The organism is Verrucosispora sp. TAA-831 (genome assembly GCF_050780145.1).
Taxonomy (GTDB): domain Bacteria; phylum Actinomycetota; class Actinomycetes; order Mycobacteriales; family Micromonosporaceae; genus Micromonospora.
Genome location: NZ_CP192240.1, coordinates 227,876 through 342,740, shown reverse-complemented (window position 1 = coordinate 342,740; position 114,865 = coordinate 227,876). Strand labels below are relative to the sequence as shown.

The window sequence follows — 114,865 nt, the reverse complement described above, 5'->3', positions numbered from 1 at the left end:
GGCCCGATGGTTCAGGATGGGTGCCATGCCGCTGTCCTCCCGCCCCGAGAGGTCCCTCCTCGGGCGGACCGTCGGCACCGGAATCCGGGCCGTCCGGCTGCTGCTGCGCGGTTCGCTGAGCAGCGGACGCTGGGTGACGCGCAGTGCCGCCCGGGCCCGGACCCGGAGCGCCGGTGGCGAGACCGGCATGGTCCGCATGTTCGACCTGCACGCCGTCTCCTGTGCCGGCGATACGCTGATCGCCATCGGCCTGGCCGGGACGATCTTCTTCAACGTGCCGCTCGGCGAGGCGCGCAGCAAGGTCGCGCTCTACCTGCTGGTGACCATGGTGCCGTTCGCCATGCTCGCCCCGGTGGTCGGCCCGCTGCTCGACCACTTCCGGCACGGCCGACGGTACGCACTGGCCACGACCATGCTGGGTCGGGCGTTCCTGGCCTGGCTGATCTCCGACTACATCCACGGGTTCGGGCTCTACCCGGCCGCGTTCGGTGTCCTCGCGCTCTCCCGGGCGTACGGCGTGGCCCGGTCCGCCGCCGTGCCCAGACTCCTGCCCGAAGGGCTCGGGCTGTCCCAGGTCGGCGCACGCGCCAGCGTCTACGGCACGGTGGCCGGTGCCCTGGTCGCCCCGATCGGCCTGGCCGCGTTCTGGTTCGGGCCGCAGTGGCCGCTCCGGGTCGCCTCGGTCATCTTCCTGGTCGGCATGGTGGTGGCGCTCCGGCTACCGCCCAAGGCCGACTCGGAGCCACCGGAGCGGGTTCCCCGCCCGCTGCGCGCGCTGCTCCGCCGCGACGGCGACCGACCACTCGGCCGGGGCCGGCCCGCCGGTCGGCTGGTGATCTCCACCCTGGTCGGCGCGGCCACGTTACGCGCGATCTACGGCTTCCTGCTGCTCTTCCTCGCCTTCACCATCAAGGCGGGCGACCTGACCACCGTGGTGTTCGGCCGCGACCTTGGCGACGAGGGAGCACTCGGCCTGGTCGGCGGTGCCCTGGCCATCGGCACGTTCCTGGCCACCGCCATCGGTACCCGACTACGCATCCACCGGCCGGCCGCCCTCCAGTCCAGCGGCATGATCATCGTGGCCGGGGTGGGCGTACTCACCGTCCTGAACTTCTCCCTGCCGATGGTGGCCCTACTCTGCGTGGTCGCGGCCATGATGAGCGGCATCGCCAAGCTGGCCGTGGACGCCTCGATCCAGGAACGCATCCCGGAACGGCTGCGGGCGAGTTCCTTCGCGCACTCCGAGACCGCGCTGATGCTCGCCTTCGTGGCCGGTGGCGGGCTGGGACTCGTACCCTTCGAGGGCCGGATCGGCATCGCGGTCGCCGCCATCGTCGGCACGCTCGCCGCCATACGCGGCATGGTGATGGCCCGCCGGCTGCGGGCCGAGCGGCTGCGCGGCCGACCGCTCACCGACGACGAGTTGGCCAGCGAGGAACGGGCCGCCGACGAACAGGCCGCCACCGAGCAGGCCGCCCGGGACAGGAAGGCCGCCGAGCAGGCCGAAGCCGCCGAGCAGGCGAAGGCCGCCGACGCCGCCCCCACCTCACCGGCGCCTTACCAGGGCGGTACGACCGACGAGCGCGATCTCGCCCCGCCCGGCTTCCACATCTACCGCCCGTCGTCGGCGGTCACCGGCGGCAGCGACGACGAGACCCGACGCAGCTCGCCCGGGCCGGTCCCGTGACCGGCCTGCTCGTGGTCACCGCGGTACCCGCCGAGGCGGAGGCGATCCAGGCCGGTCTCTCCGACCCCACCGTGGCGGTGGTGCCGGTGGGCGTGGGTCCGGCCGTCGCCGGGGCCGCGACCGCCCGTCTCCTCGCCCTCGCCGAGGGTGCCGGTCGGCCGTACCGAGGCGTGGTCAGCGCGGGCGTGGCCGGTGGCTTCTCCGGGCGCGTACCGGTCGGCGGCACCGTGCTCGGCACCCGGGCCGTCGCCGCCGACCTGGGTGCCGAGTCCCCCGACGGCTTCATCCCCCTCGACGCCCTCGGCATGCCGGCGGAACTGCTCGGTGGCGGCACCTCCGTCCCCGTCGACCCCGCCCTGCTGGCCGACCTGCGCGACGCGCTGCCGGACGCCACCGTCGGGCCGGTGCTGACCGTCAGCACCGTGACCGGCACCGCCGCCAGCACGGAGGAGTTGAGCCGACGTCACCCGGACGCCGTGGCCGAGGCCATGGAGGGGTACGGCGTGGCGGTCGCCGCCACCCACGCCGGCGTGCCCTTCGCGGAGCTGCGTACCGTCTCCAACCCGATCGGTCCCCGCGATCGCGGTGCCTGGCGGATGCGCGAGGCGCTCATGGCCCTCACCGCCGCCGCCACCGCCCTGCGCTAGCCGCCGCCCCCGCCCTGCGCGCCAGCCACCGCCCGCGCCCCTGCGCCAGCCGTCACCGTTCTGCGCGAGTCCGCTGTGCCCGCCGGTCCTCCTGTCCCCGGTGTTCCCGCCAGTCCCGCTGTTCCCGCTGATGTTCGAGGCGCAGCGACAGGGGTCTGCTCGACTCGATCCGGAAGCCGCAGGCCGACAGGAAGCGCACTCCACCGAACTCCGCAGTGGCGCAGACCGCGTCCAGGCCCATCCCGCGTGTCTCCTCGACGAGCCGGTCCACCAGTCGCCGGCCGATGCCCAGTCTCCGCAACTCGGGAGCGACCAGCACTCCGTCGAGCACCACCTCGCGCCGGTCGCCCGAGTCCTCGCCGTACAGCAGGTCGAGGCTGCGCTCATGGGCGCGCAACTCGCCGACCAGATCACCGTCGGACAGTTCGGCGACCAGGCGCCAGCACGTCTCAGGCACGCCGGCGGTGACGCGACGGATCCGCACCTCGGCCAGCAACCGCTCACGCTCACGCCGCTCGTCCCGGTACCGCCGGTTCAGGTCGAAGGTCACCTCGGGCACCCGTAACGGCCACCGCTCGGGCGGCAACGAATACCAGCTCGCCCACCAGGCCCCCGGCCAGTCCTTGAGCGTGCGGACCCGGCGCGCGTCGAGATGGGCCGGATAGCGACGCCCCGCCGCGTCCCGCCAGGTGTCGCCGAAATCCGCATCGCTCGCCACCGAACCCCGGTCGTCCCCGCCGGCACGACCGTTCCCCCCGGCACCCTGAACGACGCAGGCGGCCGAAACAGCGCGTCCCCCGCCACCGGCGCAGGCATCCCCGGCAGCGCCAAATTCTCCGACGGCGCAAGCGGCCCGTGCTGCACGGGCTCCCTTGATGTCGCAGGCAGCCCCCGCCGCGCGGGCTCCCCCATTGGCGCAAGCGGCCTCAGCCGCGCGGGCTCGCCCGCTGGCGTGGGCGTCGCCCGCGAGGAGGCCCAGCGTGCCACCCGCCGCGCTGACGAGCCGCTGCACGGTCCGGAATCGCGGGTCGGTGCCCCGCCCCGACTCGATCCGCGCCACCGTCGACTGCGGCACACCGGACCGCGCAGCCAGTTCCCGCTGGCTCAGGTCGGCCCGTCGACGCAACGTCCGCAACATCGCTCCCACGTCGACCAGCCGCTCGCTAGAGGCGGCACCAACGCTGTCCCCGATGGCGTCGTCCCCCGTAGCGCTGTCCCCCATGGCGTCGTCCCCCATGGCGCTGTCCCCCGTGCCGCTGTCCCCCATGGCGTCGTCTCCCGTGCCGTCACTGCCCCGCACCATCGATGCTGACCTAACCCGACGGCCCTCTCAACCCGCCCGGCGAACCTGTGGACAACGCCTGTGGATAACTTCGTGGGCAGGATCCCGTACCTGGTGGCAACGGGTGCCCTGGCCTCGACAGGTCGGGCCGTCCCCTACTCCACCTGGCCGCCTGTCGAGCTGAACCGTCGGTGCTATCGCTCGGCGACTCCGCACCGGTTCGGGCTCGCCGCGAGGTCCGATCCGTTGATGCAGTCAGCTCGACAGGCGGCTCGGTGGACATGGTGCCGGCACCCGAGCGACGTCCGGCGGGGTCGAGGTCCACGAAACGCTGTGCCGCCGGGTGCGTAGCCCACAGAACTCCCTCGGCGCTGCCGGAGTGCGGCCGGGGCCAGAGCCGAGGCGGGGCCGAGGCGGGGCCGAGGCGGGGCCGAGGCGGGGCCGAGGCGGGGCCGAGGCGGGGCCGAGGCGGGGCCGAGGCGGGGCCGAGGCGGGGCCGAGGCGGGGCCGAGGCGGGGCCGAGGCGGGGCCGAGGCGGGGCCGAGGCGGGGCCGAGGCGGGACCGGGGCCAGGACCGAGGCGGGACCGGGGCCAGGACCGAGGCGGGACCGGGGCCAGGACCGAGGCGGGACCGGGGCCAGGACCGAGGCGGGACCGGGGCCAGGACCGAGGCGGGGCCGAGGCCAGGACCGAGGCGGGACCGGGGCCAGGACCGAGGTAATGGGGGACTGGGGTGAGGTGGGGGCTGGGGGAAGGCGGGTGTGGGCTGGGTGACGGTGGTGGCACCGGCGGGTGGCAGGGTGCGGAGGCGGGGTTACGGTGGGGTCGTGGCGCTCTCGCTGGCGATCTCGCCCTGCCCCAACGACACGTTCGTCTTCCATGCGCTGGTGCACGGGCAGGTGCCCGGCGCACCGCCGGTCGAGGTGACGTACGCCGACGTCGACGTCACCAACACGGCCGCCGAGCGCGGCGCGTTCGACCTGGTGAAGGTCAGCTACGCGGCGTTGCCCTGGCTGCTGGGGGACTACCACCTGCTGCCCTGCGGGGGTGCGCTGGGGCGCGGCTGCGGGCCGCTGGTGCTCACCCGGGCGGACCCCGACGGCGGGCCGGAGCGTACCGACCTGAGTGAGGCGACGGTGGCGGTGCCGGGGGACCGGACCACCGCGTACCTGCTGTTCCGGCTCTGGGCCACCGGACGGACGCCGCGCCGCATCGAGGTGGTGCCGTTCCACGAGATCATGCCCGGGGTGGCCGCCGGACGGTACGACGCCGGGTTGGTGATCCACGAGGCGCGTTTCACCTACCCGCGTCACGGGCTGACCGCCCTGGTCGACCTCGGGGAGTGGTGGGAGGCCGACACCGGGCTGCCGATCCCGCTCGGCGCGATCCTGGCCCGGCGCGGCGTGGTCGACCCGCAGCGGGCCGCCGGATGGGTCCGGGACTCCGTCCAGCGGGCCTGGGCCGACCCGGCGGCAAGTCGGGAGTACGTGCTGGCGCACGCGCAGGAGATGGAGCCCGACGTGGTGGACCGGCACATCGACCTCTACGTCAACGAGTTCACCGCCGACCTGGGGGACGCGGGGTTCGCTGCCGTGGAGGCGCTGCTCGGCCGGGCCGCCGACGCCGGGCTCGTGCCTCAGACCTCCAGCTCGCGGGCGACCGCGTGGACCAACTGAGCGACCTTCTGGGCGGTCTTGCGATCCGGGAAGCGGCCCCGGCGCAGGTCCGGCTGGACCTTCGCCTCCAGCACCTTGATCATGTCTTCGACCAGGCCGTGCAGCTCCTCGGCGGGCCGACGCCGCAGCTCCGCCACGGAGGGCGGGGCGTCGAGCAGCTTCACTCCCATCGCCTGCGCGCCACGTCGGCTGTCCACCACGCTGAAGTCGACCCGCTGGCCGCCCTTGAGGTCGGTGACACCCGCCGGTAGCGCGCCCTTCGGCAGGAACACGTCGCCACCCTCGTCACTGGTGACGAACCCGTATCCCTTGGCCGCGTCGTACCACTTCACTCGACCCGTAGGCACCTGAGAACCCCTGCTTCGCTTGAACCGTCTACTGCCTCAAGGCTAGCCGGATCATGTCGTCGAGCGCCGCCGGGAATCCGCTGAGATCCGCCAGCACGGCCGCCGCACCGGCGGCCCTCAGTTCGTCGGCCGAACAGGGGCCCGTCGCCACCGCGATCCCGGGCACCTCAGCCGCCTGTGCCGCCACCATGTCGGCCACGTGATCGCCGACGTAGTGGGTCGCGCCGTGCTCCCGCAACGCCGTCGCCTTGCCCTCGGCGAACAGGTCACCGGCCACCTCGTCGACCGTCAGACCCAGATGTTCCAGGTGCAGTCGGGCCAGCCGGCCCAGCTTCGAGGTGACCACCAGCACCCGCCCGCCCCGCTGCCGTACCGCGTCGAGTGCGGCCACCGCGCCGGGCAGCGGCACGGTCGGCGTGATCGCGTACGCGGGGTAGAGCTCGCGGAAGGCGTGCACCGCCTCCTCGACCCGGTCCGGCGGGAACCAGTGCGCGATCTCGGTCCGCAGCGGTGGGCCCAACCGCGACACGGCGACCTCGGCGTCGACGGGTACGCCGGTCCGTTCGGTCAACGCCCGGTAGGTGGCGGCGATGCCGGGACGCGAGTCGACCAGGGTCATGTCGAGGTCGAAACCGACCGTCAGTTGGCGCATGCTGCGAAGCTACCCGGCCACCCAGACCAGCCGGGACGTCCGATGGGCGCGGGCGGCCCCGGCCGGGCTAGCGTGGAACGACGATGAGCACCTCACTCGCCGACCACCTGCGGGCGCTGCCCGACGAGTCGCTCGCCGCGCTGCTCCAGGCGCGGCCCGACCTCGTCGTGCCGGTGCCCGCCGACGTCGCCGCCCTCGCCATCCGGGCACAGTCCCGGGTCTCGGTGTCGCGGGCGCTGGACGCGCTGGACCAGTTCACCCTGCTGATCATGGATGCCGCCCGGTTGAACCGTGACCCGGTCGACGGCACCACCTCGGTCGACGGGGTCCTCGCGATGGCCACCACCGGCCCGCATCCGCCCGCACCGGCCGCCGTACGCGCCGCCGTCGACCGGTTGCGCGCCCTGTTCCTGCTGTACGGCCCCGACCACGCGTTGCGCCTGGTCGGTGGCGTCGACGAGATCTCCCCGTACCCGGCGGGACTCGGCCGACCCGCCACCGAGCTGGACCCGCGCACGGCGGCACTCTGCGCGGACCCGGCGAAGCTGCGACGCACGCTGCTCTCCGCGCCGCCGTCGGCGCGGGCGATCCTGGACCGGCTGGCGGCCGGACCGCCGGTCGGCAGCGTGCCGGCCGGCGCGCTGCGGGCCCCGGCCGTCGGCGCCGACGACGACCTGCCACCGGACGACACCAACGGCGGCGCGGCGACCGGCTCACCGGTCCGCTGGCTGGTCGACCATCGGCTGCTGGTGCGGGTCGCCGGTGGCAAGGGCGGCACCGCCGGCATGGTGGAGTTGCCCCGGGAGGTCGGGCTGTTGCTGCGGCGCGACACCGGGCCGCTCGGGCCGTTGCGCACCACCCCACCGCCGGTCACCAGCACCCCGCGCGAGCCGAAGGCCGCCGACTCCGCCGGGGCCGGGCAGACCATGGAGGTGGTACGTCACACCGAGGCGCTGCTGGAACAGTTGGCCGCCGAACCCGCGCCGGTGCTCCGCTCGGGTGGCCTGGGCGTACGCGACCTGCGTCGGCTGGCCCGCGCCACCGGCCTGGACGAGCCGACGGCGGCGCTGCTGCTGGAGGTGGCGTACGCGGCCGGGCTGACCGGTGAGGTGGAGCTGCCCGGTTCCGCCGGCCGGTACGGCGCCGACCAGCAGGTGATGCCGACCGCCGGGTACGAGATGTGGCGGGCCGGTTCGCTCGCCCAGCGCTGGGAGCAGGTGGCCCGTGCCTGGCTGACCATGACCCGGCAGGTCGGGCTGGTCGGGCAGCGGGACGACCGGGACCGTCCGATCACCGTGCTCTCCGCCGAGGCGGAACGTGCCGGGGCGCCCGCCGCCCGCCGAGCGGTGCTCGGCGTACTCGCCGACCTGGAGCCGGGCAGCGCGCCCACCGCCGACGAGGTGTTGACGCTGCTCGACTGGCGGGCACCACGCCGCAGCCGGGGGCGGGAGGCGGCGCACCGGGAGGTGCTGACCGAGGCGGCCACGCTGGGCGTGACGGGGCTGGGGGCGCTCAGCTCGTACGGGCGGCTCCTGCTGGCCGAGGCGACCGCGAGCGAGGACCGCGACGCGGACGACCCGCTCGGGCTCCGGTCCGACGCCGAGGACGGTACAGGCACCGCCGTGCGGGCACTGGACGCGCTGCTGCCCGCCCCGGTGGACCACTTCCTGGTGCAGGCCGACCTGACCGTGGTGGTGCCGGGTCCGCCCGAGCCGGCGCTCGCCGCCGAACTGGAGGTGGTCGCCGAACCGGAGTCCGCTGGTGGAGCGAGCGTGCACCGGATCACCACCGGCAGCGTCCGGCGTGCCCTCGACGCCGGGTACTCCGCCGACGACCTGCACGACCTGTTCCGGCGCCGGTCCCGTACGTCGGTGCCGCAGGGCCTGACGTACCTGGTGGACGACGTGGCCCGCAAGCACGGCGGGCTGCGGGTCGGCTCCGCCGGGGCGTACCTGCGCAGCGACGACGAGGCGCTGCTGGCCGAGGTGCTCGCGGACCGGCGGGTGGAGGCGTTGGCGCTACGTCGACTCGCGCCCACCGTGCTGGTGACCCCCTACCAGGCGGGGCGGATGCTCGCCCTGCTCCGGGAGGCGGGCTACGTCCCGGTGGCCGAGGACGCCACCGGCTCGGCGGTGCTGACCCGGCCGAAGGTCCGGCGGGCACCCGCCCGGGTCTCGGTCGCCACCCGCGCCCTCGACCCGCTGGCCACCCCGAGGCTGCCGCTGCCGCGCCTGCTGGGCGTGGTGGACCAGATTCGCCGAGGTGACGCGGCGGCCCGCGCCGCCCGGCGGGCACCGGCAGCAGTTCGCGGCGGTACGCCGGACGGACCCACCCCGGCGACCGGCCACAGCGAGGCCCTGGCCGTGCTGCAACAGGCGGTACGCGACAAGGCGCTGGTCTGGGTGGGCTACGTCGACGCGCACGGGGCGACGGCGTCCCGGCTGGTCCGACCCGTCTCGCTGGGCGCCGGCTACCTGCGCGCCGAGGACGAGCGCACGGAGATGCTGCACACCTTCGCGCTGCACCGGATCACCGCCGCCGTGCTGGAGAGGTGAGGCGGCGCTGGCTGAGCTGACCCGGCGCTGCCGAGGTGACGCGGTGCTCGGGCGGTGGGCGGTCAGCGCAGGCTGCGCCGGACCGATCCGACGATCGCCACCACCAGCAGCAGTGCGAAGCCGGTGCCGAGCGCCTCGCCGACCGAGTCCACGAAGCCCTGCTGAAGCACGAGCCAGCCGAAGAGGAACCAGCCGAACAGGGCCACCCCGAGGATCGAATACGCGATCACCGTGGCGGTGGAGACCGGCTCTGCGGACTGCGCCTGCTCGCGGTCGAGGATCATTTCCTGGTCAACGGTCATGCGCCCTCCCCCGTACGGTCCGGCTCTGCCGTCCAGGGTGACACCCCGGAGCGCAACCGACCAGCACCATCACGTGACGATCCGGCGGGTTCATACCCCGGAGCAGGCGACCGGGAAACGGGCGACGGGGTCGCCGGTGCGGCTCGGACACGCGCTCGCCCCCGCTGGCCGTCCGCCACGACGGGACCCGGCCCCCGCTCGCTGGCCCCACTCGTCGCGGCGCGAACGCGCGCCGACGCCGACCGGCGTGACGGTCGGCGTGGCACCTGGCGGCCCTCGCCGACTCGTCTCCCCCAGAGCAAGACGCACCGAGGTACCCGCTCGGTTGCTGCTGGTCGACGGTTTTCTTGCCACCCGCCCGCGCGTGCAACACTGGATGGTCGCCCGCCCGCAGGTCAGCCACCTGCCGGAGCGGGCCGATCAGCCGTACCGAGGAGGGGGTTCCGCGTGAGCGGTGGACCACTGATCGTGCAGTCCGACAAGACACTGCTGCTGGAGATCGACCACCCCGACGCCCAGTCCTGCCGAATGGCCATCGCGCCCTTCGCGGAGCTGGAGCGCTCCCCCGAGCACGTGCACACGTACCGGTTGACCCCGCTCGGGCTCTGGAACGCCCGGGCCGCCGGCCACGACGCCGAGGGCGTGGTGGACGCCCTGATCAAGTACTCCCGCTACCCGGTGCCGCACGCCCTGCTGGTGGACGTGGCCGAGACCATGGACCGGTACGGCCGGCTCCAACTCGCCAACGACCCGGCGCACGGCCTGGTCCTGCGCGCCCTCGACCGGATGGTGCTGGTCGAGGTGGCCAAGAGCAAGAAGCTCGCCGGGATGCTCGGCAACAAGCTCGACGACGACACCATCGCGGTGCACCCGTCCGAGCGCGGCCGACTCAAGCAGGCCCTGCTCAAGCTCGGCTGGCCAGCGGAGGACCTCGCCGGGTACGTCGACGGCGAGGCCCACCCGATCGAGCTGGCCCAGAGCGGCGAGGACGGTGGCAGGCCGTGGACGCTGCGGTCGTACCAGCGGGAGGCCGTCGAGGCGTTCTGGGCGGGCGGCTCGGGCGTGGTGGTGCTGCCCTGCGGGGCCGGCAAGACGCTGGTCGGCGCGGCGGCGATGGCCGAGGCGAAGGCGACCACGCTGATCCTGGTCACCAACACGGTCGCCGGTCGGCAGTGGAAGCGGGAACTGATCGCCCGCACCTCGCTGACCGAGGAGGAGATCGGCGAGTACTCGGGCGAGCGCAAGGAGATCCGGCCGGTCACCATCGCCACGTACCAGGTGCTCACCTCGCGGCGCGGCGGCGCCTTCACCCACCTCGACCTGTTCGGGGCCCGCGACTGGGGTCTGGTCGTCTACGACGAGGTGCACCTGCTGCCCGCGCCGATCTTCCGGTTCACCGCCGACCTCCAGGCCCGCCGCCGCCTCGGGCTGACCGCCACCCTGGTCCGCGAGGACGGCCGGGAGGGCGACGTGTTCAGCCTGATCGGGCCGAAGCGGTACGACGCGCCGTGGAAGGACATCGAGTCGCAGGGCTGGATCGCCCCGGCGCACTGCACCGAGGTCAGGGTCACCCTGACCGACGCCGAACGGATGTCGTACGCGACGGCGGAGGCCGAGGAGCGCTACCGGATGGCGGCCACCGCCCGGACCAAGCTGCCGGTGGTGCGCGCCCTGGTCGAGCGGCACGCGGCGGAGCAGACGCTGGTGATCGGCGCGTACATCGACCAGTTGCACCAGCTCGGCGAATACCTGGACGCCCCGATCGTGCAGGGCTCGACCACCAACAAGGAACGTGAGCGGCTGTTCGACGCGTTCCGCTCCGGTGAGATCCGCACGCTGGTGATCTCGAAGGTCGGCAACTTCTCGATCGACCTGCCCGAGGCGGCGGTGGCGATCCAGGTGTCCGGCACCTTCGGCTCCCGCCAGGAGGAGGCACAGCGGTTGGGCCGGGTGCTACGCCCGAAGGCCGACGGTCGGCAGGCGCACTTCTACACCGTCGTGTCCCGGGACACCATCGACACCGAGTACGCCGCCCATCGGCAGCGCTTCCTCGCCGAACAGGGGTACGCGTACACCATCGTCGACGCCGACGACGTCCTCGGCCCCCCTCTGCCGACCGTCGACTGAGGTGTAAGGAAGGGCCCCCTACTACCGTCTCCGGTATAGCAGGGGTCCCTTCCTAACATCTCGCCGGCGACGGTCAGAGGACTCGGGTGATCTGCTCGGCGGCGACGACCGCGTCCCGGTTCGCCGGGTCGAGGTCGGCGCAGAGCACCACGGAGGCACCGGCGGAGAGCGGCGCGAGCAGCCACGTCAACGGCTGGTCGTGCTCGGTGACGTCGACCAGCAGCCGGTCACCGACCCGCAGGTCGAGCTGCTCGGCGACCACCTTCGCGACCGCGCCCCACTCGGCGAAACTGGTGCCGTCCGGGGTGGCCGCGTCACCGGCGTGCAACACGGGACGATCGGTCGGGGCCGCACCGTGCCGCAGCACCTCCACGGACCAGTCGAGCCAACCGGCCGGCACCTCGGCCAGCGGCTCCGACCCGGTGCCGACGAGGTAGCGGTGCAGCCCCTCCGGTACGTCCTCCAGCCAGTCGTCGAGCCGTTCCGGGGTGACCAGCACCGCGTCGTACGGCCGGTCGCCGCCGGGCTCCAGCACCGGCAACCCGGCGGTGGCCCACGGCCGGAACGACACCGCCATCCCCACCGACCAGGCCCCGAGCAACACCGCAGCGGTACGCCAGTGCGGCGGCAGCAGCACCGCCACCCGGCTGCCCGGCGTCAGTCCGCACCCGTCCCGCAGCAGGCCGGCCGCGCGCGCCGACCAGTCGCCCAGTTCGGCGGCGGTCAGGTCGTGCCGGGCACCGGTCCGGTGGTCGAGGCAGGTGATCAACGGCCGGTCCCGTTCGGCGAGGCCGGTGACGGAGCGTACGGGAAGAGCAGTCTCCATCCGTCGATGATCCCTTGCCGACGCACGGTGACGAAATAAGGATCGCGGGACTTACGCCGAAGGCAGCGCACGGCCGGGTTCGAGCAGCGGAGCGAGCAGGTCGCCGTACTCCTCGACCCGCTCCAGCACCTCCGCGGCCGTGTACGGCTTCGACGACGGTCGCCTGCCCGCCGCGCCAGCCTCCACCTCGTCCCAGGTCAACGGCGTCGACACCGCCGGCACCGGCTGTGCCCGCAGCGAGTACGGGGCCACCGTCGTCTTCGCCGCGCTGTTCTGACTCCAGTCGATGAACACCTTGCCGGGCCGGAGGTTCTTCGCCATCTTCGACACGATCAGCTTCGGGTGCTCGCGTTCCAACTCCTGGGCGATCCGTCGGGCGTACCCGGACACGTCGTCGGCGGACTGCGTACCGGCGATCGGGCAGCAGAGCTGCATGCCCTTCTTGCCGGAGGTCTTCGGATAGCTGTCCACCCCGTCGGCGGCCAGCCGTTCACGCAGCAGCAGCGCCACCCGGCAACACTGCCGCAGGGTCGCCGGTGGCCCGGGGTCCAGGTCGACCACCATCAGGTCCGGGTGTCCGCCGACCTTCCACTGCGGGGTGTGCAGTTCCAGGGCGGCGAGGTTGGCCAACCAGACCAGGGTGGGCAGGTCGTCGGCGACCACGTAGTCGATGGTCTCCCGGCCTTTGGTCGAGCCGGGCGCGGGCAGTGTCTCGACGTGCACCCAGGAGGGTGTGGCGGCCGGGGCGTTCTTCTCGAAGAAGGAGTTGCCCTCCACCCCGTTCGGGTAGCGGATCCGGGTCAGCGCCCGGTCGTGCAGGTGCGGCAGCAGCACCGGCGAGATCCGGGTGTAGTAGTCGATCACCTCGCCCTTGGTGAAGCCGGCCTTCGGGTAGAGGACCTTGTCCAGGTTCGACACCTCCAGGGTGCGTCCGGCGACGTCGACCCGGAGCCGCTCACCCGCCATCCGTCACCTCCTGCGCCGACTTGTCCGGCCGCAGCCGCAGGAGCCGGGGGAACCGCAGTCGCCCGTCCGGTGTGCGCTGGCCGTACTTGACCTCCACCACCACCTGCGGGGTCACCCAGATCGCGCCCCGGGCATCCTCCCGGGGCACGTCGCCGCCGAACGGCGAGGCGGTGGTGCGCAACGGCTCCAACTCCCGCAGCAGTTCGCGTTCCAGGGCCGCCCCGATCCCGCCGCCGACCCGCCCCCGATAGACCAGCCGACCGTCGGCTGCGGGCACCCCGACCAGCAGGCCGCCGATCCGGCGGGCACCGGGCCGCCAGCCGCCGATCACGAAGTCCCCGGTCACCTCCAGCTTGACCTTCACCCACTCCGGTGACCGCACGCCGGGCCGGTAGGTCGAGTCCGCCCGCTTGGCCATCACCCCTTCCAGGCCGTGCTCACCGGCGGCGTCGTAGGTGGCCGGGCCGTCCGGGAAGACCGGCGGGACCGTCCAACGCGCCGCGCCCAGTCCCAGCCCGTCGAGGGCCTGCCGACGCCGGGTGTACGACCAGCCGGTGAGGTCCGTGCCGCGCAACCGCAACAAGTCGAAGATCATGTACGTGACGGGGCCGCTCGCCGCCAGCCGGGCCGCCTTCGCCGGATCCCGCACGTGCATCCGCTCGGCCAGGGCGGTGAACGACGGTCGACCGGCCCGGTCGAAGCGGACCACCTCGCCGTCGAGCAGCGCGTCGTCGACCTGCTCGCCGAGCGGGATCAGCTCCGGGTAGGCGGTGGTGATCTCCACCCCGGAGCGCGCGTACAGGCGCTGCCGCCCGGCGACGATGTCGGCCAGGGCGCGTACGCCGTCCCACTTGAACTCGTACGCCCACCCGGCGCCGGCAGGCAGTTGCCCGGTCACCGCGAGCATCGGCTTCAGTGGCGCGCCGGGCACGAACCGACTGTAGTAGCAGGCCGAACACCTCGCGCCCGGTTCCGTCTGATGCGAGCATGGTCGATATCGGGGAAGGAAGGTGCAGGATGCGGGCCATCTGGAAGGGGGCCGTGTCGTTCGGCCTTGTCTCGATCGCGGTGAAGCTGTACTCCGCGACCGAGGAGAAGGACATCCGGTTCCACCAGGTGCACCGGTCCGACGGCGGGCGGATCCGGTACAAGCGCACCTGTCAGGTCTGCGGCGAGGAGGTCGGCTACGACGACATCGCCAAGGGGTACGACATCGGTGGCGGGGAGATGGTGATCCTCACCGACGAGGATTTCGCCGAACTGCCGTTGAGCACCTCCCACGCGATCGACGTGCTGGAGTTCGTACCGGCCGAGCAGGTCGACCCGATCCTCTACAACAAGGCGTACTTCCTGGAACCGGAGGGCACGGCGACCAAGCCGTACCTGCTGTTGCGGGACGCCCTGACCGACTCCGAGCGGGTGGCGATCGTCAAGGTGGCGCTGCGCCAGCGGGAGCAGTTGGCCACCCTGCGGGTACGCGAGGGCGTCCTGCTGTTGAACACCATGCTCTGGCCCGACGAGATCCGTAAGCCGGCTTTCGCCTTCCTGGACGAGGATCTCAAGGTCCGGCCGCCGGAGCTGGCGATGGCCACCTCGCTCGTCGACTCGATGGCCGGTGACTTCCATCCGGACGAGTTCACCGACGACTACCGGGCAGCACTCCAGGAGGTCATCGACGCGAAGGTGGAGGGCCGCGAGGTCGTACAGCCGGAGGAGGTCGAGGAGGCGCCGCCCGCCGCCGTCGACCTGATGGCCGCGCTGAAGGCCTCGGTGGAGCGGGCCCGCGCGGCCCGGGGTGAGGGGGGCGGCACGGCCTCCGGCGGTGGTGCCGGTGCACCCACCCCGATCACCTCCGCCCGCTCGGCGCAGCAGAAGACCGCCACGAAGAAGGCCCCGGCCAAGAAGACCGCCGAGAAGAAGGCCACCGGTACGAAAGCCGGCGGCACGGCGACCGGCGGCGCGAAGAAGGCCCCGGCGAAGAAGGCCGAGCCGGCCAGGAAGACCGCCGAGAAGAAGACCGCCAAGGCCGCGAAGGCCCCGGCGAAGAAGACGACTCCCCGCAAGTCCGCCTGACCGCCGAGGTTCCCGGCCCTGTCGCACCCGTGCCCCGACGTCCCAGTCGTCGCACAATTCCCACTGGTCACGATCGACGGTCGGAACTGCGTCAGCCACCAGGTACCGTGTGTCGGCGACGGCGTCTGTAGCCGGACGCACCCACACCTCTCAGCAGGGGAGTCGAGGACGTGAGCGAGCAGGAGACCAAGGCACGACGGCGACTGGCCGAACAGTTGGCGGCCCAGAAGGCGGCCGAGGCCAAGCGGCGGCGGCAGGCATGGGCCGGTGGTTTCGCCGGGATCGCCGTGGTCGCGGTGCTGGTCACCGTCTTCGTGATCGTCGGCCAGCGCGGCGGAGACGACGCTCCCGAGCAGGCCGCCGGCTCGCCGTCGGCTCCCGCGGACGCACCGGCCGAGCCGGGCGCGCCGGGTGCCCCGCCCGCCCCGCAACTGCCCGAGGGCGCGGACCCGGCGCTCGGTACCAAGCCGACCGTGAGCGCCGGCGAGGGCGAGTTGACCAAGCTCACCGTCACTCCGCTGATCGAGGGCACCGGACCGGCCGTCACCGCCGGGCAGTCGATCACCACGAACTACGTGGGTGTGCTCTTCGCCAACGGCGAGCAGTTCGACTCCTCCTGGGAGCGGGGCCAGCCGGCCACCTTCCCGATCGGCGTCGGACAGGTCATCGAGGGCTGGGACAAGGGCCTGGTCGGGGTGAAGGTCGGCAGCCGGGTGCAGCTCGACATCCCGGCCGAGCAGGCGTACGGCAACGACGCCGCGGGCGGCCGTCCGGCCGGTCCGCTGCGTTTCGTGGTGGACATCCTCGCCGCCCAGTAGGAGACGACGGTGGCGACGGCGGACGAGCCCGGGCGGACGGCCCGGTCGATGTGGACGTACTACGAGCCGGTGCACGCCGTCACCTACTTCCATCCGCGCGCCCGCGCCGCCTACGAGGCGGCCGGGCTGCGCGGGTACTGGCGGGGGTACTTCGCGGGCCGCGCCGCGCCGCTCGGACCGACCGGTCCCGCCCCGGTGATCGCGGCCTTCTTCACCTTCGCCCCGCACATGGTGGCGCGTGCCCTGCCGGCGGTGTGGCAGTTGGCCGACCCCGAGGAGGCGCTGCGCTCCCGGCTGACCGGGGCGGTGCAGGCCCTCGCCGAGTTGGTCTACGAACTGCCCGAGCAGCACCTGGCCGAGGCCGCAGAGTTGCTGTCGGCCGCCGCCGACGAGGCCGGGACCGCCGGTCGGGTGCTCGGTGCGGCCAACGCCGCGCTGCCGCGCGGTGAGTACCCGCTGGCCCGGCTCTGGCAGGCCGCCACCACGCTGCGCGAACATCGTGGTGACGGACACGTGGCGGCCCTGGTCTCCGCCGATCTCGATCCGGTGGAGACGCTGGCCTGGCGGGTCGCGGTCGACATGCCGCCCGCCAACCTGCTCGGCCGGGGCTGGTCGGAGCAGGAGTGGGCACAGGCGCGGGAGCGGCTGGCCGCCCGGGGTTGGCTGACGTCGGACGGCCAGCCCACCGAGCGTGGTCGGGCCGGTTTCCGGGCCGTCGAGGAGGCCACCGACTCCGCCGCCGCCCGCCCCTGGCAGGCGCTGGGCCCGACGCTCACGGAACGGCTGAGCGAGTTGCTCGACCCGATCGCCGTGGCCGCCCACCGGGTCATCCCGCCGGACAGCCCGATCGGCCTGCCCGCCCGGTAGGCCGCAGCGCCCCGACCGACCCACGCCGCCTGGGTGCCCTGCGGCTTGGATGTAAGGAAGGGTCCCTTCCTATACACGAGGCGTTAGCAGGGGTCCCTTCCTTACATGCATCCCCGTGTGAGGCAGGATGGTTCGTGTGGTGGATGCGGTGGTCTTCGACCTGGACGGCGTGATCGTGGACTCCGAGCCGGTCTGGGAGGAGGTCCGCCGGGCGTACGTGGCGACGCACGGCGGGACCTGGCAGCCGGACACCCAACGTCGGCTGATGGGGATGAGCACCGGCGAGTGGGCCGACTACCTCAGCGGTGAACTGGGCGTACGGCGGACCGCCGCGCAGGTCGCCACCGAGGTGGTCGAGGAGATGAGCCGGCGGTACGCGTCGCGCGTACCGCTGATCGACGGAGCGGACGACGTGGTGCGCCGGGTGGCCGCGCGGTGGCCGTTGGGACTGGCGAGTTCGTCGCCGACCCGGCTGATCGCGGCGGCGCTGACGGCCACCGGCCTGACCGACGAGTTCGGCAGCACGTTGTCCACCGAGGAGACGGACCGCGGTAAACCGGCGCCGGACGTGTACCTGACCGTGGCGGAACGCCTCGGTGTTGATCCGAGCCGGTGCGTCGCGGTGGAGGACTCCTCCAACGGCATCCGGTCGGCCGCCGCCGCCGGAATGATCGTGGTGGCGGTGCCGCACGGGTCGTACCCGCTGGATCCGGACGCGCAGCGGATGGCGGCGGCGGTGCTCGACTCCATCGGCGAGCTGACCCCGGAGTTCGTCGACCGGCTCGGCTGAACCGCCACCGACCGGCCGCCGGCCCGCCTACGGTCGGTGACATGAGGGCTGTGGTGTACCAGGGAGCGCACGACGTCGCGGTGACCGAGGTCCCGGACCCGACGATCGAGGCGCCGACGGACGTCATCGTGCAGATCACGACCACCGCGATCTGCGGTTCCGACCTGCACATGTACGAGGGCCGCACGGACGCCGAGCCGGGCATCGTGCTCGGGCACGAGAACATGGGCACGATCGTGGAGACCGGGCCGGGCGTGGTGAGCCTGCGTACGGGTGACCGGGTGTCCATGCCGTTCAACGTCGCCTGCGGTTTCTGCCGCAACTGCCGTGAGGGCAGGACCGGCTTCTGCCTGACCGTCAATCCCGGCTTCGCCGGTGGCGCGTACGGCTACGTGTCGATGGGGCCGTACCGGGGTGGGCAGGCGGAGTACCTCCGGGTGCCGTTCGCCGACTTCAACTGCTTGAAACTGCCGCCGGGCACGGAGCACGAGAACGACTTCGCGATGCTCGCCGACATCTTCCCCACCGGCTACCACGGGGTGGCCATGAGCGAGCTGCGGCCCGGCGAGACGATCACCGTGATGGGCGGCGGGCCGGTGGGTCTGATGGCCGCGTACTCGGCGATGTTGCGGGGCGCGGCGGAGGTCTTCGTGGTCGACCGGGTGCCGGACCGGTTGCGGCTGGCCGAGTCGATCGGCGCCACCCCGATCGACTTCTCGGCCGGTGACCCGGTGGAGCAGATCCGGGACCGCACCGGCGGCACCGGCACCGACCGGGGCGTGGACGCGGTCGGCTACCAGGCGTCCGGCAAGGGCGGCGAGGAGCATCCGGCGTCGGTGCTGAACAGCCTGGTCGAGGTGGTCCGGGCGACCGGTGTGATCGGCGTGGTCGGGCTCTATCTGGCGCACGACCCGGGTGCCCCGGACGCGCACTCCGGCCGTGGTGAGCTGCTGTTCAAGATGGGCAAGTTCTTCGAGAAGGGCCTGCGGATGGGGACCGGCCAGGCCAACGTGAAGGCGTACAACGAGTACCTGCGCAACCTGATCGTCGCGGGCCGGGCGAAGCCGAGCTTCGTGGTGAGCAAGGAGCTGCCGCTGGACGCGGCGCCGGAGGCGTACCAGCGCTTCGACCGGCGCGAGGAGGGCTACTCGAAGGTGGTGCTCAAGCCGGCCGCCTGACCTGCGTCGGCATGGGTGCGCCCGGGCCGGGTAACGCCAACGGCGCCCATGCCGAGTCGAGGAGGGCGCGATGAGGACCGTCGTGTACGAGCGCACCGGCGACCCCACGGTGCTCCAGGTGGTGGACCGGCCGGTGCCGGAGCCGGGACGGGGCGAGGTGCTGGTGCGGGTCGCCTGCTCCGGGGTGAACCCGACCGACTGGAAGGCCCGCCGTCAGGCTCTGCCGGCGACGGGGTGGCAGACGCCCGGTCAGGACGGTGCCGGGGTGGTCGAGGCGGTCGGCGAGGGTGTCGACCGGGAGCTGGTCGGCGAGCGGGTGTGGGTCTGGGAGGCCGCGTGGCAGCGGCCGTACGGCACCGCCGCCGAGTACACGGTGGTGCCGGTGCGGCAGGCGGTACGCCTCGGCGACGCCTCCTTCGAGCTGGGCGCCTGCCTGGGCATCCCGTTCCTGACCGCGCACCGCTGCCTGACCTCCGGCGAGTACCTGCCGGACAGCCTGGGACCGGGCGCGTTGAGCGACCTCACGGTGCTGGTGCAGGGCGGTGCGGGTGCGGTCGGCAACGCGGCGATCCAGCTCGCGTCCTGGGCGGATGCCTGCGTGATCGCCACGGTGAGCAGCCCGGAGAAGGCGCAGCTCGCGGCAGCCGCCGGCGCCTCGATAGTGATCGACTATCGGGAGCAGGACGTGGTGGAGGAGGTCCGCAAGGTCGCGCCCGACGGGGTGCACGGCATCGTCGAGGTCTCCCCGGCCCGCAACGCCGCCACCGACGTACGTCTGCTGCGGCCCGGCGGGGTGGTCTGCGTGTACGCCGACGACGGCGGGGCGGAGGTGACCCTGCCGGTCGGTCCGCTGCTGGTGCCGAACGCCCGGTGGCAGTTCGTGTTGGTCTACACCGTGCCGAAGGCGGCGAAGGCGCAGGCGGTGGTGGACGTGGCGGCGGCTGCCGCGCAGGGTGGGATCCGGGTGGGTGAGGAGGCCGGGCTGCCGCTGCACCGGTTTCCCCTGTCGGCGACCGCCGACGCGCATCGCGCGGTGGAGGACTCGGTCGTCGGGAAGGTCCTGGTCGACACCAGCGAATAGCGTCTGAGCTGGGAATATTTCCCCATCACCGGGACAGATGCGAACAAGTTTCGCAATACTGACTGTGCGGGTCGCCCCGCAAGGAACGGGTGGCCCCGGCGCGGTGCGAACGCCGGGGCCACCCACCGGGAGTGAGGTCTTCGAGAGCCGCCCACTCCTAACGGCGATGATGCGCCGAGAAACGTTACGGCGTGGCCGGTTCCGGCACATCCGTCGCGACAACCCCCGTACTTTGTCCGGGTGAGCATCTCCTGGGCTGATTCGTACGTCGGGCAGCTCCGCGCCCTGGCCGGCGACCGGACACTGATGTTCGTCGGCGCGCGGGCCGTGGTCCGCGACAGCGCCGCACGGATCCTGCTGATCCGCCGCTCCGACAACGGGCAGTGGGCCATGCCGGCCGGCGCGATGGAGCTGGGCGAGTCCATCGCCGACTGCGCCGTGCGGGAGGTACGCGAGGAAACCGGACTGCGCGCCCTGCGGGTCAGCGCGTTCGCCCTCTACACCGGACCCGACCGCACCCACACCAACATGTACGGCCACACGTACCAGATCTTCACCACCGCGTTTCGGGTCGAGGAGTGGGACGGGCGGCTGGCCCGGGTCACCGAGGAGACCACCGACGCCGGCTTCTTCCACCGCGAGGCGCTGCCGCAGCCGCTCTCCACGAGCGTGCTGGAGACCCTCGCCGACCTGGACGTCTTCGAGCAGACCAACCGCCTGATCCTCAAGTGACCGGCCGGAAGACCTTCCATCGTGGCGGTGTGGCTGTTCGCGCGTCAGCGTGTCGAACAGCCACACCACCACGATCAGGAGCCACGTCAGAGCATCGTCTGGGACTTGGCTTCCATGTCGGCGGCGGCCTCGGGCTTCGAGGAGCGGTCCAGCGGCTTGCCACCGGGAGCCGGTCCCTCGCCACCCAGGCCGTCGGTGCCGCCGGTGGCACCCTCCGGCCCGGCGCCGCGCAGCCGCTCGTTCGGCAGGGCCAGGGTGAGCAGCACCGCCACGATCGCGATCAGCCCGGTGGTCAGGAAGACCAGGTGCAGAGACTCGACGAAGGCCACCTGGACGACCTCGCGTACCGGGGCGGGCAGGGCCAGGATCGTCGCCGGGTCCTCGACCGACACTCCGGCCCCACCGGAGGGGCCCACCGCGGCCTGCTGCTCGGGGGAGAGTCGGGCGACCGCTGCGGGCAGCCGGTCGGACATCTCGGCGGCCAGCCGGGCGGAGAGCACCGCGCCGAGGATGGCCACCCCGAAGGACCCGCCCAGCGAGCGGAAGAACGTCGCCGACGAGGTGCCGGCACCCAGGTCCCGCAGTGAGACGGAGTTCTGTACGGCCAGGACGAGCGACTGCATGCACAGGCCCAGCCCCACACCGATCACCGCCATGAACCCGAACGCCACCCACAGCGAGGTGCCCACCTGCAATCGGGTGAACAGCAGCATCCCGGCCAGCAGCACCACCGAGCCGGTCACCGGGAACCACTTGTACCGGCCGATCCGGCTCATCGCCCGGCCGGTCAGCACCGAGGTCACGATGATGCCGGCCATCATCGGCAGCATCAGCAGACCACTGCGGGTCGGCGAGGCGCCCTTGACGATCTGGAGGTAGAGCGGGATGAAGATGATCGACCCGAACATCACCAGACCGAGCACGAACCCGGCGCCGTTGGCCAGGGCGAAGGTGGCGCTGCGGAACAGTCGCAGCGGCAGGATCGGCTCGGCCACCCGGCGCTCCTGGAGCACGAATCCGACGGCCAGCACGGCACCGGCGGCGAAGAGGCCGATGATCGCGGCGGAGCCCCACGGATAGGTGTTGCCGCCCCAGCTCAGTGCCAGCAGCAGGCTGCTCACCCCGGCGACCAGCAGCAACGCGCCGAGCCAGTCGATCGAGTGCTTCCGGCGGGTGAAGGGCACCAGCCGGATCACCCGCGAGCAGACCACGATGGCGAGGATCGCCAGCGGCACGTTCAGATAGAAGATCCAGCGCCAGTTGGTCTCCGCGAAGTAGCCGCCGACCAGCGGCCCGGCCACCGACGCGATGCCGAACACCGCGCCGAAGACGCCCTGGTAACGGCCACGCTCCCGAGGCGAGACCACGTCCGAGATGATGGTGAAGGCGAGCGTGATCAGGCCGCCCGCCCCCAGACCCTGCACGCCCCGGGTGACGATCAGTTGGGTCATGTCCTGGGAGAGCCCGGCCAGCAGCGAGCCGAGCAGGAACGTACCGATCGAGAACAGGAACACCGGGCGACGCCCGTACAGGTCCGCCATCTTGCCGTACAGCGGGGTCGAGGCGGTGGAGGCGAGCAGGTACGCGGTCACCACCCAGGAGTAGTGACTGATCCCGCCCAGCTCGCCGACGATGGTCGGCAGGGCGGTTCCGACGATGGTCTGGTCGAGTGCGGCCAGCAGCATGCCGGTCATCAGGCCGAACATCAGCAGCCGGAGCTGCCCCTTGCTCAGCACCGGCTCCGGGTGGCTCTCCGTGGTCATTGCGCCCGTTTTCCCGTACCACCGGAAACATGCCCGGTCCGTCCGAAACCCCGGCGGGGGCGTCGGACGGACCGGCCACGGGTGGAGCCGGTGGTCGGGTCAGTGCCGACCCTCGCCTCGATCAGGGTCCACGGGCCGTGGCAGATCACCCCGACCGGCTTACCGGCGTCGAAGACGACCGCACGAACCGCACCGCGACCGGATCGGCCCGCAGGAAGTCCGGGATGGCCACCCCACCGGGCAGCACCAACGCGTCGTACCGGTCGGGGTCCGCGGCGGAGACGTCGACGTCGTACGTCCTGGACGCCGAACCCTTCCCGACCCCGAACGCCCGAAACGCCCCGAGGTGCGTGACCCGGCCGGCGGCCGGGCAGGTTTGACCCGGAGCGGCAAGGGGATCCGCCGGCATGGCACGAGCAGCAGCGGAACAGCTCCGGCTCGCCGACGTCGTGCAGAGCTGGCTCGGGCGCCCGGTCCTGGTGATCGGCGACGCCATGCTCGACGAGTGGCGGTTCGCCGACTCCGACCGACTGTGTCGGGAAGCCCCGGCCCCGGTCCTCACCCTGCGGCGTCGTATCTCGGCGGCGGGCGGCGCGGCCAACACCGCGGTCAACGTCGCCGCCCTGGGCGGACGCTCGGTGCTGGTGGCACCGGTCGGTGCCGACGTGGCCGGCGACGAGCTGCACGACTGTCTGGACCGGGCGGGAGTCTGGGACCGTACCGTCAGCCAGCCGGGCCGTCCCACCCCGGTCAAGCGCCGCATGCTGGCCGGCGATCAGATCCTGCTCCGCGAGGACTCCGGCGACCCGGACGACCCGCTCACCGACGTCGGCGTGGACTGCCTGCTCACCGCCCTCGACTGTGCGACCGAGGAGCTGCGGGCCGCCGCCGGGGGCGCGGCTCCCACGCTGGTGATCTGCGACTACGGTCTGGGCGCGCTGCCGGCACCGGTACGCGCCTGGTTGGTCGCCCACCGCAGCCGGTACGCCACCGTCGCGCTGGACGCGCACGACCTCGCCGACTGGCGTGGCCTCGCGCCGACCGTGGTGACACCGAGCTTCGCCGAGGCGAGCCGACTGCTCGCCCGCGCCGGCACCGCCGGGCTGACCGGTGCCGACACCCCGACCGACCTGCACCTGGAACACCCCGAGGTGGACGCGGGCGACGGGCCGTCGGAGCTGACCGTGGGCACCGCGCCGGGCGCGTTGCGGCGTACCGATGGGCCGACCGGTGAGCCCACCCCCGGTGAGGGTCGGGTCGCGATGACCCGCGACGGGCTCAGCGTGACCGGCACCGGAGTGACCGTGAACGCCGACGCCGGAGCCGGTGTCGACCGGGCGGTCCTGGCCGAGTCCCGGCTCGCCGAACTGCGCGCGCACACCGGCGCGGACGTGGTCGCGGTGACCCTGGACACCGACGGGGCGGTGGTGGGCGGTGCCGAGGGACGGCCCGCCCGCAGCCACAGCACACCCGTACCGGCCAGCCACGCGGTGGGCGCCGGTGACGCGTACCTGGCGACCATGACGCTCGCGTTGGCCGCCGGTGCGCCGCTGCCGACCGCCGCGCAGCTCGCCCAGCTCGCCGCGACCAGCACCGTCGCCGGTACCGGCACCTGCGTGTGCCGCCGCGACGACCTGCTGGCCGCGCTGGGCCGCCCGGCCCTCGGCGGCTCGGCGCTGGTCGGCGCCGAGGGCCTGACCGGGATCATCGCCGAGCATCGGCGGAACGGGCGCTCGATCGTGTTCACCAACGGCTGCTTCGACGTGCTGCACCGGGGCCACGTGCGGTACCTGGAACAGGCGAGCGCCCTCGGCGACCTGCTGGTGGTGGCGGTCAACTCGGACGACAGCGTCCGCCGACTCAAGGGCGCCGACCGGCCGGTCAACCCGGTCGAGGACCGGACCGCCCTGCTCGCCGCACTCTCCTGCGTCGACCACGTGGTCGTCTTCGAGGAGGACTCGCCGGCCGGACTGATCGAGGCGATCCGCCCCGACGTCTACGTCAAGGGCGGCGACTACCCGCCCGACCTGGTGCCCGAGGCGCCGCTGGTGCAGCGGCTGGGCGGGCAGGTCCGCACGCTCGGGTACGTGCCGGACCGCTCCACCTCCGCGATCATCGACCGGATCCGGGCCCACGGCCAGAGCGGGACGGTCGACTCGACCGGCGTCGTCGGCTCGACGGACTCGACGGACTCGGTCGGCTTCGTCGGCTCGACGGGCTCGGCCGGTTCGGTCGGCTCGGTCGACGGGGTGGAGACGGGCCGGACGGTCGCTGCGGGCGACGCCGTGGCGGCCGGTCAGGAGGCTGTCGCCGGTCCGGACGGTGTGGCGGTGTCCCGTGCCGGCGTCCCACCGACCACCGGCAAGGCGCCGTGAACCGACCGCTCGACACCGGCGACCACGCGGACTTCCGCGCCGACCGTCTGCTCGACGTCCTGGTCCCGACCCGGGACCGGCCCGCCGAACTCGCCGTCACCCTCTCCGGGCTCGCCGCCCAGGAGGGGGTGCCGGGGTTCGGGGTGGTGGTCAGCGACCAGTCCGACGGCGACCCCGGGTACGCCCACCCGGCGGCAGCCACCATGGTCCGTGCGCTGCGGCATCGCGGACATCCGGTGCTGCTGACCCGTCGACTGCCCCGACGCGGGTTGGCCGAACACCGGGCCGCCCTGCTCGCCGCGTCCACCGCCCGGTACGTGCTCTTCCTCGACGACGACGTCTGGCTGGAACCCGGCGCGCTGTCCCGACTGGTCACCGCGATCCAGGAGCTGGGCTGCGGATTCGTCGGCAACGGGGTGCACGGACTGTCGTACCTGGACGACGTACGCCCGCAGACGCACCGGCACTACCGGGAGTGGACCGGTCGGCCGGTGCCGGAGCGCATCCGTCCGGGCACCCCCGAGTGGGACCGGGCGCAGATCCACTCGGCGGCGAACCTGCTGCACGTCACCGCGGCACTGGAGGTGCCGGCGGGGAGCTGGCGGGCGTACCAGGTCTCCTGGATCGGCGGCTGCGTCCTGTACGACCGCGCCAAGCTGGTCGAGTGCGGCGGTTTCGACTTCTGGCGACGGGTGCCGGAGCGCCACCAGGGCGAGGACGTCGCCGCCCAACTCACCGTGCTGGCGCGCCATGGCGGCGCGGGCGTCCTGCCCAGCGGGGCCTACCACCTGGAGTCGCCGACCACCGTCACCGAACGCGACGTCGAGGCGTGGGAGGCCCTGATGTAAGGAGGGGGCCCTTCCTATACACCAGGCGTTAGCAGGGTGCCCTTCCTTGCATCTCAGCTCGCGCCGTCAGCGGAACAGCAGTTCGCGGGCGGCTTCCAGCACCTCGACGACCGGTACGTCGGTGACGAACGAATCCCGGTGCGGGCAGTCGCCGTCGCCGGGGCGGTGCGGATAGATGCCGGGGGTGCAGTCCACCCCGCAGACCGGGCAGTGCACCGTCCACGAGGTGATCGGTCGGTGCCGTCCACGCAGCCCGGTGGCGGTGGTGATCAGGTTGCCGACCCAGAAGATGCCGACCGTGGCGGTGCCGACCGCGCCGGCGAGATGCAGCGGGCCGGTGTCGTTGGAGATCACCAACTCGCAGTCGGCGTAGCAGCCGGCGAGCCCGCCCAGGCTGAGTGTGCCCACCTGCGGGCGGACCGGGACCCCGGCCGCCGCCACCACCTGGTCCACCACCTCCTGCTCGGCGGGGGTACCGGTGACCAGCACCTCGTACCCGTCGGTGTGCAGCATCCGGGCCACCCGGGCGAACCGGTCGGCGGGCCACCGGCGTCGGGTGTCGGTGGCCCCGGGATGCAGCGCCACCCGGGGGCGCGCGGGCTCGCCGAGCACCCTGCGGGCCTCGGCCCGGTCCGTCTCGGTCACCGCCAGCGTCGGGGTGATCGTGGTCGCCGGGGCACCCACCAACGCCACCGCCTCCAGGTAGCGGATCACCTCCGGCTGGTAGTAGACGTACCGCAGCCACCGGTCCAGCGGCGGGGCGTCCTCGGCGCGCAGCCCGACGGTGACCCGGGCACCGAGCGCGGCGACCAGGGGGTTCGAGTTCGCCCCGCCGCCGTGCAGTTGCAGCGCCAGGTCGAAGTGCTGCTCGCGGGCGGCGGCCAGGAAGTCGACCATGCTCGACTCGGGTTCGCCGGGGCCTGCCGCGCGGATGCCCGGCGCCGGCGGCACCACCTCCACCCGGTCCACCGGGCCCGGCCGGTCGGTCCACAGCTCCGCGTGCCACGGCGCGCCGAGCAGCACGATCTCCGCCTTCGGGTACGCGGCCCGCAGCGCGTCCAACGCCGGCAGCACGAAGATGAAGTCGCCGAGCGCGTTGGCCCGCAGTACGGCGATCCGGGCCACGTCGGGCACCAGCCCGGTGGCCGGGGCGAGCAGGTCCGGAGCGGCCACGGCAGGGGGCTACCGGTCGTACTCGCCGGGGACGACGTCCGGCTGGTGGAGTTCCCGGTCCGCCGCCGGGTCGACGCCCCGCGACGCACCCGCACCGCTCGGGTACGGCCCGGTACGACCGACGGTGATGGTGCGGGGAGCGGGCCGGGTCGCCCGGGGCAGCCGTACCCGCAGCAGGCCGTGGTCCATCACCGCGTCGATGCCTTCCGGGTCCACCCGCGACGGCAGCGGTACGCGGTACTCGAAGCCCCGCGTCTCGAACCCGCCGGGGATGCCGTGATCGGCGTTCACCTCGGCTTCCGTCCGGGCCCGTACGCACAGATCGCGGTCGTCCAACTCGACCGCCACCTCCTCGGGTGCGACGCCGGGCAGCCGCACCACCACCTCCCAGCCGTCGGGGATCTCGCCCAACTCGACCTCGGGCGGCCCCGGGCGGCCACCGAGCAGCCGACTCAGCTCGGCGCGCAGCGACTGCAACTCGCCCATCGGGTCCCAGCCCTGCTGACCGCCGCGCCAGTTCCGGGTCATCGCACACCACCCGTCGGCTGTCCGACCGACGAGGACCGCAGCGAACTCGGTGCGTCGAGGTGAGCGTCCCGGTCGACCCCGACGCCGAGCCGGTCGACGAGTTCCCCGCCCAGCCAGGCGCTGATGCCGAGGATGCCCAGCGCCACCACCTCGATGGCGATCAGCGCGCCACCGGCGGCCCGGGACTCGGCGTTGAGGCGTACCACCCAGACGGCGGCGAAGAGCAGGATCACCGCGAGGTTCGCCACGGCGTGGGTGATTCCCACCCGCTTCGCGCGGGTCCCGGCGGGGATGGCCAGCAGGTCGAAGGCTCCGGCCACCGCGGCCAACAGGCCGCCGACCAACCCGACGGTGAGGTTCCAGTACGCCACCTCGCCGAGGAACCGGGGTCCGCCGAGCGTGTCGATCAGGTCGAACAGCACGGTGGTGACCAGCAGGGCCACCGGGAACATGACCAGCATCGGATGCACCGGATGACCCAGTACCTTGAGTCGGCTCTCCATGCTCCGGGCCTCCACTGCTCGGGTCGTTTCGCCGTCGCCGGCTCGTGCTGCGGCCACACCCCCGCCCATCAGGGGGGACAGCTCATCACAGTAGGCGTGCCTACACTGACCGTGGCGGTTTCCCGCCTGGATGCCGCCACCGGGTTCAACTCCACGGGGAGGCACACAGTGACGGCAGAGATCACCTCGGTGGTGGAGTTACGGGAGTTGCTCGGTACGCCGACACCCCGCGCCGCCGAGAAGGAACGCACCACACTGCACGAGCGCGACCGTCAGTGGCTGGCCGCGTCGCCGTTCTGTCTGGTGGCCACCGCCGGGGCGGACGGTGCCTGCGACGTCTCGCCCAAGGGCGACCCGGCCGGCTTCACCCTCGTGCTGGACGACCGGACCATCGCCATCCCGGAGCGCCCCGGCAACAAGCGTGCCGACGGCTACCGCAACATCCTGGAGAACCCGCACGTCGGGCTGATCTTCCTGATCCCGGGCCGGGGCGACACCCTGCGGATCAACGGGCGGGCCCGGCTGCTGCGCGACGCGCCCTGGTTCGACCAGATGGTGGTCAAGGGACACCGCCCGGTGCTCGCGGTGGTGGTGGAGATCGAGCAGATCTTCTTCCACTGCGCGAAGGCGTTCCTCCGCTCCGGCTTGTGGCAGCCGGAAAGCTGGCCGACGGACCCGCTGCCCGGCACGGCCCGCCTGGTCAAGGAGGTACAGAACCCGGTGGAGAGCCTGGCCGACCTGGAGCGCCACTACGGACCGGAGTACGCCCGCAAGCTCTACTCCTCCTGACCGGCCGCACCGGCGGCGGTGACCATCCACAGGTGGCCGTCCGGGTCGGCGAACGTGCCCGCGTATCCCCAGGGCTGCGGTCCCGGCTCGGTCGTCACCTCCGCACCGGCGTCCCGCGCGCGAGAGACCAGGCTGTCGACCTCGGCCGGACCGGCCAGGGTCAACCCGAGAACGCACTCGCTGTGCCCGCGGTCGGCCACCTCCCGGCCGCCGAGCACCCAGCCGAAGCCACCAGTCGGCACCAGCATCAGGCGCAGCCCGGCGTTGACCTCGAACTGCAACGGCTCGGGCAGGCCGTCCTCAGCCGGCTCACCGATCGCGGCCAGACCGAGGGCGTCCCGGTAGAAGTCGTGCGCGACGTGCCGGTCGGCGATCGGCAGGCTGACGACGACTGGTGCGTACGGCACGGCGGGACCTCCGGCTGGCGTCGCGATCGTGGTTTCGCCGTCGAGTATGGGCGCCACCTGTGACACGAGGTGGGAGCCGCCGCCGGAGAGCCGCACTGGTGACCGGCCGCCACGGGCAGCAGCCGACGGCTTGCCGACTCACGGGTTCGCCGTTCGGGCCGCCCTGGGCGGTTCCCCAACGCAGCGCGGATTCGTGACTCCCTCGTTGTTGTGCTCCCCGCCTTCCGGTGTGCCCTCTTCGGTGGTCCGGGATGTACCGATCGGTGGTACCGCGCGAGTCTGTCCATGGTCACGATGGCCGGATGCATCCTCACGACCCGTACCAGCAGCAGCCGCACTATCCGCCGCACCAGTACCCGCCTCAGCCGCCGCCGGGGATGTACGCCCAGCAGCAGCCGAACAAAGCTGGGCTGGGAGGGTGGGCGATCGTCTTGTGGATCGCGTTGCCGGCGATGCTGATCGCGCTGTGCTGTGCGGGATGCCTGCTGACCGGGTCCTTCTCGGCGTTCATGGAGGGTTTCAACGAGGGCTTCAACGAGGGCGTGTCGAATCCGTAGTGCTGTGCGGATTCGAAGCGGTGACCTCTGGGTCGGAGCCCAGCGAGCCACCTGCTTCACGTCGCTTCGAATGCGGGCAGGCCGAAGCTCCACTTCCGGCCTGCCCGCAGTTCCCCGCACCCCGGCCTGTCCGCGGACGCATAGGAAAAGGCCCCTGGCTCCCGGGATCCCTCCCGAGGCCAGGGGCCTTTCCATCCGAGCCGCCTGACGGAATCGAACCGTCGACCTACGCATTACGAGTGCGTCGCTCTAGCCGACTGAGCTAAGGCGGCAACGATCGCCAAGTGTACGGCACGCACCACGCCGGGGCGGAGCGGGATTCCCCGGACTCGGCGGACCGGACATCGGGTCCGATCGGGCTCGGCACGGCACACCGCGCGGCGCTACGCTCCGCCGGGTGACCGACGATCAGATCCCCCACGACGAACCGGTCGACCCTTCGCCCGGTGACGGTGCGCGTGCCGAGACCACCAGCGAGAAGACGACCGGCCCGGTGCCGGTGACGGCCAGCGGTCGGGCGACACCGCTGGGGCCGTACGCCGAGGAGGCGTCCGGAGGGCGGGCGGCGCGACGGCCGCGCAGCACCGATCCGCTGGAGTTGGGCTTCACCCCGCGTAAGCCGGTGCCGTGGCTCGCGCCGTTCCTACTGATCAGCACCGGTCTGCGGACGTTGTTGGCGATGTTGTTCGGTGCGTACCTGGACAAGCGGGAACTCCAGAAGGCGCTGGATGCGGAGGTCGCCCGTCAGGTCGGGCCGGACGGCGGGCTCTGGCTCGACTACGTGGCCGACCTGGGCGACGGGTTCAACGCCACGTACTCGGTGGCGTATCTGCTCGCGCAGCGCGAGCTGGAGGTGGACGGGCACCGGCTGCCCCGGGCGCAGACCCTGGTGATGGGCGGCGACCAGGTCTACCCGTCGGCCGCGTACGAGGCGTACGAGGACCGGTGCAAGGGGCCGTACCAGGCGGCGTTGCCGACCACGCCGCCCGAGCAGCCGACGATCTTCGCGGTGCCGGGCAACCACGACTGGTACGACGGGCTGACCGCGTTCCTGCGGCTGTTCGTCCGGACCAGGGACCGCCACTTCGGCGGCTGGCGGACCGGCCAGTCCCGCTCGTACTTCGCCGCCGAGCTGCCCGCCGACTGGTGGCTGCTCGGGCTCGACGACCAGTCCGGCTCGTACGTCGACGACCCGCAGCTCACCTTCTTCGACGCGGTGGCGGCGAAGCTGGGCCCGCAGAGCCGGGTGATCCTGGCGGTGCCGGCTCCGGCCTGGGTGAAGGCCGTCGACCAGCCCACCGCGTACGACTCGATCGACTATTTCATCCGGACCATCGTCGCGCCCACCGGTGCCCAGGTACGCCTGTTGATCTCCGGCGACCTGCACCACTACGCCCGCTACACCGGGCCGGACGGCCGGCAACTGGTCACCTCGGGCAGCGGCGGGGCGTACCTGTACCCGACGCACAAGTTGCCCGAGCGGATCGAGGTGCCGCCCCGGGACACGTTGGCCCGCCGTTCCAGCCCCTCCCGCGAGTACGAGTTGGCCGCCCGCTATCCCGACGCGACCCGCTCCCGCCGGTACGGCTGGGGCATCTTCGGCCGGTTGCCGCTGCGCAATCCCGGCTTCTCAACGCTGCTGGGCATCCTGCACACCCTGCTGATGCTCTCCATGGCCGGGGTGACCGACTTCCGCGCGGAGGCCTCCGAGCAGCGGTTGTTCAGCGTGCCGCTGGTGATGATGGTGCTGGTGACCGTGCTCGCGGCGGCGCTGTTCGCCAAGCCGCCCAGTTCCAGCGGCAAGCGGCACGTCCGACACTGGCTGCTGGGTGTCGGGCACGGGCTGGCCCACGTGGGGTTGGGGGCCGCCGGCACCTGGGCGTGGCTGTCGCTGCCGTTCCACGACTGGCTCTGGCCGCTGCCCGCGGTGGCCGCCGCAACCGTCTACCTGCCGGTGATCGGCCTGGTGGCCAGTCAACTGGTGGCCGGGTACCTGCTGGTGGCGAGCGCCTTCGGGGTCAACGTCAACGAACTCTTCGCGGGGCAGGGCATCGAGGACGCCAAGGGCTTCGTGCGGATGCGGATCGACCCGGACGGCACGCTCACCCTTTATCCGATCGCGGTCGACCGGGTGGGCCGCCGGTGGCGCGTCAACCCCGACGGCTCCCCCGAGGCGTCCTGGCTCGCTCCGGGCCGTCCGCTGCGTCCCCGCCTGGCCGAACCTCCGGTCGTCCTGCGTTGACCGGACCGATGAGGGCGGCAGGAGCGCGCGCCGCCCTCATCGGTGGTCCGGGATGAGGGCGGTACGGCGGGCCGCGGTGCTCAGGGGCTCGGGAAACCCGTCAATGACACCGTCCCGGGACCGGGTCATCGCCGGGGTGCGACGCCCTCCGGGCCGGACTTGTCACGGCTGTCGTACGCCTGGCGCGAGCCGCACACGTCGGCACGGGAACACAGGGAGCGCGAGCCGTCGGCGTCCAGGCGTACGGTGACGGCGTCGCGGGGGACGCTGTGGCCCACCACCCGGCCCTCACCCTTGGGGGTGGAGACGCGACTGCCGACCTCCGGTGCGGACTCCTGGAATTTCGAGTACAGCGGGTGCTCGTACTTGAGACAACACATCAGCCGGCCGCAGGCGCCGGAGATGCGCAGCGGGTTGAGCGGCAGATCCTGGTCCTTGGCCATCCGGATGGTCACCGGCTCGAAGTCGTTCAGGAAGGTCGCGCAGCACAGGTCACGCCCGCAGGAGCCGATGCCGCCCTGCACCCGGGCCGAGTCGCGGGCCGACAACTGCCGCAGTTCCACCCGGCAGTGCAGGGTCGCCCCGAGGTCGCGGACCAGGGAGCGGAAGTCCACCCGGTGCGGCGCGGTGAAGTAGATGGTGCTGCGCTCGCCGCCACCGTCGGCGCTGCCGAGCACGTGGTCGATCGCCACCACCTTCATCGGCAGGCCGTGCTCCCGGATCAGCCGCTTGGCCGCGACCTTCGCCTCCGCCTTGCGGCGTCGCAGCGTCTCGTCCCGGCGCAGGTCCTCCTCCTGCGCCAGCCCCGCCATCCGGGGAAAGCCCTCGGTGTCGTCGCTGACCCACTGCGCGGCCCAGACACATTCCGCCACCTCGGGCCCGTCGTCGGTGGGCACCAGCACCTTGTCGCCGACCTGCGGTCGGAAGTCACCCGGGTCGAGGTAGTAGAGACGCCCGTACCGCTGGAAGCTGACCGCGCAGAGCATGCCCATGCTCCTCACCCTACGACGCGCCGACGGATTTGCGTCGGGCCGCGGTGACGGGTGACCGCACCGCGCAACCATCCATGATTGTCGACTCGACCGATCCCGGGCCGCCGACCGGTACGACGATGGCGTCCGGACGGCTGAATCCTTCGTCACGGACGGGACAAACGGGGCCGGACAGCGTTGAGTGTGGGGACAGACCTGCGGGGGGTGCAGGAAAGTCACGGCGCCGCCGCGCGGGCCCGATCGGGTATCCGCGTGCGGCGCCGTGCTGCTGCCACCGCATCCCGTCCACGGCCGACTCGGGCCGACGCCGACGGCCGTGCACCGGTTGGTCCGGGGGCTGCTACCAGCCGACGCGGGTGGTCGGCCCGCCCGGGGCGGCGCCGGGACGGAACCGGGTCGGTGCCGCGCGCATCGGGGTCTCGGCCAGGCTCGGGGCCCACTGCCGCAGCAGCGTCTCCGCCCCGTCGTAGGCGACGCAGAGCACGGCCAGCACCCGGGCCGCGATCTCGGCGGCGGCGGGGCTGCCCGGCGACGAGGGCCCGGAGTGCGGCGGCTCTCGGGTGATCGAGGTGGCCGCCACCACCGAGACCGCCTCGGCCGAACCGATCACCTCGGCCAGGGTGCGGGCGACGGCGAGCCGGCTGCCCTCCACCCAGTCGGCGAGAGCGTCGGCGTAGCCGGCGGTGGCCTCCAACCGCCCCACCAGGCTCTCCGGGCCGTCGTCGAGGTGACGCAGCAACATCGTCCGGGACTGCCCGTACGCGGCGGCAGCCGGCCCGGACCAGAGCAGCGGATCGGTCAGCGTGGCGCAGGCGTGGTCGTACCCGTGGACGTGCCGGCGCACCGTGTGCCCGGCACCCGCCAACGGCGCCGCCCGCAGGTCGAGGAAGCTGCGCAGGGCGTCACCGGGCAGCACCTGCATCCGACGCAGCAACGGCCAGACCCGGTGGCCCTCCGGAGCCCCGGCGGCGAGCAGGGTGTCGACCCGGCGCAGCAGGTCGATCCCGGGCTCGGCGAGCCGGTCCAGCGCGTCCATCACCTCTCCCCGGCCAGCCGGCGGGAGGCGGCGGAGTCGGTGTCGGAATACCGGTCGGCGGCCTGGCGCAGCGCGGTCGCCGTGGCGGTCAACTGCGCCGCGGCGGCGTGCGCCTCGCGGGCCCGGTCCCCGGTGGCGGTGGTCCACTGCCGGTGCAGCGCCCGGCCGATCTCGCCGGGCCGCCCCGGCGCGTCCGCGCCGAACGAGACCTGCGCGGGGTCGGCGGCGGTGACCGAGCGGGACAGTGCGGTCAGCGTGGCGCTCGCCTCGTCGAGGCGGGCGGCCAGGGCACGAAGGGTGTCCATCTCACGCCCCCGTCAGCGGCCGGTAGGCGGTGAACGTCTCGTTGTGCAGCTTCTCCCGGGCCCACTGGGCGGCGTCCGCGGCGGCGACCACCGCAGCCCGCACCGAACCCGCGACGTCACGCGGCTGCCGGGTGTGCAGGGGGCCGAGGAAACGCACGTCGGTGATCCGCCCACCGGCGGTCACCACCACCTCGACCAGTCCGTCCGGCGACCGGACGGTGACCTCGACCGTCGCCACGGCCTGGTCGAACTCGGCCTGGAGGGACTCGATCCGGCGGTAGCGTCGGACCGCCTCCTCGATCCACGCCTCGTCGATCTCGCCCCGCGGCATCAGCGGACTCCTCCCCAGTCGTCCTCACTGTGCGTACCGCCGCCGTCACCACGGCACACCGGACCGTACCGCACCAGAATCGAGCGTGTCGATGCCTGTGCGGATCCCGGAGCCGACCGGTGCGTCAGGGAGCGGCATCCGGTGGGAGGCGGGTCGGGGTCAGCCCTTCCAGAGGGCGAGCATCATCGACTCGACCGCGATCCGGGGCTTGACGTTGGCCTCGATCGCGGACCGGCAGGCGAGCACCGCCTCCAGACGTCGCAGCGCCCCCTCCGCCTGCCACTTGCGGGCACCGGCGTCGGCCAGGTCGGCGGTGTCGGTGTGCACCGGCGCCACCGGTGCCGCCCAGGCCACGGCGAGGGCGTCCCGATAGAAGGCGGCCAGGTCGACCAGGGCCCGGTCCAGCGCGTCCCGCTGGGCCCGGGTCGCCCGGGACTTCTGGCGCCGTTCCAGCTCCTTCAACTGGCCGGCGGAGCCCCGGGCGGCGCCCGCCGCGCCCCGACCGGTGCCACCCGCACCGAGCGCGGTCTCCAGCGCGGCGCGCTCCGTCGCGTCCAGCTCGGCCACGGACGCCGCGGCCTCCGCCTCGGCCGCCTCGATCAGTGCGGACGCCGCGTCGAACGCGGCACCCACCCCGGTCAGTCGACGTGGTACCGCGAGCACCGCGTCCCGACGCGACCGGGCCTGCGGATCGCCGGCCAACCGCCGGGCCCGGCCCACGTGACCCTGGGTGGCCGCCGCCGCCCACCGGGCCACGTCGGGCGCGATGCCGTCGCGGCGTACCAGCACCTCGGCGACCGCCTCGGCGGACGGCTGCCGCAGCGGTACGACCCGGCAGCGCGACCGGATGGTCACCGAGATGTCGTCCGGGTGGGTGGACGGCGCGCAGAGCAGGAAGACGGTCCGTGGCGGCGGCTCCTCCACGGCCTTGAGCAGCGCGTTGCCGGCCGCCTCGGTCAACCGGTCGGCATCCTCGATGATCACCACCTGCCAGCGCCCGCCGGACGGGGTGCTGGCCGCGCGGAGCACCAGTGCCCGCATGTCGTTGACGCCGATGGAGAGGCCCTCGGGCACCACCAGCCGCACGTCGGCGTGGGTGCCGGCGAGCGTGGTGTGGCATCCCGGGCAGGTGCCGCAACCGGTGCCGTGGACGCACTGCAATGCGGCGGCGAAGGCGCGTGCCGCCACCGACCGCCCCGATCCCGGCGGTCCGGTGAAGATCCACGCGTGGGTCATGCCCGCGCCCGGGTCGGTCCCCGGGGTCGTACCGTCACCCTCGTCCGGGCCGTCCGGGAACACCGTCGGCTCGATCACGTCCGGGCCGTCGGCGGCGCGCAGCACCGCGGCGGCGGCCGACGCCGCCCGGCGCAGCGTCTCCACCGCCTCGTCCTGCCCGACCAGGTCGGCGAAGGCGTCCGGCATCACGTTCGCTCCGTCGTCACCAGCTCCGATGGGGATAACTCGGCCTGGACCGAGGTGTCCGGGCCGTTCGCCGGGTCCGGGTGATCGACGCCGCCGGGTGCACCGAGCATCTCCTCCACCCGGCGGGCCACCCGCTCGGCGATCTCCTCGGCCGGCCGGGAGCCGTCGAGCACCAGGTACCGCTTGGGGTCGGCGGCGGCCAGGTCGAGGAAGGCGTAGCGGACCCGCTCGTGGAAGGTCACCGACTCGGCCTCCAGCCGGTCGGCGGCCTGGCTCCGCGCGGCCACCCGGGACAGCCCGGTCCGCGGGTCGACGTCGAGCAGCACCACCAGGTCGGGCTTGAGCCCGCCGGTGGCCCAGGATGAGAGCCAGGAGACCTCGTCGACCGGCAGCGTACGCCCGGCGCCCTGGTACGCCAGGGACGAGTCGACGTACCGGTCACTGATCACCACCGCGCCCCGGACCAGGGCGGGACGGACCACGGTGGCCACGTGGTGGGCCCGGTCGGCGGCGTAGAGCAGGGCCTCGGCACGCGGTGAGGGCGCCTCGTCGCCGGTGGTGTCCAGCACCATCGACCGGATCCGGGCACCGACGGCGGTCGCGCCCGGTTCCCGGGTCACCACCACGTCCCGCCCGTCGCCGCGCAGCCGCTCGGCGAGCTGGGCGAGCTGGGTCGACTTGCCCGCGCCCTCGCCGCCCTCGAAGACCACGAAGAGCCCGGCGGAGACGAACGGCTCGGCCGGCATCAGCGGGCGGCCCCGGATCGACCCCCACAGGTCGGCCAGGACCGGTACGCCCTTCTTGTCGTCCATCTGCCCGAACGCGCTGATCCCGGCGAAGATCCCGGCGGCACCGGCGACGAGCAGCAACAGCCGCGTCGAGGAGACCGAGACGCCCAGGTCGGCGATCTCGAACGTCCGGGAGCCGCCGACGCCGGCGAGCAGGCTGCCCAGTGCGATGGCCAGGATCAGCACCAGCCGGGTACCGATCTGCACCACGGCGAAGACCCGGCCGCGTACCTCGTCGGCGACCTCGCCACCGAGCAGCGTGGTGCCGGAGAGGAAGGCCATCCCGGCCCCGGCGCCGACCAGGATCGCGCCGACCAGCGCCATGGACAGGTGGAAGGCGAAGGCAAGCGTCATCACCGAGGCGCTGGCCAGCACGATGCTCATGCCGAACCAGCGCCGCCGGGACATGTCCCGGACGATCATCGGGCCGAGCCCGATGCCGATCCCCAGGCCCAGGAAGATCGCGCCGAACAGCAGATAGAACGCGGCGTCACCGGCACCGAGCGAGGCGGCGAAGAACCGGGCGGTGCCGATCACGATGCCGCCACCGGCGAAGGCACCCAGGATGCCCAGGACCAGGCCGCGTACCAGCGGGGTCTGTGCGATGAACCGCCAGCCCTCGGCGAACTGGCGCAGCATGCTCTGCTCGGTGCGCTCCCCTTCGGTGGTCTGCGCCTGGCTGATCTCCTTGATGCCGAACGCCACCACCAGGGCGGTGGCGAGGCGGGAGAAGGCGTTGAACCAGAGCGCGAGCTGGGCCGGCTCGGCCCAGGTGGGCATCTCGCCGCCGGTGACACCCCGGACGATGCCGTCGCCCGAGGCGAGCAGGATCGCGGCGGCGATCGGGGTCAGACCGTACGTGGTGATCAGCGTGAGCTGGTTGGCGGTCTCCAGCCGGGCCCGGGGGATGAGGTTGGGGACCGCGGCCTCCTTGGCCGGGATCCAGAGCAGGGTGACCGTCTCGATCAGGAACGTGGCGATCGCCGCCCAGCTCACCACCCGTGCGCCGCTGGCGCCGGTGAGCGCGTACAGCGGGATGGAGGCGAACAGCACGAACCGCAGCACGTCGCAGATCACCATGGTCCAGCGGCGGTCGAACCGGTCGGCGAGTACCCCGGCGAACGGGCCGAGGACCAGCGCGGGCAGCAGCCGGATGGCGATCACGCCACCGAACGCGGCTCCCTTGGCGGTGTTGCCCTCCACCTGCGCGGCGGCGAAGACACTCGTGGCGAGCAGGCCGAGCCAGTCGCCGAAGGAGGCGGCGCCGAGCACGATCCAGAGCCGTCGGAACGGTCGGATGCGCAGCACCGAGCGGATCGCGCCGTAACCGGACAGGTCGGTCTGGGCGGCGGGACCGCCGGGTGGGCTCTTCGGATCGGCGGTCTGGCCCGCGGCACCGCCGCCGGATAAGCCGGTCGTGTCCCGGCCGGATGTCCCGGCGGGCTGGTCCGTGGACGGCGACACGCCGGACGACTCGCCGTTGAACTGGCTTTCGATGGCCGTACCTCCACGTGCCGGCCCATCGCTGGGCACCCCCGGTGAAACACTCTAGTCCCGACGGGGACCGCTCCCCGTCGCGCATCACCTGCTCGCCGAGCCTAGGACGCGGTTGCCAACCCGCCCCCGGCCGGTCAGATGCGAGGGTATTTCGCATTCACCGTTTCACAGTTAGCGTGCACACGTGGCCACCGACAGCGATAACCTGCGCCACCGGCTGGACCGGGCGACCGCGCACCTCGACCCCCCGTACGCGGTGGTGGATCTCGGGGCCTTCGACGCCAACGCCGCCGCGTTGACCTCGCGGGCCGCCGGCAAGCCGCTGCGGATCGCGAGCAAGTCACTGCGCTGCCGGGACCTGATCGCCCGCGCCCTGGCCCGCCCGGGCTGGCGGTCGGTGATGGCGTTCACGCTGCCCGAGGCGATCTGGCTGGTCCGGACCGGGGTCACCGCCGACGTGCTGGTGGCGTACCCGACCGCCGACCGGGCGGCACTGACCGAGCTGGCCGCCGATCCGGCGCTGGCGGCAGCCGTCACGCTGATGGTCGACGACCCCGACCAACTCGACTTCTACGACACGGTGACCGCTCCGGGCAGCCGTCCGGACCTGCGGGTCTGCCTCGACCTGGACGCCTCGTGGCGACCGCTGGGCGGCCGGGTGCACGTCGGGGTCCGTCGCTCACCGGTGCACACCGCCCGGGCGGCCGGGCGGCTCGCCGCCACCGTCTCCCGGCGGGCGGGATTCCGGCTGGTCGGCCTGATGTCGTACGAGGCACAGATCGCCGGCCTGGGCGACGCCCCGCCGGGGCAGGCGGTGCTCGCCGCCGCGATCCGGGTGGCCCAGCGCGGGTCGTACCGCGAGTTGCTGGCCCGCCGAGGTGCGGCGGTGGCCGCGGTACGCGAACACGCCGACCTGGAGTTCGTCAACGGCGGCGGGACCGGCAGCGTGGCCGCCACCAGCGCCGATCCCGCGGTCACCGAGGTCACCGCGGGATCGGGCCTGTACGGGCCGACGCTCTTCGACGCGTACCGCGCCTGGCGCCCCACCCCGGCGGCGTTCTTCGCCTGCGCGGTGGTCCGCCGACCGGCACCCGACCTGGCCACCGTGCTCGGCGGCGGTTGGATCGCCTCCGGCTCCGCCGCCGACAGCCGACAGCCCCGGCCGTGGCTGCCGACCGGCCTCAAGCTGCTCGGCGCCGAGGGGGCCGGTGAGGTGCAGACCCCGTTGACCGGCGCGTCGGCCGCCACCCTGCGGGTCGGTGACCGGGTCTGGTTCCGCCACGCCAAGTCCGGCGAGCTGTGCGAACGGGTCAACGAGCTGCACCTGGTCGACGGCGACCACGTGGTGGGCACCGTACCGACCTACCGGGGCGAGGGACACGCCTTCCTCTGAACACGCCGAGCCGGGACCACGGCGAGGTTCTCCACCGCGGTCGCGGCATGGTGCTCAGAGCTGCCGGTCCGGCGGGCCGTGCGGGTTCCCCACGGGCTCCGTCGCCGGGCCGGGCGAGGTCAGGCCGGCTGCTTGGCCGACGCCTCGGTGGATTCGGCGATCTTGTCGTCGCCCGGCTTCGCGGGCTGCCCGACCGGCCGACGGCCGCTGTCGCCGCGCGCCTCCATCTGGCGGTGCAGGTACTCCCGGATCAACGCCTTCGCCTCGGCCAGCACCCGATCGTCGCCGTCCGGCCTGCGCCGGAACGCGAGCTTGATCAGCGAGTCCGCCGCCTCCACCGCGATCTCCAGGTGGAAACGCAGGTCGGGGACGTCGGCGAGCCCGAACCGCTCGGTGAGCACCCGGGCCAACTGGTCGGCGATCACCCCGTTGTTGTCGCGCTGCTCATCGAGCAGATGCAGGTCGACCACGTCGCCGAAGTGCAGGGTACGGAAACCGGGAACGGTGCGGTGCATCGTGATGTACTCGTCGATGCCCGCGTCGACCCCGTCCCACCAGTGTGTCAGGTCGTCCGAGGCGAAGCGTTCGTCGAGCCGCTGGAGGTAGGACTCCATCGTGCGCAGCGTGAGCGCCTGCACGATCGCCCGCTTGTCCGGAAAGAACTGGTAGACCGACCCGATCGCCACCTCGGCCCGCTCGGCGAGCAAGGTGGTGGTCAGCCCTTCGTACCCCACCTCGTCGACGAGCTCGGCGCAGGCGTCCAGCATGCGCTGAACGCGCGCGACACTACGACCCTGCACTGGCACGCGACGCAGTGGGCCGGTCGTGGCGGCTGAAGTTGACACTCGCCACCCCCCTTCGACGGATGAACATATCTGCACGTCACGAGTTCGTGACTACCGGTACAACGAGCGGACCTCGATTGCGGTATTTACCAGGAAGAACGTTCCTGATATGAACTCGGTTCATATTCATCTTGAGGAGCGCGCCATGGCCGGAACCGGACGCACCCCCACCGCCTGGTCCAACTGGGGCGGCAACCAGCACAGCATGGCGACCGCCGTCCTGCGCCCGACAACCGTCGCCGAGGTGGCCGAGCAGGTACGCTCCGCCACCGGCGAACGGATCCGACCGGTCGGCAGTGGACACTCCTTCACGCCCGTCGCGGTCACCGACGGGCGGCGGATGGACCTGAGCCGACTGGCCGTCGACGTACAGGTGGACGCCGATCGACGCCTCGTCACCGTACCGGCCGGGATGACGCTGCGGGAACTGAACTCGCTGCTCGCCGCGCACCGCCTGGCACTGCCGAACCTCGGCGACGTCGACGCGCAGACCGTGGCCGGGGCGATCTCCACCGGCACCCACGGCACCGGTGCCGGACACGGCGGACTGGCCACCTTCGTCGAGGCGTTGACCCTGGTCACCGGAACCGGCGAGATCCTGCACTGCTCCGCCGAGCAGCATCCCGACGTGTTCGACGCGGCCCGGATCTCACTCGGCGCCCTCGGCGTCCTTGTCGAGGTCACCCTGCGCTGCGTGGACGCCTTCGTGCTGCGGGCCCACGAACGCCCCGCACACCTGGACACCGTGCTCGCCGAACTGCCCGACCTGATCGACCGGCACGACCACGTCGAGTTCTTCTGGTTCCCGTACACCACCCGGGTACAGCTCAAGACCAACGACCGCACCACCGCCGACGACCGGCCGCTGCCCCGCTGGCGGAGCTGGCTGGACGACGACTTCATGGCCAACAGCGTCTTCGCCGCCGCCTGCCGCCTCGGCCGCGCCGCACCGGCCCTCGCCCCGCCGATCAGCGCGGTCAGTGCACGGGTGCTCAGCGAGCGGGCCTACACCGGTCGCTCCGACACCGTCTTCTGCACCCCGCGCCGCGTCCGCTTCACCGAGATGGAGTACGCACTACCCCGCGACGCCCTTCCCGAGGCGCTCGGCGCGCTACGCCGGATCATCGACGGGTTGCCGTTCAAGGTGCTGTTCCCGGTCGAGGTCCGCTTCACCGCCGCCGACGACATCTGGCTGTCCCACTCGTACGGTCGCGAGTCGGCGTACATCGCCGTACACCAATACGTCGGGATGCCGTACGAGCCGTACTTCCGGGCCTTCGAGCATGTGGCGACCGGCCTGACCGGACGCCCGCACTGGGGCAAGCTGCACTGGCGCGAGGCCGCCTCGTTGGCCGACGCCTATCCCCGCTGGCAGGAGTTCCAGCAGGTCCGCGCCCGACTCGACCCGCACCGCACCTTCACCACCCCCTACCTGGACACCCTCCTGGGCCCACACCCCACAACCTGAGCGAGCTCACCCGTCGACCGATCCTGGCCGGGCCAGCGATCCTGGCGCTTCACGAGGTCGAAGAGGTGCGATCTGCACGGGACGTGACGTGGTGGATCGCGATCCCGCCCGAAACCACCGTGTCCACCCCCTCCCTCGCGGCTCATCACGAGCCACACAACTTGCCTCAGGCACCCTCGGAGACAGCAACATCGCTGACGTCGCGCGGATCTTGCCCGTCTCCACGCGCACGCACACCACCCACACGCTGACGCCCGCCGAGTTGATCAAGGAGTTTTGGTCTCGGAGGAGCACGTCTGAGGGCGCAAACTCCTTGGTCAAGGGCGGTGGGTAGATCTGTTGTCGTCGGAGCGACAACAGATCTACCCACCCTCCCCGGGATCACCAGCACACCACCGAGTCGGACCCCAAGATCTCGTGGTTGTCCACCGAGGTCGAGCTGGAGTGGCGGCGGCAGGCAGGCCAGGTGGCCGGGATGGGTAGGGCAGCGATGTCTGAATCGGCTGGTCAGCCCTGCTCCTTCGACCAGCCTCCATCAGCGACGGGACGAGGTCCGTCAGCGGACCGCGGTCAGTCGGCCGCGGGTGCTTTCTTGGCGGCGGTGGCCTTCTTCGGCGCCGCCTTCCTCGGTGCGGCCTTCGAGGCTGCCGCCTTCGACGCCGTCTTCGAGGCAGCGGCCTTGGTGGTGGAGTTCGAGGCGGCGGCCTTGGTGGCACCGGCCTTGGCGGGTGCCTTCTTGGCGGGCGCCTTCTTCGCGGCGGCCTTCTTCTTCGGCGCCGGACCCTTCGCCCGCTTCTCGGCGAGCATCTCGGAGGCTTCCTCCAGAGTGAGCGCCTCCGGGGTCTGGCCGCGTCGCAGCGATGCGTTCGTCTCCCCGTCGGTGACGTACGGGCCGAACCGACCGTCCTTGATGACCAACGGCTTCTCGGTCAGCGGGTCGGCGCCCATCTCCCGCAGCGGCGGCGCGGCGGCCCGTCGTTGCCGGTTCTTCGGGGCGGCCAGCAGGGCCAACGCCTCGTCCAGGGTGACGGTGAACATCTTGTCTTCGGAGTCCAGCGAACGGAACTCGTCACCGCGCTTGACGTACGGGCCGTAGCGGCCGTTGTTGGCGACCACCTCGGCACCGTCCGGTGCCACGCCGATCACCCGGGGCAGGCTGAGCAGCTTGAGCGCCTCGTCGAAGGTGAGCGAGTCCGGCGACTGCGAGCGCAGCAGCGAGGATTTGCGCTCGCCGCTGGCCACGTACGGGCCGAAGCGGCCGGACTTGAGCACGATCGGCTCGCCGGTCGCCGGGTCGTCGCCGAGCTTGCGCTCGCCCCCGCCGCCGAGGAACAACTCGTGGACCTTCTCCGGGGTCAGCTCGTCCGGCGCGAGGCCCTCGGGGATCGGTGCCCGGTCGCCCGGGGCCGCGCCCTCCTCGCCCTCGGCGACCGGTGCCTGCTCCTCGCCGGGCGCCCGACGCTGGAGGTACGGCCCGTACCGGCCGACCCGCACCACGACCTCGCGTCCCTCGTCGTCAGTGAACAGCGGGATCGAGTTGACGCTGCGCGCGTCGATGTCGCTGAGGTTCTCGGTGACCAGCTTCTTGAGGCCGCCGGAACGGGCGATGTCCTGGTCTCCGGCACCGTTGGTGGTGCCGAAGTAGAACGCGGTGAGGAAGTCGACCGCCGCGTGGTCACCACCGGCGATCTCGTCCAGCTCGTTCTCCATGCTGGCCGTGAAGTCATAGTCGATCAGGCGCGGGTAGTGCCGCTCCATCAGCCCGATCACCGCGAACGCGAGGAACGACGGGATCATCGCCTGGCCGCGCTTCACCACGTACCCACGGTCCTGGATCGTCTGCATGATCGACGCGTACGTGGAGGGGCGGCCGATGCCCAGCTCCTCCAGTGCCTTGACCAGCGACGCCTCGGTGTAGCGGGCGGGCGGCTGGGTGTGGTGGCCCTGTGCCGCCAACTGGTCGGCGGTCAGCGGCTGGTCCTTGACCAGGTTGGGCAGCCGGCGCTCGGCGTCCTCGGCCTCGGCGTTCTCGTCGTCGCTGGACTCGACGTACGCGCGCAGGAAGCCCGGGTCGGTGATGGTCTTGCCGGTGGCGCCGAAGTCGGCCTCCTCGCCACCGGTGGTGGTGGCCCGGATCCGGACCGAGACGCTGGAGCCGACCGCGTCGGTCATCTGCGAGGCGATGGTGCGCCGCCAGATCAGCTCGTAGAGCTTGAACTCCTCGGCCGACAGCTCCTTGGCCACCTCGCCCGGGGTCCGGAAGTTGTCCCCGGCGGGGCGGATCGCCTCGTGCGCCTCCTGCGCGTTCTTCACCTTGCCGGTGTAACGGCGCGGCTCCGGCGGCACGCTGCGCTCGCCGTACAGCTCGACGATCTGTCGGCGGGCCGCCGCGATGGCGGTGTCCGACAGGCTCACCGAGTCGGTACGCATGTAGGTGATGTAGCCGTTCTCGTAGAGCCGCTGCGCGGTACGCATCGTCTGCTGCGACGAGAACCGCAGCTTGCGGGCCGCCTCCTGCTGGAGCGTGGAGGTGATGAAGGGCGCGTACGGGCGGCGACGGTACGGCTTCTCCTCGACCCGGGTGACGGTGAACGGCCGCCCGTCGAGGCGGGCCGCGAGCCCCCGCGCGCCGCTCTCGTCGAGGTGCACCACGCCGGCACCGGGCTTGACCCGGCCGGTGGTGGGCTCGAAGTCCTTGCCGGTGGCGATCCGGTCGCCGTTGAGCGCGACCAGGGTGGCGTTGAAGGTGCGCGGCCCCTCCCCGGCGTTCGTCACGGCGAGCGTGGCCAGGATGTCCCAGTACTCGGCGGTGCGGAAGGCCATCCGCTGCCGCTCCCGCTCGACCACGATCCGGGTCGCCACGGACTGCACCCGGCCCGCCGAGAGCCTCGGCATGACCTTCTTCCACAGCACCGGGGAGACCTCGTAGCCGTAGAGGCGGTCGAGGATGCGCCGGGCCTCCTGGGCGTCGACCAGGTCGCGGTCGATCTCCCGGGGGTTGGCCACCGCCGCCTGGATCGCCGGCTTGGTGATCTCGTGGAAGACCATCCGCCGGACCGGCACCTTCGGCTTGAGCGTCTCCACCAGGTGCCAGGCGATCGCCTCGCCCTCGCGGTCCTCATCCGTCGCCAGGAAGATCTCGTCGACCTCCTTGGCCAGCTTGGTCAGCTTGCTGATCTGCTGCTTGCGGTCGGCGGAGACGACGTAGAGGGCGTGGAAGCCGTTGTCGACGTCGACGCCGAGCCGGGCCCACGACTCGCCCTTGTACCGGGCCGGCACGTCGGCGGCGTTACGCGGCAGGTCGCGGACATGCCCGAAGCTGGCCTCCACGACGTACCCCGGGCCGAGGTAGCCCGAGATCGTCTTGGCCTTCGCCGGGGACTCGACGATGACCAGACGGGTGGTTCCAGCGTTGCTCGGCACGTCTGCTTCGACCTCTTCCCTGCTCATGGCCGCGCCAGCGCCCGGTTCCGGGCGCACTCGACCCACCGATACCCAGCGGTCCGGATGTCCAACGTAACGCGCCGTCCGCGTTTCGGGTTTCGCGGGCGGCAATTCGCCCGGGACGATCTGTGGTCGCGCCGGACGGCGTCACCGTACACCCTGAGTAGGGTGTGGAACGGGTCACTGTGATCAGGGCAGCCCCTCGGTGGAGGTGCAACCCGGCCGATTCTCCCTGTGTTCCCCGACGCCCGGCTGTCTCCGATCGGACAGCCGGCGGTGGATCAGTCGCGGGTCGGCCAGGTGCCGGGCGGAGCCGCGTCGGGACGCTCGCCGACCAGCTCCGCGAGCCGCGCCGTCCGGCGTCGACCGGTGATCCGGTACGCCGGTCCGCCCGCCTCCGGCACCAGCAGGTCACCGGTCAGTCCGACCGCGTGCAACGCTGCGCCGACCGCCGCCCACCGGCCCGGGTCGGTGCCGCCGAGATGAAGCACGAAGTCGGGCGTTTCGGCCACCCCGGCGGCGGCCAGCCAGAGCCGGAGCCGACGGCCGTCGAGTTGGAAACCCGGGGGCGGGTGCTGGGTCGGGCCGCGCAGCCAGGCCACCGCCAGCGGCACGATCGTCCGGGTGTACGCCGTCCGCACCGCATACCGTCGGTCCCCGGTCGTCTCCCAGGCCGCCCGTACGCCCCGACGGCCCAGCTCGGTGACGAGCACGTGCACCCGCCAGGCGGCGTCCACCTGCACCGACAGGCGAGCGGTCCCGCCCATCCGGTGCACCTCGCCCGGCCCGGCGAGCAGCCCGGCCAGGTCGGCGACGGAGGGTTCCCCGGTCTCCGCGCCGAAGAAGACCAGTTGCCGTTCGTCGGTGACGCCCCGCTCGGGCACCGCCGGTCGTCCGGTCGCCTCACCACGTCGTCGTGGCGCCGGACCGGACGGGTCGGGCACCGGGAAGGTCACCGGCAGCGGTGTGGCCGCCGGTGTCTCTCCGGAACCGCTCAACGGCATTCAGGTACCTCGTCGAAGGCGCGCTTCAACTCCTCCGAGTTGAGCCGGCTGGTGTCCAGCGCGCTGGCGTCGTACTCCTGCTGGAGGGTCTCGACGGTCGACCGGACGCCGTCGTAGAAGGCACCGGCCTCGCCGATGCCGAGCCCGTCGATGGTGGTGCGGGCCCGGCCGTAGGCGTCCCGCATCGAGGCGAGCGCGGCCCGGAAGCCGGCGGAGACCTCCTCGCCCTGCTCGACCTTGGGCACGCCGGCCTGCTCGACCTTGAGCCGCGCGGTCTCGCTGGCCTCCTCGGCCCCGGCGAAGAGGCGGACCAGGTTCTCCTTGGCCTGCGCGGGGGTGGTCTGGGCGGTCATCTGCTCGTTGGTGCTGCTGGTCAACTTGCTGATCTCGGCCCGCCAGGGACTCAGCGCGGTGCACACCGACGCCGCCCACGCCCGAGGGCTCGGACCGCTGGAGCCGCAGGCGGCCAGCAGAATCAGCGTAGCCAGGACCACCGTGAGCTTTCCGGCGGTCGCCGCCCGGCAGGTACGCATGCGTTGCAGGGTACGGCTTCTCCTCGCCGTCGGCACCGGTCAGGTGTACGGGGCGTACGGGCGAGCGGTCCCCGGTCGACGACGAACCGACCGGGGACCGCGGGTGCCGACGGGCGTCAGGCCTTGATCTCCTCCGGACGTGGGTCGGCGGTGCCGGCGCCGCCGCTGTCGTTGCCCTCGTCCATCGCCACGCTCTTGCGCTTGCTGAACACCACCGCCGCGACGATGATCAAGGTCGCCACCACCGCGATGCCGACCCGCAGGCCGACGTTGCGGTCGTCGCCGATGCTCCAGGCCACCACGGCCGGCGCGATCAGCAGCGAGACCAGGTTCATCACCTTGAGCAGCGGGTTGATGGCCGGACCGGCGGTGTCCTTGAACGGGTCGCCGACGGTGTCGCCGATGACGGTCGCGGCGTGCGCGTCGGAGCCCTTGCCGCCGTACGCGCCGTCCTCGACCATCTTCTTGCTGTTGTCCCAGGCACCGCCGGAGTTGGCCAGGAAGACCGCCATCAGCGTGCCCGCCCCGATCGCACCGGCCAGGTACGACGCCAGCGCGCCGGGCCCGAGGCCGAACCCGACCGCGATCGGTGCCAGGATCGCCAGCAGACCCGGCGTCAGCAGCTCACGCTGCGCGTCCCGGGTGCAGATGTCGACCACCTTGCCGTACTCCGGCCGCTGGGTCCGGTCCATGATCCCGGGCAGCTCGCGGAACTGCCGACGGACCTCCATCACCACGGCACCGGCCGAGCGGGAGACCGCGTTGATGGCCAGGCCGGAGAAGAGGAACACCACGGCCGCACCGATGATCAAACCGACCAGGTTCTGCGGATTGGCCACGTTCAGCGCGTTGAGGATCTCGGCGCTGACGTCGGTCACCCCGGCGTCGGCGTACGCGATGCGCAGCGTGTCGGTGTACGAGCCGAACAGCGCGGTCGCGGCCAGCACGGCGGTGGCGATCGCGATGCCCTTGGTGATCGCCTTCGTGGTGTTGCCGACGGCGTCCAGCTCGGTCAGCGTCCGGGCGCCGTGCTCGTCGATGTCACCGGACATCTCGGCCACGCCCTGGGCGTTGTCGGAGATCGGCCCGAAGGTGTCCATCGCGACGATCACGCCGACGGTGGTCAGCAGACCGGTGCCGGCCAGCGCCACGGCGAACAGCGAGAGCGTGATCGAACCGCCGCCCAACAGGAAGGCGCCGAAGACACCGGCGGCGATGAGCAGCGCCGAGTAGACCGCCGACTCCAGGCCGACGCTGATGCCGGCGAGGATGACGGTGGCCGGGCCGGTCTGCGAGCTCTTGCCGATGTCCTGCACCGGCCGCCGGTCGGTCTCGGTGAAGTAGCCGGTCAGTGCCTGGATCGCGGCGGCCAGCACGATGCCGATGACGACCGCGCCGATCACCACGCCACGCGGGCCGAACGGCGGGTCGCCGCCCTCGACGCCGAGGCTCTCCCGCCAGTTGTCGCCGAGCTGCGCGGCCCAGGTCGGCTGGAGGTAGAAGACAGTGGCGATCGCGACCAGCACCGCCGAGATCACCGCGGAGAGGTAGAAGGCCCGGTTGATCGCGGTCAGACCGTTGCGGTCGGAGGCGCGCAGCCGGGTGATGAAGACGCCGATGATGGCGACGAGCACACCGATCGTGGAGATGATCAGCGGAAGCACCAGGCCGTCGGTACCGAACGCGGCGCGGCCCAGGATCAGCGCGGCGACCAGGGTGACCGCGTACGACTCGAACAGGTCGGCGGCCATGCCGGCGCAGTCACCGACGTTGTCGCCCACGTTGTCGGCGATGGTCGCGGCGTTGCGCGGGTCGTCCTCGGGGATGCCCTGCTCGACCTTGCCGACCAGGTCGGCGCCGACGTCGGCCGCCTTGGTGAAGATGCCGCCGCCGACCCGCATGAACATGGCCAGCAGGGCGGCACCGAAGCCGAAGCCCTCCAGCACGGTCGGCGCGTCGCCCCGGAAGATCAGCACGACCAGCGCGGCACCGAAGAGGCCGAGGCCGACGGTGAGGAAGCCGACCACGCCACCGGTCCGGAAGGCGATCTTCATGGCCGCTTCCCGGCCGCCTTCGCGTTCCCGGGCGGCGGCGGCCACGCGCAGGTTGGCCCGGGTCGCCAGCCACATGCCGGCGCCACCGATGAAGGCGCTGAACAGCGCGCCGACCACGAAGAAGAGGGAACGCCCGAGCTTCACCGCGGTCTCGCTGCCGTCGGTGTCGTGCACCGGCAGCAGGAACAGCAGGACCACGGCGATCACCACGAAGATCGCCAGAGTCCGGAACTGCCGGATCAGGTAGGCCGAGGCGCCCTCCTGCACGGCCCCGGAGATCTCCTGCATGTTGGTGGTGCCCTTGCCCGCGGCCAGCACGGTCTTCGTCAACGCGGCGGCGAAGGCGAGCGCGACCAACGCGATCACCGCGGCGATGACGACGTACGTGACATTGGCTCCGGTTAGGGAGATCCCGCCGCCCTCGGCGGCCAAGGTGTCGGACATCTGTGTCCTCCTGTGCCGAACAACGCACCGGCCGGTGGAGACGCACCGGCCGGTGCCTGTATGCGAATTCGCAAGTGCGCGCCACCCACCCCGGCGAAACCGGCGACGGACGCCCATCTGCGCTGGCTGCCCGGTGGATCACTTGCTGACAACCCGGGTACTGTAGCCCTCCGCAGTGTTCGAGGTCACACCGAGGTGGCACCATCGGCCGATGATCTTCGTCGCTGTGTTATGAAACGAAATCTGATATAGGAACGGGTCCATGGGAACGGGCTCGCATTCCCAGGCCAGGGAATACGAGCCCGATGATTCGATGCCACCGCGACACGAATGCCGCATTCCGCGGCGCCGATCCGAGGCGGTTCAGCGCGATGTGGTGACGTGTCGGTGGTCGGCGGGTGCCGACCGGTCAGCGACCGACCGGCCAGACCATCCGCACCTCGGTGCCGACACCCTCGTCGACCGGCCGCACCTGGAGGTCCTCGACGAAACCGGCGAGCAGGGCGAACCCGACGCCGGTGGTGAGGTCGTCCTCGTCGAGGGACTCGTTGGCCAACTGGTCGGCGTCGAGCGCGGCGAGACCGATGCTCGCCTCGATCGGCGCCCGGTCCACCACCCGCACCGCGTACGACCCGGAGTCGGACATCTCGACCAGCACCGGATCCGGCACGCCGTACTGGCGGTGCAGGGCGACCGCGCGGGTGCACGCCTCACCGATGGCCAGGCGTACCTCGTCGAGCAGGTCCTCGCGGACGCCGGCCCGCCGGGCAACCGCCACGCCGACCAGGCGGGCGGTACGCACGTGCACCGGCGCCGGAGAGAAGGAGAGCCGGACCGTCGCCATCACGCGCCGGTACCGGTCGCCGCTTCGACCGTGGGATGCAGTGGGAAGACCTGGTCCAGCGCGGTGATCCGGAAGATCTTGAGCAGCGGTTCCTTGTCGCAGACCAGCGAGAAGGTGCCGTCGGCGGTCCGCAGGCGCTTGAGCGCGCCGACCAGCACACCCAGGCCGGTGGAGTCGAGGAAGTCGACCCGGCCGAGATCGACCACCACGTGCCGGGCTCCGGCGTCGATCAACTCCAGCAGCCGCTCGCGCAGCCGGGGGGCGGTGTAGACATCCACCTCACCGCCGACCTCGAGCACCGTGTGCTCCCCCACGGTGCGGGTCGCCAGTGACAGCTCCATCGGTCCTCCCTCGCGCAGCCGTAAGCTCTCTGGCATCTAACCATTACCCCCGACGGCACCTGACGACTCACGGACCCGGTTCCGACCTGCAGACGCGACGATTTCCCATTTCCGAACACCAGTGCGAGAGTGCAGAACGTGACCCCGGCAGCGCCCGTCTCCGCCGGCAGCGGCCCGGAACGACCGCCGCCGGGCGATCTGCTGCGTCGGCTGCGCCAGCGACACGCCACCGACCCGATCACCCACGTCGAGCGGGTGCCGCCCCGCTCCGGGATCGCGGTGCCGTGGCCGACCTGGGCACCCGAGGACCTGCGTGCCGCGTACGCCCGGCGCGGGGTGACGACACCCTGGCGGCACCAGGCCGAGGCGGCCGAGATCGCGTACGACCACCGGCACGTCGTGGTGGCCACCGGCACCGCGTCCGGCAAGTCGCTGGCGTACCAACTGCCCGCGCTGGCCACCCTGCTCGCCGACCCGCGCGCCACGGTGCTCTACCTGGCTCCCACCAAGGCGCTCGCCGCCGACCAGTTACGCGCCGTCGCCACCCTGGAGATCGAGGGCGTACGACCGTCCTGCTACGACGGTGACACCCCGCGTGCCGAACGGGAGTGGATCCGTCGGCACTCCCGGTTCGTGCTGACCAACCCGGACATGCTGCACCACGGCATCCTGCCCGGTCACGCCCAGTGGTCGGGGTTCCTGCGCCGGTTGGCGTACGTGGTGGTCGACGAGTGCCACGTCTACCGGGGCGTGTTCGGCTCGCACGTGGCCCACGTGCTGCGGCGGCTACGGCGGCAGTGCGCCCGCTACCGCCCCGCCACCGGCGACCCCGGCCCGACGTTCGTGCTCGCCTCGGCCACCTCCGGCGACCCCGCCGCCGCAGCCGGTCGACTGACCGGCCTGCCGGTGACCGCGATCACCGAGGACACCTCGCCGAGGGCCGGGGTGACCTTCGCGCTCTGGGAGCCACCGTTGCTTCCACCCGACCCGGCCGCGATCCCCTCCCCCCGCCCGGCACCCGGCGACTCCGCACCCGGTGGCTCGCGGTCCGGCAGCTCGTCTCCCGGCAGTTCGTCTTCCGGTGGGCCGCCCTTCAGCGGGCCTCCCGAGGCGGCCGATCTCACCCAGGTGCGGCGGTCGGCGTTGCGGGAGACCGCCGACCTGCTCGCCGACACCGTCGCCGCCGGAGTACGCACCCTGGCGTTCGTCCGGTCCCGCCGAGGTGCCGAGGTGGTCGCCACCAGCACCCGGCGCAGCCTCGACGAGGCGGTCCCCGGGCTGGGTGACCGGGTCGCCGCATACCGGGGTGGCTACCTGCGTGAGGAACGCCGGGAACTGGAGCGCGCGCTGCTGCACGGCGACCTGCTCGGGCTCGCCTCGACCAACGCCCTGGAGCTTGGCGTCGACCTGATCGGGCTGGACGCGGTGCTGATCTGCGGATACCCGGGTACCCGGGCGTCGCTGTGGCAGCAGGCCGGACGGGCCGGGCGATCCGGCCAGGAGGCGCTCGCCGTGCTGATCGCCCGGGACGACCCGCTCGACACCTACCTGGTGCACCATCCGGAGGCGGTGTTCGGGGCACCGGTGGAGGCCACCGTGCTCGACCCGGCGAACGCGTACGTGCTCGGGCCGCAGTTGGCCTGCGCGGCGGCCGAGGCCCCGCTCACCGACGCCGACCTGGCGTTGTTCGGTGACGGCGCGAAGGAGACGGCCGCGGCGCTGGTCGAGGCGGGTGCGCTGCGGCAGCGGCCGACCGGCTGGTACTGGCGGCACCGGGAACGTCCCCAGGTCGACCTGCGCGGCGAGGGCGGCGCGCCGGTCTGCGTGGTGGAGGCGGCGACCGGCCGACTGCTCGGCACCGTCGACGGCGGTTCGGCGCACTTCCTGCTGCACTCCGGCGCGGTCTACCTGCACCAGGGCGTGTCGTACGTGGTCGACACGCTCGACCTCGACGACGGGTGCGCGCTGGTGCACCCCGAGGAGCCGGACTGGTCCACCCACGCGCGGGACGTCACCTCACTGTCGGTGGTGTCGGTGCGCTCGTACGTCGACGCCGGACCGGTCGGGCTGTTCCTCGGCGAAGTGGACGTCACCAGCCAGGTGGTGTCGTACCAGCGGAGGCGGATCGCCACCGGCGAGGTGATCGACACCCGACCGCTGGACCTGCCGGCGCGGGAACTGCGTACCGTCGCGGTCTGGTTCACCCTCTCCCCCGATTCGCTTGCGGCGGCCGGGGTGGACCCGGCCGACGTGCCGGGCGGGCTGCACGCCGCCGAACACGCCGCGATCGGTCTGCTGCCGCTGGTCGCCACCTGTGACCGGTGGGACATCGGCGGGTTGTCCACGGCGGTGCACCCGGACACCGAGGCCCCGACCGTCTTCGTCTACGACGGCCACCCCGGCGGCGCGGGCTTCGCCGAGCGGGCGTACGGCATGGCGTCGTCCTGGCTGCGCGCCACCCGGGACGCGATCGCCGAATGCGGCTGCGACCACGGCTGCCCCTCCTGCGTCCAGTCGCCGAAATGCGGCAACGGCAACAACCCGTTGTCGAAGCCGGACGCGATCAGGGTGCTGGACGTGGTGCTGGCGAACCTGTCGGAATGAGCGGGCAGGCATGAGATCCGGTCGATCCGGGCATTGATGGATGGGAGCGCTTCCATCGAGCGCCGTGACCATCATTCCGTCGTCGCCGCCGTACCTGGAGGAGGAGCCGTGGCCGACACCATCGCCGAGACCGTCGAGCTGCTCTACACCATCGACCAGGAGAAACTCGACATCGACCAGCAGATCGCCCTCGGTACGGCGCTCGCCACCCTGGCCCAGGCCGAGCGCCTGGACCAGATCAACGAGCGACTGCGTACCATCCACCAACTCCTCACCACCTGGTCCCACCGGGCGGCTGTCGACGGTGTCCGCTGACCCGACACTCAGCGTCGGGTCGCTTGCCGAGCTGTGCGACACTCCGGCGCACCACGATCGAGGAGATTCTCATGCAGCTCGATAGCTTGCAGGCACAGCACCAGTTCCACATCCGTCAGCGGTTACGTTTCATGGTCAACCAGTACGAGGTGCACAGCGTCGCGCCGGACGGCTCCGAGGGCGGTCTGCTGGCCTTCGCCCAGCAGAAGCGGCTCGCCTTCAAGGAGCAGGTGACCATCTACGCCGACGACTCCAAGCAGCAGCCGCTGCTCGGGTTCAAGGCCCGCCAGCGCATCGACCTCGGCGCCACGTACGACGTCACCGACCACGCCGGCACCCCGATCGGACTGTTCCGCAAGGACTTCGCGCAGTCGCTGCTCCGCTCGACCTGGCACGTCGAGCAGTCCGGTCTGCCGAACATCGTCGGTCAGGAGCGCAGCATGCCGGTGGCGGTGCTGCGCCGGTTCGCCGAGTCGCTGTCGTGGCTGCCGTACCACTTCGACTTCGTCGCCGACGGTCAGCCGGTCTTCTCGGTGGTGAAGAAGTGGGGCCTGCGTGACCGCTACGTCGTCGAGATCCAGCACCCGCAGATCGACCGCCGCCTGGTGATCGCCATGGCGATCGCACTCGACGCGCTTCAGGGTCGCTGACCTCGACGACGTCGGCGTTCGCGTCGCCGACCGTCGGCCACCGACCTCGTTTCCGGCGGCGGCGTCGACGTCGTTGCACGGCGTCGCTGCTCGGCCTCGGCGTCGCGCGGCGTCAGGGAATCGGCTCGCCGCCCGCCGGTGGCGAGCCGGCTCCCGGCCGGCTCGCTCCCGATGTGTTCCACGCCCGTGCGAACCTGCTCACCCGCGCACCGGGCCGGCCCGGGAGGTGGCCGTGGCGACCCGCGAGATCCCGGGCAGCGGACGCACCGACACCGCTGCGGTGACCACCACGTCGATCCCGTCGACCTGGCACCGGACGAGCCTCGCGCCGTTGGCGGCGACGAGTTCGGCGGCACGGGCACACGCCTGCGACTCGTCGTGCAGCGCACGACCCGCTCCGGCGAGCGCCCCGAAGTCGGCCGCGACCCGCGCCTGCTGACGTGCCACCCGTGCGGCGCCGACCCCCGCGCCGAAGATCCCACTGAGCACGAAGATCAGCCCGACCGCCAGCAGGCAGACCATGGCCCCACCCCGGTCACGCCCGCCGACTCGCCGCCGACACCGAGCCGCGGCCCCGGCGGGGTGGTCCGGGGGCTGGGCGGAGGTCACGGCCTCGGCTCCGGGATGCCGGGCTCGACGGCCGCCACCGCCGTGGCCACGACGACGATCGCGGGCAGGTCGGTGCCGAGGGCACGCACCGGGGCACGCACGGTCACCCGGACCGTCTCGTCGTCCACCACGACGGCCACCTCGGCACCCGGAGGTGCGTACCGGTGAGCGGCGCTGTCACCCGGCTCGCCCCGGGAGGCGGCGAGCGCCGCCTCCCGGGCCGCGTCCAGGCAGGCCGCCCTGGTGCTGACCGCGTTGACGGCGGTCAGCCCGACGAGCAGGAGCAGCACCAGCGCCGGCAGACCGGCCGCCATCTCGGCGGTGAAGGAACCCCGGTCACGACCGGCCGGCCGGCGCCCGGTCACTTCAGGGCCCGGTCGATGACGGCGGTCAACGCGGACTGCACGCTGTCCGAGGTCAACACCTTCAGCAGGACACCTCCGAAGGCCACCGCGGCGAGCGTGCCGACGGCGTACTCGGCGGTGTTCATCCCGGCGTCCCCGCGAAGGCGGGCGAGGATTCTGCGCACGTGTTCGTCCCTTCTCGATGTGTTCACAGCACGTCGCCGAGCACGGCGACGATCACCGGCACCAGACCGGCGAGAATGAAGGCGGGGAGGAAGCAGAGGCCGAGGGGCAGCACGATCAGCACGCCCGCACGGCGCGCCGCCGACTCGATCGCGATGGCCCGGTCGGCGCGCAGGTCGTCCGCGAGCCGGGTGAGGGCACCGGCCAGCGCAGCCCCGCTGCTGGCCGAACGAATCGCCGCGGCACCGATCCGCTGGGCACCCGGCACCGTCGCCAGGTGCGCCCAGGCTTCCTGCGGCCCGCCACCGAGTTGCAGCGTGCGACCGACCCGGCCGAGCTGGTCGGCGAGCGGACCACCCAACGCGTCCGCCACCGCGAGCACCGAACGCTCCACCGGAGCGCCCGCCCGGAGCGCGGCGGCGAGCAGGTCGGCGGCGAGCGGGAGATCGGCGACGGCCCGCAGGCGCCGATTCCGGTCCGCCGGTGGCTCGATCCGCCGGAGCAGCCGGTCGAGCAGGAGCGCGGTGGGTAGTACCGCCACGAGACCGGGCCACCCCCCGAGCAGGACGCCCACGGCCGTCCCCGCGAGCCCGGCGGCAAGTCGCACCCGGTCCACCCGACGGCCCGATGCGGCACCGGAATCCGGTCGCCCGGCCGTGACCTGCCCGCCCGACGGGCCCACAGCTTCCACCGGTTCGCTCAGGCCGTTGGCGCCCTTGCGACGCTGAGTGGCAGTCGACGGGCTCGCGCCGGCCAACCGACGCAGCCGCCGCCGAGGTCGGTGGCGGCCGACCAGGAGCACGGCGATCAGCACGACACCGACCAGCACCGCCGCCGCCAACGTGCTACCGGCCAGGTCGAGCAGGTCGCCGGTGAGGGCGCGCGTGCCAGCGGCCAGATCGATCAGGTCGACGGCCGGGACACGCCTGACAGCGGCCGGATCGAGCCCGCCGAAGGCCTGATCACGCAGGCCGCCGGCCAAGGCGTGCGTGCCGCCGGCCAGGTCGGTGGCGACCGGGCGGGGCATCAGGCGGCTCCGGCGGGTGTGGCGCCGAGACGGTCTGCCCAGAGCAGTCCGATGGCCTGGAGCACGACGGCCGCGACCGCGCAGGCACCACCGATCGGGGTGTGCAGCAGCACCGTCAGCGGGTCGACCCCGATGCCGTAGCCGAGAGCGATACCGCCCACCGGAAGCGCGGCCAGCAGCCAGGCGGTGGCGCGGGCTCCGGCAGCCTGGGCCGCCGCCGCGCCCAGCCCCCGGTCCGTCGACCGGGCGTCGGCCTCGATCCGCTCGACCAGCTCGGCCAGCGGAGCGCCCGTCCGGTCGGCCAGCCGCACCGCTGCCTCGGCCAACTGCCCCGGTCGATCGGCGAGTACGTCGGCTCCCCTCGGTACCCGGCCGCCGGCACCTCCCTGAGCGACGCTCGTACCCTGGTCGAGGCTCGCCACCTGCGCTGCGCCGGCACCGATCCGTCCCGGGCCGCCGGAGCGCAGCGCTGCCACCGCCACCGGAACGGGCAGCCCGGCCCGGAGGTCGGCGGCGAGGGCACAGAGCTGGTCCAGCCGCTCCCGCTGCGCCTGTGCCACCTGGGCCGTGGCGCGGCGGCGCAGCAGTGCGCGTACGCCCACGGCCCCGTACCCGGCCAGCGCGACCGCCGCCACCGGGCCACCGAGCAGGCCGCCCACCGTCGCGCCGAGCGCCACGATCAGCAGGAGTGCCTTCCTCTGCGGCATCCCGGCCAGTCGGGCGCTCGGGCTGCGTCGCGCCTGATGATCCGGTCGCTCGTCAGCAGTGCTCGACCGGAGCGTGGCGGGCGCGTCCACTGTGTCCGGGGGCCCGTCATCCCGGTTCGTCGCCGCGTCGACCGGACAGTGGTCCGCTCCGACGGTCGTCACGAGCGGCGTCCCGCCCGGTCGCCTGGTCGGCGGTAATGATGTCGGGAGGTCGGCGCGGATCGGTCGACGCCCGTCACCGCGCCCGGGCGGTGCGGACGCCGTCGTGCGAGTCGGTGGGCCGGAACGCGTCGAGCCGGATGCGCTGTCGGGGGACACGCTGTCGGCGGAGGACGCGTCGGCGTCGGGCGCAGGGTGGCTGGTGGCGGGGCCACGCAGGACTGCCGGCTGAGCTGGGCCGGTTCGCCCACCGACCGCAGCGTGGCCACCCAGTCGATCAACGGATCGTCGGCGCGTCCGTCGCGCGATCGGCTCGGGAAGACCCGGGCACGGACCGGCCGGATCGCGACCACACCCAGCCCGAGCAGCAATCCCGCCGCCCACAGGTATCCGCCGCTCATGCCGGGCCCGCCGATCCGGGCCACGGCTCGGACAGGATCGGCGGCACCGCGACGTCCCGATTCTTGATCATTGTGCCGAGGGCTCGCGCCGCGAACCCGAGACCGCGACCCCGAATCCAGGCGGGTACCGCCGTGACCAGCCGTTCCGGCCCCTCCGGCAGAAGCAGGCAGACCGACTCCAGCAGCCGCCCCTGGGACGTACGGCGAATCTGGAACACCACCTGTAGGGCAGCCGCCACCTGGGCGTGCAGTGCCGGGCGGGGCAGCCCGCCGAGCAACCCCAACGCCTCCAGCCGGGCTGGCACGTCCGACGGGGTGTTGGCGTGCAGCGTTCCCGCGCCGCCGTCGTGACCCGTGTTGAGCGCGGCGAGCAGATCCACCACCTCACCGCCCCGGCACTCGCCGACGACCAGCCGATCGGGTCGCATCCGCAGCGCCTGTCGGACCAGCTCACTCAGACCGACCGCGCCGGAGCCCTCCACGTTCGCCGTACGGGCCTGCAACCCCACCACGTGCGGGTGCACCGGCCGAAGCTCGGCGGCGTCCTCGACGAGCACGATCCGCTCGGTGCCCGGCACCAGCGAGAGCAGGGTGTTCAACAAGGTCGTCTTGCCGGAGCCGGTCCCGCCGATCACCAGGTACGCGAGGCGGGCCGCCACCACGGCGGCGAGCACCGGTGCGACCGGCCGCGCCACCGCACCCTGCTCGACCAACTCGTCCAGGGTGAACGGCCGCTGCCGGAAGGTACGCAACGACAGGTACGGCCCGTCGGTCGCCACCGGTGGCAGTACAGCGTGCATCCGGGTGCCGTCGGACAGTCGGGCGTCGACGCACGGCGCACCGTCGTCGAGCCGACGACCGGCTCCGGCGGCCAGCCGCTGCGCCAGCCGACGTACGTCGTCCACGGTGCCCACCGGCACCGGGACCTGGTGCAGCCCCTGACCCCGGTCCACCCACACCCGGACACCGTTGACGAGTACGTCCGTCACCTCCGGGTCCACCAGCAACGGGGCGAGCGGACCGGCGCCGACCAGATCGTCACGGACCTGGTCGGCCATCCGCAGCAGGGCGGTGTCCCCGAGTACGGCGGCGTCGGGCTCGGCCCGTACCGCATTGACGATCGCGGCCGGGGTGACCGGTGTGGTGGCGGCGGCGATCCGCTGACGTACCCGGGCGGCGAGACTCTCCCCGCTCACGCCGCACCCGCCGTGGCGCTCCGGCCGGTCAGGTCGGTGACGATCCGCTGGCAGAGGTCGGCCAGCGGGCCGCGCCCGGTGGCCGCCGGGGCCTCGCCCCGCTCCAGGCCCCGACACAGACCCGGTTCGGGCCGCAGGCTGCCGGCGAGCGGCAATCCGAGTGCCTTGGCCAGCTCGGTCGCCCGTAAACGGCCGGGAGCCGGGCCACGCACGACGACCGACAGGTCGTGGCAGTGCGGACCGGCCACCGCCACCACCCGCGCCGCCGCAGCGGTGGCCCGCAACTCCGCGGGCACGACCACGAAGACCCGGTCGGCTGCCTGGAGCGCGGTCACCGCCGCGTCGTCGAGATACCGGGGCAGGTCGACCACCACGAAGTCGCGACCGCGTCGGGCCGCGTCCAGCGTGGCCGCCATCGCCTCGGCCGGCACCGCGACCAGGTCCCCACGATCCCAGGAGAGGACCACCAGGTCGCCTCGACTCGGCAACGCCCGCACCAGGGCGGGAGCGTCCACCCGTCCGTCCGCCCCGGTCAGCGCCGGCCAGCGGAGACCCTCCAACTGCTCCCAGCCCAGCACCAGGTCGAGGCCGCCGCCGAGCGGATCGGCGTCGAGCAGCAGGGTACGCAGCCGGGTGCGGGCGGCGGTGACCGCGAGCCCACCGGCCAGGATGCTGGCCCCGGCCCCACCTCGACCACCGAGCACGGCGACCACCCGGCCACCGGGCGCGTCCCCGGCACCGCTCTCGGCGAACCGGTCGACCAGCCACGGCTCGGCCGCCGGTAGCACCGCGACGTGCTCGGCACCGAGCAGGTCCGCGACCTGCCAGCTCGACTCGACGTCGCCGTCCCGGCCGACCAGGACCAGCCGCGCACGTCGCGGCAGCCGGGCCCGCAGGCAGGGCTGCGCCTGATCAGTGCCGACCACCACCAGCGGGGCGGACCGCCAGCGGGTCCGGGCCGCCGCCGGGTCGGCGGCGACCTCCACCTCGACGCCTCCGGCGGCGGCGAGCCGCAGCAGGTCGTCGAGCAGGTCACCGTCCCCGGTCACGACCAGCGGCGGAGGCGGGTACGGCGGGACGGAGGTACGGGCGGGCATCGTGGCCTCCAACGGTCGGCAGGGGTTCGCTGTGCCGAACCCTTCCGTCAGGACCACCCCCGACGCCGCCCCGTACGGCCGCCCTGTGGACAACCAGGTCTCCTGTGGACAACGCCCGCGATCGAAGTCGATCTGCTAAGTGGACGATCGGGTATCGCGTCCAAATCGCCTTCGATCGGCCATAGCGGGACGTCATGGAGAGCACGCATAATCGACGGTCTGCGCCGTCGGCGGAACGGCATCCCTCGCTGGATCGAGGTCATGAAGCAGTCGCCAGATCACGAGCAACCCCGCGTCGAGCCAAGGCTCCGAGTCGGCCCCTGGCTGTTCGATCCGCGCTCCCACCCCGCGCCACCGACCCGGCCGGAACTGCCCGCGTACCCGACACGGCTCGCGTTGCCGGCCGCACCGGTCACCCGCGACGGCGGTCCGCGGACGCCGCAGACCGTCTCGTCCCAAACCGTCGTCGTCCCCGCCGAGCCGGCACACCACGACACCGGCCGGGTGAGCCACCGGCTCCTGCTGGCCGGGGTCGCCACCGGCGTACTGGGCCTGCTGCTCACCCTGCTCTGGCCTGCGCCGAAAGCACCGCCGACCGCCGCTGAGGAGCGGCCCTCCGGCTGGGTCGCGCCACAGCCGCCGGTTCCGGCCGGCACCTCGCAGCGCCCTTCCCCGGACGGCACGGCCACGCCGTCGGCCTCGTCCTCCGTCGGCGGGGTCTCCTCCACCCGCCCACTGCCACTTGCCACGCCGTCCGCGCCGACCCGGTCGCCGTCGACGTCGGCCCCACGGACCGATCCACCCCGCACCCCGGGTACGCCCAGCGCCCGACCGACGTCCGCGCCCAGCCGCCCGGCGAGCCCCGCACCGACCACGCGGGCACCCGAGCCGCAACCTCAGCGACTCGCCCCGCTGCCCGGCGGACACGAGCGGTGGCTGCGCTCGGTCGGCGGCGGTCCCGAGACCAGCATCGAGTTCGTCAACTCCACCGACCGCACGGTGACCGTGCACTGGCTGGACCACCAGGGCAACCGCAGGCAGTACCGAGTCCTGCCACCGAACACGTCGTACCGGCAGCACACGTACGTCGGGCATCCCTGGGTCGTCACCGACCGGCGAGGCCGGGCCCTGGCCTGTTTCGAGCCGGTCCGTACGCCGGCCCGCGCCGTGATCGGCTAGCCGCGCCCCCGCGAAAGGGTTGCGTCCACGGGTGTGGTGTACGACTTGCCCGTGATGGGCGTGTTGCGTAGATGAGAGACGGCCATCGCGTCGATCCTTCAAGACGACCAAGTCAGAGAAGGAAGAGAGAACGCGATGGCCGCTTCTGAGAGTGTGAACCCTGTTGACCTGCTGCGCGAGCAGATCGAGGGCGCGTCGCCGGATGTGTTGCAGGCGATGGTAAAGACGTTCGCGCAGGTGTTGATGTCGGCCGAGGCGGACGCCATCTGCGGCGCTGGCTACGGGCAGCGCAGCGCTGAGCGGGTGAATTCCCGCAACGGGTATCGGGTGCGGGAGTGGGATACCCGGGCTGGGACGATCGACTTGGCGGTGCCGAAGCTGCGCACCGGTTCGTACTTTCCGGACTGGTTGCTGACACACCGCCGACGAGCCGAGCAAGCCCTCGTCTCGGTGGTGGCGACGTCGTATCTGCTCGGGGTGTCGACCCGGCGGGTGGAGAAGCTGGTCGAGCAGCTTGGTGTCAAGCAGCTGTCCAAGTCGCAGGTGTCGGAGATGGCCGCCCACCTGGACGCCCAGGTGGAGGCGTTCCGCAATCGGCCTCTCGACGCCGCCCATTACGCGTTCGTGTGGATGGACGCGTTGACGATGAAGGTCCGTGAGCACGGGCGGACGATCAACGTCCACGCACTGGTCGCGGTCGGTGTCAACGCCGACGGTCAACGCGAGGTCCTCGGCGTGGACGTCGCCTCCGACGAGGACGGCGCCGGCTGGCTGGCGTTCCTGCGGTCGTTGACCGCCCGCGGCCTGTCCGGCGTTGCGCTCGTCATCTCCGATGCCCACCGCGGGCTCGTGGGCGCGATCGGCGCCGCCCTGCCCGGAGCCGCCTGGCAACGCTGCCGCACCCACTACCTGCGCAACCTGCTCACGAAAGTCCCGAAATCCGCGCAGCCATGGATCGCCACCCTCGTCCGGACGATCTTCGACCAACCAGACGCCGATGCCGTCCGAGCCCAGTTCGACCGCGTCGTGACCACGATCGAGGCGAAGTTCCCCGCCGCCGCCGAACATCTCGCCGACGCCCGCGACGACCTCCTCGCCTTCACCGGGTTCCCCCGCGAGATCTGGCGTCAGATCTGGTCGAACAATCCGCAGGAACGACTGAACAAGGAGATCCGCCGCCGCACCGACGTGGTCGGGATCTTCCCGAACCGACCAGCGATCATCCGTCTCGTCGGCGCCGTCCTGGCCGAGCAGACCGACGAATGGACCGAAGGACGCCGTTACATGGGCCTGGACCTCCTCGCCAAAGCCCGCCTCATCAACATCCAGCCACACCAACACGACAACGACCAGGCCGATCCCACCCCGATCGCCGCCTAACACCAGACCGGATCCTGCGATGGCCGTCTCTTACACCACCAGCGCGGACGTGACCCCGCGAAAGCGCTCCCGCAAAAGGGACGACCCCCGTCGGGGGGAGACGGGGGTCGTCGGAGGTTCGGCTCCGGGGGGGGTCGAGCCGAACCCGCTCAGCGGTCACGGGGGGTGCAACCGCCGAGAGTCTGCCGGTGGTACGAGATGTGAATACTCGGCCTACGAACAAGTCTGCCTGAGCGGACCTGTGTACGTCGAGTGGTGTAGCCTCCACTCCCCGCAGATTCCTTTTCGCAGAGTGTGACTGCAGTCACCCTTCGGAGGCGGCAGGGAGGCCGACCCGCAGGTCCGCACGGTCCTTGACCCCCGGGCATCCGACGACCATAGACCATCGGGCTAGACTTTCGCGCCGTGGGCCGAAGTGCCGCTTTCTTCGATCTGGACAAGACCGTCATCGCCAAGTCGAGCGCCCTGGCGTTCGGTCGGCCGTTCTACCGGGACGGCCTGATCACCCGGCGTGACGTGGTCAAGTCGGCGTACGCGCAGCTGATGTTCCGGCTGGGCGGCACCGACGAGCAGACCATGGCCAGAACCAGGGACTATCTCGCCACTCTGTGCAAGGGGTGGTCGGTGGAGCAGGTCCGCCAGCTCGTCGCGGAGACACTGCACGAGCTGATCAACCCCTACGTGTACGCGGAGGCCGCCGCCCTCATCGAGGAGCATCAGGCGGCCGGGCGGGACGTGGTGCTGGTCTCCGCCTCCGGCGAGGAGATGGTCCGCCCGATCGGCGCGCTGCTCGGGGTCACCGACGTGATCGCCACCCGGATGGGTGTGGTGGACGGGCGGTACAGCGGCGAGGTCGAGTTCTACGCGGCCGGTCCGAGCAAGGTCGAGGCGGTCAGCGAGTTGGCCGAGGCGCGCGGGTACGACCTGGCCGACTCGTACGCCTACTCCGACTCGTACACGGATCGGCCGTTGTTGGAGTGCGTGGGTCATCCCAGCGTGGTCAACCCGGACCGGCAGCTCCGCAAGCTCGCGGTGGAGAACGCCTGGCCGGTGCTGGAGTTCCGACACCCGATCCCGCTGGGTCGGCGGCTGCGGGAGCGGCCGGGCGTCCCGGTGGCCGCGGCTGCGCTCGGCGTGGGTGTCGGGGTGGCGATCGGCATCGCCTGGTACGGCCGGCATCGCCGGACCCGCGCCGGCAGCTCGGCCTGATCCTCGCCGCAGCTCCGCCCGGTGGTCGCCGCCGGATCAGGCTCGGTCATCGCCGGTCCCGCCTGAGCTTCCCTGCACCCGCGTCGGCGGGACGGTCGATCCTCATGGAGCAGGTGACCTGGCCGGCGCCGGTCGTCGGGGCGTTCGGCGGGCACTCCTCACGCGGCGGCCAGGACCTCGTCGCCGACGGCGGTGAGCTGATCGGCGCCCACCTCGACGGCGGACATGTAGTGACGCAGCCACGACCGGAGCCCGTCCGGCGTCCCGGTGGCGAAGGCGCCGGCTGCTCCGACGTACTCCGGTTCGCGTTCCCGGTGCCCGACGTCGACCGGCAGCAGGCCGCGCGGGTCGACGCCGCTGGCCAGCAGCACCAGACGGGCCGCGCCCCGGGCGACCACGCCGGACGGGCCGGCGAACGGGCGCAGGTTGAGCAGTTCCCCGTGCACCACGGCGGCCAGTACCAGCGGAGTGACCCTGGTGCCGCCGGCCACCAGCCCGGCCAGGGCGTCGAGGCGGGCGGCCACCACCGGGTCGTCGACCGGGCGGCCCAGGTCGGGCTGTTCGACGATGTCGCGGGCGGCGAGTACGTGCAGCTTCGCGAGGGCCTGTCGGGGCGCTCGGGGCCAGAGGTCGGTCAGCCCGGGGAGCGCTCCGGCGACGCGCAGGGCGCCCTGGAGGACCGGTTCGGTGACGGTGCCGGCGCGTACCGCCTCGCGGTCGTGGGGTCGGCCTTCCAGGCCGGCGCTGGCCACCGCGGACCGCAGGCCGACCTCGGCCGCGACCTGACCGCCGTGGCGGCGCAGCGCGCGGTGGCCGAGTGCCTGGTCGAAGCGGGCGCGGGCGCGCGCGGCGGCGTCGGCGACGTCGGCGAGGTCGAGCAGCGGTGCGAGCGGGTCGGCGGTCACCCCGTCACGCTATCGACCCGGCTGTCCGCGCCGCGCACGAGTCGGCGTGCACGCCGTGCCGCAGGTGCGTCGACGCCGTGCCGCAGGTGTTAGGAAGGGGCCCTTCCTATGCACGAGGCGTTAATAAGGTGCCCTTCCTTACATCTCGGCGCGTGGGAGGAGCCGTTGGGCGACGAGGGCGGACGAGATCGGTCGCCTGGCGCGCCCGCCCCGGCTAACCTGCCCGGAAGAGAGGCAGGTCACCCCCGAGCGACGAGGAGTCACCGCATGAGCGAGGCATTGGCCAATCTGCTGAACGAGACGCGCCAGTTCCCGCCGCCGGCCGAACTCGCCGCCGCCGCCAACGTCACCGCGGACGCGTACGTCGAGGCCGAGAACGACCGGCTGGCCTTCTGGGAGCGCCAGGCCGGGCGGCTGACCTGGGCGAAGCCGTGGGACCAGGTGCTGGACTGGTCGAACCCGCCGTTCGCCAAGTGGTTCGTCGGCGGGCAGCTCAACGTGGCGTACAACTGTCTGGACCGGCACGTGGAGGCGGGCCGGGGTGACAAGGTGGCGATCCACTGGGAGGGCGAACCGGGCGACACCCGGACCATCACCTACGCCGACCTGCACCGGATGACGTGCCAGGCGGCGAACGCCCTCACCGACCTCGGGGTGGTCGCGGGTGACCGGGTGGCGATCTATCTGCCGATGATCCCGGAGGCGGCGGTCGCGATGCTGGCCTGCGCCCGGATCGGCGCGACGCACAGCGTGGTCTTCGGTGGCTTCTCCGCCGAGTCGCTGACCAACCGGATCCAGGACGCCACCGCCAAGGTCGTGATCACCGCCGACGGCGGTTACCGCCGGGGCAAGCCGTCGGCGCTCAAGCCGACCGTGGACGACGCGGTGGCGAACTGCCCGTCGGTGGAGCACGTGCTGGTGGTGCGGCGGACCGGTGAGCAGGTCGGCTGGTCGGAGCGGGACCACTGGTGGCACGAGACGGTGGAGCAGGCGTCGACCGAGCACGCCGCGCAGCCGTTCGACGCCGAGCACCCGCTGTTCATCCTCTACACCAGCGGCACGACGGCCCGCCCGAAGGGCATCCTGCACACCACCGGCGGATACCTGACCCAGACCTCGTACACCTCGCACGCGGTCTTCGACCTGAAGCCGGAGAGCGACGTCTACTGGTGCACGGCGGACATCGGCTGGGTGACCGGGCACTCCTACATCGTGTACGGTCCGCTCTCCAACGGCGTCAGCCAGGTCATGTACGAGGGCACCCCGGACACCCCGCACAAGGGCCGCTTCTGGGAGATCGTCGACAAGTACGGCGTGACGATCCTCTACACGGCACCGACGTTGATCCGCACCATGATGAAGTGGGGCGACGAGATCCCCGCCGAGTACAGCCTCTCCACGCTCCGCCTGCTCGGCAGCGTCGGCGAACCGATCAACCCCGAGGCCTGGATGTGGTACAGGCAGCACGTCGGGCGGGGCGAACTGCCGATCGTGGACACCTGGTGGCAGACCGAGACCGGCAGCATGATGATCTCGCCGCTGCCCGGGGTGACCGCCGCGAAGCCGGGTTCGGCGATGACGCCGCTGCCGGGGGTCAGCGCGGACGTGGTGGACGACCAGGGTCAGTCGGTGCCCGACGGCGGTGGCGGCTACCTGGTGCTGCGGGAGCCGTGGCCGTCGATGCTGCGCACCATCTGGGGCGACGACAACCGGTTCATCGAGACGTACTGGTCCCGGTTCGGTGCGGGGGTGAGCGGCAAGGCCGACGACCCGTGGGTCTACTTCGCCGGTGACGGGGCGAAGAAGGACGACGACGGGCACCTCTGGCTGCTCGGCCGGGTGGACGACGTCATGCTGGTCTCCGGGCACAACATCTCCACCACGGAGGTGGAGTCGGCGCTGGTGTCGCACCCGTCGGTGGCGGAGGCGGCGGTGGTCGGCGCCACCGACCCGACCACCGGGCAGGCGATCGTGGCGTTCGCGATCCCGCGCGGCAGCACCGACATCGCCGGTGAGGCCGGCGAGCAGCTCATCGCCGAGTTGCGCAACCACGTGGCGAAGACGCTCGGCCCGATCGCCAAGCCGCGTCAGATCATGTTGGTGCCGGAGCTGCCGAAGACCCGCTCCGGCAAGATCATGCGCCGGTTGCTGCGGGACGTGGCGGAGAACCGCTCGCTCGGTGACGTGACCACGTTGCAGGACTCGTCGGTGATGGACCTGATCGCCTCCGGCATGGGCGGGGGTAGGTCCGACGAGGACTGACGGATAGGCGTACCACTCGACGGGTGGCGGTCCGACGCGGACCGCCACCCGTCGATGTCTGTCCGGACCTGCGCGGACGTCGGGTCGCCGTCGCCGAGGGCTGTGACAGTGACAACGCCTGCCAACAACCCGCTGCCACAAAATCGACGCACACCCCTTCCCCTTGAGCCCCACGAGTGCCTATGTTCACCAGTGGCCCCATCCGTAGGGGCCTATTTCGCCGGTCCACAACCCCCGACGGGCCGGTTCCCTCAATCCGGAGGTACCACGTGCGGAAAGTCGCAGTGGGTCTACTCGGGCTCTCGCTGACCGCGACAGGGCTTACCGTCGGCGCTTCCGCCGCCGCGGCGCCTGCCACGGCCCCGGCCGCCCAGTCGATCGCGGAGCCCGCCCACGCCGAACACGACCTGCCGAACCCGCTGGAGGACAAGCGTCGCGCCCTGCGTGAGCAGGGTCTGAGCGAGGTTCTCTCGGGGCGGGCCGAGGCGGAGCGGATCAACGGCAGCACGGTGGTCAAGGTCGGCGAGCGGGCCACCAAGGGTGGCAAGGCCGGCCGCAACGCCAAGACCACCAAGGGCGGCAAGGGCCCGACCGAGAAGCAGTACGTCGAACTGTCGCGGGAGAAGACCGACCGGATCTTCGTGATCCTCGCCGAGTTCGGCAACGAGCGGCACCCGGACTACCCCGACCAGGACACCGACCCCGACACCCCCGGCCCGACGCGGTTCGACGGGCCGATGCACAACGAGATCCCGCAGCCGGACCGCCGGGTGGACAACTCCACCGTCTGGCAGCCGGACTACGACGCCGACCACTTCCGGAAGCTCTACTTCGGCACCGGTCCCGGCGACGAGTCGGTGAAGCAGTACTACGAGGCCCAGTCCTCCGGGCGCTACAGCGTGGACGGTGTGGTCACCGACTGGGTGAAGGTCAACTTCAACCAGGCCCGGTACGGACGGTCCAGCGGCTACCCGTGCGACGGGATCGTCTGCAACAACGTCTGGGCGCTGGTGCGCGACGCCGCCAACCAGTGGGTCGCCGACCAGAAGGCGGCCGGGCGGACCGACGAGGAGATCGCCGCCGACGTGCGGGCGATGGACCAGTGGGACCGGTACGACCACGACGGTGACGGCGACTTCAACGAGCCGGACGGCTACATCGACCACTTCCAGATCGTGCACGCCGGTGGCGACATGGCCGACGGTGACCCGATCTACGGCGAGGACGCGATCTGGAGCCACCGCTGGTACGCGTACGCCTCCGACCAGGGGCGCACCGGCCCGCCGAACTTTCCGGCCGGCGGCACCCAGATCGGCGACACCGGGATCTGGATCGGCGACTACACGATCCAGCCGGAGAACGGCGGTCGCAGCGTCTTCTACCACGAGTACGCGCACGACCTGGGCCTGCCGGACGACTACAACGTCATCAGCGGTGGCGACAACAACAACGAGCACTGGACCCTGATGGCCCAGAGCCGCCTCGGCGCCAAGAACGACGGTGGCATCGGCGAGCGCGGCGGTGACCTCGGTGCGTGGAACAAGCTCCAGCTCGGCTGGCTCGACTACGAGGTGATCGTGGCCGGGCAGAAGCGCACGCTGGTGCTCGGCCCGCAGGAATACAACACCAAGGAGGCCCAGGCCGCCGTGGTGGTGCTGCCCGAACGGGAGTACACGTTCGAGAACGGCGCGCCGTTCGAGGGCGACAAGCAGTTCTTCTCCGGCAACGCCGACGACCTGAACAGCACCCTGACCAGGACGTTCGACCTGAGTGGGGCGTCGTCGGCAAGCGTCTCGCTGAAGGGCCGCTACAGCATCGAGGCGGACTACGACTACCTGTTCTTCGAGACCTCGACCGACGGTGGTCAGACCTGGACGCCGCAGCCCGGCACCGCCGACGGTCGGCCGTTCAAGGAGATCTCCCCCGGCCGGTACGCGCTGGACGGCAGCACCGACGACGAGTGGGTCGACGTTCAGGTCCCGCTGGACTCGGTGGCCGGCAACACCGTCGGGTTCCGGCTGCGCTACCAGACGGACGGCGCGGTCGCCGAGGGTGGGTTCTTCGGCGACGCGATCACCCTGACCGCCGACGGGCAGACGGTCTTCGTCGACGGTGCCGAGGACGGTGCCACCGGCTGGACGCTGGCCGGCGGGTTCGAGGTGGTCGAGGAGACGTACACCCGGAGCTTCCCGAACTACTACATCGCCGGGACCCGGCAGTACATCTCGTACGACAAGTACCTCAAGACCGGCCCGTACTTCTTCGGGTACGCCAACACCAAGCCGGACTTCGTGGACCACTACGCGTACCAGGAGGGTCTGCTGATCTCGTACTGGAACACCCGGTGGTCGGACAACGACACGTTCGCGCACCCGGGCGAGGGCCGGAACCTGATCATCGACTCCCGGCCCCGGCCGATCTACAACCTGACCGGTCAGCCCTGGCGGGCCCGGATCCAGGTCTACGACGCGCCGTTCAGCCTCAAGAAGGCCGACTCGTTCACGCTGCACCTCAACAGCCAGCCCCAGTACATCCGGGGCCAGGCGGCGCAGCCGCTGTTCGACGACACCAAGCAGTACTGGTTCCCGGAGCTGCCCAACCACGGCGTCAAGCTCCCGGCCACCGGCACCAAGATCCGGGTGCTGGAGCAGGACGGCATCTACACCAAGGTCCGGTTCTCCTGAGCCACCGACCTGACGCGACGACGCCCCGGGCAGGCCATCTGCCCGGGGCGTCGCCCCTGCCGGGCCAGTGCCCCGGTCGGCCCGGCCGGGGCACCGGCGGCGGGGTCATAGGCTGTCGGTCATGACCGAGCAGCGTGGCGACGCCGTCGACGAATCCTGCGTCCTCACCGAGGGGCCGTGGACGCACCGGTTCGTCGGCGCCAACGGCAGCCGGTTCCACGTCGTGGAGGCGGGCACCGGTCCGATGGTGCTCTTCCTGCACGGCTTTCCCGAGCACTGGTGGGCCTGGCAGCAGATGCTGCCGGCGGTCGCCGACGCCGGTTTCCGCGCCGTCGCCGTCGACCTGCGCGGCTACGGCGCCAGCGACAAACCACCCCGGGGGTACGACGGCTACACCCTCGCCGCCGACGTGGCCGGGCTGATCCGCGCACTGGGTGAACGGTCGGCGACCGTGGTCGGCGCCGGTGCCGGCGGGATGATCGGTTGGACGGTGGCCTCGTTCCACCCCAACCTGGTCCGTCGGCTGGTGGTGCTCGGCGCACCGCACCCGCTGCGGCTGCGCGCCGGGATCTTCGCCGATCCGCGTGGCCAGTTCGCCGCCTCCACGCCCGCGCTGCGGTTCCAGATTCCGCGCTACGAGCACGTCCTCACCCGGGACGACGCCCGGGCGGTGGAGGAGATCCTGCGCCGCTGGGGTGGCCCCCGGTGGGTGAACGGCCCGGAGTTCGCCGGGTACGCCCATCGCTACCGGGAGGCGATGCGCATCCCGCAGGCCGCGTTCTGCGCCCTGGAGGGTTACCGCTGGGCGTTCCGGTCGGTGCTGCGGCTGCACGGGTACCGGTTCGTCAAGCTCATGCAGCGCCCCCTGGTCACGCCCACCCTGCAACTGCACGGCGCGCTCGACGTGGCCTCGTTGCCGCGCACCGCGCAGGGGTCGGGCCGCTACGTCAGCGCGGCGTACGAGTGGCGGCTGCTGGACGACGTGGGGCACTTCCCGCACCTGGAGACACCGGAGCTGGTGCTGGGCGAGGTGCTGCGCTGGACGAAGTCCTGACCGGTGCTCAGATCCGCTGTTCGCGGACGTCGGTGACCTCGCCGACCGGCGCCCAGCCCTGGTAGACCCCGAAGTCGAAGGCTTCCAACCGCATCGCCTGGGCGACCGGCCACCGGCCACCGGTGTACTCGACCCGCAGCCATCCGTCGTGCACGGCCAGCACGATGAACGGCTGTCCCTGCCAGGTGCAGGTCGTCCGGACGTACGCCAGCTCCTCGACCTCGGCAGCCGGGACGACGCGGACGTGGCGGCCGACGCGGACCTCCTCGAAGCCGTCGGCGGCCTCCGGCCGGTAGAGCCGGATGTCGCTGCCGTCCGGGCTGGCCTGGTACTCCCGGCCCCGCCAGCGGGCCACGTAGCCGTCGCGCATCACCGCTCACCCACCTGCCGCCAGGCGAGCGTGTCGGTGTCGAGCACGGCGACCAGCCGTTCGGTGCCGTCCGCGCCGATCCGCAACAGTTGGGTGCCGTGCGGCAGCCGGACACTGTCCACCTTGAACTCGGCCACCACGTCGGAACTCTCGCCGGGGGCGAACCCGTTACCCCGGAACGGCGGACGCTCGATCACCCAGCCCTCCATCGCCCGCATGGCGGCCTCACTCTGCCCGCCGTACGGGATCCGGTAGAGGCTCGGCCGGTACGCCGGCCACCTGAGCACGTAGATCTGCTCGGCGTCGGCCGCGAAGGGCGACTCGGGATGGTTGAGGCCGAGCGCCTCGTACAGTTTCGCCGGGGTGTCGAGATGGGCCAGCTCACCGGCCCGGTGCACGAAGCCGGAGACCCGGTCGTAGCCGCGTTCCAGGTAGTAGCCGAGCTGGCTGGGGGCGATCGCCTTCTGCATCACGATCGGCCGCACCGGGTCGACGACCGGTGCGGCCTCCCGTGGGCTGCGTGACGACATCGACGGCTCGGTCGCCGACTCGGTCTCCCGCTCCGGCTCGTCACCGAGCCCCAGCTCGGCGGCCCAGGTGGCCAGCCCGACGATCTGCTCACCGGGCAGCTTGGCCCCGACCGGCGTACCGGGATTGACCGCGAACGACCATGACGTGTCCGGCCAGCAGCGGATCAGTTGCACGAAGCGGACCTGGAGCGTCTCGGCGGCGGCCGGATCGGTGTGATCGGCCAGCCGCTGCGGCGAGGTGTACGCCACCACGAAGGTCTGGCCGTCCAGTTGCACGGTGGGCCAGACGAAGCCGGGTTCGCCCGGTCGGGTGCCCGCGACGGAGTCGGCCGCCACCGGCATGAGGACCCGGGCCAGCAGCAGCGTGGACAGGAACGTGTCGGTGCTGCCGGCCTCCGCCGCCTCCAGCAGGTTCACCTCGACGTCGTTGGCCGGCGTGAAGTCGGCACCGGCGGCCGGTGGCGCGGCAGCGGATGCCGTGTCCGGTACGGCGGCCGGGATGGTCTGCACCGTCGGCTCGGCCCCGTCGCCAGACACGTCCGCCCCGGCTTGCGGGGACGTGGGCGACACCGGCGGCGTGATCACCTCGGTGGCGATCGCCGACTCCGGCGTCGTCCCCCGGAGCAGGACGGTCTGCTGCTCGGGCCCGACCAACGGGACGTCAGCAGTCGGCTCGGCCCCGACCGACGGCACCTCGGCCGTCGCCTCGGACCCGATTGGCGGAACCTCAGCGGTCGGCTCGGCCTGGACCGACGGCACGTCGGCGGTCGGCTCGGATGCCATCGTGGGGATCCATCCGGTCGGATCCGCCACCGTGGGCACCCACGCCGTCGTCTCGGGCTCCACCGTCGGCACCCACGCCGTCGTCTCCGGCTCGGTCGACGGGACCGGCGCGGTCGGCTCGGCCTCGACCGTGGGCACCCACGTGGTCGGCTCGGCCTCCACCAACGGAACCTGCGCGGTCGGCTCCGCCGTCGGCATCGGAACCCGCACCGTCGGCTCCGCCCCCGCAGACGGCACCTCGACGGTGGGCTCGGCCCCGACTGTCGGCACCCACGCCGTCGTCTCGGGTTCCACCGTCGGCACCCACGCCGTCGTCTCCGGCTCGGTCGACGGAACCCGGGCGGTGGGTTCGTCGGACGGCACCCGAACGGTCGGCTCGGCCTCGACCGTGGGCACCCACGTGGTCGGCTCGGCCTCCACCAACGGAACCTGCGCGGTCGGCTCCGCCGTCGGCGTCGGGACCCGTACCGTCGGCTCGGCCTCGACCGGCGGAACGCGCAGTGTCGGCTCGGCGCTCGGGGCGGTGGCGGGCTCGTACGGCCGGGGCGGGACGTCGTCGATCGAGCTGAGGTCGCGGGCCTCGATGATGGTGCCCTCGATCACGATCGGGGTGAAGCCACGGCGGGGCGCGGGCGGGCCGGAGACCGGTTCCGCAGCCGACAGCTCCTCCGTGGGCTCGGCGGGGGCACGCGGGGGCAGGGCCTCGGTGGGGTCACCGCTGTCGGCGTGACCACCCGGTGCCGTCCAGCCGTTCGGCGGGGGCACCCGCAGTGGGCGGGTCGGCTCCTGCGGCGCACCACCGGGCGACGGCACCTGTTGGGTCGGCTCGCCACCGGGCTCGGGGCGGACGCCCGACTCGGCACCGCCGAAGTCGAAGGCGCGGGTCTGCCCCTCGGCGGACGGATCACCGGCCGTGCCGCGTCGGGGGAACGGCTGCGCACCACGGGCCGCCAGCCGGGACGGCGGGGTCGCCCGGTCGGTCAGCCGGTCGGCGCGCTGGCTGGTACGGGAGTTCGCCGGCTCGAAGAAGGACTTGCGGGGCGCCTGGCCGGTGTCGGCGGTACGGCCGTTGGTCGGCGGGCCGGCTCGGCCCGGGGTGCCCGGCCAGCCGGGACCGGCCACCGTCGGCTCCTCGCCTTGCGCCGGCACCGGTCGACCCGGTGGCGGACCGACCGGTTCTTCCACCCGTCCACCACCGACCGCGCTCAGTCGACTGCCGAGGGTTTCCTGACCGGCGGCGCGGTCCGGGGCGGGGGCGCTCCGCCCGAGGTCGGATCGACCCGGCGGGGCTCCACCGGGCCGCTGGTGCGGACCGGCCACCGTGCCGGGCGCCGCCACCGGCGACTCGGGCAACTGGAAGGCCGCCGGGGCCACCGGTTGCGGCGAGGGCGGGGCCGGGCGTACCGGGCCGATTCCGGACGACCGTGGGGTGACCGCCGGGGCGGGCGGAGTGTTCTGGGCGCGGGCGTCGCGCGAGCGGTTCAGCGCCTCCACCCGTTCCAACCGGGCCCGTGCACCGACCGTGCGCCCGGGCAGCCGGACGTCGCCCCGGGACAACTGGGAGACGTACCAGGCGGGCAGGTAGCCCTCGATCGGCAGGCCGGGATTGACGGCCAGCCACCACTCGTGGTTGGGCCAGCCGGCGGCCAGCTCGGCGTACCCGGAGCGTCGGCTGGGCCCGGCGTGGTCACCGAGGCAGGACCGCATCGCCTCGGCGGAGGTGAACGCCAACACGTGGGTGCGGCCACCGGTCGTCCAGGTGCCCCAACCCGCCGGCACCTGGCCCGGGACGGGCTGGGCGGAGATCGGCAACAGCAGCTCGACCCGGGACAGGATGCGGAAGTACGACTGCTGGTCGTTGCCGCGCAGCGCGTCCCGCATCGCCGCCTCGGCCTCGGTGGCCGGCGCCCAGTCGGTCACGGCCACCCCTCCTCCCGGGCACAGCCATAGGTATCGCTTACAACCTACAAGGTGTCCACAAGATCACAATGCCAGGCCGCCGCCGGTCCGCCCGGTTCGCCGGGTGGCGCTAACATCCCGTTCCGGTGTCGACACGATACGGAGGCGGCCGATGTCCCGGCACGTCCCGCGCCCGCTCCTGGCCGGCGTGGCCGCCGCCCTGCTGGCCGGGCCAGTGACATCGACGCCCGCCGTGGCGACGCGGCCCGTACCGGCCGAACTCCCGGCGGCTGCGGTCGCGCCGGGCTGCGCCGCGCCGCCGGCACCGGCCCGTCCGGTCGCCGCGGCACCCTGGCCGCAGGACCGGTACGCCCCGGCACGGCTGTCCGCGCTGGCCGACGGGTCCGGGGTGACCGTCGCGGTGGTCGACTCGGGCGTGGACCGCCGTCATCCGCAGCTCGCCGGTCGGGTGCTCGACGGTCTCGACCTGCTCGACCCCGGCGGCGACGGCACCCGGGACTGCGTCGGGCACGGCACCGGCGTGGCAAGCGTCATCGCCGCCGCACCGCATGACGGCGTCGCCTTCCACGGTCTGGCGCCGAACGCCAAGATCCTGCCGGTCCGGGTCAGCGAACAGCAGGTCGTGGACGGTCAGGGTGCGGGACGCACGGTCGCTGCGGAGGAGTTCGCCACGGCGATCCGCTGGGCGGTCGACAACGGTGCCGACGTGATCAACCTGTCCGTGGTGCTCTACGCCGACCGGCCGCCGGTCCGTGCCGCGGTCGCCTACGCGGCGGCCCGGGACGTGGTCGTGGTGGCCGCCGCCGGCAACCTGCACGGCGAGGGCGATCCGCGCCCCTACCCCGCCGCCTACGAGCCGGTGATCGGGGTCGGCGCGATCGGTGCCGACGGGACACGGGCCGGGTTCTCCCAGACCGGCCCCTACGTCGACCTGGTGGCCCCCGGCACCGACGTGCTGATCGCCGCGCCCGGACGCGGCCACCAGCGGGCCGAGGGGACCAGTTACGCCGCGCCCTTCGTGGCCGCGACCGCCGCGCTGGTGCGCCAGTACCGCCCCGACCTGAGTGCGACGGAGGTGACCCGCCGGATCCTCGCGACCGCCGACCCGGCTCCCGGCGAGGGGTACGGCGTGGGGGTGCTCAATCCGTACCGGGCGGTCACCGAGGAGGTCGGCACGACGCCGCGCGCGCGACCGGCGGGCGGGCTGGACGTGGAGCGGCCGGACCCGGCACGTGCGGCACAGGAGTCCCGGCGGTCTGCGGTGCGGGAGCGGGCGGCCCTGTTCACCGCCGCCGGGCTGCTGGCGGTGACCGTCGTCGTGCTGGCCGCTGTCCTCGTGCCGCAGGGTGTCCGGCGACGGTGGCGTCCGGCCGAGCCGCGCTGAGCGGGGAGGTCGTTCAGCGATCGCCGGTCGCGGCGGGGCCGACCGACGACCGCACCCGGCGGTCGACCCCACCTCCGGTCACTGGAACAGGCCGGCGTTGCGCTTCTCGGTGTCGAGATAGTCGGTCGCGGACTCGTCCACCGCCACCTTGATGTCGCGCAGCATCATCTGGAGGTCCTGTGAGGCGTTGCGCCACCGGGCCTGCCGCTGCTCGTACGCCTGCTGCGCCTCGCCGGACCAGCTCGACACCAGCGGAGCGGCATCCTGCTCCAGTTGGCCGAGCTGCGATTCGAGCGTGTTCAGGGCCCGCTGGATGTCCGCGCTTGCCTGTTGCAGCGCGGCGAAGTTGACGACCAGCACACCGTTCTCCATCCGAAGTCTTCCCCCTGGGTCGTGGCCCGAGGCCCGTCGCACAGGGACTGGCCGGCCGGCGTGGTGCCGGATCGCCGCCCGGGCTCCGCCCCGGCTCGACCGTCGCCCTGATGAACGGGCCTCAGAGCGGCAGCTGGATGCCGCCGCGGTTGGTGGCGGACACCCGGCCGGCCGCCTCGGTGTCCGATGCGTCGTACTTCGCACCTGCGGTGCGGATCGCGCCTGCGGTCTCCCGGAGGGCCCGCTGCAGGTTCGCCTGATCCTGCGCCCACTGCTGCTTCACCTGCTCGAACGACCGGCCGCCCGCCCCGCGCCAGGCCTGCTGGAGAATCGCCAGCTGGGCCAGCAGTCCACTGAGCATCGACTGCAACGACTGGTCCGTCTGCTCGAACTTCGCCGCGGTCTGTTGCATCACCGCGGCCTCTGCCTGGGTCTGGGAGGACACCCCGACGTCACCTCGTCTCTCGATCGTGGCTGGCCCATGGACGACACCACCCGCGCCACCGGAGGGCGAGCGCGACGCGGGACGGACCAACGAGAACTCGTCGCTGAGAGTAGCGACACCATCGCATTTCTGCTACCCCGCCATGCTCCCCTGTGGACAACGCGGCAGCCGGGCGGGCTACTACGATGGGCCTCGATGACGTCGCGGGGTGTGATCGACCGACGGGCCGCAGCGCCGGACACCGGCGCCCTCGCCCACCGCGCCGCCGATGCCCACCCCTTGACCGGCGACGGGCGGGACCGACCACAGTGGAGACCGAGCGCGTACCCGCCGAGCGTGGGCCAGATCGTCACCACGCAGGTGGCCGTGGCGATGCTCGTCGCCGCATCGGGTCTGGGCGCGCTGCCGACGGCGACCGCCGCCCTGCCGGCCGGAGCGCTGCTGGCCGGTGCCTGGGTCCGGGTACGTCGACGGTGGTTGCACGAGTGGCTGCGGCTGGGGTCCGGGTATCTGATCCGCCGTCGCCGGGTCCACCAAGCGACGACACTGCTCGACCTGGTCGACCCGGACGCCGTCGTCCGCCCCGTCGAGCTGGCCGGATCCCCGGCCGCCGCCGTCGACGACCCGGGTGGCCTGGTGGCCCTGTTGGACGTCGGCGACGCCACCGACCTGCTCGGTGCGGGCGTCCGCGCGCTGCCCCCGCCCGCCGCGCTGCTGCCGACCCGCACGGCCGACCTGCCACCGGTACGCGTGCAGTTCCTGCTCACCATCACGGCGGCACCGGCGGTCGCGGCCGGTGGCGGGCCGGTGTCCACCTCGTATCGGCAGCTCACCGACGGGCGACTGGCCGGCGGGGAACGCGTGGTGCTGGCCGTCCGGGTGGTGCGCGTGGCGGGCTGGCCCGAGGAGGCGTTGCAACGGGCGCTCGCCGGCACCGTACGCCGGATGGTGCGGCGGCTGCGGCCACTGACCGTTCGTCCGCTCGGCCCGCAGGCGACCCTGCGCATACTCGCCGACCTCGCGCACCACGACGGACGCCCGTTGCGGGAGACCTGGCAGGGTGTCCGGTGCGGTGGACTGGTGCAGTGCACCTTCACGCTCCGACGCTGGTCGACCGAGCCGTTGCGCCGGTTGGTGCCCCGACTCTCCGCACTGCCGGTGACCGCCACCACGGTGTCGCTGCTGGCCGACACCGAGACTCCGGGCCGGAGCGAGCTGACGGTCCGCCTGAGCGCGGCGACGCCCGCCGAGCTGTCCACCGCCGGCCGCGCGCTGGAGCAGATCGTGCGGGCCGCCGGTGGGGTGCTCGTCCGCAACGACGGCACCCACCTGTGCGGCTTCGCCGGCACGCTTCCGCTGGCGCTGCCGCTCCGGTCGGGTGCGGTGCGACCGCTGAGCCGTCGCCGGGGCCCCTCGACACCGTCCGCCGCGGACGACGGGGAGCCGACCCTGTCGTACGGTTCGGCCGGGTTGATGCTCGGCACCAACCGGCACGGTGGACCCGTCACGGTCCGGTTGTTCCGGCCGGAGAGCACCCGGGTGATGCTCGTCGGCGGGGTGCCCACCGCCCAGTTGGTGGCCGTGCGGGCGATGGCGCTCGGCGCCCGGGTGGTGGTCCAGACCACCCGGCCACACGCCTGGGAGCCCTTCGTGCGCGGCGTCGGCGTACCCGGTCGGGTGATCCCGCTGGTGCCACCGGACGGTCCGACGGAGGGTCCGCCCGCGACCCCGCTGTCCCCGGTGCTCGTGGTGCGGGACGCGCCGCCACCGCCACCGGGCCCGCGTCCGGGCGCGCCCTGGCAGACCATCATGCTGGTCCGCGACGAGCTGACCTCGGCCGACGCGGACGCGCTGGCCCGCGCCGACCTGGCGGTGCTGTCGCCGCTGAGTCGGGCCGGTTCGGCGGTCGCGGGTGGCGCGTTGGGCCTCGGCGACGCCGCGCAGTGGTTGGCGCGCGCTCGGCCCGACATGGTGGCGGTGGTCAACCGGCGAGCCCTGCGTTGGGCGCTGTTGACCGTCACGCCGATCGAAGCGCAGCTCATCGGGGCAGCCGTCCGACATGGGCGAAGTTGATCACGTGGGTTTCGCCGGTACGCCGGCCGTGACACCATGCCCGCCATGGATTTTCTGAAAGGTCTACTGATCCGGGTCGGCGCCACGGCGGTGGCCTTCTGGCTGGCCACTGTGGTCATCCCCGGCATCTCCCTGAGCACCGACTCGTTCGGTGAGACGGTGTTGACGCTGGTCCTCGTCGCGGTCATCTTCGGCGTGGTGAACGGGGTGCTCCAGCCGATCATCAAGACCGTCGGGTGCGGCTTCTACCTGCTCACCCTCGGTCTGATCGCACTTGTGGTCAACGGTCTGCTGTTCCTGCTCACCGGCTGGATCGCCGACCAGGTGGGGCTGCCCTTCGACGTGGACGGCTTCTGGCCCGCCGCGGTGCTGGGTGCCCTCTTCGTCGGCATCGTCACCTGGATCCTCGGCGCCATCCTCGACCGCGACTGACCCGGGGGCGACTCGACCTCGTCGACCGCCCCGACCGACCGTCCGCCGGGCGGTCACCCTCGACACCGACGGTGACCGCCCAACCCACGGCGGGTAAGTGGGCCGCACCGAACTGCCGGGCCGACTAGGGTCCCGAGGGTGTTCACCCGGACCCGCCACGACGGCTACACGATCAGCACCTCGCCCGACCTGCTCGACCTGGACCTGGTGCACACCTGGCTCTCCACCGACGCGTACTGGGCGCTCGGGCGGGACCGCGCGACGGTGGGTGCGGCGTTCGCCGGTTCGCTCGGGTTCGGCGTGTACCGCCCGACGGACCGCCGACAGGTCGCCGTCGCGCGGGTGATCACGGATCGGGCCACCTTCGCCTACCTCTGCGACGTCTACGTGGACCGGGCCGAACGCGGCCACGGGTTGGGCACCTGGTTGGCCGGTGCCGTCCGCGACCATCTCGCCGAGATCGGCGTACGCCGGATCCTGCTCGCCACCAACGACGCGCACGGGGTGTACGCGAAGCTCGGCTTCACCGTCGTACGCGCCGACCGGTGGATGGAGTTCGACCGGCGTGAGTCGACGGTGACGCCGCTCACCAGCAAGGATCCACAGGGCGATCCGCCCCTTACGGTGAACACGTGACACCGCTCCGCCTCGGATACCTCTACGGCCTGGTCGCGTACCTGCTGTGGGGGTTCTTCCCGCTGTACTTCAAGCTGCTACGCCCGACCGGTCCGCTGGAGATCCTGGCCCACCGGGTCATCTGGTCGGTGGTGTTCGTCGCCCTACTGCTCGCCGTGATGCGCAACATCGGGTTCCTGCGGGCCCTGCTGCGTCGGCCGCGCGCCCTGGCCGGGGTCGGTGCCGCCGCCACCCTGATCGCGGTGAACTGGTTCACCTACATCTACGGCGTGAACTCCGACCGGGTGGTGGAGACCGCCCTCGGTTACTTCATCAACCCGCTGGTGGTGGTCCTGCTCGGTGTGCTGGTGCTGCGGGAGCGGCTGCGCCCGGCGCAGTGGGCCGCGCTCGGGGTCGGTGCGCTGGCGGTGGCGGTGCTCACCGTCGACTACGGCCGGCTGCCGTACCTCGCCCTGACGCTGGCCTTCACGTTCGGCGGATACAGCCTGGTGAAGAAGCGGCTGGGGCTGCCCCCGGCGGAGGGCCTCTTCGTCGAGTCCGCCGTGCTGGCCGTGCCGGCGCTGGTGTTCCTCGGCTGGCTCGCGACCACCGGCGACGCCACCTTCGGCCGGGTCTCGGTCGGGCACGCGCTGCTGCTGGTGCTGGCCGGCGCGTTGACCGCCATCCCGCTGCTCCTCTTCGCGGGTGCCGCGAACCGGCTGCCGCTGACCGCGCTGGGCATGCTCCAGTACGTGGCGCCGATCCTCCAACTGGCCTGCGGTGTGCTGATCTTCCACGAGCCGATGCCACCCGCGCGCCTGGTCGGCTTCGGGCTGGTCTGGCTCGCGCTGATCGTCTTCACCGCCGACGCGGTCCGGCACGCCCGACGCACCCGCCGTTCCCGCCAGGAGAGCGAGATCGGGGCGGCGGCGGCCGTGCCCGCCCCACGCTGACCGGTCCACTCCCACGCCGACCGGTCCGCGGCACGCCGACCGGCGGTTCAGCGGACGTCGTAGGCCAGCACGGGGGTGCCGTCGGCGCGGATGAGTTCCAGCCGGACCAGTTCGGCGTTGGTGAACCGGGTCGCGCCGGTGATCCGCAGATCGTCGCCGGGCGCGGCACGCCACGAGCCGATCTGCTCCTCCGCACCGTCCGGCCCGTACGCCACCAGCCGGAAGGCGTGCGCCTTGCCGTATCCGGTGTGCTCGTCGTACCCGCAGTGCATGGTGACCTCGGTGCCCCAGTCGGTGTGCCGCAGGCCGATCTCGGCGTGCACCGGCACCGTGCCGCTCACCGGCTCCATCGCGACCAGGCGCACCTGTGCCAGCGGCGGCGAGCCCGGTTGCTCGGTCGGCAGCATCGTCGCCACACCGAAGCCGACCAGCAGGGCGAAGGCCGCCGCCGCGAGACCGGTCACCGCGTACCGAAGCCGGTTGGCCTGCCGCTCCCGGCGCCGACGGTCCCGCGCGGCGTTGAGCAGCTCGGGCACCCGGGGGTTCTCCGGCGGCGGGAGGAACTGCTCCAGGCTCGACGGGTCCAGCCGACCGAGCAGGCCGGGCAGCACGGCGATCTCCGAGACCGACTGCTGGCAGTCGTGGCAGCCGACGAGGTGACGTTCGTACGCGGCCCGGTCGGCGGGTGAGAGGGCGCCCAGGACGTACGCGCCGTCGTCGAAGGCGTGGTCGCAACGGCTCATCCGGTCACCCCCATCTCCGCCAGCACCAACCGTAGTGAGCGCAGCGCGTAGTGGGTACGGGACTTCACGGTGCCCGGCGGCACGCCGAGCCGGGAGGCCGCCTCGGACACCGAACGGCCCTGGTAGAAGCACTCGACGAGGACGTCCCGGTGGGACGGGCTGAGCCGGTTCAGCGCCTCCGCCACGGTCCACGCCTCGACGGCGCGTTCCGTCTCGTCGACGACCTCGCTGGGCTCGGGCAGTTCGTCGGTGTAGACCTCGCCGACCCGGGTCGACCGGCGCCGCCAGGCGTCGATGGCGAGGTTGCGCGCGGTGGTGAACAGCCAGGCGCGGACCGAACCGCGCCGGGGGTCGAGCGACTCCGGATGCCGCCAGGCCCGCAGCAGCGTCTCCTGCACCAGGTCCTCGGCGCGCTGCCGGTCGCCGTTGACCAGCCGCAACGCGTGCGCGTACAGCGCCTCGGCATGCTCGTCGTGCAGGGCGCGCAGCAGGTGGGCGTCGTGGTCGCTGATGGTCCTCTCCTCGCTCTCGACCGAGCGGGCGCGGCGTTACGACCAGGGATACGTGCGGTCACGCCGAACAGTTCACCGTGTGCGCGACCTGGGATTCCCGACGGGGAGTTCATCGCCGGTTCACATCGAGGCCGACCACCGCTCACCACGCCCTCCTAGCGTCCGGCGGGTACCCGTCGGTGAGCTGCACCGGCGCGTGACCCTCAGGAGGCTCCTCCCATGAGCGACCGTCCCCGGCTGCTCCCGCTGCTGGGCACTCCCCGCCACGGCAGCCGCGACGCCATGACCTGTCTCTACCGCTGCGGCAACGCCTGCGACCACCCGGTGCCCAACACCTCCGACAACACCTACCTCGGCGACCTGGTCGACGCCGAGGTCTCCCGCCGGGGCCTGGTCCGCGCCGGGGCGGTCGGTGCGCTGGTGCTCGGCTTCGGCGGTGGCGCCGGGGCACTGGCCGGCGGCGCTGCCGCCGCTGCGGCACCCGGCTCCCCGGTGGTGCCCGAGGCCACCACCTTCGCCCCGGGCGGCCGGGGCGTCGGCAGCGGAGCGCTGACCTTCTCGCCGATCCCGCCGAACACGCTGGACAGCTTCGTGGTGCCGAACGGCTACGACCACGCGGTGGTGATCCGCTGGGGTGACCCGGTGCTGCCCGGCGCGCCCGCCTTCGACCTGCGCCGGCAGACGGCCGCCGCGCAGGCCCGCCAGTTCGGCTACAACAACGACTTCGTCGGTGTGCTGCCGCTGGACAAGGGCGGACGGCGGGCCCTGCTCGTGGTCAACCACGAGTACACCAACGAGGACCTGATGTTCCCCGGCTTCACCAGCCTCGACGCGCTCACCGCCGAGCAGGTGAAGGTGTCGATGGCCGCGCACGGCATGTCGGTGGTGGAGATCGAGCGGGTCGCCGGCACCGGGCAGTGGCGCGCGGTCACCTCGGGCCGCCGCCCGTACAACCGGCGGGTCGACGCGTTGAGCAGCACCTTCGAGCTGACCGGCCCGGCCGCCGGGTCGGCCTTCGTGAAGACCGCCGCCGACCCCAGGGGACGTACGGTGGTCGGCACGTTGAACAACTGCGCCGGAGGGGTGACCCCGTGGGGCACCGTGCTCTCCGGTGAGGAGAACTTCAACCAGTACTTCGTCGGCGGTGACGCCGCCCCGGCGGCCGACAAGCCCCGACTGGCCCGGTACGGCATCAACACCACCACCCGCTACCCCAGCGGCAACCGCAAATGGGACCGCGCCGCCGACCGGTTCGACCTGGCCAAGCACCCGAACGAGGCGAACCGACACGGCTGGATCGTGGAGATCGACCCGTACGACCCGGCCAGCCGCCCCCGCAAGCACACCGCGCTGGGCCGATTCAAGCACGAGGGCGCGAACGTGATCGTGGCCCGCAGCGGACACGTGGTCGCGTACATGGGCGACGACGAGCGCTTCGACTACCTGTACAAGTTCGTCTCGGACCGCAAGTTCATCAGGGGCGACTCCTGGGTCGCCCGCAAGCACAACCTGACGCTGCTGGAGTCCGGCACGCTCTATGTCGCCCGGCTCGACCAGACCAGCGCCGACGAGATCGACGGGTCCGGCCGGCTGCCCTCGGACGGCGCCTTCGACGGCAGGGGCCGTTGGATCAAGCTGGTCAGCGGCAACCGTTCCTTCGTGGACGGGATGACCGCCGCCGAGGTGCTCACCTTCACCCGCTTCGCCGGTGACAAGGTCGGCGCCACCAAGATGGACCGCCCGGAGGACGTCGAGCCGAGCCTGCTCACCGGCAAGGTCTACGTGGCGTTGACCAACAACACCAACCGGGGTGTCGGCAGCAACCCCGGGCCGGACGAGGCCAACCCGCGCAGCAACAACAGGCACGGGCAGATCCTGGAGCTGGTCGAGCACCGGGGCGACAACACCGCCGAGACCTTCACCTGGTCGCTGCCGATCGTCTGCGGCGACCCGGCGGACCCGTCGACCTACTTCTCCGGGTACGACAAGACCAAGGTGTCGCCGATCTCCTGCCCGGACAACGTGGCCTTCGACGCCACCGGCAACCTCTGGATCTCCACCGACGGCAACGCCCTGGGCAGCAACGACGGCCTCTTCGCCACCCCGACCGACGGGCCGGAGCGGGGCCACCTCAAGCAGTTCCTCACCGTGCCGCGCGGTGCGGAGACCTGCGGGCCGTTCATCACCGGCGACAACCGCTCGCTCTTCGTCGCCGTCCAGCACCCGGGCGAGGTCACCGGCGCCTCCGTCGACAACCCGGCCTCCACCTGGCCGGACGGCGACTACGCCAAACCGGGCGTGGTGGTGACCTGGCGGCTGGACGGCGGACCGGTCGGTAGCTGACCCCGCCCCGGCTCCGTGCCGGCCGCTTCCCGACGGCCCTCTTCCCACCAGGAAGGGGGCCGTCTCGCGCCGGGTCAACCCTCGCGGGTCAGCCCTCGGCGGCTCGGTCGGCTCCGGTCAGTTCTCGGCGGCCAGGCAGTCGGCGATCGCGCGGGCGGTGGCGATCAGCTTCGTGCGGACCACCCGGGCGGAGGTCATCATCTCGCTGGCCGGCAGCGCGCAGGCCAGCACCGTCCGTCGTTCCATGTCCTTGTCGGGGGTGACCAGGACGGCCGCGCAGGCCACCCCCTGCCGGAACTGGCCCAGTTCGAGCTGCATCCCGCGCCGCTCGCCGGCCGCCAGGTCGGCCTCGAACGCCTCCGGCGTGGTCAGGGTGGCGCTGGTGAACGGCCGCATGCCGTACTCCCGCAGGTAGCGGTGCCGCTGTTCGGCGGTGAGCGTGGCGAGCAGCGCCTTGCCCAGCGCGGTCGCGTGCGCCCCCTCGTCGAACCCGGGAACGAGATCCTCCAGGTACGGCGAACGGTTCCCCTCCGCGACGGCGGTGATGGCGACCTGGCCACCCACGAAGCGGCCGAGATAGTGGCTCCACCCGGTCTCGATGGCCGCGCGACGCAGGTTCTCCCCCACGGCGGGCGAGCCCCGGAACGCGGCGACCAGCTCGCGGTAGCGGTCGGCCACCTCCAGCCCCACGATGTACGTGCCGTCCTCCCGGCGAATCACGTAACCCTCGTACGCCAGTGTGCGGACCAGGTGGTACGTCGTGGCCACGGTCAGCTCGCATCGCCGGGCGATCTGCTTCACCGTCAGCCCACGCGGGGCACGGCCGACCGACTCGAGCACTCGAAGTGCGCGGGAGACGCTTCGGATCAGATCCGAAGGTTCCGCCAGGGGGTCACGCACAACCACCTCCGCCACCGGGGACTTACACCATATGAAAAAGGAGCCCGCCGCGAAACGCCTGATCGGGTGGAGGATCACCGTTCGTCGGATACCCGATGTGACACTGACCGCACTTTCCGTTGCCAGAATGCGGCAGGCGTAGGTTGGCCCCACCATGACCCACACCGCCCCGTCCCGCGCCCCGGAGACCGCCACCCGCCCCGTCCGGGCCGCCACCACCGCCGTGGCCGTCACCATCGCCTGTGTCCTGCCGGTCTTCCTGGTCGGCGGCCTCGCCGTGCAGATGCGCGAGGAGTTGGGCTTCAACCCGGCCGGGCTGGGCATCGCCGTGGCCGTCTACTTCGGCGTCGGCGCACTCGCCTCGGTTCCCTCCGGCGCACTCGTGGAACGCTGGGGCGGTGGCGTGGTCGCCCGGGCCGGCATCCTGATCTCCGCCGGCTCACTGCTCGCCGTGGCGGTGCTGGCCCGCTCGTACCCGATGCTGCTCGTCCTGCTGGCCGTCGCCGGTACCGCGAACGCGCTGGGCCAACTCTCCAGCAACCTGCTGCTGGCCCGGCACGTACCCACCCGGCGACAGGGTCTGTCGTTCGGCGTCAAGCAGGCGGCCATCCCGGTCTCCACCCTGCTGGCCGGCGCGGCGGTCCCCACGCTCGCGCTCACCGTCGGCTGGCGCTGGGCGTTCGTGGCGGCCGCCGGTGCCGCGCTGGCCACCCTGCCGCTCGTACCGTCACACGGGCCGCAACCGGTCCAGCGGTCGGACCGGCCGGCCGGGAGTGCGACCGTCGGGCTGGTCGTGATCGGCGTGGCCGCGACGCTCGCGGCCGGCGCGGCGAACGCGCTGGGCACCTTCCTGGTGGACGCCTCCGTGGACCGGGGACACGGTCCCGCCCTCGCCGGACTCATGCTGACCCTCGGCAGCGCGGTCTGCGTCGCCGCGCGGATCGGCATCGGCTGGCTGGCCGACCGGCGGACCGGCGGACACGTCACCGTGATCGCCGGCCTGCTGGCGGTCGGCGCGCTGGGGCTGGGCCTGCTCGCGGTGGCCGGCTCCGGGGCACTGGTGGTCGGTGTCCTGCTCGGCTTCGGCCTGGGCTGGTCCTGGCCGGGACTGATGAACTTCGCCGTGGTCCGGCTGCACCCCCAGGCACCGGCCGCCGCCACCTCCATCACCCAGACCGGGGTGTACGCGGGCGGCTGCGTCGGCCCACTGGCCCTCGGGCCGCTCGCCGCCGCCGCCGGTTACCCGGCGATGTGGCTCACCGCAGCCGCCGCCATGCTCACCGCGGCCGTACTCATGCTCACCGCCACCCGGATGCTGTCCGCCCGGCCCGCGTCAGCCTGACCGCACGCCCGGAGGACAACAGGGAGTGCTGGTCAGCTCGTGCGGTCGGCGATGTGGTCGCAGAGCGATTCGAGGGCGCGACGCGCCGGCACGTCCGGCAGCGGCGCGAGCCGGGCCCGCGCGTCCTCGGCGTAGCTGCGGACCGTCTCCCGGGCCCGCTTGAGCGCGGGGCTCTCCCGGAGCAGTCCGAGCGCCTCGGTGTGCAGGGCGTCGTCGGTCAGCGGGCCGGTCGCCAGGATCTCCCGCAGCCGGACCGAGGCGGCGTCCGAATCGTCCGAGGCGAGGGCGTAGAGCACCGGCAGGGTCGGCACACCCTCCCGCAGGTCGGTGCCGGGCGTCTTGCCGGACTCCTCCGACTCGCTGGCGATGTCCAGCAGGTCGTCGGAGAGCTGGAAGGCGACACCGATCGTCTCACCGTACCCGGCCAGCGCCGACACGTGCTCCGGGCCGGTGCCGCTGAACAGCGCGCCGAAGTGGGCGCTGGTGGCGATCAGCGAACCGGTCTTCTCGGCGATCACGTCCAGGTAGTGCTGCACCGGGTCGGCGTCGGCCCGGGGGCCCACCGTCTCGGCGATCTGGCCGTGCACCAGGCGGGCGAAGGTACGCGCCTGGAGGCGTACCGCCTCGGGACCCAGCTCGGCGGCGACGTCCGCGGCCCGCGCGAAGAGGTAGTCACCGACCAGGATGGCGACCGAGTTCGTCCAGCGGGAGTTGGCGCTCGGCGCACCCCGGCGCACCGCGGCCTCGTCCATCACGTCGTCGTGGTAGAGCGTGGCCAGGTGGGTCAACTCCACCACCACGGCGGCCGAGACGACCTCCGGCCGGGCGGGCTCGCCGAACTGTGCGCCCAGCGCCACCAGAAGCGGCCGGAAACGCTTTCCGCCCGCTTCCACCAGGTGTCGGGCGGCCTCGGTCACGAACGGATCGGCGCTGGCCACACTGGCCCGCAGCTCGACCTCGATCGTCTCCAGCAGGCCCAGCACGGACGCCTCGGTGTGTGGGTCGGCGAGATGCAGACCGAGCGGGCCGAACTGGCCCGCGTGCCGGCTCCGGCGGCCACCGGAGCCGGTGACACCTGAACGCTCGCCACCCCTAATCACCACTCCTCCACCATGCCACACGGGCTCTACCTGCAGCGGACCGGGGAGGCGCGGCGGGGGCCGGCCCACACCCGTGGACCGGCCCCCGAAACGGAAGGTGACGCCGCTACCGGATGAAGTCCGCGGCGCCGGTGGTCAGGTCGAGCAGCGCACCCGGCGCGACGCCGAGGACCAGGGTCGCGAGTACGCCGATCACCAGCGCCGCCGAGGTCATCGCCCCCGGCACCGTGACGGTCGGGGTCGCGTCACCCGGCTCGGAGAGCCACATCATCACCACGACCCGCAGGTACGGGAAGGCGAGCACCATGCTGGTCAGCACACCGGCGATCACCAGCCACACCTGACCGCCGTCGAGCGCCGGGGCGAAGACGGCGAACTTGCTGGTGAAGCCGCTGGTGAGCGGGATACCCGCGAAGGCGAGCAGGATGAAGGTGAAGACCGAGGCGTACCCCGGCGAGCGGCGGCCCAGCCCGGCCCAACGGGACAGGTGCGTGGCCTCGCCGTCGGCGTCCCGGACCAGGGTCACCACGGCGAACGCGGCCAGCACGGTGAAGCCGTACGCCACCAGATAGAACATCGTGCCGGACAGCCCCTCCCGGCCCGGAGCCAGCACGCCGACCAGCAGATAACCGGCGTTGGCGATGGAGGAGTACGCCAGCAGGCGCTTGATGTCGGTCTGGGTGACCGCGAGCACCGCGCCGACCAGCATGGTGAGCACCGCCACCGTGCCGAGCACCGGAGTGAAGTCCCAGCGTGCGCCCTCGAAGGCGACGTGGAACACCCGCAGCAGGGCGCCGAACGCGGCGACCTTCGTGCAGGCCGCCATGAAACCGGTCACCGGAGTCGGGGCACCCTGGTAGACGTCGGGCGTCCAGACGTGGAACGGCGCGGCGGCGGCCTTGAACAGCAGGCCGATGGCGACCAGCGCCATACCGGCGAAGAGCAGCACCGGGCTGGCCGTCGAGTTGGCCACGGCGGCGTTGAGGGTGGCGAAGTCGACGCCCGCCTGACGGTCGCCCAGACCGGCGCTGAAGCCGTACAGCAGCGCCACACCGAACAGGAAGAACGCCGAGGCGTACGCGCCCAGCAGGAAGTACTTCATCGCCGCTTCCTGGCTCAGGATGCGTCGCCGACGGGCCAGCGCGCAGAGCAGGTAGAGCGGCAGCGAGAAGACCTCGAGCGCGATGAACATGGTCAGCAGGTCGTTCGCCGCCACGAAGATCAGCATGCCGCCGATGGCGAACGTGGTCAGCGGGTAGACCTCACCGGCACCACCGGAGTTGGCGGCCTGCCGCCGGTCCTCCGGCGAGTCGGCGGTGATCGCGGCCTGGGCGACGAACGCGCCGCCCCGCTCCACCGACCGCTCGCCCATCAGCAGCAGCGCCACGCCGGCCAGGGCCAGGATCGCGCCCTGGAGGAACAGCGTCGGCCCGTCGATCGCGATCACCCCGATGGTGATCACCCGCTTGTCGGCGTTGAACACCACCATGGTCAGCGCGGCGAGCACCGCCAGCAGGGCCAGCGGAAGCTGGACGGGGTGCCGCAACCGGCGCGGCACGAACGCCTCGACCAGCACCCCCAGCACTGCCGCGCCCATCATGATCAGGATCGGCGCGAGTGCCGCGTAGTCGATCGGCGGCAGTACGAACTCGTTCACCGAGTCAACCTTTCGTTCGCGACTGCGGGGCTCGCGAGCTCACTCCTCGCGCTCACCGGCTGGCCTCCTGGACGTTGCCTGCCGTCGGGGCCGGGTCGGTCCGACCGACGTCCTCCATGGTCGCCTGCACCGCCGGGTTGATCACGTCGGTGACCGGCTTCGGATAGAAGCCGAGCACCACGATCAGCGCGATCAGCGGAGCGACGACGACCTTCTCACGCAGGTTGAGGTCGCGCTTCATCGCGTCGATCTCGGTCAGCGCGGGATTGAGCGTGCCCTGCGTGGTCCGCTGCACCATCCACAGCACGTACGCCGCCGCCAGGATGATGCCCAGCGTGGCGATCACCGCGACCGGCTTGTTCACCGTGAAGGTGCCGATCAGCACCAGGAACTCGGAGACGAACGGCGCGGTGCCGGGCAGCGCCAGCGAGGCGAGACCGGCGAAGAACAGCACCCCGGCCAGCACCGGCACCAGCTTGCCGGCGCCACCGAAGTCGCTGACCAGCGCCGAGCCCCGGCGCGCGACCAGCATGCCGACCACCAGGAAGAGCAGGCCGGTGGCGAGGCCGTGGTTCACCATGTACAGCACGGCACCGGTACCGGCCTGGGTGGTGAAGGCGAACAGACCCACGCCGATGAAGCCGAAGTGCGCGATCGACGTGTACGACACCAGCCGCTTGAGGTCGTTCTGCCCCACCGCCAGCAGGGCGGCGTAGATGATGCCGATCACCGCGAGGCCCAGCGCCCACGGCGCGAACCACTGGGCGGCGTCCGGGAACAGCGGCAGACAGTACCGGATGATGCCGAACGTGCCGACCTTGTCCAGCACGCCGACGAGCAGCGCGGCGGCACCGGCCGGGGCCGCGCCACCGGCGTCGGGCAGCCAGGTGTGGAACGGGAAGAACGGCGCCTTGATCGCGAACGCGACGAAGAAGCCGAGGAACAGCCAGCGCTCGGCACCGGTGGAGATGTCCACCTGCGACAGCGCCACCCAGTCGAAGGTCTTGCCGCCGACCACCCAGAGGCCGATCACCGCGGCCAGCATGAACAGACCGCCGACCAGGGAGTAGAGGAAGAACTTGACCGCCGCGTACTGCCGCTGGTGGCCGCCGTAGCTGCCGATCAGGAAGTACATCGGCACCAGCATGACCTCGAAGAACACGTAGAACAGGAAGACGTCGGCGGCGGCGAAGACGCCGAGCATCGTGCATTCGAGGACCAGCAGCAGCGCGAAGTAGACCGGCACCGAGCGCTTCGAGGACTCGGCGTCGTGCCAGGAGGCCAGGATCACCAGCGGCACCAGCACCGCGATCAGCATCAGCATGACCAGCGCGATGCCGTCGGCCGCGAACGTGAAGTTCACGCCCCAGTTCGGGATCCACGGGTACGACTCGCGGAACTGGAACCGGTCGCCGTCGACCTGCCAGGTCACCCACATGACCACGGAGAGCGCCAGCACCAGCAGCGACCAGCCGAGTGCGACCTGCTTGGCCAGCGTCGGCCGGCTGCGCGGCAAGAGGGCGACCACCACTGCGCCGACCAGCGGCGCCACGGTGAGCACCGAGAGGAACGGGAAGTCGGACATTATGCGGCCTTACCTCCGTCGTCGATGCGCGGTCCGCCGGCGACGGCCGCCTGAGAAGCTGTCGCCCGGATGGGGTCGATCACGCGAACCACCCCGCCTGTACGGCCAGGAAGGCGGCCACGACCAGCAGCGCGCCGGTGAGGATCGAGGTGGCGTACGACCGGACGAAGCCGGTCTGTAGCCGCCGCAGTCGACCCGAACCGCCGCCGACACCGGCCGCCAGCCCGTTGACCAGACCGTCGATGCCCCGGTTGTCCAGGTAGACGAGCGCCCGGGTGAGGAAGATGCCGGGCTTCTCGAAGACCGCCTCGTTCACCGCGTCGGTGTAGAGGTTCTTGCGGGCGGCGGTGACCAGCACACCGGCCGGCTGCGGCTCGTTGGCCGTGCCGTTGCGGAACAGGAACCAGGCCAGCCCGGCACCGAGCACGGTCACGCCCAGCGACAGCACCACGATCGCCCAGTGCGGCAGCACCGCGTCGTGGTGCGCCTCGGCCGCGCCGAGACCGGCGGTGGCGGTCAGCCAGTCCGGTACGGAGGTGGCCAGCAGCCAACCCGCACCGATCGAGCCGATACCGAGCAGGATCAGCGGGATGGTCATCAGCGGCGGGGACTCGTGCGGGTGCTCGATGTCCGTGGTCCAGCGCTTGGGGCCGTGGAAGGTCAGCACGAACAGCCGCGTCATGTAGAACGCGGTCAGCGCGGCACCGAGCACCGCCGCCCCGCCGAACAGCCAGGCCGTCCAGTCGTCCCGCTCGAAGGCGGCGGCGATGATCGGCTCCTTGGAGAAGTAGCCGGAGAACGGGAACATGCCGATGATCGCCAGCCAGCCCGCGCCGAAGGTGATCCAGGTGATCTTCATGTACTTCGACAGGCCGCCGAAGCGGCGGATGTCCACCTGGTCGGACATGCCGTGCATGACCGAGCCCGCGCCGAGGAACATGTTGGCCTTGAAGAAGCCGTGCGCCAGCAGGTGCACGATGGCCAGCGCGTACGCCGCGCCACCCAGGCCGACACCGAGGAACATGTAGCCGATCTGGCTCACCGTCGACCAGGCCAGCACCCGCTTGATGTCGTCCTTGGCGCAGCCGATGATCGCGCCGATCAGCAGCGTCAGCGCACCGACGCTGACCACCACCAGTTGCAGCGTGGCGTTGGCCGAGAAGATGATGTTGGACCGGGCGATCAGGTAGACACCGGCGGTGACCATCGTCGCGGCGTGGATGAGCGCCGACACCGGGGTCGGGCCCTCCATCGCGTCCGGCAACCACGCCTGGAGCGGGAACTGACCGGACTTGCCGGCCGCGCCGAGCAGCAGGAGTACGCCGAGCACCAGCACGGTGCTCCCGGCCAGCGCGCCGACCCCGTTGAACACCTCGTCGTACTGGGTGGTGCCCAGGGTGGCGAACATGATGAAGATGGCGATGGCCAGTCCGGCGTCGCCGACCCGGTTCATCAGGAACGCCTTCTTGCCGGCGGTGGCCGCGGCCGGCTTGGTGTTCCAGAAGGAGATCAGCAGGTACGACGCCAGACCGACGCCCTCCCAGCCGAAGTAGAGCATCACGTAGTTGTTGCCGAGGACCAGCAGCAGCATGGCCGCGACGAACAGGTTGAAGTAGGCGAAGAACCGCCGCCGACCCGGGTCGTGCGCCATGTACTCGACCGCGTACAGGTGGATCAGGAAGCCCACGCCGGTGATCAGCAGGACGAAGACCCCGGCCAGCGGATCGAACAGCAGGCCGAAGTCGACGTTCAGGTTGCCGACCGCGATGAAGTCCCAGAGGCTCAGTTCGACGGACTTGTTCTCCAACCCGCGCAGGTTGAAGAAGTAGGTCAGACCGAGCAGGAAGGCGGCACCCACGGCGGCCACGCCGAGCCAGTGCCCCCACCGGTCGGCGCGCCGGCCGAGCAGCAGCAGGACCATCGCGCTGACCAGCGGGATCGCCACCAGCAGCCAGACGCTGCTCAGCAGCCCGTCGGCCGTCGCGTACGAGACGGTCTCGGCCGGAGCAGCCTGGGCGTACGTCACAATTTCGTCCACCGGTGGGCCCCTCTAGTACTTCAACAGGTTGGCGTCGTCGACGCTGGCGGAGCGCCGGGTGCGGAAGATCGCCATGATGATGGCCAACCCGACCACGACCTCGGCCGCCGCCACCACCATCACGAAGAACGCCATGATCTGGCCGTTCAGGTCACCGTTCATCCGGCTGAAGGTGACCAGCGCCAGGTTGGCCGCGTTGAGCATCAGCTCGACGCACATGAACAGCACGATCGCGTTGCGCCGGACCAGCACCCCGGCCGCGCCGATGGTGAACAGCACCGCGGCGAGGACGAGGTAGTAGTTCGGTTCGACGGAGAAGAAGTCACTCACTTCTCAGTGCCCTTCAGGGTGGTCTCCTCGGCGGCCAGCTCACGCACCGGAAGGATGTCCGGCGTGCTCCGGTCGCTCAGCCGGCCGTCCGGCAGACGGGCCGGGGTGGCCACCGACGAGGAGGTGGCGAAGACACCCGGGCCGGGCTTCGGACCGGGGTAGTTGCCCGGCGCGAAGCGGGCCTTCATGGTGGCCACCTGGTCGCGCCTGTCCTCCTTGCGCCGCTCGATGTGCGCCAGGATCATGCCGCCGATGGTGGCGGTGATCAGCAGCGCGGCGGTCAGCTCGAAGGCGAAGATGTAGTCGGTGAAGAGCAACCGGGCGATGCCCTGCACGTTGCCGCCCGCGTTGGCGGCCTCCAGGCCCACCGCCTCGGTGCCCTGGGTGGCCCGGTAGACCCCGCTGCCGAGCAGGGCGGCGAAGCCGACGCCCAGCCCGATCGCGGCGATCCGCTGACCCCGCAGCACTTCGATCAGTGAGTCCGAGGCGTCCCGGCCGACCAGCATCAGCACGAACAGGAAGAGCATCATGATCGCGCCGGTGTAGACGATGATCTGCACCATGCCGATAAACGGTCCGGCCTGGAGCACGTAGAACACGCCCAGGCTGAGCATGGTGAGCACCAGCCAGAGCGCCGAGTGCACCGCGTTGCGCGCCGCCACCATGCCGATCGCGCCGGCCAGAGCCAGCGGGGCGAGGATCCAGAAGGCCACCGCCTCGCCGCCGGAGACCGCACCCGCGGCGAGCACCGTCGAGGTGGTCATGCCGTCTCTCCCTTGTCCGCCGCGGCGCGCTGGGCGGCCTGCTGGGCACCGGGGAAGGTGACGCCCGGGTGCTCGTCCACCTGGTACCGCCCCGGTCCCATCGGCGAGCGCTCGGCACCGGCCGAGGTGCCCGGGTTGGTCAGGCTGCCGACGTAGTAGTCCTTCTCGCTGTCGCCCAGACGCATCGGGTGCGGCGGCTGCTCCATCCCCGGCAGCAGCGGCGCGAGAAGCTGCTCCTTGGTGAAGATCAGGTCCTGCCGGTTGTCCCGGGCCAGCTCGTACTCGTTGCTCATGGTCAACGAGCGGGTCGGGCACGCCTCGATGCACAGCCCGCAGAAGATGCAGCGGGCGTAGTTGATCTGGTAGTTGCTGGCGTACCGCTCACCCGGCGAGAAGCGCTGCTCGTCGGTGTTGTCGCCACCCTCGACGAAGATCGCGTCCGCCGGGCAGGCCCAGGCACACAGCTCACAGCCGATGCACTTCTCCAGGCCGTCCGGGTGCCGGTTGAGGATGTGCCGGCCGTGGTAGCGCGGCGCCGGCTTCGGCGGGGTGAAGGGGTAGTCGGTGGTGACGACCTTCTTGAACATGTGCGAGAAGGTGACCCCGAAGCCCTTGAACGTTCCGGTGATCGCGCCCACGTCACACCTCCTCAGAGTCCTGGCCGGCGGGAACGTTGGCCGGCTCCCGCTCGGCGACCATGCGCCGGGTACGCGGGCTCGGGGGTACCTGCAGATCCATTGGCGGCAGCGGGAAGCTGCCCTGCGGCCGGTTCTCGACCTGCTCGGCGACGGTCGCCTTCGGCTGCGGCTTACGGCTCGGCCAGAACATCGCGGCCAGCAGCACGATCCCGGCCGGGATGCCGATGGCCCACAGGCGACCCGTGGTGTCCCAGTCGCCGATGGTGCGGTACCAGCCCAGGACCACGATCCAGACCAGGCTGATCGGGATCAGCACCTTCCAGCCGAGTCGCATGAGCTGGTCGTAACGCAGCCGGGGCAGCGTGCCCCGCAGCCAGACGAAGACGAACACCAACAGGATGACCTTGCCGAAGAACCAGAGCAGCGGCCACCAGCCGGAGTTGGCCCCCGACCAGAGGCTGATCGGCCACGGCGCGTACCAGCCGCCCAGGAAGAGGGTGACGGTGAAGGCCGACATGGTCACCATCGCCACGTACTCGCTGAGCATGATCAGCGCGAACTTCAGCGAGCTGTACTCGGTCATGAAGCCGGCCACCAGCTCCGACTCCGCCTCCGGCAGGTCGAACGGCGGCCGGTTCGTCTCGCCGACGATGGAGATGAAGAAGACGATGAAGCTCGGGAACAGCAGCAGCGCGTACCAGCCGGGCGCCGAGACGTCGAAGCCGAAGAGGTTCACCTGCGTGCCGGTACCCTGCGCGGCCACGATCTCCGAGGTGGACATCGTGCCGGCGAGCATGAAGACCGCCACGATGGACAGCCCCAGCGACACCTCGTACGAGATGAGCTGGGCGGTGGAGCGCAGACCACCGAGCAGCGGGTAGGTCGAGCCGGAGGCCCAGCCCGCGAGCACGATGCCGTAGACCGCCAGCGAGGAGAGTGCGAGCACCACCAGCACCGCCACCGGCACGTCGGTGACCTGCAACGGCGTCTGGTGGCCGAAGATGCTGACCATCGGGCCGAAGGGGATCACCGACAGCGCGGTGACCGCGCAGATCACCGAGATGGCCGGCGCGAAGAAGTAGATGACCTTGTCCGCCGACTTGGGGAGGATGTCCTCCTTGAAGGCCATCTTCAGGCCGTCGGCGAGCGTCTGCAACAGACCGAACGGGCCGAGCTGGTTCGGGCCGGGCCGGACCGCCATCCGCCCCACCACTCGCCGCTCGAACCAAACGCCCAGCAGCGTGCCGAGCAGGGCGACGAGGAAGGCAAAGACGATCTTGCCGAGCACCAGCCACCACGGGTCGTGACCGAAGTCGGTCAGCGACGGCGCCTGGGCGAGGAGCGAGTGACTCACTGGGCCCACCTTTCGTTCCCGACTGCGGGGCTCACTCGCTCCGCTCGTTCACTCCTCGCACTCACTGGTTACCCCCGACGGAGTTGAGCAGCGGGCCCGAACGGCCGGCCGCGTCGGCGGCGACCGGCTCGGCCGTACCGGGTACGGAGACCCGGACCACCGAACCGGAGGTCGCGCCCAGGCTGCGCCGTACCGTCGCGCCGGGCGAGTTGGTGGGCAGCCAGACCACGCCGTCCGGCATCTCGGTGATGGCCGCCGGGAGGGTCAGCGCCCCCCGGTCGGTCCCCACCGTCACCGGGTCGCCGTCGGCGATGCCGAGCGCCTCCGCGCTGCCCTTGCCCAGCCGGACCACCGGCGGGCGGGCGGTGCCGCCCAGGTGCTCGTCACCGTCGATGAGGCTGCCCAGGTCGAGCAGTTGGTGCCAGGTCGCCAGGATCGCCTCGCCGGGCGCGAGGTCCCGGACCGTGCCCGGCTCGACGCTCGGGGCGGCCGGACGCTCCACCCGGGTCGCCGGCAGGCTACCCAGCTCGCGCCGCACGGAGAGCACGTCCCCGGTGCCCAGCCGCACGTCGAGCTGGGCGGCGAGCGCGTCGAGCACCCGACCGTCGGTCATCGCCGCGGTGGTCAGTACCGCGTCGAACGGGCGCAGGCGGCCCTCCCAGTCCAGGAAGCTGCCGGCCTTCTCGACCACCGGGGCGACCGGCAGGACGACGTTCGCCCGGCGGGTCACCGCGCTGGCCCGCAACTCCAGGCTGACCAGGAACGGCACCGCGTCGAGGGCCTGCTCGGCCAGGCGCGGGTCGGCCAGGTCGGCCGGGTCGACGCCGGCCACCACCAGCGCGCCGAGCTGGCCCGCGGCGGCGGCGGCGAGGATGCCGTCGGTGTCCCGCCCGGCCTGGCTCGGGATCACCCCGGCCGGGATGTCCCACGCCTCGCCCAGTTCGGCCCGCGCGGTCGGCTCGGTGACCAGCCGGCCACCGGGCAGCAGGTTGGGCAGGCAGCCGGTGTCGACGGCGCCCCGGTCACCGGCGCGACGCGGCACCCAGGCCAGCTTCGCACCGGTACGCGCGGCCACCTCGGCGGCGGCGGAGAGTCCGCCGGGCACCGAGGCGAGTCGCTCGCCGACGACCAGGATCGCACCCGGGGCGCTCAGCGCCTCGGTGACCGTGGCGTGCTCAGCGAGCACCCCGGCCTCCTCACCCGGCACCACCCGGGCCAGCTTGGCACCGAGCTTCTCCAGGCCACGGGTGGCGAACGGCGCGATCGCGTACACCTTGAGCCTGTTCTTGAGGTACGCCTTGCGCATCCGCAGGAAGAGGATCGGGCACTCCTCCTCCGGCTCCAGGCCGACCAGCACCACCGCGGGAGCGTTCTCGACGTCGGTGTACGTGACGTCGGTGCTGCCGGCGACGTTGCTGGCCAGGAACTCGGCCTCCTCACGGGAGGCCGGGCGGGCCCGGAAGTCGATGTCGTTGGTGTGCAGCGCGATCCGGGCGAACTTCGCGTACGCGTAGGCGTCCTCGACGGTCAGCCGGCCGCCGGTGAGCACCGCCGAACCCTGACCGCCGTCCCGGGCCGCACGCAGCCCCTCGGCGGCGACGCTGAGCGCCTCGCTCCAGGACGCCTCGCGCAGCTCGCCGGTCCGCTCGTCGCGGACCAGCGGAGTGGTCAGCCGGTCGGTGGCGCGGGCGTACTGGAAGCCCCACCGGCCCTTGTCGCAGTTCCACTCCTCGTTGACCTGCGGGTCGTCGCCGGCCAGCCGACGCATCACCTTGCCGCGCCGCCAGTCGGTGCGCTGGGCGCAGCCGGCCGAGCAGTGCTCGCAGACGCTCGGGCTGGAGACCAGGTCGAACGGGCGGGCCCGGAAGCGGTACTGGGTGCCGGTCAGCGCGCCGACCGGGCAGATCTGCACCGTGTTGCCGGAGAAGTACGAGTTGAACGGCACATCGCCGGCGCCGGCCGGAGCGCCAGCGGAGTCAGCATTGTCCGCTTCCGCTCCACCGCCGTACTCCTCGTCCCGGTAGATGTTGATCTCCTCGGCGGACGACCGGTTCATCAGGTCGATGAACTTGTCACCGGCGATCTCCTCGGAGAACCGGGTGCAGCGCTGGCAGAGCACGCACCGCTCGCGGTCGAGCAGCACCTGGGTGCTGATCGGCAGCGGCTTCGGGTACTCCCGCTTGTGCTCGTGGAACCGCGAGTCGGTACGCCCGGTCGACATCGCCTGGTTCTGCAGCGGGCACTCGCCGCCCTTGTCGCACATCGGGCAGTCGAGGGGGTGGTTGACCAGGAGCAGCTCCATGATCCCCTCCTGCGCCTTCTTGGCGACCGGGGAGCTGAGCTGGGTACGGACGACCATGCCCTCGGCCACCGTCTGGGTGCACGAGGCGACCGGCTTGCGCTGCCCCTCCACCTCGACGAGGCACTGGCGGCAGGCACCGGCCGGCGCCAGCAGCGGGTGGTCGCAGAAGCGGGGGATCTCCGTGCCGATCTGCTCGGCGACGCGGATCAGCAGCGCCCCCTTCGGGGCGGTGACCTCGACGCCGTCGATGGTCAGCGTGACCGTCTCGGTCGACTTGGCTACGTCCGTCACTGTGCTTGCCTTTCGCTCGCGGCTGCGGGGCTCGCTCCGCTCACTCCTCGCACTCGCATCAGTGGGCTCCCACCAACTGCTTGTCGGACAACTTCGGCGCGGTCCGTCCCTCGATGTAGTCGAGGTAGTCCTGCTTGAAGTACTTCAACGACGAGGTCACCGAGCTGGTGGCACCGTCACCCAGACCGCAGAACGAGCGGCCGAGGATGTTGTCGCAGGTGTCCAGCAGGGTGTCCAGATCGTCGTGGGTGCCCTGGCCGGCCAGGATGCGCCGGTAGACCCGGACCATCCAGTAGTTGCCCTCCCGGCACGGGGTGCACTTGCCGCACGACTCGTGGTGATAGAACTCCAGCCAGCGGTAGGTCGCGTAGACCGGGCAGTCCTGGTCGGAGAAGATCTGCGTGGCCGTGGTGCCGAGAATCGATCCGGCGCCGGCCACCCCCTCGAAGTCCAGCGGCACGTCCAGGTGCTCGGCGGTGAGCAGCGGGGTGGACGAACCGCCCGGCGTCCAGAACTTCAGGTTGTGCCCGGGCTGCATCCCACCGGCCAGCTCCAGCAGCTCGCGCAGCGTGATGCCCATCGAGCACTCGAACTGACCGGGGTTGGCGATCCGGCCGGAGAGCGAGTAGATCATCGGTCCGGAGGACTTCTCCGTGCCCATGGTCTTCCACCACTCGGCGCCACCGAGCACGATGTACGGCACGCTGGAGATGGTGCCGACGTTGTTGACCACGGTGGGGCTGGCGTACAGGCCGTGGGTCGCCGGGAACGGCGGGCGCAGCCGGGGCTGACCCCGGAAGCCCTCCAGCGAGTCCAGCAGCGCCGTCTCCTCGCCGCAGATGTACGCCCCGGCGCCCGAGTGCACCACCAGGTCCAGGTCGAAGCCGGAACCGAGGATGTCGCGCCCGAGGTAGCCCTTGGCGTACGCCTCGTTCACCGCGTTGCGCAGGCGGCGCGCCGCGTGCACGGCCTCGCCCCGGATGTAGATGTAGGCCCGGCTGGCCCGGATCGCGTACGACGCGATGATCACGCCCTCGACCAGCGAGTGCGGGTCGTGCGTCATCAGCGGCAGGTCCTTGCAGGTGCCCGGCTCGCCCTCGTCGGCGTTGACCACGAGGTAGTGCGGCTTGCCGTCGCCCTGCGGGATGAAGCCCCACTTGAGCCCGGTCGGGAAGCCGGCGCCGCCGCGACCGCGCAGCCCGGAGTCCTTGATGAGCTGGATCAGGTCGTCCGGGTGCGCCTTGAGCGCCTTGCGCAGTGCGGCGTACCCGTCGAGCTTCTCGTAGGTGCCGATCCGCCAGGCGTCCGGCGACAGCCAGCGCTTGGTGAGTACCGGCGTCAGCAGGGCCAGGATCTCCGGCCGAGGCGTGGTCACTTCTGAGCCCCCTTGTCGTTCGCGGAGCCCTGGCCACCGCCGGACGACTCCGCCTCGCTGAGGTTGCGCTCCTGAGCCTCGGCGTCGTCGCCGGCAGGCTTGCCGTCTCCGGCGGGCCGGTTGGCCGCCGCACCGGCGGCCTCGGCCGCCCGGGCGTCGCTCGACGTGGGCGCCGCCCCGTCGACCGGCGCCTTGGTCCCGGGGGCGTCCGGCACGGCCGTCCGGGCGTCCGGCTGCCGGGTCTCGGCGGTACGCACCTGCGGCGACTTGCGGTCCGGAGCCGGTACGTCGGGTGCCGTGGTGCCGGTCGGCGCGACCTTGGCCGGGGTGGCCGGGGCCGGCTTGTCACCGGCCTTGCCGCTGCGGATCGGGGTGTTCGGGTCGAAGCCCGGCACCGAGATGCCGTGCTGCTCGGCCAGCCGCAGGCCGCGCAGGCTCGGCTCGCCCGGTACGCCGTCGGCGACCGCGCCCTCGCGCTCGTCGGCGAAGCCGGCGAGCTGCACCGACATCTCCTTGAGCGTGCAGAGGCGGGCGCCCCGGCTGGGCGTGGGCCGCCCACCGGCGCGCAGTTCGTCGACCAGGCCCACCGCGCTCTGCGGGTCGACACCGTCGAAGAAGTCGTAGTTGACCGTCATCACCGGGCCGTAGTCACAGGCGGCCAGACACTCGGCGTGTTCGAGGGTGATGGAGCCGTCCTCGGTGGTCTCGTCGTGCCCGACGCCCAGGTGCTCGGTGAGGGCGTCGTAGACCTCCTGGCCGCCGAGCACGTTGCACATGGTGTTGGTGCAGACGCTGACCAGGAAGTCACCGGTGGGGCGACGCTTGTACATGGTGTAGAAGCTGGCCACGGCGCCGACCTGGGCCTTGTTCAGGCCGAGCACCTCGGCGCAGAACGCCACTCCGGCCGGGGAGACGTAACCCTCCTCGGACTGCACCAGGTGCAGCAGGGGTAGCAGGGCCGAACGGGACCGGTCGGCCGGGTAACGGGCGATGATCTCCCGCGCCCGAGCCCGCGTCTGGTCCGTGAAAACAGTCGTGGTCACCGGTCACAACCTCCCATGACGGGGTCCAGCGAGGCGCCGCCGGCGATCACGTCGGCGATCAGGCCGCCCTCGGCCATCGCCGGCAGGGCCTGGAGGTTGACGAAGCTCGGCTCCCGGTAGTGCACCCGGTACGGCCGGGTGCCACCGTCGGAGACCGCATGCACGCCCAGCTCTCCGCGCGGCGACTCGATGCCGACGTAGACCTGGCCCGGCGGCACCCGGAAGCCCTCCGTCACCAGCTTGAAGTGGTGGATCAGGGACTCCATCGACTGCCCCATGATCTTGGCGACGTGCTCCAGCGAGTTACCCATGCCGTCCACGCCGATGGCCAGTTGCGCCGGCCACGCGATCTTCTTGTCGGCGACCATCACCGGTCCCGGCTTGAGCCGGTCCAGCGCCTGCTCGACGATCTTGAGCGACTCGCGCATCTCGGCCATCCGGACCAGGTACCGGCCCCAGACGTCGCCGTCGGGGTGCGTCGGCACGTCGAACTCGTAGTCCTCGTAGCCGCAGTACGGCATGGTCTTCCGCAGGTCCCAGGCCAGCCCGGCGGAGCGCAGCACCGGCCCGGTGACGCCGAGTGCGACACAGCCGGTCACGTCCAGCACCGCGATGTTCTTCGTCCGCTCCAGCCAGATCGGCTGGCCGGAGAGCAGGTCCTCGTACTCCTTGAGCCGCTTCGGCAGGAGCTTGAGGAAGTCGCGGATCTTGACGATCGCCTCGTCCGGCACGTCCTGGGCGACACCGCCCGGCCGGACGTACGCGTGGTTCATCCGCAGGCCGGTGATGAGCTCGAAGATCTCCAGGATGTACTCGCGCTCGCGGAAGCCGTAGAGCATCATGTTGATCGCGCCAAGCTCCATCGCCGTGGTGGCGACCCAGACCAGGTGCGAGGAGATCCGGTTCAGCTCCATCATGAGCACCCGGATGGTGTTGGCCCGCTCGGTCACGTCGTCGGTGATGCCGAGCAGCTTCTCCACCGCGAGCGAGTACGCCGTCTCGTTGAAGATCGGCGAGAGGTAGTCCATCCGGGTCACGAACGTTGAGCCCTGGACCCAGTTGCGGTATTCCAGGTTCTTCTCGATACCGGTGTGCAGGTAGCCGACGACCGAGCGGGCCTCCCGGACCGTCTCGCCCTCCAGCTCCAGGACCAGCCGCAGCACGCCGTGCGTGGACGGGTGCTGCGGACCCATGTTGACGACGATCCGACCCTCGTTGATCGGGTCGACTCCCGAGACGAGATCGTCCCAGTCCCCGCCGGTGACGGTGAAGACCCGACCCTCGGTGGTCTCGCGTTCGGTGGCGTAGTTGGACGCGCTCATTGGTACGACCTCCGCTTGTCGGGCGGCGGGATCTCGGCGCCCTTGTACTCCACGGGCACGCCGCCGAGGGGGTAGTCCTTCCGCTGCGGGTGGCCCTCCCAGTCGTCCGGCATGAGGATCCGGGTCAGCGCCGGGTGGCCGTCGAAGACGACGCCGAACATGTCGTACGCCTCCCGCTCCTGCCAGTCCGCCGTCGGGTAGACCGAGGTGACGCTGGGCAGGTGCGGGTTCTCGGCGGAGACGGCCGCCTCCAGCCGCACCTGTCGCCGGTAGGTCATCGAGGTGAGCTGGTAGACCACGTGCAGCCGGCGTTCGTCGGCACCGAGGTAGTCCACACCGGAGAGCGACGACAGCAGCTCGAAGCGCAGCCCCGCGTCGTCCCGCATCACCTGGCAGACCTCGGCGATCCGCTCCGGGCGGATGTGCAGGGTCAGTTCACCCCGGTCGACGACCACGTTCTCGATCGCGTCGCCGAAGGCCGGGTACGCCTCCTCCAGCGCGTCGTACACCTCGTCGAAGTAGCCACCGAACGGCCGGGGCGAGTCCGCGAGCTGCGGGCGCGGGCGGACCAGACCGCCGAAGCCGGAGACGTCACCGGTGCCCTGGTTGCCGAACATGCCCCGACCGGCGGGCGCGGCCGGCGGGAACTCGGCGGGCGCACCGCTGGTCGACCCGGCCGGCGTCACCGGAACCGGTACGACGCCCTCGGTCCGCTTGTCGTCAGTCACTTGATCCCCCCGTACGGGTGGAGGTGGTTCTGGGCCTTCATCCAGTTCTCGATCCGCAACTGCTCCTCGCGGCCCTCGCGGACGGCCTTCGTCCACTCGGCGCGGCGGGCCTTGTCGCTGCGGTACGACGACGGCATCGAGCCGTACGGCACCACCGGCACGTCACCGCGCGCCTCGCGGGCCGCCAGCATCTTGCGACCGTTCGGGCCCAGCGGCTCGTGGCCGATCTTCTCGCGCAGCTTGAGGATCGCGTCGATGAGCATCTCCGGCCGGGGCGGGCAGCCCGGCAGGTACATGTCGACCGGCACGACGTGGTCCACGCCCTGCACGATGGCGTAGTTGTTGAACATGCCGCCGCTGCTGGCGCAGACGCCCATGGAGAGCACCCAGCGGGGCTCGGCCATCTGGTCGTAGATCTGGCGCAGCACCGGAGCCATCTTCTGGCTGACCCGACCGGCGACGATCATCAGGTCGGCCTGCCGGGGCGAGGCCCGGAAGACCTCCATGCCCCACCGGCCCATGTCGTAGTGCGGACCACCGGCGGCCATCATCTCGATCGCGCAGCAGGCCAGGCCGAAGGTGGCACCCCAGACCGACGACTTGCGCGACCAGTTGACGAGCTTCTCCACCGAGGTGAGCAGGACGCCGGCGGGAAGTTTCTCCTCGATACCCATTGCCGTTCCTCCCTCAGTCCCAGTCCAGACCGCCGCGCCGCCACTCGTAGGCGTACGCGACGAAGACCGCACCGATGAAAATCAACATGGCGACGAATCCGAACACCGGCAGGAGGTCGAAGGAGACGGCCCACGGGTAAAGGAAGATCATTTCCACGTCGAAGACGATGAAGAGCATCGCCGTCAGATAGAACTTGACCGGGAACCGGCTGCCGCCGATCGGCTGCGGGCTGGGCTCGATCCCACATTCGTAGGCTTCGAGCTTGGCCTTGTTGTATCGCCGGGGTCCGGCGAAGCGGGCGGCGCCTATCGAGAACAGCGCGAAGGCCGCGGCGAGGGCGAAGAGCCCAATGATGGGTACGTAAGGCGAGAGCGACATCTTCTTCTCCTGCTCGTCCTTCCCTGCCCTCGTTCGTTGGCGAAATTCACACTATTCACATCCCACCCGGCGACCGTCGGCGGGGGGTCGACCTGCCTGGTCCGCGCCCCTACACGGCGGGCGCGACCCGGGTCATCGCATTGATCACCCGGTCCATCGCGTCACCGCCACGGGGGTCGGTGAGGTTGGCCAGCAGCTTGAGCACGAAGCGCATCAGGGTCGGGTGGGGCATGCCGTGCTTGGTCGCCACGCGCATGATCTCGGGCCGGCCGATCAGCTTCACGAAGACCCCGCCCAGGCGGTAGTAGCCGCCGAACCGGGTCTTCAACTCCTGCGGGTACGCCATCAGTGCCCGCTCCCGCTCGGCTCCGACCGGGCGGGCCAGCGCCTGCACCGCGACCTCCGCGGCCAGTTCGCCGGACTCCATGGCGTACGCGATGCCCTCGCCGTTGAACGGGTTCACCATGCCGCCGGAGTCACCGACGAGCATGACTCCCCGGGTGTAGTGCGGCACCCGGTTGAAGCCCATCGGCAGCGCCGCGCCGAGGATCGAACCCTCGGCGTTGGTCTCGTCGGCCATCCCCCACTCCGGCGGCGTGTTCGCCAGCCAGTCGGTGAGCAACCGCCGGTAGTTGGTCTTGCCGAAGGCCGACGAGGAGTTGAGGATGCCGAGGCCGACGTTGACCCGGCCGTCGCCGAGACCGAAGATCCAGCCGTACCCGGGCAGTAGGGCACCGGTGCCCTTGGCCCGCAGCTCCAGCCAGGACTCCAGGTAGTCGTCGTCGTGCCGGGCCTCGGAACGGTAGTAGCGGCGGACCGCCACGCCGATCGGGCGGTCCTCGCGCTTGGCCAGCCCGAGGGCGAGCGGGAAGCGGCCGGAGACGCCGTCGGCGGCGACCACCAGCGGCGCGTGGAAGGTGGCCGGGGCCTTGTCCGGGCCGTCCTCGGCCTCCACCCCGATCACCCGGCCGTTGCCGTCGAGCACCGGGCCGGTCACGGTGACGTTGGTGCGCAGCGTCGCCCCGGCGGACACGGCCCGCTGGACGAGCAGGTCGTCGAAGTCGAGCCGGGTGCGGACCAGGCCGTAGTTCGGGAAGCTGGCCAGGTCGGGCCAGTCCAGTTCGAGCCGGACGCCGCCGCCGATCACCCGCAGACCCCGGTTGTGCAGCCAACCGGCCTCGGGTGAGGTGTCCACACCCATCCGGATCAACTGCCGCACCGCGCGCGGGGTCAGCCCGTCGCCGCAGACCTTCTCCCGAGGGAACTCGGTCTTCTCCAGCAGCAACACGCGTACGCCGTGCTGAGCCAGGTGGTACGCGGTCGCCGACCCACCGGGACCGGCGCCCACGACGATCACGTCGGCGTCGTTCTCCACCGCGGTCATCCGCGCCTCCTCCCCGAGTGCTCGTGAAATGCTTCACAAGCCAGCCGGGACGAGTCTATGACCGACGCCGTAAGCTCGGTTTGTTAGGGCGTCCTAACATCACGGAAACAGGACACTGACGGAACTCCCGGACGCTGCGGTCATGCCGTCCGGGGCATCGGAGCAGCCCTATGCGGTGGGGCTGGCGGCGTCCAGACCCGCGCGGATCGTCTCCGGCAGGTGCTCGCGCAACGCGCCACCGGCAGCCCGGTCCAGCGCGGCCAGCACCTCGGACACCACCTGACGCACGTCCGCCGGATCCGCACCGGCCAGATCCCTGAGCTGGTCGACCAGCTCGGCGGCATCATCGGTGGCCAGGTGCCTCGCATCCGTCATGCGAGCCAGCCTAAACGGCAGACATTGCTAAATAGCCCAATTCACCTAAATGGTGACGAGAAATGGACAAGCCGGGTCAATCCCGGATAGCCCGATGCAGCGCCACGATGCCGCCGCTCAGATTCCGCCACGCCACCTTGCCCCACCCGGCCGCACCCACCCGCGCGGCCAACGCCGGCTGGTCCGGCCAGGCCCGGATCGACTCGGCCAGGTAGACGTAGGCGTCCGGGTTGCTGGACACCGTGCGCGCCACCGCCGGCAGCGACCGCATCAGGTACGACAGGTACACGGTGCGGAAGGCCGGGTTGACCGGGGTGCTGAACTCGCACACCACCAACCGGCCGCCCGGCCGGGTGACCCGCGCCAGTTCACGCAGCGCCGCATCGGTGTCGCTGACGTTGCGCAGCGCGAAGGAGATGGTCACCGCGTCGAAACTCGCGTCGGCGAAGGGCAGCCGGAGCGCGTCACCGGCCAGCAACGGCACCTGTGGACGGACCCGCTTGCCCGCGTACAGCATGCCCAGCGACAGGTCCGCGCCGACCGCGTACGCCCCGGAGCGGGACAGTTCCTCGGTCGAGACCCCGGTGCCCGCACCCACGTCCAGCACCCGGTCGCCGGGACGCAGGTCCAGGGCGGCCCGGGTGGCCCGCCGCCAGAACCGGTCCTGCCCGAAGGAGAGGACGGTGTTGGTCAGGTCGTAGCGGGCCGCGACCCCGTCGAACATCGCGGCGACCTCGTGCGGCTGCTTGTCCAGGCTGGCGCGCTGGCCCTGCGGGGTGCTCACCCCTCCACTCTGCCAGCCCGACCCCTCACCGCTCACCGCCAGGGTCGCCGCGGCCCACCGCAGAGACAGTAGGGGCGGGATGGTCGCCCATCCCGCCCCTACTGCCGTGCGTTATGTGAACGGCCCGCGCGGGCCGATTGAGGACCTGGCCTCAGGAATTGGTCTTCTCGTCGCCCGGAGTCACCAGGACCACCCGGCGACGGCGGGACACCAGGAACATGGCCGCACCGGCGAGCACCACGCCCGCGCCGACGGCGCCGATCACGCCCGCCTGCACACCGGTGACCGGCAGGCCACCGCCGCCGCCACCGTTGCCGGCCGCCGCCACGATCACGGCGAAGTCGTCGCTGTTGTCCGACGGGTCGATGTCGGCGAACTCGGTGTCCTCGATCTCCCGGACCTCGGCCCGGTCGAAGTCCGGGATGGTCGCCTGCTTGCTGAACCGGGCACCGGGCGGCAACGCGCCGTGGGCCTCCGCCTTCAACCAGCCGTCCTTGAGGGCCACCGGTGCCTTCACGTCCTCGTCCACGACGATCGGCATATCGATGATGAGCACCTCGTCGGTCCCGATCACAAGCGTCTTGTCATCGCAGACGGCGCTGCGGTTGTCGGCGCTGATCTCCCACCCCTCGACCGGGAAGGCGAAGGTCACACCCACCGGAAGCTGGAAGGTCAGCTTGACACCCTGGGCGATCAGGTCACCCTGGTTCAGGACCGCACCGAAGACGATCGAGGTATCGCCCGGAAGGAGTTTGTCGCTCTCCTTCTCGGTTTCGAAGTCGATGCCGGTCTTCACGTCCGGCACGATAACGCCCAGGTCGACGCCGCTCTCCGGGGTCACCTCGACGTCGAAGGTGACGCTGTTGTTGCTGTCGTCGGTGTCGTCCGGCGACTCGATGGTGATGGTGACCGGGGCCTTGTACGGCCCGGTGGCCGTCTCACCGGTCTTGATCAGGAGGAGCGGCAGCTCGACGGTCTCGCCGGGGCCGGGGATCTCGGTCTTGTCCAGCTCACAGACGAACAGATTCGGGTCGGGGTCGCTGTCGAACGTGCACCCGCCCTCGGTGTACATCGCGAACCAGAGCTTGCTCTCGTCCACCTTGGAGGCGTCGACCTTGAGGGAGACCTTGCTCGGGGTGTTCTTGCCCTGATTGGCGATCTTGGCCCAGGCGAGCTTGCCCCAGGAGCCCTCGGCGACCCTGGTGCCAGCCGAGGTGATCGCCAGATCGGTCTCGGTGCCGGCGGCGTTGGCCGGCGCGCCGAACGCGGCGACCGCGCCCAAGGCGAGCAGCGCGGCCGTGGCCAGGCTCGCGGCACGACGAGTACGGAAGATCATTGAAGGGTCTCCCCCGTGGAGTGGTGAGAAGCGTACGGCCGGGGACGTTAGCGCTCAGGAACCACCCACGCCACCCCGGATCACACCCGCCACACGCTGCTCAGCTAATGGTCATCTAAGGTTTGTCCGGATTGATGGCTCTTGTTGCCCGAGGGAGCGCGACCCCGCGCCGGTCCGGCACTACGCTTCGAGCCGGTTGGATGGGCGGGGCGAGCCGTTCGGGTGATCAGCCGAGCGTCGGCACCGTTGGCGAACCGTGACCTTTCCGGGGACCACTCGTGACCTTGGGGAGACTCAGTTCGCCTCGACCAGCGGCAGGGAGCGACCGGCACCGCCGCCGGGCAGCGCGATCGACGAGAAGTGCGACACCACCCGCTCGTCGGTGGGGTCGTCGGCGGGGGTGTGGTGCACGGCCAGCCGCCGGTAGAGCGTGTCCCGTTGCGCCGGGATCCGGTCGGCGGAGCGGATCATCCCGATCAGCTCGTGCAGGTTGGACCGGTGCCGGGCGCCCGCCGAGGAGATCACGTTCTCCTCCAGCATGATCGAGCCCAGGTCGTCCACGCCCATGTGCAGCGCGAGCTGGCCCACGTCCTTGCCCGTGGTCAACCAGGACGCCTGCAGGTGCGGCACGGTCTCGAAGAAGAGCCGGGCCACGGCCACCAGGCGGAGGTACTCCAGCGTGGTCGCCTGGGTCCGGCCCTTGAGGTGGTTGTTCTCCGGCTGGTACGTCCACGGGATGAAGGACCGGAAACCCTGGGTGCGGTCCTGCACGTCGCGGATCATCCGCAGGTGCTCGATCCGCTCGGCGGCCGTCTCACCGGTGCCCATCATCATCGTCGCGGTCGACTCGACGCCCTGCCGGTGCGCCAACTCCATGACCTCCAGCCAGCGCTCACCCGACTCCTTGAGCGGCGCGATCGCCTTCCGCGGGCGCTCCGGAAGCATCTCGGCGCCGGCACCGGCGATCGAGTCCAGCCCGGCGGCCTTGATGCGGGCGATGGCCTCGTCCAGGCTGACGCCGGAGACCTTGGCCATGTGCAGGATCTCGCTCGGGCCGATCGAGTGGATGGCGAGCTGCGGGTACGCCTTCTTGACCGAGGAGAACAGCTCCTCGTAGTACTCCACCCCGTATTCCGGGTGGTGACCGCCCTGGAGCATGACCTGGGTCGCGCCCAGTTCGACCGCCTCGCCGCAGCGACGCAGGATCTCCTCGGTGGGGTGGGTCCACCCCTCCTTGTGCTTGGGAGCCCGATAGAAGGCGCAGAACTTGCACGCCGTCACGCAGACGTTGGTGTAGTTGATGTTGCGGTCGATCAGGTACGTGACGACGTTGTCCGGGTACCGCCGACGGCGCACCGCGTCCGCGGCCTCGCCCAGCGCGTGGAAGGGCGCCTCGGTGTAGAGCAGCAGCGCCTCCTCGGGCGTGATCCGCCCACCGTCCGCGCCGCGCTGCAGGATGTCGTCGATCTCCCGGCTCGTCGTCACGCCACCGAGCCTACGCCGGGCTCACCCGTACCCCCACGAGCCCCGGCCACCCTGTGACCAAGATCGGAGCCACCCGGAGGCAGCCGAGACGTTCGGCGACGACCGACCCGCCCACCTCCGCAGCCCGACCCATTCGAGATCCTGGTGCGAAACCGCCCTCCGCGAGAGGGACGGTGCGGTTCCCAGATCCGCCGAGCGGGTGGGGCGGATGGAAGCTAGGCGTCGTAGTCGACGGTGACGGTGTCGGTGACCGGGCTGGACTGGCAGGTCAGCACGTAACCGGCCGCCACCTCGTCGGGCTCCAGCGCGTAGTTGCGGGCCATCTCGACCCGACCGGAGACCACCTTCGCGCGGCAGGTCGAGCAGACGCCGCCCTTGCAGGCGTACGGCAGCTCGCTGCGGACCTTCAACGCCGCGTCCAGGACCCGCTCGTCGCGACGCATGGTGAAACGCGACGACCGGCCGTCGAGCAGGATGGTGACCTCGGTGCCGGTGCCCGGCTCGTCACCGGGGCGGCGGACCGGCACCGGCGGCGCGTCGACGTGGAACAGCTCGGTGTGCACCGCGGACTCGGCGACGCCCCGCCCGACGAGCACCGTCTTGGCGTCCACCACGAGCCCGTACGGACCGCAGAGGAACCACTCCTCGATCGCGTCAGCGGGTACCACGGTGTCCAGCAGCCGACCCAGGCGCGCGGCGTCGATCCGCCCGGATAGCAGCGGCGACTCGGTCTCCTCCCGCGACAGCACGTGCACCAGGTGCAGCCGCGTCGGATAGCGGTCCTTCAGGTCGGCCAACTCCTCGGCGAACATCACCGAGTTGGCCGTGCGGTTGCCGTACACCAGGGTGAAGGTGCTGGCCGGCTCGACGGCCAGGGCGGTGGCGACCAGCGACAGCACCGGCGTGATGCCGGAGCCGGCGACCACCGCGCCGTAGCGGCGGACCCGGCCCGGGGCGAACGCGCTGCCGAAGTGTCCCAGCGGCGGCAGCACCTCGACGGTGTCGCCGCGCCGCAGCACCCCGCAGGCGTACGCCGAGAACGCGCCGCCGGGGATCTCCCGCACCCCGATCCGCAGCCGACCGTGCCGGGCCAGCTCCTGCGGCGTGGAGCAGATCGAGTACGACCGGCGCACGTCCGGGCCGGCGCTCCCGCCCACGTCGGCGGGGAGCCGTACGGTGAGGTGCTGCCCTGCCTGGAAGGCGAAGGTCTCGCGCAACTCCTCGGGCACGTCGAAGGTGATCGCGACGGCGTCGGAGGTGAGCCGGTCGACCGCGACGACGGGCAACGGGTGGAACACCGGGCGACGGCGGACCGGACGGGTGATGGTGACAGTCACAGCGCCTTCACATGGTCGAAGGGTTCGGAACAGGCGCGACAGCGCCACAACGCTTTGCACGCGGTGGAGCCGAAGCGGCTGAGCTGCTCAGTCTCCGGCGACCCACAGCGCGGGCACCGCACGGCGAGGGTCAACGGGACCACGCCGTCGCGGGATGTCGCGTGCGGTGGGGCGATGCCCGCGGCGGCCAGCTTGGCCCGACCGGCGTCGCTGATCCAGTCGGTGCTCCAGGCCGGACTGTGCACCGTACGCACCTCGGCGTCCGGGTGTCCGGCGGCGGCCAGCGCGCGTCGGATGTCGGCCCGGATCACGTCCATCGCCGGGCAGCCGGTGTACGTCGGAGTGATGGTCACCACGACGCGGCCGGTGCCCGCGTCCTGCTCCACCGCACGCAGGATGCCGAGGTCGTCGATGGTGACCACCCGGATCTCGGGGTCCACCACCGACGCGACGGCCACGCGCGGATCGGTCATCGTGCCGGTCCGACCGCGTTCACCAGCGCGCCCCGGGGTGGGCGCGGTGCACCACCTGCGCTTCGGCGAGCAGGTACGACAGGTGTTCCGTGTGCACGCCGTCCCGTCCGCCGGTCGGTGCCCAGACTAAATCCGGCGCGGTGAGGGTCGCCTCGGCGAGCACGTCGGTGACCGTGCGGTCGAACTCGCCCCGCAGGGTGGCCGGGTCGACCGGGGCGTCCGGCGCGGGGGCGAACAGCTCGTTCGCGTACGGCCAGACCTGGTCGATCCCGTCCTGCATCCGCCGGTGCGACTCGGCGGTGCCGTCACCCAGCCGCTTCACCCAGAGCGCGGCGTGATCCAGGTGGTAGGCGGACTCCTTGCGCGCCTTGCCGCCGATCGCGGCCAGCCGCTCGTCGGCGCAACCGGCCAGCGCGGTGTAGAGCGGGAGCTGGTACGCCGACAGCACGAGCAGCTTCGCCATGGTCACCGCGAAGTCGCCGTTCGGCAGCTCGACCAGCAGACAGTTGCGGAACTCCCGATCGTCACGCAGGTACGCCAGCGCGTCCTCGTCCCGGCCCGCGCCCTCCAACTCGCCCGCGTACGTCAGCAGCAGCCGCGCCGCGCCGAGCTGGTCGAGGGCGATGTTGGCCAGCGCGATGTCCTCCTCCATCTCGGGGGCACGGGTGGTCCACTCGGCGAGCCGCTGCGCCGCGATCAACGCGTCGTCGCCGAGCGCCAGGGTGAAGGCGAACGGACCGTTCACAGGTGCGCCACCCCGTCCGGCACCTCGTAGAAGGTGGGGTGGCGGTAGACCTTGTCGGCCGCCGGGTCGAAGAAGGCGTCCTTCTCGTCCGGGCTGGAAGCGGTGATCGCCCCGGCCGGCACCACCCAGATCGACACCCCCTCCTGGCGACGGGTGTAGAGGTCCCGGGCGTTCCGCAGGGCCAGCTCGGCGTCGGGCGCGTGCAGGCTGCCCACGTGCGTGTGCGACAGACCCCGCCGGGCCCGGACGAAGACCTCCCAGAGCGGTGCGGATTCCCTCGCGCTCACAGCGTCACCTCGGTTCGCGACTGCGGGGCTCGCAAGATCGGCTCACTCCTCGCGCTCACGCTGCCACCTTCTCCCGCCGCTTCGCCGCGTACGCCTCGGCGGCCTCGCGGACCCACGCGCCGTCGGCGTGCGCCTGGCGCCGGTGTGCCATCCGCTCCCGGTTGCACGGCCCGTTGCCCTTGATCACTCGCATCAGCTCGGCGTAGTCGGGCTGGGTGAAGTCGTACGCCTGGCGCTCCTCGTTCCAGCGCAGGTCCGGATCGGGAATGGTGAGCCCGAGCGCCTCCGCCTGGCCGACGCACATGTCCACGAAGCGCTGCCGCAACTCGTCGTTGGAGAAGCGCTTGATCTTCCAGGCCATCGACTGGGCGGAGTGGGTGGAGTCACCGTCCGGCGGGCCGAACATGGCCAGCGACGGATACCACCAGCGGTCCACCGCATCCTGCGCCATCGCCTGCTGGGCCGGGGTGCCGTGTGCCAGCACGTGCAGGATCTCGTAGCCCTGGCGCTGGTGGAACGACTCCTCCTTGCAGACCCGGATCATGGCGCGGGCGTACGGGCCGTAGGAGCAGCGGCACAGCGGCACCTGGTTGACGATCGCCGCGCCGTCCACCAGCCAGCCGATGACACCGACGTCGGCCCAGGTCAGAGTCGGGTAGTTGAAGATCGAGCTGTACTTCTGCCGGCCGTCCAGCAGGAGCTGGACCAGCTCGTCCCGGCTCACCCCGAGGGTCTCGGCCGCGGCGTAGAGGTAGAGCCCGTGACCGGCCTCGTCCTGCACCTTGGCGAGCAGGATCGCCTTACGCTTGAGCGAGGGGGCCCGGCTGATCCAGTTGCCCTCCGGCTGCATGCCGATGATCTCTGAGTGCGCGTGCTGGGCGATCTGCCGGATCAACGTCCGCCGGTACGCCTCCGGCATCCAGTCACGCGGCTCGATCTTCTGGTCGGCGTCGACCACCGCGGTGAAGTAGGCCGCCAGGTCCGTTCCGGAGTCGGCGTCCACGCGGCTCCGCTCCGCCGCGGCACGCAGCGCCGCCTCCGCCGCCTCGACCTCGCCGAGCAGGCCGCCGGGCGGTTCCTCGCCCGGGAAGTCATTGCCATACATGGACTCAGTGTTACAGCTTGCAACTTTTGACACCAGAGGGGTGTCATAGAAATACGAGATACCCCAGCGTTACCAGGCACGCGCCCCGGGTAGCGCCCACCGGTGTGAGACGGGTCACATATGAGCGGCAAATCCTCGCAACAGCCGCGTAGCGGGTTCTTATCCCGCCTTCACGGCGAGTTGACCGGTGTCGGATCCTGGCGTCATCCGAATCCGGACGTAGACTTCGCAGGTCACACCGATCGGTGCAGGACGATCGCACGCCGATGGGGCACCTCCCCCGCCCCCGGAGCGATCCACACCGGTCAGTCCTGGCAACAAGCCGGTCCCCCCGGCCCTGACCTCTGGAGCTCACCCGCTCATGCGATCTCGCGTGATCATGGTGTTCGCCGTCACGGCGGTCCTGCTCGGCGGCGTCATGCTGGTGCCGGCCGCGTACGCCCGACTCTCCGGCGACGAGGCGAACGCCGCACAGGAGAGCGTCGCGGCACCGCCGCCCGCGCCACCGCCGCCACCCACCCTCGCAGCGGGCAAGGTGTCGGTGAACTTCAAGGGCGACTTCTTCTCGTGGGCGCTGATGGACCGCGAGACGGGTGAGATCTCCGGCTCGAAGAACATGGCCTCGACCAGTTCCACCGAGTCGATGATCAAAGCGTGGATCGTCGCCGACTACCTGCGCCAACTCGACGACGGGGAGTTGACGGCGGCGGCGAAGAAGGCGGCCAGCAAAGCCATCCGGGACAGCGACGACTCGTCGACCAACTACATCTACCGCATGGCCGGCGGCTCGTACGCGGTGCCGGCGGGCGGTCAACCCGGTCCGGTGATCAAGCGCGCGATCAGCATCTGCGACCTCACCGACACCAAGCGGGGCAACGTCAAGGGGTACGAGGGCTGGTGGAGCTTCACCAGGATGTCCCCGCGCGACGCGGTCCGGCTCGGCGACTGCATCGCCGACGGCCGGGCGGCCGGCCCGAAGTGGACCGAGTGGCTGCTCTCCGAGATGAGCAAGGTACGCGGCACCACCGCCGACAAGGACCAGCACGAGGACGAGGGTTGGGGCGGCGGCCGGTGGGGCATCATCGACGGACTACCTGAGTCGATCACCAGTCAGGGCCCGGTCGGCATGAAGAACGGCTGGACCAAGCTGTTCTACGACCGCAGTTGGCACGTCAACTGCCTCGCGGTCACGGAGAAGTGGAGTCTGGCCGTGATGCTTCGCTATTCGTTCGCCGAGAAGCTCGACTACGGCGCCGACGTCTGCGCCAGCGTCGCCGCCCAACTGGTGACCCCGCAGCCCGGCGGTGCGCTCAAGGTGCCGCAGCAGCCGGCCGGGAAGCTCTGATGGCCACCGGTAAGCGCGACCGGGAGGGCGGAACATCTCCGCTACGGCTCGTCGCCATCGCCTGCGTACTGCTCGGGCTGGTCCTGGTCTCCCTGCGCCTGCTCCCCGGCTCCCCCTTCGAGTCCCGCGCCGCCGCCGAGTGGGGCCGCTCCGAGCCGCCGGTGTCCCGCGCCGGCTCGCTCACCGACCGTCACACGCGGCCGTCGCCCTCGCCGAGCCCGTCGCCCGAGCCCGAACCGCTGCCGTTCGCTGCCAAGCAGCTCGACCTGGACATCGACGGCTGGTACGGCTGGAGCGTGCTGGACCGCCGCTCCGGCGAGATCATCGGCTCGGACAACATGGACGAGACCAACACCACCGCCTCGCTGATCAAGTCCTGGATCGTCGCCGACTACCTGCGACGCACCGCCAACGC

Annotated in this window: 101 protein-coding genes, 1 tRNA gene and 3 pseudogenes (1 of these 105 only partly in view); 37 read left to right on the top strand and 68 right to left on the bottom strand. The window is 71.9% G+C overall.

Annotation, left to right across the window (positions count from 1 at the left end):
• Positions 1–25 precede the first annotated feature (25 nt).
• Positions 26–1,687 (top strand): MFS transporter, encoded by a 1,662-nt coding sequence (locus tag ACQVFL_RS01580; RefSeq protein ID WP_431728414.1) that lies wholly within the window; start codon positions 26–28, stop codon positions 1,685–1,687.
• Positions 1,684–2,334 carry a futalosine hydrolase gene (locus ACQVFL_RS01575; RefSeq protein ID WP_431728413.1) on the top strand — a complete coding sequence of 217 codons (651 nt, stop codon included), beginning with the start codon at positions 1,684–1,686 and terminating at the stop codon, positions 2,332–2,334. Before ACQVFL_RS01580 ends, ACQVFL_RS01575 begins: the two co-directional genes overlap by 4 nt.
• 52 nt (positions 2,335–2,386) lie before the next feature.
• On the opposite strand, the gene ACQVFL_RS01570 is transcribed toward ACQVFL_RS01575, so the two are convergent.
• Both ACQVFL_RS01570 and ACQVFL_RS01565 read right to left on the bottom strand, forming a co-directional pair.
• Positions 2,387–3,052, bottom strand: a complete 666-nt coding sequence (locus ACQVFL_RS01570; protein ID WP_431729930.1) for a GNAT family N-acetyltransferase — start codon at positions 3,050–3,052, stop codon at positions 2,387–2,389.
• A 270-nt stretch (positions 3,053–3,322) separates the two neighbouring features.
• Positions 3,323–3,472: pseudogene (locus ACQVFL_RS01565) on the bottom strand (helix-turn-helix domain-containing protein); the annotation flags it as partial.
• 971 nt (positions 3,473–4,443) lie between these two features.
• Here ACQVFL_RS01565 and ACQVFL_RS01560 point away from each other — a divergent pair.
• A complete protein-coding gene (locus ACQVFL_RS01560) occupies positions 4,444–5,292 on the top strand; it encodes a 1,4-dihydroxy-6-naphthoate synthase (RefSeq protein ID WP_396692174.1) in 849 nt (282 codons plus the stop codon).
• Here the strand turns inward: ACQVFL_RS01560 and ACQVFL_RS01555 are convergent.
• Positions 5,253–5,639, bottom strand: coding sequence for a cold-shock protein (locus tag ACQVFL_RS01555; protein WP_131052567.1), 387 nt, complete (start codon positions 5,637–5,639; stop codon positions 5,253–5,255). The genes ACQVFL_RS01560 and ACQVFL_RS01555 overlap by 40 nt on opposite strands.
• Positions 5,640–5,667: 28 nt before the next feature.
• Positions 5,668–6,291, bottom strand: coding sequence for an HAD family hydrolase (locus ACQVFL_RS01550; RefSeq protein ID WP_431728412.1), 624 nt, complete (start codon positions 6,289–6,291; stop codon positions 5,668–5,670).
• Positions 6,292–6,374: 83 nt separating this feature from the next.
• On the opposite strand from ACQVFL_RS01550, the gene ACQVFL_RS01545 reads away from it, so the two are divergent.
• On the top strand, positions 6,375–8,846 hold the full coding sequence (locus tag ACQVFL_RS01545; protein ID WP_431728411.1) for a helicase-associated domain-containing protein: 2,472 nt from the start codon (positions 6,375–6,377) through the stop codon (positions 8,844–8,846).
• 62 nt (positions 8,847–8,908) lie between these two features.
• Here ACQVFL_RS01545 and ACQVFL_RS01540 read toward each other — a convergent pair whose 3' ends face one another.
• The gene (locus ACQVFL_RS01540) at positions 8,909–9,148 is read right to left on the bottom strand and encodes a hypothetical protein (RefSeq protein WP_396692171.1); all 240 of its coding nucleotides are present in this window, start codon (positions 9,146–9,148) and stop codon (positions 8,909–8,911) included.
• A gap of 447 nt (positions 9,149–9,595) precedes the next feature.
• On the opposite strand from ACQVFL_RS01540, the gene ACQVFL_RS01535 reads away from it, so the two are divergent.
• The gene (locus tag ACQVFL_RS01535) at positions 9,596–11,275 is read left to right on the top strand and encodes a DNA repair helicase XPB (RefSeq protein ID WP_431728410.1); all 1,680 of its coding nucleotides are present in this window, start codon (positions 9,596–9,598) and stop codon (positions 11,273–11,275) included.
• Positions 11,276–11,348: 73 nt separating this feature from the next.
• Here ACQVFL_RS01535 and ACQVFL_RS01530 read toward each other — a convergent pair whose 3' ends face one another.
• The 3 genes from ACQVFL_RS01530 to ligD (ACQVFL_RS01520) are packed head-to-tail and all read right to left on the bottom strand — an operon-like array spanning position 11,349 to position 13,998.
• Positions 11,349–12,101, bottom strand: a complete 753-nt coding sequence (locus ACQVFL_RS01530; protein ID WP_431728409.1) for a TIGR03089 family protein — start codon at positions 12,099–12,101, stop codon at positions 11,349–11,351.
• 51 nt (positions 12,102–12,152) lie between these two features.
• The gene (gene ligD, locus ACQVFL_RS01525; RefSeq protein WP_431728408.1) at positions 12,153–13,067 is read right to left on the bottom strand and encodes a non-homologous end-joining DNA ligase; all 915 of its coding nucleotides are present in this window, start codon (positions 13,065–13,067) and stop codon (positions 12,153–12,155) included.
• Complete coding sequence (gene ligD, locus ACQVFL_RS01520) at positions 13,057–13,998, bottom strand: non-homologous end-joining DNA ligase (RefSeq protein WP_431728407.1); 942 nt, start codon at positions 13,996–13,998, stop codon at positions 13,057–13,059. The genes ligD (ACQVFL_RS01525) and ligD (ACQVFL_RS01520) overlap by 11 nt, the downstream gene beginning before the upstream one ends.
• 86 nt (positions 13,999–14,084) lie before the next feature.
• On the opposite strand from ligD (ACQVFL_RS01520), the gene ACQVFL_RS01515 reads away from it, so the two are divergent.
• The 7 genes from ACQVFL_RS01515 to ACQVFL_RS01485 all read left to right on the top strand — a co-directional run bounded on the left by ACQVFL_RS01515 (position 14,085) and on the right by ACQVFL_RS01485 (position 20,606).
• A complete protein-coding gene (locus tag ACQVFL_RS01515; protein WP_431728406.1) occupies positions 14,085–15,140 on the top strand; it encodes a Ku protein in 1,056 nt (351 codons plus the stop codon).
• 170 nt (positions 15,141–15,310) lie between these two features.
• Complete coding sequence (locus tag ACQVFL_RS01510) at positions 15,311–15,958, top strand: FKBP-type peptidyl-prolyl cis-trans isomerase (protein ID WP_396692165.1); 648 nt, start codon at positions 15,311–15,313, stop codon at positions 15,956–15,958.
• 48 nt (positions 15,959–16,006) lie between these two features.
• The gene (locus tag ACQVFL_RS01505) at positions 16,007–16,825 is read left to right on the top strand and encodes an SCO6745 family protein (RefSeq protein WP_431729929.1); all 819 of its coding nucleotides are present in this window, start codon (positions 16,007–16,009) and stop codon (positions 16,823–16,825) included.
• A 136-nt stretch (positions 16,826–16,961) separates the two neighbouring features.
• Positions 16,962–17,615 carry an HAD family hydrolase gene (locus ACQVFL_RS01500; protein ID WP_396692164.1) on the top strand — a complete coding sequence of 218 codons (654 nt, stop codon included), beginning with the start codon at positions 16,962–16,964 and terminating at the stop codon, positions 17,613–17,615.
• Positions 17,616–17,656: 41 nt separating this feature from the next.
• The gene (locus tag ACQVFL_RS01495) at positions 17,657–18,793 is read left to right on the top strand and encodes a glutathione-independent formaldehyde dehydrogenase (protein WP_431728405.1); all 1,137 of its coding nucleotides are present in this window, start codon (positions 17,657–17,659) and stop codon (positions 18,791–18,793) included.
• Positions 18,794–18,863: 70 nt separating this feature from the next.
• Entirely contained in the window at positions 18,864–19,874 is a 1,011-nt protein-coding gene (locus tag ACQVFL_RS01490) for an NADPH:quinone reductase (RefSeq protein ID WP_431728404.1), read from the top strand.
• 240 nt (positions 19,875–20,114) lie between these two features.
• Positions 20,115–20,606: an NUDIX domain-containing protein gene (locus ACQVFL_RS01485; protein ID WP_396692161.1), complete on the top strand. Its 492-nt coding sequence runs from the start codon at positions 20,115–20,117 to the stop codon at positions 20,604–20,606.
• An 86-nt stretch (positions 20,607–20,692) separates the two neighbouring features.
• Here ACQVFL_RS01485 and ACQVFL_RS01480 read toward each other — a convergent pair whose 3' ends face one another.
• Complete coding sequence (locus ACQVFL_RS01480; protein WP_396692160.1) at positions 20,693–22,369, bottom strand: MDR family MFS transporter; 1,677 nt, start codon at positions 22,367–22,369, stop codon at positions 20,693–20,695.
• A 107-nt stretch (positions 22,370–22,476) separates the two neighbouring features.
• Positions 22,477–22,673 (bottom strand): annotated as a pseudogene (locus ACQVFL_RS01475) (DJ-1/PfpI family protein); the annotation flags it as partial.
• A 103-nt stretch (positions 22,674–22,776) separates the two neighbouring features.
• Here ACQVFL_RS01475 and rfaE2 point away from each other — a divergent pair.
• Both rfaE2 and ACQVFL_RS01465 read left to right on the top strand, forming a co-directional pair.
• A complete protein-coding gene (rfaE2, locus tag ACQVFL_RS01470; RefSeq protein WP_431728403.1) occupies positions 22,777–24,744 on the top strand; it encodes a D-glycero-beta-D-manno-heptose 1-phosphate adenylyltransferase in 1,968 nt (655 codons plus the stop codon).
• Positions 24,741–25,592, top strand: coding sequence for a glycosyltransferase family 2 protein (locus ACQVFL_RS01465; protein WP_431728402.1), 852 nt, complete (start codon positions 24,741–24,743; stop codon positions 25,590–25,592). The genes rfaE2 and ACQVFL_RS01465 overlap by 4 nt, the downstream gene beginning before the upstream one ends.
• 66 nt (positions 25,593–25,658) lie before the next feature.
• Here the strand turns inward: ACQVFL_RS01465 and ACQVFL_RS01460 are convergent, their stop codons facing one another.
• Genes ACQVFL_RS01460 through ACQVFL_RS01450 form a run of 3 tightly spaced genes read right to left on the bottom strand, consistent with a single transcriptional unit; the run spans position 25,659 to position 27,796 of the window.
• The gene (locus tag ACQVFL_RS01460; RefSeq protein ID WP_431728401.1) at positions 25,659–26,765 is read right to left on the bottom strand and encodes a glycosyltransferase family 9 protein; all 1,107 of its coding nucleotides are present in this window, start codon (positions 26,763–26,765) and stop codon (positions 25,659–25,661) included.
• A 9-nt stretch (positions 26,766–26,774) separates the two neighbouring features.
• Entirely contained in the window at positions 26,775–27,293 is a 519-nt protein-coding gene (locus ACQVFL_RS01455; protein WP_396692156.1) for an Hsp20/alpha crystallin family protein, read from the bottom strand.
• Entirely contained in the window at positions 27,290–27,796 is a 507-nt protein-coding gene (locus tag ACQVFL_RS01450; RefSeq protein ID WP_396692155.1) for a DUF2231 domain-containing protein, read from the bottom strand. Before ACQVFL_RS01450 ends, ACQVFL_RS01455 begins: the two co-directional genes overlap by 4 nt.
• 168 nt (positions 27,797–27,964) lie before the next feature.
• On the opposite strand from ACQVFL_RS01450, the gene ACQVFL_RS01445 reads away from it, so the two are divergent.
• Positions 27,965–28,585 carry a pyridoxamine 5'-phosphate oxidase family protein gene (locus ACQVFL_RS01445; protein WP_431728400.1) on the top strand — a complete coding sequence of 207 codons (621 nt, stop codon included), beginning with the start codon at positions 27,965–27,967 and terminating at the stop codon, positions 28,583–28,585.
• Here ACQVFL_RS01445 and ACQVFL_RS01440 read toward each other — a convergent pair.
• A complete protein-coding gene (locus ACQVFL_RS01440) occupies positions 28,573–28,992 on the bottom strand; it encodes a VOC family protein (RefSeq protein WP_431728399.1) in 420 nt (139 codons plus the stop codon). The genes ACQVFL_RS01445 and ACQVFL_RS01440 overlap by 13 nt on opposite strands.
• 302 nt (positions 28,993–29,294) lie before the next feature.
• Between ACQVFL_RS01440 and ACQVFL_RS01435 the strand changes: the two genes are divergently transcribed.
• Positions 29,295–29,549 (top strand): hypothetical protein, encoded by a 255-nt coding sequence (locus ACQVFL_RS01435; RefSeq protein WP_396692152.1) that lies wholly within the window; start codon positions 29,295–29,297, stop codon positions 29,547–29,549.
• Positions 29,550–29,747: 198 nt separating this feature from the next.
• Here ACQVFL_RS01435 and ACQVFL_RS01430 read toward each other — a convergent pair.
• Positions 29,748–29,821: transfer RNA gene (locus ACQVFL_RS01430), tRNA-Thr, on the bottom strand.
• A 125-nt stretch (positions 29,822–29,946) separates the two neighbouring features.
• Between ACQVFL_RS01430 and ACQVFL_RS01425 the strand changes: the two genes are divergently transcribed.
• Positions 29,947–31,791 (top strand): metallophosphoesterase family protein, encoded by a 1,845-nt coding sequence (locus tag ACQVFL_RS01425; RefSeq protein ID WP_396692151.1) that lies wholly within the window; start codon positions 29,947–29,949, stop codon positions 31,789–31,791.
• 125 nt (positions 31,792–31,916) lie between these two features.
• On the opposite strand, the gene ACQVFL_RS01420 is transcribed toward ACQVFL_RS01425, so the two are convergent.
• From ACQVFL_RS01420 to tmk, 6 genes are all read right to left on the bottom strand, one after another.
• Complete coding sequence (locus ACQVFL_RS01420; protein WP_396692150.1) at positions 31,917–32,783, bottom strand: stage 0 sporulation family protein; 867 nt, start codon at positions 32,781–32,783, stop codon at positions 31,917–31,919.
• Between the two features lie 340 nt (positions 32,784–33,123).
• The gene (locus ACQVFL_RS01415; RefSeq protein WP_431728398.1) at positions 33,124–33,819 is read right to left on the bottom strand and encodes a hypothetical protein; all 696 of its coding nucleotides are present in this window, start codon (positions 33,817–33,819) and stop codon (positions 33,124–33,126) included.
• Positions 33,819–34,124, bottom strand: a complete 306-nt coding sequence (locus ACQVFL_RS01410; protein ID WP_431728397.1) for a hypothetical protein — start codon at positions 34,122–34,124, stop codon at positions 33,819–33,821. The genes ACQVFL_RS01415 and ACQVFL_RS01410 overlap by 1 nt, the downstream gene beginning before the upstream one ends.
• A gap of 1 nt (position 34,125) precedes the next feature.
• Positions 34,126–34,455 (bottom strand): YbaB/EbfC family nucleoid-associated protein, encoded by a 330-nt coding sequence (locus tag ACQVFL_RS01405; RefSeq protein WP_396692147.1) that lies wholly within the window; start codon positions 34,453–34,455, stop codon positions 34,126–34,128.
• Between the two features lie 159 nt (positions 34,456–34,614).
• Positions 34,615–35,877: a DNA polymerase III subunit delta' gene (locus ACQVFL_RS01400; protein WP_431728396.1), complete on the bottom strand. Its 1,263-nt coding sequence runs from the start codon at positions 35,875–35,877 to the stop codon at positions 34,615–34,617.
• On the bottom strand, positions 35,877–38,198 hold the full coding sequence (gene tmk, locus ACQVFL_RS01395; RefSeq protein ID WP_396692145.1) for a dTMP kinase: 2,322 nt from the start codon (positions 38,196–38,198) through the stop codon (positions 35,877–35,879). Before tmk ends, ACQVFL_RS01400 begins: the two co-directional genes overlap by 1 nt.
• Before the next feature lie 148 nt (positions 38,199–38,346).
• On the opposite strand from tmk, the gene ACQVFL_RS01390 reads away from it, so the two are divergent.
• Positions 38,347–39,555: an amino acid deaminase/aldolase gene (locus ACQVFL_RS01390; protein WP_431728395.1), complete on the top strand. Its 1,209-nt coding sequence runs from the start codon at positions 38,347–38,349 to the stop codon at positions 39,553–39,555.
• Between the two features lie 119 nt (positions 39,556–39,674).
• Here the strand turns inward: ACQVFL_RS01390 and ACQVFL_RS01385 are convergent, their stop codons facing one another.
• Positions 39,675–40,322 (bottom strand): TetR family transcriptional regulator, encoded by a 648-nt coding sequence (locus ACQVFL_RS01385; RefSeq protein ID WP_396692143.1) that lies wholly within the window; start codon positions 40,320–40,322, stop codon positions 39,675–39,677.
• A gap of 223 nt (positions 40,323–40,545) precedes the next feature.
• Between ACQVFL_RS01385 and ACQVFL_RS01380 the strand changes: the two genes are divergently transcribed.
• A complete protein-coding gene (locus tag ACQVFL_RS01380; protein ID WP_431728394.1) occupies positions 40,546–41,868 on the top strand; it encodes a D-arabinono-1,4-lactone oxidase in 1,323 nt (440 codons plus the stop codon).
• A 570-nt stretch (positions 41,869–42,438) separates the two neighbouring features.
• On the opposite strand, the gene topA is transcribed toward ACQVFL_RS01380, so the two are convergent.
• From topA to ACQVFL_RS01350, 6 genes are all read right to left on the bottom strand, one after another.
• Positions 42,439–45,291, bottom strand: a complete 2,853-nt coding sequence (gene topA, locus ACQVFL_RS01375; protein WP_431729928.1) for a type I DNA topoisomerase — start codon at positions 45,289–45,291, stop codon at positions 42,439–42,441.
• Between the two features lie 302 nt (positions 45,292–45,593).
• Positions 45,594–46,316, bottom strand: a complete 723-nt coding sequence (locus ACQVFL_RS01370; protein WP_396692141.1) for a hypothetical protein — start codon at positions 46,314–46,316, stop codon at positions 45,594–45,596.
• A complete protein-coding gene (locus tag ACQVFL_RS01365) occupies positions 46,307–46,849 on the bottom strand; it encodes a hypothetical protein (protein ID WP_396692140.1) in 543 nt (180 codons plus the stop codon). The genes ACQVFL_RS01370 and ACQVFL_RS01365 overlap by 10 nt, the downstream gene beginning before the upstream one ends.
• Before the next feature lie 116 nt (positions 46,850–46,965).
• Positions 46,966–49,347: a sodium-translocating pyrophosphatase gene (locus ACQVFL_RS01360; protein WP_396692139.1), complete on the bottom strand. Its 2,382-nt coding sequence runs from the start codon at positions 49,345–49,347 to the stop codon at positions 46,966–46,968.
• A 409-nt stretch (positions 49,348–49,756) separates the two neighbouring features.
• Complete coding sequence (locus tag ACQVFL_RS01355; RefSeq protein ID WP_350700575.1) at positions 49,757–50,194, bottom strand: ATP-binding protein; 438 nt, start codon at positions 50,192–50,194, stop codon at positions 49,757–49,759.
• Positions 50,191–50,532, bottom strand: coding sequence for an STAS domain-containing protein (locus ACQVFL_RS01350; RefSeq protein ID WP_396692138.1), 342 nt, complete (start codon positions 50,530–50,532; stop codon positions 50,191–50,193). The genes ACQVFL_RS01355 and ACQVFL_RS01350 overlap by 4 nt, the downstream gene beginning before the upstream one ends.
• Positions 50,533–50,661: 129 nt before the next feature.
• On the opposite strand from ACQVFL_RS01350, the gene ACQVFL_RS01345 reads away from it, so the two are divergent.
• From ACQVFL_RS01345 to ACQVFL_RS01335, 3 genes are all read left to right on the top strand, one after another.
• Positions 50,662–53,136 (top strand): DEAD/DEAH box helicase, encoded by a 2,475-nt coding sequence (locus tag ACQVFL_RS01345; RefSeq protein ID WP_431728393.1) that lies wholly within the window; start codon positions 50,662–50,664, stop codon positions 53,134–53,136.
• A gap of 108 nt (positions 53,137–53,244) precedes the next feature.
• Complete coding sequence (locus tag ACQVFL_RS01340; protein WP_350700579.1) at positions 53,245–53,451, top strand: hypothetical protein; 207 nt, start codon at positions 53,245–53,247, stop codon at positions 53,449–53,451.
• Positions 53,452–53,522: 71 nt separating this feature from the next.
• Complete coding sequence (locus ACQVFL_RS01335) at positions 53,523–54,101, top strand: hypothetical protein (protein ID WP_396692136.1); 579 nt, start codon at positions 53,523–53,525, stop codon at positions 54,099–54,101.
• Positions 54,102–54,299: 198 nt separating this feature from the next.
• Here the strand turns inward: ACQVFL_RS01335 and ACQVFL_RS01330 are convergent, their stop codons facing one another.
• From ACQVFL_RS01330 to ssd, 7 genes and pseudogenes are all read right to left on the bottom strand, one after another.
• Positions 54,300–54,710, bottom strand: coding sequence for an Rv3654c family TadE-like protein (locus tag ACQVFL_RS01330; RefSeq protein WP_431728392.1), 411 nt, complete (start codon positions 54,708–54,710; stop codon positions 54,300–54,302).
• The gene (locus tag ACQVFL_RS01325) at positions 54,707–55,024 is read right to left on the bottom strand and encodes a TadE family type IV pilus minor pilin (protein WP_396692721.1); all 318 of its coding nucleotides are present in this window, start codon (positions 55,022–55,024) and stop codon (positions 54,707–54,709) included. Before ACQVFL_RS01325 ends, ACQVFL_RS01330 begins: the two co-directional genes overlap by 4 nt.
• A gap of 47 nt (positions 55,025–55,071) precedes the next feature.
• The gene (locus tag ACQVFL_RS01320) at positions 55,072–55,200 is read right to left on the bottom strand and encodes a DUF4244 domain-containing protein (protein ID WP_155217386.1); all 129 of its coding nucleotides are present in this window, start codon (positions 55,198–55,200) and stop codon (positions 55,072–55,074) included.
• Between the two features lie 62 nt (positions 55,201–55,262).
• Positions 55,263–55,853, bottom strand: coding sequence for a type II secretion system F family protein (locus tag ACQVFL_RS01315; RefSeq protein ID WP_431729927.1), 591 nt, complete (start codon positions 55,851–55,853; stop codon positions 55,263–55,265).
• Between the two features lie 410 nt (positions 55,854–56,263).
• Positions 56,264–56,812: pseudogene (locus ACQVFL_RS01310) on the bottom strand (type II secretion system F family protein); the annotation flags it as partial.
• 715 nt (positions 56,813–57,527) lie between these two features.
• On the bottom strand, positions 57,528–58,727 hold the full coding sequence (locus tag ACQVFL_RS01305; RefSeq protein WP_396692134.1) for a TadA family conjugal transfer-associated ATPase: 1,200 nt from the start codon (positions 58,725–58,727) through the stop codon (positions 57,528–57,530).
• Positions 58,724–59,776: a septum site-determining protein Ssd gene (gene ssd / locus ACQVFL_RS01300; protein WP_396692717.1), complete on the bottom strand. Its 1,053-nt coding sequence runs from the start codon at positions 59,774–59,776 to the stop codon at positions 58,724–58,726. Before ssd ends, ACQVFL_RS01305 begins: the two co-directional genes overlap by 4 nt.
• A gap of 309 nt (positions 59,777–60,085) precedes the next feature.
• On the opposite strand from ssd, the gene ACQVFL_RS01295 reads away from it, so the two are divergent.
• The 3 genes from ACQVFL_RS01295 (at position 60,086) to ACQVFL_RS01285 (ending at position 63,592) form a co-directional block, all read left to right on the top strand.
• Entirely contained in the window at positions 60,086–61,003 is a 918-nt protein-coding gene (locus ACQVFL_RS01295) for a hypothetical protein (protein ID WP_431728391.1), read from the top strand.
• 135 nt (positions 61,004–61,138) lie between these two features.
• On the top strand, positions 61,139–62,383 hold the full coding sequence (locus ACQVFL_RS01290) for an IS256 family transposase (protein WP_431727851.1): 1,245 nt from the start codon (positions 61,139–61,141) through the stop codon (positions 62,381–62,383).
• Between the two features lie 405 nt (positions 62,384–62,788).
• Positions 62,789–63,592 (top strand): HAD family hydrolase, encoded by an 804-nt coding sequence (locus ACQVFL_RS01285; protein ID WP_396692120.1) that lies wholly within the window; start codon positions 62,789–62,791, stop codon positions 63,590–63,592.
• A gap of 158 nt (positions 63,593–63,750) precedes the next feature.
• Here ACQVFL_RS01285 and ACQVFL_RS01280 read toward each other — a convergent pair whose 3' ends face one another.
• Entirely contained in the window at positions 63,751–64,497 is a 747-nt protein-coding gene (locus ACQVFL_RS01280) for an oxidoreductase (protein WP_431728390.1), read from the bottom strand.
• Between the two features lie 267 nt (positions 64,498–64,764).
• On the opposite strand from ACQVFL_RS01280, the gene acs reads away from it, so the two are divergent.
• The 3 genes from acs (at position 64,765) to ACQVFL_RS01265 (ending at position 70,497) form a co-directional block, all read left to right on the top strand.
• Positions 64,765–66,759 (top strand): acetate--CoA ligase, encoded by a 1,995-nt coding sequence (gene acs, locus ACQVFL_RS01275; protein ID WP_431728389.1) that lies wholly within the window; start codon positions 64,765–64,767, stop codon positions 66,757–66,759.
• 284 nt (positions 66,760–67,043) lie between these two features.
• A complete protein-coding gene (locus tag ACQVFL_RS01270; protein ID WP_396692714.1) occupies positions 67,044–69,443 on the top strand; it encodes an immune inhibitor A domain-containing protein in 2,400 nt (799 codons plus the stop codon).
• A 121-nt stretch (positions 69,444–69,564) separates the two neighbouring features.
• Positions 69,565–70,497, top strand: coding sequence for an alpha/beta fold hydrolase (locus tag ACQVFL_RS01265; RefSeq protein WP_396692117.1), 933 nt, complete (start codon positions 69,565–69,567; stop codon positions 70,495–70,497).
• A gap of 7 nt (positions 70,498–70,504) precedes the next feature.
• On the opposite strand, the gene ACQVFL_RS01260 is transcribed toward ACQVFL_RS01265, so the two are convergent.
• Complete coding sequence (locus ACQVFL_RS01260; RefSeq protein ID WP_431728388.1) at positions 70,505–70,870, bottom strand: hypothetical protein; 366 nt, start codon at positions 70,868–70,870, stop codon at positions 70,505–70,507.
• Positions 70,867–74,100 carry an SseB family protein gene (locus ACQVFL_RS01255; RefSeq protein WP_431728387.1) on the bottom strand — a complete coding sequence of 1,078 codons (3,234 nt, stop codon included), beginning with the start codon at positions 74,098–74,100 and terminating at the stop codon, positions 70,867–70,869. Before ACQVFL_RS01255 ends, ACQVFL_RS01260 begins: the two co-directional genes overlap by 4 nt.
• A gap of 151 nt (positions 74,101–74,251) precedes the next feature.
• Here ACQVFL_RS01255 and mycP point away from each other — a divergent pair, with 151 nt between their 5' ends.
• A complete protein-coding gene (gene mycP, locus ACQVFL_RS01250) occupies positions 74,252–75,484 on the top strand; it encodes a type VII secretion-associated serine protease mycosin (RefSeq protein ID WP_431728386.1) in 1,233 nt (410 codons plus the stop codon).
• Between the two features lie 78 nt (positions 75,485–75,562).
• Here mycP and ACQVFL_RS01245 read toward each other — a convergent pair whose 3' ends face one another.
• Entirely contained in the window at positions 75,563–75,856 is a 294-nt protein-coding gene (locus ACQVFL_RS01245; RefSeq protein ID WP_396692113.1) for a WXG100 family type VII secretion target, read from the bottom strand.
• Between the two features lie 121 nt (positions 75,857–75,977).
• A complete protein-coding gene (locus tag ACQVFL_RS01240) occupies positions 75,978–76,301 on the bottom strand; it encodes a WXG100 family type VII secretion target (RefSeq protein WP_396692112.1) in 324 nt (107 codons plus the stop codon).
• A gap of 195 nt (positions 76,302–76,496) precedes the next feature.
• Here ACQVFL_RS01240 and ACQVFL_RS01235 point away from each other — a divergent pair, with 195 nt between their 5' ends.
• The 4 genes from ACQVFL_RS01235 to rarD all read left to right on the top strand — a co-directional run bounded on the left by ACQVFL_RS01235 (position 76,497) and on the right by rarD (position 80,374).
• Positions 76,497–78,374 carry a type VII secretion protein EccE gene (locus ACQVFL_RS01235; RefSeq protein WP_431728385.1) on the top strand — a complete coding sequence of 626 codons (1,878 nt, stop codon included), beginning with the start codon at positions 76,497–76,499 and terminating at the stop codon, positions 78,372–78,374.
• Positions 78,375–78,419: 45 nt separating this feature from the next.
• The gene (locus ACQVFL_RS01230; protein ID WP_396692110.1) at positions 78,420–78,806 is read left to right on the top strand and encodes a phage holin family protein; all 387 of its coding nucleotides are present in this window, start codon (positions 78,420–78,422) and stop codon (positions 78,804–78,806) included.
• Between the two features lie 138 nt (positions 78,807–78,944).
• On the top strand, positions 78,945–79,442 hold the full coding sequence (locus ACQVFL_RS01225; protein WP_396692109.1) for a GNAT family N-acetyltransferase: 498 nt from the start codon (positions 78,945–78,947) through the stop codon (positions 79,440–79,442).
• Positions 79,439–80,374: an EamA family transporter RarD gene (gene rarD / locus ACQVFL_RS01220; RefSeq protein ID WP_396692108.1), complete on the top strand. Its 936-nt coding sequence runs from the start codon at positions 79,439–79,441 to the stop codon at positions 80,372–80,374. Before ACQVFL_RS01225 ends, rarD begins: the two co-directional genes overlap by 4 nt.
• A 47-nt stretch (positions 80,375–80,421) precedes the next feature.
• On the opposite strand, the gene ACQVFL_RS01215 is transcribed toward rarD, so the two are convergent.
• Positions 80,422–81,117 (bottom strand): anti-sigma factor family protein, encoded by a 696-nt coding sequence (locus tag ACQVFL_RS01215; RefSeq protein ID WP_396692107.1) that lies wholly within the window; start codon positions 81,115–81,117, stop codon positions 80,422–80,424.
• Positions 81,114–81,608 (bottom strand): sigma-70 family RNA polymerase sigma factor, encoded by a 495-nt coding sequence (locus tag ACQVFL_RS01210; RefSeq protein ID WP_233527450.1) that lies wholly within the window; start codon positions 81,606–81,608, stop codon positions 81,114–81,116. The genes ACQVFL_RS01215 and ACQVFL_RS01210 overlap by 4 nt, the downstream gene beginning before the upstream one ends.
• 240 nt (positions 81,609–81,848) lie before the next feature.
• Here ACQVFL_RS01210 and ACQVFL_RS01205 point away from each other — a divergent pair, with 240 nt between their 5' ends.
• The gene (locus ACQVFL_RS01205) at positions 81,849–83,972 is read left to right on the top strand and encodes a PhoX family protein (RefSeq protein ID WP_431728384.1); all 2,124 of its coding nucleotides are present in this window, start codon (positions 81,849–81,851) and stop codon (positions 83,970–83,972) included.
• A 117-nt stretch (positions 83,973–84,089) separates the two neighbouring features.
• Here ACQVFL_RS01205 and ACQVFL_RS01200 read toward each other — a convergent pair whose 3' ends face one another.
• Complete coding sequence (locus tag ACQVFL_RS01200) at positions 84,090–84,872, bottom strand: IclR family transcriptional regulator (RefSeq protein ID WP_396692105.1); 783 nt, start codon at positions 84,870–84,872, stop codon at positions 84,090–84,092.
• Positions 84,873–85,026: 154 nt separating this feature from the next.
• On the opposite strand from ACQVFL_RS01200, the gene ACQVFL_RS01195 reads away from it, so the two are divergent.
• Positions 85,027–86,214 (top strand): MFS transporter, encoded by a 1,188-nt coding sequence (locus ACQVFL_RS01195; RefSeq protein WP_431728383.1) that lies wholly within the window; start codon positions 85,027–85,029, stop codon positions 86,212–86,214.
• A gap of 32 nt (positions 86,215–86,246) precedes the next feature.
• On the opposite strand, the gene ACQVFL_RS01190 is transcribed toward ACQVFL_RS01195, so the two are convergent.
• From ACQVFL_RS01190 to paaA, 25 genes are all read right to left on the bottom strand, one after another.
• Complete coding sequence (locus ACQVFL_RS01190) at positions 86,247–87,317, bottom strand: polyprenyl synthetase family protein (protein WP_396692103.1); 1,071 nt, start codon at positions 87,315–87,317, stop codon at positions 86,247–86,249.
• Positions 87,318–87,420: 103 nt separating this feature from the next.
• On the bottom strand, positions 87,421–88,971 hold the full coding sequence (nuoN, locus tag ACQVFL_RS01185; protein WP_396692102.1) for an NADH-quinone oxidoreductase subunit NuoN: 1,551 nt from the start codon (positions 88,969–88,971) through the stop codon (positions 87,421–87,423).
• Positions 88,972–89,023: 52 nt separating this feature from the next.
• Positions 89,024–90,556, bottom strand: coding sequence for an NADH-quinone oxidoreductase subunit M (locus tag ACQVFL_RS01180; RefSeq protein WP_396692101.1), 1,533 nt, complete (start codon positions 90,554–90,556; stop codon positions 89,024–89,026).
• Between the two features lie 79 nt (positions 90,557–90,635).
• Complete coding sequence (nuoL, locus tag ACQVFL_RS01175) at positions 90,636–92,594, bottom strand: NADH-quinone oxidoreductase subunit L (protein WP_396692100.1); 1,959 nt, start codon at positions 92,592–92,594, stop codon at positions 90,636–90,638.
• A gap of 12 nt (positions 92,595–92,606) precedes the next feature.
• A complete protein-coding gene (gene nuoK, locus ACQVFL_RS01170; protein ID WP_013731028.1) occupies positions 92,607–92,924 on the bottom strand; it encodes an NADH-quinone oxidoreductase subunit NuoK in 318 nt (105 codons plus the stop codon).
• Positions 92,921–93,688, bottom strand: a complete 768-nt coding sequence (locus tag ACQVFL_RS01165) for an NADH-quinone oxidoreductase subunit J (RefSeq protein ID WP_396692099.1) — start codon at positions 93,686–93,688, stop codon at positions 92,921–92,923. Before ACQVFL_RS01165 ends, nuoK begins: the two co-directional genes overlap by 4 nt.
• Complete coding sequence (nuoI, locus tag ACQVFL_RS01160) at positions 93,685–94,326, bottom strand: NADH-quinone oxidoreductase subunit NuoI (RefSeq protein WP_431728382.1); 642 nt, start codon at positions 94,324–94,326, stop codon at positions 93,685–93,687. The genes ACQVFL_RS01165 and nuoI overlap by 4 nt, the downstream gene beginning before the upstream one ends.
• 1 nt (position 94,327) lies before the next feature.
• Positions 94,328–95,680 carry an NADH-quinone oxidoreductase subunit NuoH gene (gene nuoH, locus ACQVFL_RS01155; protein WP_396692097.1) on the bottom strand — a complete coding sequence of 451 codons (1,353 nt, stop codon included), beginning with the start codon at positions 95,678–95,680 and terminating at the stop codon, positions 94,328–94,330.
• 61 nt (positions 95,681–95,741) lie between these two features.
• Complete coding sequence (locus ACQVFL_RS01150; protein ID WP_431728381.1) at positions 95,742–98,273, bottom strand: NADH-quinone oxidoreductase subunit G; 2,532 nt, start codon at positions 98,271–98,273, stop codon at positions 95,742–95,744.
• Between the two features lie 58 nt (positions 98,274–98,331).
• Entirely contained in the window at positions 98,332–99,648 is a 1,317-nt protein-coding gene (gene nuoF, locus ACQVFL_RS01145) for an NADH-quinone oxidoreductase subunit NuoF (RefSeq protein ID WP_431728380.1), read from the bottom strand.
• Positions 99,645–100,691 carry an NADH-quinone oxidoreductase subunit NuoE gene (nuoE, locus tag ACQVFL_RS01140; protein ID WP_396692094.1) on the bottom strand — a complete coding sequence of 349 codons (1,047 nt, stop codon included), beginning with the start codon at positions 100,689–100,691 and terminating at the stop codon, positions 99,645–99,647. The genes nuoF and nuoE overlap by 4 nt, the downstream gene beginning before the upstream one ends.
• A complete protein-coding gene (locus ACQVFL_RS01135; protein WP_396692093.1) occupies positions 100,688–102,013 on the bottom strand; it encodes an NADH-quinone oxidoreductase subunit D in 1,326 nt (441 codons plus the stop codon). The genes nuoE and ACQVFL_RS01135 overlap by 4 nt, the downstream gene beginning before the upstream one ends.
• Positions 102,010–102,741, bottom strand: coding sequence for an NADH-quinone oxidoreductase subunit C (locus ACQVFL_RS01130; RefSeq protein WP_396692092.1), 732 nt, complete (start codon positions 102,739–102,741; stop codon positions 102,010–102,012). Before ACQVFL_RS01130 ends, ACQVFL_RS01135 begins: the two co-directional genes overlap by 4 nt.
• Entirely contained in the window at positions 102,738–103,415 is a 678-nt protein-coding gene (locus ACQVFL_RS01125; RefSeq protein WP_093404021.1) for a NuoB/complex I 20 kDa subunit family protein, read from the bottom strand. Before ACQVFL_RS01125 ends, ACQVFL_RS01130 begins: the two co-directional genes overlap by 4 nt.
• Positions 103,416–103,428: 13 nt before the next feature.
• On the bottom strand, positions 103,429–103,794 hold the full coding sequence (locus tag ACQVFL_RS01120) for an NADH-quinone oxidoreductase subunit A (RefSeq protein ID WP_350697428.1): 366 nt from the start codon (positions 103,792–103,794) through the stop codon (positions 103,429–103,431).
• Positions 103,795–103,903: 109 nt separating this feature from the next.
• A complete protein-coding gene (locus tag ACQVFL_RS01115; protein ID WP_396692091.1) occupies positions 103,904–105,178 on the bottom strand; it encodes a geranylgeranyl reductase family protein in 1,275 nt (424 codons plus the stop codon).
• A gap of 168 nt (positions 105,179–105,346) precedes the next feature.
• Positions 105,347–105,553 (bottom strand): hypothetical protein, encoded by a 207-nt coding sequence (locus tag ACQVFL_RS01110; RefSeq protein WP_396692090.1) that lies wholly within the window; start codon positions 105,551–105,553, stop codon positions 105,347–105,349.
• Between the two features lie 76 nt (positions 105,554–105,629).
• The gene (locus ACQVFL_RS01105; RefSeq protein WP_396692089.1) at positions 105,630–106,337 is read right to left on the bottom strand and encodes a demethylmenaquinone methyltransferase; all 708 of its coding nucleotides are present in this window, start codon (positions 106,335–106,337) and stop codon (positions 105,630–105,632) included.
• Positions 106,338–106,488: 151 nt separating this feature from the next.
• Positions 106,489–107,673, bottom strand: a complete 1,185-nt coding sequence (locus ACQVFL_RS01100) for an LPXTG cell wall anchor domain-containing protein (protein WP_431728379.1) — start codon at positions 107,671–107,673, stop codon at positions 106,489–106,491.
• A 294-nt stretch (positions 107,674–107,967) separates the two neighbouring features.
• On the bottom strand, positions 107,968–109,158 hold the full coding sequence (gene mqnC, locus ACQVFL_RS01095) for a cyclic dehypoxanthinyl futalosine synthase (RefSeq protein WP_396692087.1): 1,191 nt from the start codon (positions 109,156–109,158) through the stop codon (positions 107,968–107,970).
• Positions 109,159–109,373: 215 nt separating this feature from the next.
• A complete protein-coding gene (paaE, locus tag ACQVFL_RS01090; RefSeq protein WP_431728378.1) occupies positions 109,374–110,495 on the bottom strand; it encodes a 1,2-phenylacetyl-CoA epoxidase subunit PaaE in 1,122 nt (373 codons plus the stop codon).
• The gene (gene paaD, locus ACQVFL_RS01085) at positions 110,492–110,968 is read right to left on the bottom strand and encodes a 1,2-phenylacetyl-CoA epoxidase subunit PaaD (protein WP_396692085.1); all 477 of its coding nucleotides are present in this window, start codon (positions 110,966–110,968) and stop codon (positions 110,492–110,494) included. Before paaD ends, paaE begins: the two co-directional genes overlap by 4 nt.
• 19 nt (positions 110,969–110,987) lie before the next feature.
• Positions 110,988–111,713 (bottom strand): 1,2-phenylacetyl-CoA epoxidase subunit PaaC, encoded by a 726-nt coding sequence (paaC, locus tag ACQVFL_RS01080; protein WP_431728377.1) that lies wholly within the window; start codon positions 111,711–111,713, stop codon positions 110,988–110,990.
• Positions 111,710–112,000 carry a 1,2-phenylacetyl-CoA epoxidase subunit PaaB gene (gene paaB / locus ACQVFL_RS01075; protein ID WP_350697438.1) on the bottom strand — a complete coding sequence of 97 codons (291 nt, stop codon included), beginning with the start codon at positions 111,998–112,000 and terminating at the stop codon, positions 111,710–111,712. The genes paaC and paaB overlap by 4 nt, the downstream gene beginning before the upstream one ends.
• 55 nt (positions 112,001–112,055) lie before the next feature.
• The gene (gene paaA / locus ACQVFL_RS01070; protein WP_396692083.1) at positions 112,056–113,105 is read right to left on the bottom strand and encodes a 1,2-phenylacetyl-CoA epoxidase subunit PaaA; all 1,050 of its coding nucleotides are present in this window, start codon (positions 113,103–113,105) and stop codon (positions 112,056–112,058) included.
• Positions 113,106–113,466: 361 nt separating this feature from the next.
• Between paaA and ACQVFL_RS01065 the strand changes: the two genes are divergently transcribed.
• Both ACQVFL_RS01065 and ACQVFL_RS01060 read left to right on the top strand, forming a co-directional pair.
• Complete coding sequence (locus ACQVFL_RS01065) at positions 113,467–114,450, top strand: hypothetical protein (RefSeq protein WP_431728376.1); 984 nt, start codon at positions 113,467–113,469, stop codon at positions 114,448–114,450.
• Positions 114,450–114,865: the 5' portion of a serine hydrolase gene (locus ACQVFL_RS01060; protein WP_396692081.1), read on the top strand. The gene runs 523 nt beyond the window's last position; 416 of the gene's 939 nt are visible here — the first part of the coding sequence; the start codon lies at positions 114,450–114,452; the stop codon falls past the right edge of the window. Before ACQVFL_RS01065 ends, ACQVFL_RS01060 begins: the two co-directional genes overlap by 1 nt.

What these genes read in the sequence shown, in the direction of transcription:
- ACQVFL_RS01580 (WP_431728414.1), top strand. Translation starts at nt 26, where the DNA reads ATGCCGCTGTCCTCCCGCCCCGAGAGGTCCCTCCTCGGGCGGACCGTC.
- ACQVFL_RS01550 (WP_431728412.1), bottom strand. Translation starts at nt 6,291, where the DNA reads ATGCGCCAACTGACGGTCGGTTTCGACCTCGACATGACCCTGGTCGAC.
- ACQVFL_RS01545 (WP_431728411.1), top strand. Translation starts at nt 6,375, where the DNA reads ATGAGCACCTCACTCGCCGACCACCTGCGGGCGCTGCCCGACGAGTCG.
- ACQVFL_RS01540 (WP_396692171.1), bottom strand. Translation starts at nt 9,148, where the DNA reads ATGACCGTTGACCAGGAAATGATCCTCGACCGCGAGCAGGCGCAGTCC.
- ACQVFL_RS01530 (WP_431728409.1), bottom strand. Translation starts at nt 12,101, where the DNA reads ATGGAGACTGCTCTTCCCGTACGCTCCGTCACCGGCCTCGCCGAACGG.
- ligD (WP_431728408.1), bottom strand. Translation starts at nt 13,067, where the DNA reads ATGGCGGGTGAGCGGCTCCGGGTCGACGTCGCCGGACGCACCCTGGAG.
- ACQVFL_RS01515 (WP_431728406.1), top strand. Translation starts at nt 14,085, where the DNA reads ATGCGGGCCATCTGGAAGGGGGCCGTGTCGTTCGGCCTTGTCTCGATC.
- ACQVFL_RS01505 (WP_431729929.1), top strand. Translation starts at nt 16,007, where the DNA reads ATGTGGACGTACTACGAGCCGGTGCACGCCGTCACCTACTTCCATCCG.
- ACQVFL_RS01495 (WP_431728405.1), top strand. Translation starts at nt 17,657, where the DNA reads ATGAGGGCTGTGGTGTACCAGGGAGCGCACGACGTCGCGGTGACCGAG.
- ACQVFL_RS01490 (WP_431728404.1), top strand. Translation starts at nt 18,864, where the DNA reads ATGAGGACCGTCGTGTACGAGCGCACCGGCGACCCCACGGTGCTCCAG.
- ACQVFL_RS01480 (WP_396692160.1), bottom strand. Translation starts at nt 22,369, where the DNA reads ATGACCACGGAGAGCCACCCGGAGCCGGTGCTGAGCAAGGGGCAGCTC.
- rfaE2 (WP_431728403.1), top strand. Translation starts at nt 22,777, where the DNA reads ATGGCACGAGCAGCAGCGGAACAGCTCCGGCTCGCCGACGTCGTGCAG.
- ACQVFL_RS01455 (WP_396692156.1), bottom strand. Translation starts at nt 27,293, where the DNA reads ATGACCCGGAACTGGCGCGGCGGTCAGCAGGGCTGGGACCCGATGGGC.
- ACQVFL_RS01450 (WP_396692155.1), bottom strand. Translation starts at nt 27,796, where the DNA reads ATGGAGAGCCGACTCAAGGTACTGGGTCATCCGGTGCATCCGATGCTG.
- ACQVFL_RS01435 (WP_396692152.1), top strand. Translation starts at nt 29,295, where the DNA reads ATGCATCCTCACGACCCGTACCAGCAGCAGCCGCACTATCCGCCGCAC.
- ACQVFL_RS01420 (WP_396692150.1), bottom strand. Translation starts at nt 32,783, where the DNA reads ATGGGCATGCTCTGCGCGGTCAGCTTCCAGCGGTACGGGCGTCTCTAC.
- ACQVFL_RS01415 (WP_431728398.1), bottom strand. Translation starts at nt 33,819, where the DNA reads ATGGACGCGCTGGACCGGCTCGCCGAGCCCGGGATCGACCTGCTGCGC.
- ACQVFL_RS01410 (WP_431728397.1), bottom strand. Translation starts at nt 34,124, where the DNA reads ATGGACACCCTTCGTGCCCTGGCCGCCCGCCTCGACGAGGCGAGCGCC.
- ACQVFL_RS01405 (WP_396692147.1), bottom strand. Translation starts at nt 34,455, where the DNA reads ATGCCGCGGGGCGAGATCGACGAGGCGTGGATCGAGGAGGCGGTCCGA.
- ACQVFL_RS01400 (WP_431728396.1), bottom strand. Translation starts at nt 35,877, where the DNA reads ATGCCGGACGCCTTCGCCGACCTGGTCGGGCAGGACGAGGCGGTGGAG.
- ACQVFL_RS01385 (WP_396692143.1), bottom strand. Translation starts at nt 40,322, where the DNA reads ATGCTGGACGCCTGCGCCGAGCTCGTCGACGAGGTGGGGTACGAAGGG.
- ACQVFL_RS01380 (WP_431728394.1), top strand. Translation starts at nt 40,546, where the DNA reads ATGGCCGGAACCGGACGCACCCCCACCGCCTGGTCCAACTGGGGCGGC.
- ACQVFL_RS01370 (WP_396692141.1), bottom strand. Translation starts at nt 46,316, where the DNA reads ATGCCGTTGAGCGGTTCCGGAGAGACACCGGCGGCCACACCGCTGCCG.
- ACQVFL_RS01365 (WP_396692140.1), bottom strand. Translation starts at nt 46,849, where the DNA reads ATGCGTACCTGCCGGGCGGCGACCGCCGGAAAGCTCACGGTGGTCCTG.
- ACQVFL_RS01360 (WP_396692139.1), bottom strand. Translation starts at nt 49,347, where the DNA reads ATGTCCGACACCTTGGCCGCCGAGGGCGGCGGGATCTCCCTAACCGGA.
- ACQVFL_RS01350 (WP_396692138.1), bottom strand. Translation starts at nt 50,532, where the DNA reads ATGGAGCTGTCACTGGCGACCCGCACCGTGGGGGAGCACACGGTGCTC.
- ACQVFL_RS01335 (WP_396692136.1), top strand. Translation starts at nt 53,523, where the DNA reads ATGCAGCTCGATAGCTTGCAGGCACAGCACCAGTTCCACATCCGTCAG.
- ACQVFL_RS01325 (WP_396692721.1), bottom strand. Translation starts at nt 55,024, where the DNA reads ATGGCGGCCGGTCTGCCGGCGCTGGTGCTGCTCCTGCTCGTCGGGCTG.
- ACQVFL_RS01320 (WP_155217386.1), bottom strand. Translation starts at nt 55,200, where the DNA reads ATGAACACCGCCGAGTACGCCGTCGGCACGCTCGCCGCGGTGGCCTTC.
- ACQVFL_RS01295 (WP_431728391.1), top strand. Translation starts at nt 60,086, where the DNA reads ATGAAGCAGTCGCCAGATCACGAGCAACCCCGCGTCGAGCCAAGGCTC.
- ACQVFL_RS01290 (WP_431727851.1), top strand. Translation starts at nt 61,139, where the DNA reads ATGGCCGCTTCTGAGAGTGTGAACCCTGTTGACCTGCTGCGCGAGCAG.
- acs (WP_431728389.1), top strand. Translation starts at nt 64,765, where the DNA reads ATGAGCGAGGCATTGGCCAATCTGCTGAACGAGACGCGCCAGTTCCCG.
- ACQVFL_RS01265 (WP_396692117.1), top strand. Translation starts at nt 69,565, where the DNA reads ATGACCGAGCAGCGTGGCGACGCCGTCGACGAATCCTGCGTCCTCACC.
- mycP (WP_431728386.1), top strand. Translation starts at nt 74,252, where the DNA reads ATGTCCCGGCACGTCCCGCGCCCGCTCCTGGCCGGCGTGGCCGCCGCC.
- ACQVFL_RS01245 (WP_396692113.1), bottom strand. Translation starts at nt 75,856, where the DNA reads ATGGAGAACGGTGTGCTGGTCGTCAACTTCGCCGCGCTGCAACAGGCA.
- ACQVFL_RS01235 (WP_431728385.1), top strand. Translation starts at nt 76,497, where the DNA reads ATGACGTCGCGGGGTGTGATCGACCGACGGGCCGCAGCGCCGGACACC.
- ACQVFL_RS01230 (WP_396692110.1), top strand. Translation starts at nt 78,420, where the DNA reads ATGGATTTTCTGAAAGGTCTACTGATCCGGGTCGGCGCCACGGCGGTG.
- ACQVFL_RS01215 (WP_396692107.1), bottom strand. Translation starts at nt 81,117, where the DNA reads ATGAGCCGTTGCGACCACGCCTTCGACGACGGCGCGTACGTCCTGGGC.
- ACQVFL_RS01205 (WP_431728384.1), top strand. Translation starts at nt 81,849, where the DNA reads ATGAGCGACCGTCCCCGGCTGCTCCCGCTGCTGGGCACTCCCCGCCAC.
- ACQVFL_RS01195 (WP_431728383.1), top strand. Translation starts at nt 85,027, where the DNA reads ATGACCCACACCGCCCCGTCCCGCGCCCCGGAGACCGCCACCCGCCCC.
- ACQVFL_RS01180 (WP_396692101.1), bottom strand. Translation starts at nt 90,556, where the DNA reads ATGTCCGACTTCCCGTTCCTCTCGGTGCTCACCGTGGCGCCGCTGGTC.
- ACQVFL_RS01165 (WP_396692099.1), bottom strand. Translation starts at nt 93,688, where the DNA reads ATGACCACCTCGACGGTGCTCGCCGCGGGTGCGGTCTCCGGCGGCGAG.
- ACQVFL_RS01135 (WP_396692093.1), bottom strand. Translation starts at nt 102,013, where the DNA reads ATGAGCGCGTCCAACTACGCCACCGAACGCGAGACCACCGAGGGTCGG.
- ACQVFL_RS01125 (WP_093404021.1), bottom strand. Translation starts at nt 103,415, where the DNA reads ATGGGTATCGAGGAGAAACTTCCCGCCGGCGTCCTGCTCACCTCGGTG.
- ACQVFL_RS01120 (WP_350697428.1), bottom strand. Translation starts at nt 103,794, where the DNA reads ATGTCGCTCTCGCCTTACGTACCCATCATTGGGCTCTTCGCCCTCGCC.
- ACQVFL_RS01115 (WP_396692091.1), bottom strand. Translation starts at nt 105,178, where the DNA reads ATGACCGCGGTGGAGAACGACGCCGACGTGATCGTCGTGGGCGCCGGT.
- ACQVFL_RS01110 (WP_396692090.1), bottom strand. Translation starts at nt 105,553, where the DNA reads ATGACGGATGCGAGGCACCTGGCCACCGATGATGCCGCCGAGCTGGTC.
- ACQVFL_RS01100 (WP_431728379.1), bottom strand. Translation starts at nt 107,673, where the DNA reads ATGATCTTCCGTACTCGTCGTGCCGCGAGCCTGGCCACGGCCGCGCTG.
- paaD (WP_396692085.1), bottom strand. Translation starts at nt 110,968, where the DNA reads ATGACCGATCCGCGCGTGGCCGTCGCGTCGGTGGTGGACCCCGAGATC.
- paaA (WP_396692083.1), bottom strand. Translation starts at nt 113,105, where the DNA reads ATGTATGGCAATGACTTCCCGGGCGAGGAACCGCCCGGCGGCCTGCTC.
- ACQVFL_RS01065 (WP_431728376.1), top strand. Translation starts at nt 113,467, where the DNA reads ATGCGATCTCGCGTGATCATGGTGTTCGCCGTCACGGCGGTCCTGCTC.